We start from the raw sequence: 115,343 nt of genomic DNA, 5'->3' as shown, positions 1-115,343 counted from the left end.
ACTGCGGCTTCTTCAAGTTCAACAACACGACAGGCCATACGCTGCGCATGGCAGCCCTCCTCGTCGACCACGGCGCCCGGCCCGATTTCATTTCGGAACACCTCGACGCCCGGTCCCTGGAAAAACTGAAGGCCCTGTCCAAGGTGCTGGAACACTTGGAGCTCTTTGATGACGGCCGTATTTCCTGCCTGTCCTACACGCCGGAAGTCCTCAAGATTACTGGCGAACACACGGGGATGTACATGGATTACGCCCGCAACATCAAAGGGTCGGAAGTGGCTTTTACGGTCAAATACGTCAGCGATAAGGAAACGCGGGTCAGCCTGCGCTCGAAGGGCATGGACGTCAATGCCGTAGCCGCTGTCTTCGGTGGCGGCGGCCACGTCCGCGCAGCCGGCTGCACCTTGGATAAGCCTTTGGATGAAGCGAAGAAACTCATCGTAAAGGAAATCGAAAAGCGCCTATGATACACGGAATCATCAATGTACTGAAACCGACGGGCATGTCCAGTCACGACGTCATCGGCTGCCTGCGCCGTATCTATGGCATGAAGAAGATGGGCCACGCCGGCACACTGGACCCTTTGGCGGCCGGTGTCCTGCCGGTCTATGCCGGTCAGGCGACGCGCCTCATCGAATACGGTGACAGCGACGTCAAATCATACCATGCCGAATTCGCCTTAGGGTTGGCGACGGATACGGAAGACAGTACGGGGACCGTCGTCGAAACGGCGGCCGTACCGGATCTGTCGGCTGACGACGTGCGCCGCGCCCTGGCGTCCTTTGTGGGCGACATCGAACAGGCACCGTCCAAATATTCCGCCATCAACGTCAACGGCGTCAAGGCCTATAAACTGGCCCGGCAGGACGTCGATTTCACCCTGCCCGTGCGCCACGTGACCATCCACGACCTGCGCCTGCTGTCCTTTGACGGTCGGCGCGGCACCTTTGCCGTGACCTGTTCCAAAGGGACCTACGTGCGTTCCCTCATCCGCGACCTGGGTCAGGCCTTGGGGACCTGCGCCTGCATGACCTATCTGGTCCGCACCCAGGCCGGGCTGTTCACCATCGACGACGCGGCGACGCTGGAAGAGCTGGAACGGGACCCCATGGCCTATGTCCGGCCGGCCGATATGGCTATCCAGGACCTTAAAAAGGCGAATTGTTCCGCCAAACAGTGTGCCTTCCTGCTCCAGGGCCGTCCCGTGCCCTTCGCCGGGCCGCACCTGGCCGATGGCGACGTCATCCGCGTGTACGGGCCGGACCAGCGGCTCATGGGCATTGCCCACTACGACGGGGAACACCATATCCTGCGGCCTCATAAGATGTTCGCAGAGGGATTGTGAGGTAACTAACGATGGAAATATTCCACTCCTTTCAGGAAATAACCGGCTTTACCGGAGCCGTCGTGGCCCTTGGGACCTTTGACGGCGTCCACCGGGGCCACCAGATGGTCATGAAGACGGCCATCAAACGGGCCGCTGCCGGCGGTGTGAAAACCATGGTCGTCACCTTTACGGCCCATCCGCTGTCCGTGTTGTGTCCGGAAAAAGAACCGCTGCGCCTGGCCACGATTGGCCAGAAAGCGGAATATATCGAAGCCGTCGGCATCGACGGCCTGGTTCTCCTGCCCATGAGCCAGACCCTCTTGCAGGAATCGCCGGAAGAGTTCTGCCAGAACCTCCTGACCTACATCCATCCGTCGGCCATCGTCGTCGGCTCGAACTTCACCTATGGTGCCAAGGCGGCAGGCAATACGGAGACCATGAAATTCTTCATGAGCCAGTACGGCATCCCCGTCGTCGCCCTGACCCTCCTCGAACGGCCGGGCCGGACGACACCCATCAGCAGCACCGTCATCCGCCGGCTCATCCAGATGGGCCACATGGAAACGGCCGAGAATCTCCTGGGCCGTCCCTTTGCCCTGACCGGCACCATCGTGCCCGGCGACCGGCGGGGGAGGACCATCGGTTTCGCTACGGCCAACATGCTCATCCCCATCAACATGGCCATCCCGCCAGACGGCGTCTACATCACCGAACTGTGGTGGGACGGCAAGGGCCATCCGGCCATGACCAACATCGGCGACAACCCGACCTTCGAGAACCAGTACCGCCGCATCGAGACCCACGTCCTCGACTGGGACGCTGACCTCTACGGCAAAGAAGTGAGCCTGCGCTTCCGCAAGCGCCTCCGCGGCGAAGAAACCTTCGCCACTGCCGACGACCTCGTCGCCCAGATGAAAAAAGACGAAGCCGCAGCGCGCCAGTTCTTTCAAAGATAATTTGCGGAGTTTGTGGTCGTATACTGTAGGGGCTCGCACGTGGCGAGCCCGTCAGGATATGTGCGATTTTCTAGTCAGTTTGCCAGAAAATTATCCACAACCGTAAAAAATAAGCCGTCACAGGAAGTGATTTTTGCTTCCTGTGACGGTTTATTTTTTTTGCGTTCTAATTATAAAATTTTCGTACTAAAAATATATAATTTTCATTATATATTATATTATATATGTACTAAATTATTACATAATACTATTAATAAAATATAAATTATACGGAAATATATAAAACGATACGATATTAAATGTAATAAATATTTTATAATTACATGATATAATAAGCCTATCTCAATTTACAGTATAAGATATACTCATAGGAAAAAAGAACAGTATTTAAAAGATTAAGAATAGAACATGAATACAATAAAAAATATGGGGGGGGGTACAGGAAATTTTTAAGATTTCTATTGTTGCTCCGTCAACTCAGTTATATAAGAAAATTGAACAATATCTTCATACGACGCCGAAACGGAAGCTGGCCCAGATTGATCTGATTGATGGCAGCATGACTGATGCAGTGGCCCGAATCCGGAAGAGTATACAGTCCGGTCAGGATGCCGTCATTTTGTGGGAACCCATGGCTTCGGCAATTGCTGCAGACTATCCGCAGCAACGGATTTTTGTCGTCTAGCCCAGTGTCCTCGATTTGCTGAATTGTATCCGGAAGGTTCCCGATGGGAAATCATGCGGCGTCATCATTCCCCTTTCGCTGCGCGATTATTATGATGATTTAGAACTGCAGCTCAAAGCCATGGAGATTCCTTTCTACTGTTTAGTATCCGATACGGATGAACGGGCCCTGCGGGCTGCTGTTCATCAGGCCGCACTTGCTGGCATCCAATGGCTGGTTGGTAGTGTCGGTATGGAGCCCTATGTCCGTGCCGAAGGCATGGAATGTATCCCCTTGCAGCCTGAGTGGGGCGGTCTGGTACGGGCTTTTTTCAAAGTATTGTGGAGCCTGCGACAGTCCCGGCTATCGCAAAGGAAGGGACTTTCTTCCCCAAAGGGGCTGACGGCTTATTATCATTTAGATGACATCATCGGCCGTTCACCGATGATGAAACAGGTCAAAAGCTTGGCTCGTATTTATGCGGCCAGTGAATCGATCATCCTCATTACCGGTGAATCGGGCACGGGAAAAGAGATGCTGGCTCAGGCTATCCATAATATGAGCAGCCGGCGTCAGGGGCCGTTCATTGCCATCAACTGCAGTGCAGTCTCCGAAAGCCTTTTAGAAAGTGAACTCTTTGGCTATACGGGCGGATCCTTTACAGGGGCCCGCCGTGAAGGACGCGAAGGCCTTTTTGAAGCGGCCAATGGCGGGACCTTGTTCCTCGATGAAATCGGGGATATGCCCTATGACTTGCAGAACTATTTGCTGCGGGTCCTGCAGGAACGCTGTATCCGCCGCCTCGGCTCTCATCAGTCGATTTCCATTGACGTCCGCATCATTGCTGCGACCAACAGGAATTTGGAACAAGCCGTCCAGGACCATCGCTTCCGTCTGGACCTCTATTACCGGCTGGCCGTCCTGCTCATCCACGTGCCGCCCTTGCGCCAGCGCAATGCAGATATTGCCGTCGTAGCCCAGGCACTGCTCCAGCGTTTCAATGTGCAGTATGGACGGCACCATGAGCTGGGCCAAGACGTCATCGATTATTTCCAGACCCTTCCCTGGCCGGGCAATGTCCGCCAGCTGGCCAACACCCTCGAACGATTGTCCTTAGTCGTCAGCAGGAAAAAAATAACCTTGTCGGACCTGGCCTGGGTTATGCCCAATCCGCCAGTCATACCGGATAAAAGTATCCGTGACCGGAACTTGAAGGACCTGACCTATGAATACATTGAAAAAATGTACCAAGAAGGCAAGAGCGTATCGGAAATCGCCAAAGAACTAAATATCAGCCGCTCGACGATTTACCGCATGCGGCAAAAATATCAAAATAAAAAGGACATGTAGCGCGAAAGTAGCGACCATCATGCAAGGTCGCCTAAACGTAAAAGTTTTTCGTTCGTAGTTCATCGTTCATCGTGATGGGGCGATATTTTTAATCCCGTACGACGAACGATGAACGACCTACGATCAACGTAAAAAGGAGCTGTCGCCATGCGGCAGCTCCTTTTTTACTACGTCCTGTCTCAATTCATAAATTTTTGCCACAAAACTGTTGCATTTCGCAACAACGAGATACTCCCTTTTGTGAAAAATAAAGTACGTTGTATAGCGTTATATACACATCTGCTCCTCTTTTCTTAAATCTGGCACGAAAATTTCATGTATGTATTATGAAATATATTCAGAGAGAGGGGATGTCCCATGAATAAAATCTTTAAAATTATTTGGAGTAAAGCAAGAAATTGTTACGTCGTCGTGTCGGAAATTGCTCATTGCCGAGGAAAAGGGCAAGGGCAAAAGAAGGCAGTCTTTACTTGCTCGTTAGCTGCAGCACTAGCTGTTTTTACTTTAACCGGTGGCATTACAACTGTACAGGCAGCACAAACTATTAATATTACAGAAGAAAATCCGGGAGCGTCAAACAGCACTAATCAAGGGAAAAATAGCATTGTCATTGGACCTGATGCAAAAAATGAAAGTAATCGGTCCGATGGTCTCATCGTAATTGGTCATAGCGCTACTGTCAACAATAATGAGGAACCGAAGGATTCCATTGCTATTGGGACTAGAGCGGCTGTTACCAATAATGGTGGCAATAATACGATTTCTTTAGGCACAGGAGCTACAGCTGCAAAGTCAAAAAGCATTGCTATCGGGATGGAGGCTCAGGCGAATAATAATGATGGTATTGCTGCTATTGCTATTGGTAGTGGCGCTGAAGCGAGAAAAGATAAATCCATTGCGATTGGGTATAAGGCATTAGCTGAAAACGCTGGAGAAAGCGGGGGAATCGCGATTGGCTCAAGTATTGTTGATTCTCAGGGAAAAATCATAACCCAAACTACAGCTGCTCAGGGCAACGATATTGCTTTTGGTGTGGGTGCGCAGACCATTAATAGAAATATGAATGGACATAATGGCGGCGCTATTGCTATTGGTCATCTTTCTTACAGCAATGGGAACCAAGATGTTGCAATTGGTGATAATGCTAAAACTGGTCGAGATGGCAATAATGCTGGCTCTCCTAAGAGATGGGATGATGGGGAAGGCTATGTCGCTATCGGCGCTAATTCCTTCTCTAATGTTGGTCCTGGCGTAATAGGGTAGATCCATCAGAGGTTAAGACTAAAGAATCAGGTGCTGTCTGGGTATCGACGAATGGGGCTGTATCTGTAGGTAATGTCAGTGGTGATGATAGTACAAAGTGGATTACTCGCCAAATCACTGGGGTAGCTGCCGGCTCCGCTGATACAGATGCTGTTAACGTTGCACAGTTGAAACAAGCTATTGCTCAGTCCGGCGGCAGTAGCGGAGGTAATAGCAACCATAGTACCGTCACCGTCGGCAAAAATGGTGTGTCTGGAGATAATGGAACTGTTCAAGGCGGCAATCTGACTCTGACGAAGACAACAAATGGCGCATCTAACTATGATTTGAGCTTGAACAAGAACATCGACTTGGGCAACGAGGGCTCTGTCAAGATGGGCAATACCACCATCAACAACGGTGGCGTGACCATCACCACGAAAAATGGCGATAACACCAATATAGTCAGTTTGACAGAAAATGGCCTCAATAATGGTGGCAAGACCATCACCAATGTCGAAAAAGGCACGTATCCTACCGATGCCGTCAACGTATCGCAGCTCAACGCAGCCAAGACGACGGTGAAGTCTTCGGACAATAGCATCAGTGTAACGGCAGATTCTAACGGAACACCGAACTACGCATATGACATCAAAGTCGCTACGGCAACTCTCTCGAACGGAGTAGATGGCAAGGTTTCCGCAACGAATCTGAATGGCAATGAGAATTCCTATGCAACAGGCAATTCCGTTGCCAATGCTATCAACAACTCCGGCTTTACGCTGACTACATCAAATTCTGATGGCGGTTCTGTATCGGGAACATCGACCCCGTTGATCAAACCGGGCAGCACTGTAACGTTGGATGCAGGCAAGAACATTGCCCTGACTCAGGCAGGTAGTAAAGTGACCATTGCTCTGAATAAAGATATCAACTTGAATCAGAATGGTTCCTTGACCGTAGGCGGCAACACGCAGGATGGTTCCACAACGGGACAAGACCCGATTGTCATCAAGCACTTTGACGCTGGTAAATTGACCGTTATAGGAACAGATAAGGATGGTAACAAGCCTCAGTCCGAAGCTGGCGACTATGTCACTGGCCTTGACAACAAAGAATGGAATGTCAATAATCCCAAATATGTCAGCGGCCGTGCGGCTACGGAAGATCAGCTCAAGGCAATCAGCGATACCATTAAGTCAAACGCCGACACAGCAGTCGGGCAGCATACAGAAATTACTGTCAATGATAAGAAAGCACCTACAATTGTTCCTTCAGATAAAGTGGGTACAACTGATTACGGTGATTATGTCGGTGGAAATGACAATCTGTTGATTGCTGCTAAAAAAGATACGACGAGTGGAAAAACAATCTACAACATCAAGCTCAACGACCAGCTGACCATCGGCCAGAAGGGCGAACCGGGCAAGCCGGGTACACCTGGCAAGGACGGCAAATTCACCGTCGAAACCAGTAAGGGAACCACGGTGGTCATCGGCCATGATGGCGAACCGGGCAAAGATGGCAAAGACGGCATTTCCGTGAAAGACAAAGACGGCAATGATGGCGTCACCATCAGTGCTGTGAATGGCAAGGATGGTACGGAAGGCCATATCGGCCTGACCGGTCCGAAAGGCGATAACGGCAAGAACGCAGATATCGACATTTCCACTGTTCTTGGCAAGGCTACCCTTGACCGCAACCAGAATGAAGTCAAGGACAAAGACGACGGTTCGAAGGACCAGGCAGCCCGCATCCAGTACCAGACCACGGTTAAGGACGATGATGGCACGCCCAGGACTATTACCCATGAAGTCGCCACGATGGATGACGGTATGAAGTATGCCGGTGATTTCGGCGATGGTGCTTCAGTCAAGCTGAACAAGACGGTTAACATCAAAGGTAATGTTGCAAAGGATAAGACAAAAGATGATTTTGTTGATGGCAATATCGCTGTTGTGGCCAATCAGAATGGCGAAGACGGTGAACTGCTGATTAAGCTGAACAAGGACCTGACAGGTCTCAACAGTGCTACCTATAAGACATCTATTAAGAATGGTGATGTGACTACGATGTCGACGACCGTAGTGGATGGTACGGGCCTCAAGATTACAAAGGGTCCGAGCATTACCAATACGGGCATCGATGGGGGCAGTAAGAAGATCACAAATGTGGCCGAAGGTGAAATCAGTGCTGGTTCTAAAGAGGCCATCAATGGCAGCCAGCTGTATAAATTGAGCCAGAACGCTGGGGCACATTCGACGGTCAGTGTAGGCAAGACAACTGCCACTGAAAATAATAAGGAAGTCAAAGGTGGCAACCTAAAGCTGACTCGTACACAGAATGGAGGCCAGTCTTATAACTACGATGTTTCGTTGAATAACACATTGGATTTGTCTAAGGATGGCTCGCTGACGATTGGCAACACAGTTCTCAACAATGCAGGCTTACAAATTGGCAGTGGTACTACAGGTATTACTATCCAGACTGGGACTGTTAATTTCGGTGGTAATGTAATTCATAATGTTGCTCCTGGTAGCGCTTCCAGCGATGTGGCTACGGTTGGCCAGTTGACTCAGGTCGAAGCTGGTAGTGCGAATGTCACTGTTAAAAATATAGGTACTACCAGTGCACCGAAGTATAAAGTCAGTGTTACGAATGCCATCGACCCGAATGACCCCAACTACGGCAGCATTAAAGTCCAAGGGAATGATATGGATGCCAGCTATAAGAACAATAACTATGGCAGCACTACGCAACAGTATAAAAATGAATATAACATTAGACAAGGTGCAGATTATTCACTACACATCCTTGGCGGCTATGATTTGAAGGGACGTATTACTACTGACGTGGCTATTCAAAAAAAGGCTGCGTTGCGCCGGTCCCGAATGATGAGTCTCATGGCGCTTCCGACCGCTGCAGCAGCTGCTGTAGATACTAATTTTACCAATGTCGATGTTGCAGCCTATGAAGCTAAATACTTGTCAGATAAGAACCTATATGTTGCCCTGGACCAGACAAGCGATGGTGTGACTGGCGGGCTGCGCTTGATGATGGCGAAGAACCCTGAATTCAATGAAGGGACATCAGCTAATCAGGCAGCAGTCATGTCTCAGGTTCCGTACTTAAAAGCGGGTGACAATGTCAACTTTACAACATCTACAAATGAGAAAGGACAGACTGTCTATACCATCAATGCTAAGGTATCCGGATCATCGAGTGATTCCAACAGCGACTGGCATTTAGTACCGGCTGGAGGCGATGATGGTTATAAAGTCGATGCGAGTGGTAAAGTTACCCTGAAGGTCCAGAATGGAGAGAATATCGCACAACAGAAAGACGTAACCATCAGCAATATTGCTACTAAAGATGATTTGAAGAATCTCAAAGTCGAAGGCAAAACGTCTACTTTCAATGTAACAGCCAATGGCAAGGATTCCACGACTATTGAGGATAAGCATACAGTCAACTTCAAAGATGGTCAGAATATTACGGCTACGGCTACACCGACGGACTCTGGCGTCGATGTCCAGTTCGATTTAAAGAAAGATATTTCTGTTTCGTCGGTTACGACGGATTCCATGACGGCTAAGACCGTTACGACAGATACGTTAAAAGTACAGAACGTAACTATTGATAAGAATGGCATCGATGCAGGTGGTAATAAGGTCACAGGCGTTGCAACGGGTACGGTCAGCAAGGATTCGACCGATGCCGTCAACGGCAGCCAGCTCTGGCAGCGCGATCAGGCTATCAACGGCCTCAGCGGTTCTGTCAATAAACTGGGCAACCGCATCAACCGCGTCGGTGCCGGTGCTGCAGCCTTGGCAGCCCTCCATCCGCTGGACTTCGACCCGGACGACAAGTGGGATTTCGCAGCCGGCTACGGTAACTACCGCGGTGCCAATGCGGCTGCTATCGGTGCTTACTACCGACCCAATGAAGATACCATGTTCAGCGTCGGCGGTTCCTTCGGCGGCGGGGAAAACATGGTCAACGCCGGTGTCAGCATTAAGCTGGGCCAGGGTAACCACGTTTCGACGTCCCGCGTCGCTATGGCCAAGGAAATGAAAGCCATGCGCCAGCATATGGCCGAACAGGATGCCCTCATTGCCAAACTGCAGAGCATGCACGGCATGGCTGTCGACCCGGCCAAGAGTGTCCTGTTACCGGATGTCGCTGAAAACCATTGGGCTTACCAGTACGTCACGACGCTGGCTAAGAAAGGTATCCTCGAAGGCTACCCCGATGGTGAATTCAAAGGCGACCGCATGATGACGCGTTATGAATTTGCGGCCATCGTCTACCGCATCGTCGAAAGCGGTGTGGGCAGCACGGATCCGGAACTGAGCAAACTGGTCAAAGAATTCTCGCCGGAACTCCAGTATATCCGTATCGACACCATCCAGAAAGACCGCAATGGCAAACCGACTATCGAACGAGTACGCGTCATTTCCGATGCGAAATAAAAGGGGGAATAGAATGGCTACACAAATTGGTGTATCCTTTCGTATCAATAAGGAATTAAAAGAAGACTTTGAAGATTTTTGCGATTCTGTAGGGCTGAGCATGTCCGCTGCGATCATCTTGTTCATCAAAGCGGCAGTTCGGGAACAACGGATTCCCTTTGAAGTCACTGCGCTAGATCAGACACATAAAAAATATTAATCATGTAAGAAGGGGCTGTCGCATGAAGGGTTACGCCATCATGCGAGGCCCCTTTTTGCGTGCCTCGGACTCAGATGCGGCTGCGCCGTGACAAACGCATGATTGTATTACAACCGGGCGCCACTCGTCATAAATTCAGGCTATGCACAGGATTCACGCGGGACGACTTTTAGCCGTCCCCTACGAAATCGCATACAAGCGACGGAATTGAATACAGGCTGCAAAATAAATATACGGCCAGCGGTCCTGTGCGTAGGGGCCGACCTTTAACCTCTCAGACCGCCTTTGGCAGCCAGCTCCTCTATAAAGGGAGCCTTGTGCGGCCCGTTGCGAGATGCAATCACAGCCCATTCTGATATAATGGCAGGTTTTTACGAGCCACGAACCACGAACAACGAGCCACTATTTTTTCGCGAGCCGAGGGTCATTCGAGGCGATGTCGTTACTCTGAATCTGTTGCCGCGCAGTGGCATCTGAGTCCGAGGCGGCCTGCGAACTGCCAACTGCGACCGGCGGGGCCGATAGGCCCTAATCTACATTAACGGTTCCTTAAGCTTTCGGAAATTCGATTAAAAAATGATTAGAATTTCTCTTTGGCCCTGTTTTGTGGTGTATGATGGAATCATGAGCCGCTCTGTTGCGGAGCGGGAACGATTATTATACAATAAAAGTGAATCTGGAGGTGTGACGTCATGTCCGATTCGGCACAACAGGCCAAAGCGCAGAAAAAAGCGTATGACGAGGCGTGCAAGCGGGTTCTTTCAGAGCGGGGCATTATGGCCCATATCCTGAAGGCCTGCACGGAAGAATTCAAGGATTGTGATTTGCAGGATATTGCCCAACGCTATATCCTGGGTGAACCGAGCATCAGCCGTATTGCGGTGGAACCGGAAGCTATTTCACCGCGTATCGAGAGCGAGCAGACGGAAGACAAATCCGGCACGGAAGGAACGGTCTATTACGATATCCGGTTTCATGCTGTAGCTCCCATTGATGGAAAGCGCATCCAGCTCATCATCAACCTGGAAGCGCAGAACGATTTCAATCCGGGTTATCCCTTGTTGAAGCGGGCCGTCTACTATTGCGGCCGCATGATTTCCAGTCAGTATGGTACGGTTTTCGTGAAATCCCATTACGAAAAAATCCAGAAGGTCTATTCCATCTGGATTTGTACGATGCCAATGAAAAAATGGGAGTACAATATTTCCAGTTACCAACTGACAGAGAAACATCTAATCGGCCATACACAGGCCGAGAGGAGCCATTACGATTTAATCAATATCGTCCTGGTCTGTTTGGGAAGCAAGAGCTATCAGCATCTGAAAGGCATCTTGCGGTTGCTGAATATGTTGCTCTTGGATAACATCGGTTCGCAAGAAATGCAAGAACTATTAACGACGGAATTTAACGTAACGATAACACCGCATTTAGAGAAGGGAGTGGCAGAAATGTGTAACTTGAGCGAAGGCATTGAACGGCGTGGAGAACTACGTGGCAGGAAAATCGGCGATAAAGCGGGGAGAAAGGCTTTAGGCACTTTGCTCCAGAAACTGATACAGGAAGGCAGGAAAGAAGATGTTGACCGCGTATTGCGGGATGATGAATACCAGGAACAATTGTTGCGTGAATATCATTTGAAATAAGAGGTAACCATTTATGACGGCGCTGTCTTTATCGGATAACGCCGTTTTGCTTTCTTCGGACTCACATGCGGCTGCGCCGCGACAGACGCATGATTGTATTACGACCGAGTGCCACTCGTCATAAATTCCGGCTGTGCACAGGATTCATGCGGGACGACTTTTAGCCGTCCCCTACGAAATCGCATACAAGCGATGGAAATGAATGCAGGATGCAAAATAAACACACGGCCAGCGGCCCTGTGCGTAGGGGCCGACCTTTAACCTCTCAGACCGCCTTTGGCGGCCAGCTCCCCTATAAAGGGAGCCTTGTGCGGCACGTTGTGAGATGCAATCACAGCCCATTCTGATATAATGGCAGGTTTTTACGAGCCACGAACCACGAACAACGAGCCACTATTTTTTCGCGAGCTGAGGGTCACTCGAGGTGATGTCATCATTATGAGTCTGTTGCCGCGCAGCGGCATCTGACTCCGAGGCGGCCTGCGAACTGCCAACTGCGACCGGCGGGGTCGATAGGCCCCAACATTAAAAGAAAGGCAGGGCTGACTATTGATTTAATTAGTTTGAAATTTTTGGCATTTTCCGTAAAATTTGTAGATTAATAGCCCATATCGTGGTATAATAAGTATCGTTACGACGCACATTTGCCTGCCGTAGCTAAAGCCATAAAAGAAAGAGAATAGATTGGAGTGAAGTTTTATGGTAAAGTTTTCTGAAGAAGCAAAGAGTTTACACGCATCGGATATCCGTGAAATTTTGAAAGTAACAGAAAATCCGGAAATTATTTCCTTCGCCGGTGGCCTTCCTGCACCGGAACTTTTCCCGATTGACGAAATGATGAAAGTCGATGTGGAAATCTTGAAAAAAGAAGGTCGTCAGGCCGTGCAGTACAGCACGACGGAAGGTTATGTGCCCTTGCGTAAACAGATTGCTAAACGCATGAAAACATCTTTCCATACAGACTGCACTTATGAAGATATCATCATCACCGCTGGCTCCCAGCAGGGCCTTTCGCTCCTGGGCCAGCTCTTCCTCAACGAAGGCGACATCGTCCTCGTCGAAAGCCCGACCTACATGGGTGCTACGACGGCTTTTGCCGTTAACTTCCCGAATTTCGTCGAAGTTGAAACGGATGACAAGGGCATGGTTCCGGAAGCCCTGGAAGCAGCTCTCGAAAAATACGGGGACCGCGTCCGCCTGATGTACGTCATCCCGGAATTCCAGAACCCGACGGGCATCACCTGGCCCCTGGAACGCCGCAAAGCCATCATGGACATCATGAACAAACACGACATCCCCATCATTGAAGACGACCCGTATGGCGAACTCCGTTATGAAGGCGAATCGATGCCGACTTTGAAATCCATGGATACTCAGGGCAACGTCATCTTCCTCGGCTCCTTCTCCAAAATCTTTATGCCGGGCCTGCGTATCGGCTGGATGGTCGCCGCTCATGACATCCTGGAAAAGGCTGTAATGCTCAAACAGACCGTCGACTTACAGACGTCGTCCTTCGCACAGCGCCAGGCTTCGTACTACATCGACATGTACGACCTCGACGCCCATGTCAAACAGATCCGCGCCCTCTATGGCAAACGTCGTACCCTCATGTACGATTCCATGAAGAAATACTTCCCTGAAGGCGTTTCCTTCACTTATCCGGAAGGCGGCCTGTTCACATGGGTCACCTTGCCGGAAGGCCTCGATGCCAAGGCAATGATGCCGGAAGTCATCGAAAAGAAAGTCGCTTACGTACCGGGCGGTGCTTTCTACCCGAACGGCGGCAATGCCAACCACTTCCGCCTGAACTATTCCAACATGCCGGAAGACCGCATCGTCGAAGGCATTAAACGTTTGGCTGAAGTTTTGAAAGAAAAAAATCGGTAAATAATTAAATTTTAAGGAAACAAGACGCTCTCTCATGAGGGCGTCTTTTCTTTTGCAAATTTTTTTAAAAATTTTTTACAGTCATTCTTTAATTTTTTTTAAGCTGGATATTTACTATTATCAGTTATTCTTGTTATTTGCATTTGGTTTATAAAGGTTGTACGAAACGTAACATATTTATAACGCAAACGTTTAATTGCATAAAAGTAATTTTTATGATACTATATACACATAGATAAACGCGCGATGTACATAACCTGAAGGAGTGATTGATATGCATTTTTCCGACTTAGCCATGAATTTGAAAGCCTCTGAAATCCGTGAACTCTTGAAACTGACGACCATGCCGGAAGTCATTTCCTTTGCTGGCGGCCTGCCGGCACCGGAACTCTTCCCGACGGAACAGTTGAAGAAAGTCGACGACGCCGTCTTGACCAAAGAAGGCCGCGAAGCCTTGCAGTACGGCACGACAGAAGGTTACAACCCCCTGCGCAAACAGATTGCAGCCCGCATGAAACAGGCTTTCATGGTTGACTGCGATATCGATAACATCACTATTACGTCTGGGTCCCAGCAGGGTCTGTCCATGCTGGCCCAGATCTTCATTGACCCGGGCGACGTCGTTCTCGTCGAAAGCCCGACCTACCTCGGCGCCCTCAACGCCTTTAAGCTCTGCAAACCGGAATTCGTCGAAGTACCGACGGATGAAAAGGGCATTATCCCGGAAGAATTGAAAAAGATTCTGGAAAAATACGGCGACCGCGTCCGCATGATGTACGTCATCCCGGAATTCCAGAACCCGACGGGCATCACCTGGCCCGTAGAACGGCGCAAGGCTTTCATGGACCTCATCAACCAGTATGACTTCCCGGTCCTCGAAGACGACCCCTATGGCGAACTGCGCTATGACGGCGACAAGGTACCGTCCCTGAAGTCGATGGATACCAAGGGCAATATCATTTTCCTCGGCTCGTTCTCGAAGATCCTCATGCCGGGCCTGCGTATTGCCTGGATGGTAGCCGATCCGGTCATCATCGATAAGGTCGTCAAGCTGAAACAGGCCGTCGACCTCCAGGCGTCGTCCTTCGGCCAGCGCCAGACTTCGTACTACATCGATATGTTCGACCTCGATGAACACGTCGCCAAGATCAAGGCCCTCTATAAGAAACGCCGCGACCTGATGTGCGAATCGATGAAGAAATACTTCCCTGAAGGCATCACCTTTACATACCCCGAAGGCGGCCTGTTCACGTGGGTAACGTTGCCGGAAGGCATGGATGCGAAAGAACTCATGCCGAAAGTCCTGGCTAAGAACGTTGCCTACGTGCCGGGCGGTCCCTTCTACCCCCACGGCGGTAATGCCAACCACTTCCGCCTGAACTACTCCAACATGCCGGAAGACCGCATCGTCGAAGGTATCAAACGCCTGGCCGACGTCTTGAAAGAAGAATTGGCAAAATAAGGCTAAAGATGATATGATATAAAGGAGCTGTCGCTTACGACAGCTCCTTTTTGAGCATTAAGTTTGTAGTTTGTAGTTTTTAGTGAATGGCTAAAAAATTTAAAACCAACTGCTACAAACTACAAACTCTATTCTATAAACTCAAATTTATCAGCAGTAAAGCTGAGTTGTTAGTCTTTCGTAGATGGGTTGATTATCTTGATGGAACTCGAATCTCTTTTGAAACAATATTTTGGCTATACGTCGTTCCGGCCGGGCCAGCATGAGGTCATCCAGACCCTTCTCGATGGCCGCGACTGCCTGGCCATCATGCCGACAGGGGCAGGGAAGTCGATATGCTTCCAGCTGCCGGCCCTGATGATGCCCGGCGTGACGTTGGTCATTTCGCCGCTCATTTCCCTCATGAAGGACCAGGTCGACAGCCTGGTCAACCAGGAGATACCGGCGACGTATATCAACAGCCAGTGTACTTTTGAAGAGGCCAAGGCCCGCTTCGCCGCCATCCGCGCCGGCCGGGTCAAACTGGTCTATATTTCGCCGGAACGCCTGGAAAACGAATTCTTTACGTCCTTCATGCAGAGTTTGCCCATTTCCATGTTCATCATCGACGAAGCACACTGCGTATCCCAGTGGGGCCATGATTTCCGGCCCAGCTACTGCGCCATCAAGGACTGGATCGCGGCCCTGCCCGAGCGGCCTGTCGTCGGGGCCTTCACGGCGACGGCGACGGAAAAGGTCAAAGAGGACATGATGAACCTCCTGGGCCTGGAAAAGGAACGCATCTTCATCGGCGGCTTCGACCGGCCGAATCTGTATTTCCGCGTCGTCCGGATGAACCGCAAGCTCGACTTCGCCTTGTCCTACGTCCAGCAGCATAGGGAAGACAGCGGCATCATCTATGCGGCGACGCGCAAGGAAGTGGACCGCGTCTATGAAGAGCTGACGCGGCGGGGCATCCGGGCCGGCCGCTATCATGCCGGCCTCAACGACGACATGCGCCGGACCATGCAGGACGCCTTTACGTATGACCGGCTCCAGGTCATCGTCGCTACCAACGCTTTCGGCATGGGCATCGACAAGAGTAACGTCCGCTACGTCATCCATTACCAGATGCCCAAGAACATCGAAAGCTACTACCAGGAAGCGGGCCGGGCCGGCCGCGATGGTGCGCCGGGGGAATGTATCCTCCTCTTCAGCCGCCAGGACATCATGATCCAGAAGTTCCTCATCGAACAGTCCGTCCACGACCCGCAGCAGCAGGCCATCGAATTCCGCCTGCTCAACGCCATGGTCCGTTACTGCGAAGGCAATCACTGCCTGCGCCATTATATCCTGACCTATTTCGGCGAACATCCGTCGTGGCAGCGCTGCGAGAAATGCGGCAACTGCGACCAGGAAACGGTCGAAGAAGATATGACCGAACAGGTCCGCAGCATCTGCCTCTGCGTCGACGAATTGAAAGGGCGCTTCGGCATGACCATGGTCTGCGACATCCTCAAGGGAAGCCAGAACGCCAAGGTCCGCCGCTATGGCTTTGAACATAATTCGGCCTTCGGCATGCTCGGCGATTTCACCTTGTCCGAAGTCCGCGACATGGTCCGCCAGTGCATCGACGACGGCTATCTCGACCAGTCCAATGGGAAATATCCCGTCGTCTCCCTGACAGCCGACGGACGGCAGGCCCTCAGCAGCCATCAGCGCATCGTCCAGCAGAAAGTCGTTTCAGCTGAACCCGTGCCGGAATTGCCCAAGCGCCAGCAGAAGCGCCGCGCCGGGGCCATCGACGAAGACGCCTTGCGGCCCCTGTTCGATACCCTGCGGGCAGTCCGCCTGGAACTGGCCAAGGACGAGCATATTCCGCCGTTCGTCATCTTTTCCGATGCCACGTTGTGGGATATGGCCGCTCTCAAGCCGGACAGTCTGGAAGCCATGAGCGACATCAAGGGCGTAGGCAGCTTCAAGCTCCATAAATATGGCCGCCAGTTCGTCAGCGCCATCCAGTCTTATATTGATAACCATTGATTTTGAGGTGACATACATGAGCATTGCCGATACACAGTATCTGAATATCGTCGAAAATATCCTCGACCACGGCTATTTCGACAACAACCGCACGGGCGTGCGGACCTATAAACTGCCCCACCAGATCATGCAGTTCGATTTGGAAAAAGAATTCCCCATCTTGACGACGAAGTTCGTCGCCTTCAAGACAGCTGTCAAAGAAATCCTCTGGATCTGGCAGCTCCAGAGCAACGACGTGCGGGAACTGCAGAAGATGAACTGCCACGTCTGGGACGAATGGATGCGGCCCGACGGCACCATTGGCAAGGCCTATGGCTATCAGATCCGCAAGTACAAACAGGTCGACAAGCTCCTGGAAACGCTGAAGACGGATCCTCAGAACCGGCGCATGATCGTATCCCTGTGGAACATCGAAGACCTGCCGGACATGGCCCTTCAGCCCTGTGCCTACCAGACCTTGTGGGATGTCACTGACGGCCGCCTGAACTGCATGCTCATCCAGCGCAGCGGCGACATGGGCCTGGGCGTCCCCTTCAACATGACCCAGTATGCCGTCCTCATCCATCTCATCGCCCAGTCCGCCGGCCTGCGTCCGGGCCTGTTCACGCACGTCATCAACAACGCCCACGTCTATGAGAACCACGTCCAGGCCATGAAGACCCAGCTGGCCCGCCGTGACCAGGCCTTTCCGGCACCGAAGCTGGTCCTCAATCCCGATGTCCACGACTTCTATGATTTCACCATCGACGACATCGCCCTGGACAATTACCGGCACTTGGGTAAACTGCCCATGGAGGTGGCCGTCTGATGATCCATCTCATTGCAGCCGTCGACTGGAACGGCGGTATTGGCAAGGACAACGACCTCTTGTGCCATATTTCGGCCGACTTAAAACGTTTTAAATCCCTCACCATGGGCCATACGATGCTCATGGGGCGCAAGACTTTCGAAAGCCTGCCCGGCGTCCTGCCCGGCCGGCCGCACTGGGTCCTGACCCATCAAAAGAATTACAGCGTCAGCCATGACGCCGTCACTATCTTCCACAGTGTCGAAGCCATGCAGCAGGCCATGGAAGCCGGGGAGGACTATTTCGTCATCGGCGGCGCTTCCATGTACGAAACCTTTCTGCCCCTGGCCGACAGCCTGTACCTGACGGAAATCGACGAAGCCTTCGACGGCGCCGACACTTTCTTCCCGGCCTGGAAAAAGGACGAGTGGGAGGAACAAAACCGGGAATTGCACCGTCCAGACGGACGGGAAAAATATTCTTTTTCTTTCGTCCACTATGTCCGCAGTTTCGATTGACATTGTCAATCCGTTATGTTACACTAACGGAAGAGCTACAAGATAGCTGGATTTGTTTTTTTAGGAGGATTTTGTTATGCACGGTAAAGTAAAATGGTTTAGCGCAGAAAAAGGTTATGGCTTCATCGAAAGAGAAGATGGCGGCGACGTTTTCGTTCACTTCTCCGCTATCCAGGAAGATGGCTTCAAATCCTTGACCGAAGGTCAGGAAGTTGAATTCGACATCGTTGAAGGTGCGCGCGGACCGCAGGCAGCTAACGTAGTTAAATGCTAATCGGAAAGTAAAATAGACCTTTTAAGGGGCTCACAGGAAGGCTTCGGCCAGCCTGTGCGGCCCTTTTTTTTGCACCTTGCATATGTATAAAAACACGAAAAAGTTTGCATAAATACTTGCAATATTCATACGGCTGTGCTATGATATATCCATCGAACAAGTTCTGGTCTTAACTATTGGAGGATGGATATACATGAAACATGCAAACAGCTTCGCAGATTATACAACCGATGAATTGAAAGGCATTTTATTGCTGGCCGAAAAGATCAAGCAGCATCAGGATGATTACGGCCATATCCTGGACGGCAAGAAATTATACACGCTTTTTGAAAAGACGTCGAACCGGACGTACCTTTCCTTTTCCATCGGCATGGAAGAATTAGGCGGCAAAGCCTACAACCAGCTGTGGAAGGACAGCAATTTCACTATCGGCGACCTCATGAGTGAAGTCAAATACGTCTGCCGCAACGTCGACTGCATCATGGGCCGGTTCAAGAAAGCCGAAACGACGGAAGGCTTCATGAAGAACGCCACGGTCCCGGTCATCAACGGCTGTGACAATACGTTCCACCCGACGCAGGCCCTGGCCGACATGCTGACGCTCTACGAAAAGACCGGTCATTTTGAAGCCAAGGTCCTCTACATCGGCGCCAAGAACAATACGTATAACTCGCTCAGCGAAATCGTCACCAAGATGGGCGGCATGATGTACGGCCTGACGCCGTTCAGTCAGATTACCAATGTGCCGGCCGATTTCTACGACAAACTGACGGCTACGGGCCATTATAAGGAACTGCCGACGGATATTTCCAAAGAAGACCTGAAGAAAGTCGTCGCCGACGTGGACTGCGTCTATACCGACACCTGGGTCGACATGGAATTCTTCACCAATCCGGACTATGCCGAAAAGAAGAACCAGATCATCAACATGATGATGCCTTATCAGATCGACGCCGCCCTCATGGAAGGGACGGATACCATGGTCTTCCACGACATGCCGATTCATCCGGGCTATGAAATCACGCAGGACGTCATGGAAAAACACCTGGAAACCATCCTCGACGAAGCCGAAAACAGACGCCACGCCGAAAAAGGCCTGTTAGTCTACCTCATCACGGGAAAATTGGATGTTTAGGTCATATGAAGGTTTCTGCCATCATGCAGGGATTCTTTCGCTCTATAGTTTGTAGTATAGAGTTTGTAGTTTTCAGCGAAAACCTTTAAATTTAAAACCATCTACTAACAACTAACTGCTAGCCACTAACAACTTAAAAGGGATTGTCGCATGTGCGACAATCCCTTTTTTCATCCCAATCCCAGGCAGACCAGGGGGATGGTGACGATGGAGCAGAGCGTCGTTACCAGGAGCATGCCGGCAGCGTAGTTACCGGCTGAGCGCTGGTTCTGGGCCAGCATGCCGATGACGGCCATGCTGGGCAGGGTCGGCAGGATGCTCCTGGTGAGGATTATGTCATGAGGAACTTGCAGGAACTGACAGATTTCGTAGAAGACGAGCGGGAAGAGGCACATCTTGACGGCGACGGCGCCGTAGATTTCTTTTTGTCTGAACAATTCCTGCTGCTCAGTTTGTCCCAGGGATTCGCTATCCTGCCTATGCCGGAAGGTGATGTCTATCCCGGCCTGAGTGTCCTCCCCTTGGACGACGACTTTACAGAACATGCCGTCCTGGCTTATCGTCAGGACGGCATGACAGAAGAGCTGAAAAGTTTTTATCCCTTTTTGCCGGGATGCCATAATTCGCTGAGGGCGACGCCGCCGAGGATACAGGCTGCGCCGATCCATTGCAGGAGGGTCAGGCTTTCTCCGAGGAGGATGGCCGACAGGGTTAGGGCCGTAAAGGGTTCCATGTAGCCGCAGATAGAGACGCTCTGGGCCGACAGGCGCTGGACGCCGGAGAAATAGAGGTAGTAGCCGAGGCCGGTGTTGACGATGCCCAGGCAGACCATGCAGGCGATGTGGGTCATATCCAGGCTGACTGGTGCCGTCGGCATGGACAAGGTGACGGCGGCGACGACGAGTGATGCCACCAGGAGCTGGCAGGCCGGGGACAGGATACCGCCGATGCCGCTGACCTTTTTCATGGCAATGACCAGCAGGGCGAAGCAGACGGCGCTCAGGAAGCCGCAGACCAGGCCCCACGACAGGCCGTGCGCCTGGACGTCAGCGCCATTGATACAGAGGATGCCAATGGTGACGATGACCATGGCGCTTACTTTCGGGACCGTGAAGGGCTCATGGAAGACGAAGTACGACAGGATCATGATCAGGATGGGCCCGCAGTAACACATGAGGGTTGCCAGGCTGACGCCGATATGCTGGTAGGCTTCGTAGAGGAAGAGCCAGTTCCCGGACAGGAAGAGGCCCGACAGGACCAGCCAGACCAGGGACGTGCGGGACGCGCGGCGCAGGCTGCCCCATTCGCGGCGGGCCGTCGCCAGGATGAGCAGGAAAAAACCGCCCAGGACCGTACGGGTCAGGACGATTTCACAACTCGACAGGGGAATATGGCTGGCGATGATGCCGTTCGTGCCGAAAATGACAGCAGCCAGGATGAATTTGATGTACGCGTTTTTCATGAGCGTCCCTCCTTTGAATGGATGATTTTACTATAGCATATTTGCAGGGAGATGTCAGCCGCCAGGGCTGTTGCATGAAGGCTTCTGTCAGGATTTGGGAAACCTCTCAGTCAGCTGCGCTGACAGCTCTCCTATCAGGAGAGCCTTTGCGAGCCACTAGCCGCGAGCCACGAACCACGAGCCACGAGCCACGAAATATATGGTATAATAGGGGAAAACAGAAAAGGGGAACTGCCATGAGTATGCATCATGAAGTAGGCATTACTTGTCCAAAATGCCAGAAGGCCGGCGTCTTCACGGTATGGGACAGCATCAATACGAAACTGGATCCGGACATGAAGGACCGCGTTAAGTCGCTGGAAGCTTTTCTCTACCACTGCGGCCACTGCGGGACAGACGTCCAGGTCGATTACGGCTTCTTGTATCACGACATGGACCATCATTTCATGGTCTTCTACGCGCCGACGGATAAGGACCAGGAAAATGCCGACCGCGATATGGCCGACGGCCAGGATAAATTCAAGGCCATGGTCGAGAAGGCAGGCTATGTCTTCCGCCTGGTCCGCAGCAAAGCCGATTTGTTGGAAAAAATCGCCATCTTTGAAGCCGGCCTCGACGACCGCCTGATGGAATTGACCAAGGCCGCTGCCCTGGCCCAGGTCGGGGAAAAGGATAAGGATTTCACCGTTACAGAGAGCCATTTCGGCACGGCTGACGACGGCTCCCTGCGCCTGAATCTAATCGACGGGACCCATGGCCAGCAGGCCTATGTCGACTTTGCCAACGGTCTGGGCCAGCTCTATGGCCAGTTTGAAAAGAACTTTGCCGCCGACCTGCCGGCAGAAGATGCCGTCCTGGCCCGCATCGACGCGGACTGGACTCAGCAGTTCTTGAATAAATACTTATATAATTAGGGGAGGGATTTCCATGTCGAAACTCGTCGTCGTCATTCAATGCGATATCGTCACCAAACGCTGCAGCGGCTATGCCTGCATGAACACCTTTGTCAACCGCAAAGATACTTTTGCCGATTATCCGCCTGATACGCGCTTCCTCATGATGACCTGCGGCGGCTGCTGCGGGGCAGGGCTCTCGGCGAAACTGGAAAATCTGGGCAGGAAGCTGAAGAAATACGGTGATGCCAAGGAAAATGTGACCATCCACTTCGCGTCGTGCATCGTGTCCGACAGCTATCACCGGCCGCCCTGTCCTTTCCGCAATTATATGGCCCAGATCATCGAACGCAAAGGCTATCCCCTGGTCCACGGGACTTATATTTCCCGCATGACCGAAGAAAAACGGAAGCAAGGGACTTATCATGCCTTATAAAAAGGGGAGGAGCCTCGCCGCAGCCGTCCTGATGGTCAGCCTTCTTGGCGGGGGACCGGTCTTCCTGCCCTTTCCCGGCGTGGCTGCCGCAGGAAACGCCGTCTTCGATAAGAAAGCTATGAAACAGGCCGATTGGCAGCTGGCTGAGGCCTACGGCCGGCCCATGCTCGACGTCCCGGCCGGTGCCGATACGATTATGGGTCCGGCGACGATCCCGGCCCGCCAGATGGTCCATTTCATCCGCCAGCGCAATCCCCATCCTAAACTGAATGCGCCGCTGGAAGAGGTCGTCCAGGCCTATTATGACGAAGCCGGCCGCGAAGGCATCCGGCCCGACGTGGCCCTCTGCCAGGCCCTGAAGGAAACGGGCTACTTTGCCTATGGCGGTGACGTGTCGCCAGACCAGAACAATTTCTGCGGCCTCGGCGCGACGGGAAATAAAGTCGCCGGTGCCCGTTTCGCTACGCCTCAGCTCGGCGTGCGCGCCCATATCCAGCATCTCCTGGCTTATGCCAGCACAGAGCGGCCCAAGACGGCCATCGTCGATCCCCGCTATGAACTGCTGGCCGAAAAACATCCCGAACTCTATGGCCAGGTCAGGGCCTGGACGGGCCTCAATGGCCGCTGGGCCGTGCCGGGGAAGCATTATGGCCAGGAAATCCTCTGGATGTGGACCGAAGCCCAGACGCCGGACGGTACGAATGACAGCCTGATTACGGGCTTCGAGAGAGTCTTTGCCCATCCCGACGACGCCCAGGCCTATCTCTACCGGGGCATCCTCTTCTTCAACCGCCAGGACTACTGGCTGGCCGAACGGGACTTCCGGCGCGCCCTGGAACTGGACAAGACGTCACCGGCGGCCTGGTACGACCTGGCTTTGACGCAACAAAAAAGAGGGGAGCCCGAAGCTTCCCTCACCAGTTACGACCAGGCCATCGCCTGCCGGCCCGAATATCTGCAGGCCTGGTATAACCGCGGCCTGGCCGCCATGGACCTGCACCGGGACGACGAAGCCCTGCGATCCTTCCAGGAAATCCTGCGTTTTTCGCCGCAATCGGCCGATGCGGCCAACGCCATGGCCATCGTCTATCTCCGCCAGGAAAAATATGACGACGCCGGCTCGTGGCTGGAAAAGGCCGGTCAGATCAATTCGGCCAATCCCAGGGTTCAGGCCAATCGCCAGCAGTTCCAAGCCTACCGGCGGTAGCTGTATTTGAATTTCATCAATTTATCCATCAAATGTTCCAAGTGACTCTTTTCTGCTTTCATCGGTCCATCGGTCGTCTGTACCAGGTGGGCCGTTTCTTTTTTCTGATTGAATTCCACGTCATAGCCATGGGTCACCATCAAGGCTTGTTCCAATCCATAGATTAACATAAGCACTGCCCCCTTTTTTAGTCTGGAAACAACAAAAGATGCAACGGCGAAATAAATGCTGCGTTGCATCTTTTGTCTTGCTGTTCTGTTTGTTCTTATATTATATAACTTTATAACGGTGAAATCAATAAAATATTTTGAAAAAATATTAAAAACTTAAATAAAGCATAACGCAAAGGATCTCCTAATAGGAGAGCTGTCAGCACAGCTGACTGAGAGGTTGCATTTGAAAGTTTGACATATGTAAGCATGAGATGTGGTGAAATATCATAACGGACCGCGAACTGCGACCTGCGACAGGCGGGACGCCCTTTGGGCGTCCCCTACGAGCCACGAGCCACGAACCACTAGCCACGAATCGCTATCTCCTTATCTATGAGGTCGCCCAGGCGGTCGGCGTGGTGGCTGGCGATGATGAGGGTCTTGCCGGCTTCTTTCAGGCTGGGCAGGAAGTCTTCCAGCCAGGCCAGGCCGTCGGCGTCGAGGTAGCTTTCCGGTTCGTCCATGGTCCAGACCTGGGGGTTCATGGTCAGGATGGAAGCGATGGCCGTCCGTTTCTTTTCGCCGCCTGACAGGGTGTAAGGCGGACGGGATGCCAGCCGGGTCAGGCCCAGGAGTTCCAGGGCATCGTCGACGCGCTGGCGGATGTCTGCCGGTTTCAGGCCCATCTGGACCGGGCCGAAGGCCAGTTCTTCGCGGACGCTGCTGCAAAAGAGCTGGGAATCGGGATTCTGCCAGACGTAACCCACGCGCTGGTGGAACCACTTGGAATAGGCGTGGTCCCGCATCTTGCCGGCCGTGATGATTGTGCCGTCAAAGGAATACGTTCCCTGCTGGGGGAAAATCAGGCCGTTCAGCAGGCGCAGGAGCGTCGATTTTCCGGAACCATTGGGACCGCTCAGGAGGACGGCCTGGCCCGGTTCGATGGTTTCTGTAAGGTGGCTGAGGATGGGCCTGTCGTCATAGGCGAAACAGACATCGTCGAGTTGAATCATGAGAACACTCCTTCCAGACGGATGAAGAGATAGGCATAGGCCAGCAGGACCAGTATGAGCAGGGCCGCAGCCGGCGTGAAACGGCGTTTCCTGCCGCCGTCATAGGCCGTGTATTCGCCAGTGAAACAGCGGCAGCGCATGGCTTCGTACATGTCCTGGGACAGGCGCTGGGACTTTTGCAGCATGACACCGGCGACGCCGCTCAGGGCCGCTTGTTTGTCGGGATTGTGACCGACAGAACGCAGCTTGAGGGCCGTCAGCAGTTCCGACGCTTCCTGGCCCAGGATAGCGATGTAGCGCAGCGTCGTGTCCAGGATGAAGATGACCAGCGATGGGATGCGGAAGGTCCGCAGGGCGCCGGTCAGTTCATGCCAGGCCAGGTTTTCCTGCAAGAGCATCAACGCCGTCACGGTGAGGAAGGTCTTGCCGGGCAGGAGCAGGGCATAGCGGCCATTGCCCAGGAGAATGGACGGCGCGACGATGACGGCGCAGAACAGAGCGGCTGCCAGGGCGGCGCCGAGGACTTGGCGCAGCTGCCGGCCGCGATGGAAGCAGAGGAGGACCAGTTCGCCAGCCAGGACGGCCCAGAGGAAGGCCGTCGTCCGGGACAGGACGACGAAGAGGACCATGACCAGGGTTGCCAATAAGGCCGGCGCCGCGCCGATGGGACGGGTTGGCCGCAGGCCCTGGCTGCGCAGGGCCGTCAGGATGGATACGAGGCGGAGCAGGGAGCGGGAAATGAAATAATCCCGGTCGCTGCCGGGATTATATATTTCCTCGCGGGCCGCCCATTCAGGGAGCTTCATGGGCAATCCTCCCTAGTGCTGGGCCGGCGTATCGAAGGTTGGCCGGGATGGCAGGAAGGACGCGATGACTTTGAAGATAATGATGAGCAGGGCTGTGCCGACGATGGCCGAAATGATGTAGCCTGCGGCATCGGGCAGGCCGGCGATGGCGTAGTCCGGCATGAGGGCGTCGAAGGAAAAGCCCTGTTCCATGCCCGATGGCGTATAGCCCAGGGCAGAGCCGAAGAAATCCGTCTCTGCCAGTTCTTCGGCATCCCATTCGCCCCAGGCCGTGCCGGCGGCCAGTAAGCCCAGCGGCGTGGCGGCGATGAGGACGGCCAGAAGGCTGAAGAGGGACTTACTCGACGACGGGGCCTGGACCGCGTGGAAGAGGTCTGGCGACGTCTTGCGGAGATAGGCCAGGACGCCTGTCGTGAAGACGACTTCCGCCAGGCCGAACAAGGTCAGGTGGCCGATCATCATGGCCGGAATAGAAATCCATAACGGATACGGGCAGTACAGGGCCTGGCCGGCGCCGTCTGTGAACAGCAGGGGCTGGATGCCGAATTCCACAGCCGCACAGAAGGCTGCGGCGTTGATGCCGGCGTAGGCGCCGATGCCGGCAGCTATCGTTTCCGATGGGATGACTTTCTTCAGGCCGTGGTAGAGGAAGTATCCCGTAAAGGGCAGGACGAAGGCCATGTTGAAGCAGTTGGCGCCGAAGGCCAGGATGCCGCCGTCGCCGAAGAACAGGGCCTGGATGAGCAGGGCCACGCTGACGGCCAGACAGGCTGCATACGGTCCGAAGAGGATGGCGATGAGCGTACCGCCCACGGCGTGTCCAGTCGTACCGCCGGGTAGGGGGATGTTGAACATCATGGCCAGGAAGGAAAAGGCCGCAGCAATGCCGAGGAGGGGCAGCTTTTCACGGGGCACCGTTTCCCGTACCTTGCGGATAGAGAGTAACCAAATGGGGACCATGACGGCGCCGAGGACGCCGCACGTCGAAGGGCTCAGATAATTTTCAGGTATATGCATGAATAGACCTCTTTTCCTTAATATAGTAACCATTATCCTTATTTTACTGAAAAACAGCAAAAAATATAAGCCCATAGGGGGGATAGAAAATGCGGAGGCCTCTGTTCCATGATATAATATGATATTGAATCTATAGAAAGTGAGTACAAAGCATGATTGATTTCCACGATATTCTGGACCGCATGAATCAAAACCAGCGGATCAACTTCGATAAAGTTTTCCAGCGCATGGCCCGGCGCTGGCAGCAGGACGGCGTCAAGCCGCGCATCCTGCTCCATTCCTGCTGCGGCCCGTGCAGTACGGCCGTCCTGGACCGGCTGACCGGCGTGGCCGACGTGACGGTCTACTATTTCAACCCCAATATCCATCCGGAAGCGGAATACCGGCGGCGGGAACTCGTTCAGAAACAGTTCATCGAAGCATATAATGAAAAAACGGGGCACGCCGTCCAGTTCCTGGCCGCTCCGTATGAACCGGATACGTATTTCAAAGCTGTCCAGGGCCTGGAAGACGAACCCGAAGGCGGCGCCCGTTGCCGCGTCTGCTTCATCCAGCGCATGAAAGCGACGGCCGAAAAAATGCAGGAACTGGGCTATGATTACTTTACGACGACCCTGACCGTCAGCCCTCATAAGAATTCCCAGGTCATCAACGAAGTCGGCCGGGACATCGAAGACCAGTACGGCTATGCTTATTTGCCGACGGACTTCAAAAAGAACAACGGCTTCCTCACATCGACGAAAATGACCGAAGCCTACCACCTCTACCGCCAGCCCTACTGCGGCTGCATCTTCGGTGCCCGCGACCAGGGCCTGGACTTAGAAAAAATCCGCCACGATGCCGAAGCCTTTCTGGCGGAACATAAATAGGGAACGCAGGCCGCCGTTCGCAGGTCGCCGCGGTCCTGCGGACCGCAAAAAAATACACGGCCCATGGTCTTGTGCGTAGGGGACGACCTTTAACCTCTCAGACCGTCTTTGGCGGCCAGCTCCCCTATAAAGGGAGCCTTGTGCGTCCCGCTATGAGATTTGGCCACAACCTTTTCGAGTATCATGGAAGGCTTTTACGAACCACGAGCCATCCGTCATAAATTCCGGCTGTATCACAGGATTCAGGCGGGACGCCCTTTGGCCGTCCCCTACGATGGCCCCGATCGGGGCTTTTTTACGAGCCGATGGTTCCACGAGGTGACCTGCGGCCTGCGATTGGCGGGCCGTCAGGCCCCAAATTCGATGAACGACGAACAACCTACGATGAACGGTGCCATTCACGACCGGCGGGCCGTCAGGCCCCTATTATCGGCTGCTCGTCATGGGTGCCGGGGCCAGGCGGCGCCAGCAGCACCAGAGGATAGCCAGCCAGACGGGCATGATGAGGACGGCTGTGAGCATGTCCGGCATTTGGGTCATCATGAGGACGATGAAGCAGAGGAAGGCCAGGCAGAAATAGTCCGCTGCCGGATACCAGAGGGACGGGAACTTCGTGGTCTTGCCTGTTTTCTGGCAGTAAGTCTTGAATTTCAAGTGCGTCACGATGATCGTGACCCAGTTGATGATGGTAGCGCCGACCGTAAGGGACAGGAAGTACATGAAGATTTTTCCCGGGAAGAAATAGGTCACGGCGACGACGAACAAGGTCAGGCCCGAGCAGAGACAGAGCGTGTGGACCGGTACGCCCCGAGACGACAGCTTCTTGAACCATTGCGGGGCATTGCCTTCTTCGGCCAGGCCGTAGGCGATGCGGGAATTACCGTAAATAGCCGAGTTATAGACGGAAATGGCTGCCGCCAGGACGACGAAGTTGAGGAGATTGGCCGCTGCCGGGAAGCCGACATTGGTGAAAATCTGGACGAAAGGACTGTTCTGCGTGCCAATCTGGTTCCACGGCCAAAGGCTCATGATGACGACCATCGTGCCGATATAGAAGACGAGGATGCGCCAGATGATCTGATTGATGGCCTTGGGCAGGGAGCGTTCGGGATTTTCCGCTTCTCCCGCCGTGATGCCAATCAGTTCGACGCCGCCAAAGGAAAAGATGACCGTCACCATGGCCAGGCAGAAGCCCCAGATCCCGTTAGGCAGGACGCCGCCGTAATCCCAGAGATTGCTGAAATTCTGCGGGAACGGCCGGCTGTCCTGGCAGATGATCCAGGCGCCGAGGGCGATCATGCCCAGGATGGCCGCCACTTTAATGAAGGACATCCAGAATTCCGTTTCACCGTACGCCCGGACGTTGACCAGGTTGAGACAGGTGATGGCCATGAGGCAGACCAGGGCCGTCACCCATTGCGGCAGGTCCGGCAGCCAGTAATGGACATAGATGCCGACGGCTGTCAATTCGGCCATGCTGATGATGACATAAGAGAACCAGTAATTCCAGCCCAGCATGAAACCCGGGAAAGGGCCCCAGTACTTGTCGGCGTAATAACTGAAGGACCCGGACACCGGTTCTTCGACGGCCATTTCCCCCAACATGCGCATGATGAGGAAAATGACGATGCCGCAGATGAGATAGGCTGCGATGACCGACGGCCCGCCCAGGGAAATGGTCGACGCCGACCCATAAAACAACCCCGTACCGATAGCGCCGCCCAGGGCGATCATCTGGAGATGACGATTCTTCAGGCCGCGCTGCATCTGTGATGCTTCTTTCATGAAAAAGACCTCCTAACAAAAAAACGGCCGCACGAAAGTTTACACCCAAGGTGGTGTACCCCTTCGTGCGGTCGTTTGACGATTACACTCTGTCTATTAGTATAGAACAAAAATAGCGCTTGTCAATCCGGGAAAAACGGTGATGCCGGTTATCTTGAAAAATACGACTATTTTGTCTTCTTTTTATGAGAATAGCAATTATTTGTCTTATGTACAATTTTCATGCTGTCATTGCAAGTCGGTTAATGATATAATTTAGCTAAGTCCAGACTGACAGCTGTTGACGTGCATATATGAATGTTGATCCGCTCATTTTCTGTAAATTTGACGGCCTTTTTAGGATATAAGTGGTATTGTGACGGCAACGGTTGTCTTACGCAAGTTATAGAATCTTCAGAAAGGAACATGCCTATGACAATCACCCTGTCCAAAGAAGATCGTGTCAAAAAGATGGTACGGAGCATTATGCAGGACTATACGAATGCGACGAGTATCGCCTGCATTTTCGTCGATATCCAGGGAAAAGAACGGTCTTCAAAATACAATTTCACTAAATTTTGTCATTTTATGCGCAGCATCCCGGAATTCCGCAGCAAGTGCTATCAATGCGATTTATGCGGCGGCCTGGAAACGTTCAAGAACCGCTCCTGCTGCCCGTACCGCTGCCATGCCGGCCTGGTGGATTTCTCGATTCCTGTCGTCTGCGAGAACCAGCTTCATGGCTTCATCGTATCGGGGCAGATGATATCCGATGATATGCGCATCCCCAATTTACAGGCCCAGACGCCGTGGCAGACGGATAGCCAGGCTTTCAAGTATTTCCGGGCTGTGCCGCAGTACCGCTATGAAGAAATCATGAGTGCTTCCCGCGTGCTCAACACGCTGACGGCGTGCTATTTTCCCTATGCCCAGACGTCAGAGGCACTCAGTTATGAAACGCCGACGATTGGCGGAAAAACGAGTGATGACGGAGAATTGTCTCATATCACGCGGCCAGAGATACGCAAGACCGTGATGTATATTAAAGAGCATTTGAGCTGTAATCTGTCTCTGCGGACCATTGCCGATGAAGTCTTTCTCAGTGAATCGTATTTGTCGAAGCTCTTCAAACAGGAAATGAACATGAACTTGATGCAGTATATCAACCAGTGCCGTGTCCGGGAAGGGGAAAAAATCCTGGCTTCGTCTCATGAATCGGTCGATGCCATCAGCCGCCGCCTGGGCTATCACCGCACGAGTTATTTCTGCAAGATTTTTAAACAGTATACGGGAGAGACGCCGCACGCCTATCGCAAGAAATATGCTTTATAGCCGGTACGTGCGGGCAGACTGCCTCCCGCTAGGAGGAAATGACATGGGAAACTGCCATTACACGTATTTGACATCGGAAGCCGTGACCGAAGGCCATCCCGATAAGATTTGTGACCAAATTTCCGACGCCATCGTCGACGCCTACCTGACGCAGGACCCGGCCTCGCACGTGGCTGTCGAATCTTTTGTTTCCGGCAACGTCCTGACCTTGGCTGGTGAAGTCGCCTCGGCGGCCACCGTCGATGTGACGGCCCTGGCCCGGAAAGTCATTGCCGATATCGGCTATACCGACCCGTCTCTGGGTTTTACGGCCGATTTGTGCCTGGTCTTTACCAACATCCATCAACAATCGACGGATATACAGCAAGGCGTGACTCAGGCCGAAGGGGATCGCATCGTCGGCAGTGGCGACCAGGGAATCATGTACGGCTATGCGACCAATGAGACGCCGAATTATATGCCCTTGACGGTCAACCTGGCCCAGGGCCTGGTACGCCGCCTGGACCGGGTACGCCATGATACGGCACTGGGACAATTCCTGCGGCCTGATGGCAAATCGCAGGTTACGATGCGCTTCGATGAGGACGGTCGTCCCATCGGTATCCACAGCCTGATCCTGTCGGCGCAGCACAGTGAGGCCATCGACCAGGATGACCTGCGCCGGCTCTTGCAGGAAACGGTCATCGAGCCGGTCTGCCAGCCATGGATGCGGCCTGATACGGCCATACGCATCAATGCGACGGGCCGCTTTGTCATCGGCGGTCCCGTCGGCGATACGGGACTGACGGGACGCAAAATCATGGTCGATACTTATGGGACCCTGGCCAAACACGGCGGTGGGGCCTTTTCCGGGAAAGATGCGACCAAAGTCGATCGCAGTGCGGCTTATATGGCACGGTATGTCGCCAAGAATATCGTGGCCGCCGGTTTCTGCGATCGTTGTGAAGTATCGATTGCCTATGCCATCAGCGGCATCTATCCGGAAGCCGTCCAGATCCAGACTTTCTGCTCAGAACACGTAGACAGGAAGCTCATCGATCAGGCCGTGGCCAAGACCTTTTCCTTTGCTGTTGGCGATATCATCCGTGATTTGGACCTGCGGCGTCCGCAGTTCCGCAAGACCGCCGTCTACGGCCATTTCGGCCGGGAAGACCAGGACTTCGCCTGGGAACGGACTGACAAGGTCCAGGCCCTGCGCGCAGCCATCCGCTAACCCCTAACCCCTAGTCCCTAACCCCTAACCACTAAAAAGAGCTTGTCGTTATACGACAAGCTCTTTTTTTTGCACTTTTTTATCCATGATTTATCGAAATAGTATTATTTTGGAAACGGCATGATAAATATGTCGCATCAGTCGATGATATAATCTAGGCGAAACATCGAATTGCAACTTATACATGCTGTCAACTGGCGATTTGATGGAATGTACAGTGAATTACAAAAAGAAATCATATTTTGAGGAGGTTTGTCTTATGGACGTATTAGGAAAAGGCTTCACGAAACCGACTGCCCGGATTCAGGCATTGCGCGATGCGATTTATGATGCGACGCCGACGGTCGAAGCGGACCGCGCCGAATTGGTCACGGCTTCGTATAAAGAAACGGAAGGGCTGCCCATTATCCTGCGCCGGGCGAAGGCTGTCGAAAAGATTCTGACAGAAATCCCCATTGCCATCCGCGACCATGAACTCATTGCCGGTTCGCTGACGGTCAGTATCCATGGCTGCCAGATTTATCCAGAATATTCTTTTGACTGGGTCGAAAAGGAAGTCGATACCATGGCCACGCGTATGGCTGATCCCTTTGAAATCCCTAAGGATACGGCAAAGCGCCTGCACGACGCATTTTTATACTGGCCGGGCAAGACGACGAGCGACCTGGCTACGAGTTATATGTCCCAGCCCTGCCTGGATGCCCAGGCGAATGGCGTCTTCACCGTCGGTAACTACTATTTCAACGGTGTCGGCCATGTCTGCGTCGATTATGGCAAGGTCCTGCGCGAAGGTTTCAGCGGCATCATCCGCGAAGCCGAAGCGCAGAAAGCGAAATTGAGCGGTGCTTCGCCGGAAGATATGAAGAAACGTGACTTCTACGATGCCGTCATCATTACCTATAAAGCAGCTATCGCCTATGCTCACCGTTATGCTGATCTGTGCGAACAGCTGGCCAGCCGCGAAGGCGACCAGACACGGCAGGCGGAACTGCTCAAGATGGCAGCCAACTGCCGCCGCGTACCGGAACAGCCGGCTACGACCTGGTGGGAAGCGCTCCAGTCCTTCTGGTTCGTCCAGCTCATCTTGCAGATTGAATCGAGCGGCCATTCCATTTCGCCGGGCCGCTTTGACCAGTACATGTACCCCTACCTGGAAGGGGATAAGAACATCAGCCGCGATTTCGCCCAGGAATTACTGGATAACATCTGGATCAAGTTCAATGACCTCAACAAGACCCGCGATGCTATTTCTGACCAGGCTTTTGCCGGCTATGCGATTTTCCAGAATATCCAGTGCGGCGGCCAGGATGAAGATGGCGTCGATGCGACCAATCCGCTGTCGTACATGATGATCGACGCCGCTGCACACGTCGCCATGGCGGCACCGTCTTTCTCCATCCGCTATTCCAACCGGACGCCGGACGAATTCCTCTATCGGGCTTGCGAACTCGTCCGCTTAGGCCTTGGCTATCCGGCCATGTATAACGACGAAGTCATCATCCCGGCCATGATGAACCGCGGTATCCCCTTGAAAGATGCCCGCAGTTATTGCATCATCGGCTGCGTCGAACCACAGGTCCCGCACAAGACCGAAGGCTGGCATGATGCGGCTTTCTTCAACATCGCCAAAGTCCTGGATATTACCCTGCACAATGGCCGCAACGGCCAGGTCCAGCTCGGGCCCAAGACGGGAGAAATGAAGGATTTCCAGAATCTCGGCGAATTGATGCAGGCCTATAAGACGCAGATGGAATACTTCGTCAAACTCCTCGTCGAAGCCGATAATGCCGTCGACTATGCCCATGCCGAACGGGCTCCGCTGCCTTTTGAATCGGCCCTCGTCGACGATTGCCTGGGCCGCGGCAAGTCCATGCAGGAAGGCGGCGCGATTTATAACTTTACCGGTCCTCAGGCCTTCGGCGTCGCTGACAATGGCGACTCCTTCATGGCCATCCAGAAACACGTCTTTGAAAAGGGCGAAGTCACGATGGAAGAATTACAGGCCGCCATGGACCACAACTTCGGCTATCCCGATGAAACGGGCAAACTCGCTACCTGGTTCGGTACAGGCTGCTGCGCTGCCGGCGGGTCGGCGCCGCTTGACGGCATGGATGAACGCCAGATTTACGAAGCGGTCAAACGCATCTTGTCGGCCAAGGGCAGCATCGACATCAACGAACTGCAGAAAGACCTGCAGCAAGGTGCAGCGCCGGCATCAGCGACAGCAGACCGCAGTGATATGGGCCGTTATCAGCAGATCAAGCGGATCATGGAAAATACGACCTGGTTCGGCAATGACGATGACGTCGTCGATATCATCACCCGCGAAGCCGGCCAGATTTATGCCCGGGAAGTCCAGAAATATAAGAACCCCCGCGGCGGCCAGTTCCAGGCCGGCTGCTACCCCGTATCGGCCAACGTCCTCTTCGGCAAGGACGTAGCCCCGCTTCCCGATGGCCGCTTAGCCTGGACGCCGCTGGCTGATGGCGTTTCGCCCCGTGCCGGCTGCGATACTAATGGCCCGACAGCAGCGGCTATGTCTGTCGCCAAGCTGGAACATGAAACCTTCTCTAACGGGACCTTGTATAACCAGAAATTCAATCCCGCTGCCCTGGCTGGCGATGAAGGCTTGAAGCGCTTTGCGGCGCTGTGCCGTGCTTACTTTGAAAACAAAGGCATGCACGTCCAGTTCAACGTCATCGACAAGGCCACCCTCGTCGAAGCCCAGAAGCATCCGGAACAGCATAAAGACCTGGTCGTCCGCGTCGCCGGTTATTCGGCTCAGTTCATTTCCCTGGCAAAAGAAGTACAGGATAACATCATTGACCGTACGGAATTTGAATTTTGATTAGCCTAACAGAGAAAGGGGACGGACGATGTCGAAAATCACCATTGATTATCAGGCAGAAGGAGACATCTTCGATATCCAGCGCTTTTCCCTGAATGACGGCCCCGGTATCCGGACCATCGTCTTCCTCAAGGGCTGCCCCTTGTCGTGCTGGTGGTGCAGCAACCCGGAATCGCAGCGGCGGCGGCCTGTGGTCATGTATAATGCCGCCGATTGTGTGCACTGCAGGCGCTGTGAGAGCGCCTGCCAGCGCCACGCTGTGACCTTTAGCGACGATGGGCGCCGGCACTTCGATTACCAAGTTTGTACGGGCAACGGCGACTGTGCTGCAACCTGCCCGACGGGGGCCCTGGTCATGAAGGGACGGTCCATCCGCATCGGTGAACTCATCGAAATCTTAAAGAAAGACCGGTCGACGTTCCGCCATTCCGGCGGCGGTGTCACCTTGTCCGGCGGCGATCCGCTCATGCAGTCTTACTTTGCCGGCGAATTGCTCAAGGCCTGCAAGGCCCAGGGCTGGAATACGGCCATCGAAACGGAAGGCTGCGCCGAAACGGAAACGTATCTCCGCCTCGTGCCGTACATCGATACGATCCTCATGGATATCAAACATATGGATCCCGAAAAGCACCGCCTGTTCACAGGTGTATCGAACGAACTCATCTTGAACAATGCCCGCCGGGTCAGTGCCTTTGCGCCTCTGACCATCCGCGTACCCGTCATTCCCAAGTTCAATGCGTCGGAAGCGGAAATCCGGGACATCGCCGAATTTGCCGCATCCCTAGGCAATGTCCGCTGTGTCCACCTGCTCCCGTATCATTCCCTGGGGGAAAACAAGTACCGCATGATAGGCATTGAATATAAGATGAATCGTCTTTCTGCCAAATCGCTCAGCAATAAAGAATTAGAAATATATCGCCCTATTGTCGAACAGGCCGGCGTGCCCTGCCGCATAGGCGATGAGTCATAAGGAGGTTTATCATGGATCAGGAATTATTAGAAAAAGTCATGAACCAGGTCAAAGCAGAACTCGGTTCGGCTGCCACGCCGGCTGCTCCGGCTCCGGCGGCTGCTCCGTCGATGAAAGGCGATGCTACGGGCATCAGCAAGGCCCTGGGCCGGACGGAATTCGTCGGCACATCCATTGGCGATACAATCGGCCTGGTCATTGCCAGCGTCGATCCCATGCTCAAGGACGCCATGAAATTGGGCAAGTTCCGCTCTATCGGTATCATTGGCGGTCGTACTGGGGCCGGCCCGCAGATCATGGCTGTCGATGATGCCGTCAAAGCGACGAATACGGAAATCATTTCTGTTGAATTACCGCGTGATACCAAAGGCGGTGCCGGTCACGGCTCGCTCATCCTCATCGGTGCCGAAGACGTATCCGATGCCCGCCGGGCTGTAGAAACGGCGCTGCAGGTCCTGCCGAAGTATTTCGGCGATGTCTACGGCAATGACGCCGGTCATTTGGAATTCCAGTATTCTGCCCGCGCCAGCTATTGCCTGGAAAAGGCCCTGGGTGCGAAATTCGGCAAAGCCTTCGGCATGACCTGTGCCGGTCCGGCTGCTATCGGCGTCGTCCTGGCCGATACGGCTGTCAAAGCGGCCAATGTCGAAGTCGTCGGCTATTCCTCACCGGGCAACGGCGGTACGAGTTTCTCCAACGAAGTCATCTTGTGCTTCAGCGGTGATTCCGGCGCCGTCCGCCAGGCTGTCAAAGCGGCCATCGAAGTCGGCAAGAAACTGTTAGGGGCCCTCGGCGACGAACCGAAGTCGACGACGACACCGTATATTTAACCGTCAATAGGAAACGGAGGGTATTACAATGACAAACGAAGCATTAGGCATGGTAGAAACAAAAGGTTTGGTCGGCTCTATCGAAGCAGCTGACGCGATGGTCAAAGCAGCCAATGTAACACTCATCGGCTATGAAAAAATCGGGTCCGGTCTGGTCACGGTCATGGTCCGCGGTGACGTCGGTGCCGTCAAGGCAGCCGTCGATGCCGGTGCGGCTTCGGCGAAAGTCGTCGGTGAAGTCGTTTCGGTCCACGTCATTCCCCGGCCTCATACGGATGTGGAAAAGATTCTTCCCCATCTCGATTAATCCCTGAGCAGGCGATCGTATGGCATATGATAAAGAAAAAGCCTTAGAGGCCCTGATATTGCGGGTCATCCGCCAGGTCCTGGCAGAACAGGCACAGGCGAAACGGCGGCTCTACGTCGTCTTCGCCGACGCCTTCGATTGCCGCTGTGTCCAATTTTTGCAGTCCCTGACAACGGCCGATGACGTGACGGTCATCGTGGACGATACACAGGGGGAACGTATCCGCCGCGACATCGAACTGGCCTGTCCCTTTGCAGCTGTCGTCATGACCTCACAGGCCCGTTCGCTGCCGCTAGGCGGCAGCTTGACCGTATATCCTGTGGCGTCGCGGGACTTCATCGTCAAGGCAGCCCTGGGGATGGCAGATACCTTTGCTGCGGAATGGCTGGCCCGCTGTTTTGCCGCCGGCTCTGCCGTCCATCTGCAGCTGTCCGGCCTGACCCGGTTCACGGGCCGCGAACCGGCCGCCTATGTCCAGCAGATACTGGGATATTACCGTAAGCTTTTGGAATATGGCATTACCATCGGCCATCACCTGCCGCAGGAGAAGGCCGGGAATCCCGTGCCAGCGGCAGTCACGGAAAAAAAGGCACCGCCCGTCGTGACCTGTCAGGATAAAGTCCTGACGGCAGCGGACTTGTATCCTTACGACAAGGGGACGGTCCTGCTCGTCGGGGCGCATACGGTAGTGACCTCTTTTGCCCGCGAAGCGGCTTTGAGCCGGGGCATTGAGATTCGTAGAACATGAGGAAAGGCAGGGGAGGACCTGTGGAAAAATCATTAGGGCTCATCGAAGTCCGGGGCATGAGCTGTGCCATTGAAGCGGCAGACGCCATGGTAAAAGCGGCGAATGTCGTCCTCGATGAACTCGAAGCGGCCCGCGGCAGCGGCATGATGACCGTCAAAGTCAGTGGTGATGTCGGTGCTGTCCGGGCAGCTGTCGAAGCGGGCAAGGCCACGGCCCTGTCCTATGGGGCACTGGTATCGGCTGATGTCATCGCCCGGCCCCATGAAGCGACAGGGGCCTGCTTCATCCACGCTCAGGGCGAAAAGGAGCGGCCTAATTTCTACGCCGCCTGCCCGGAACTGGATGAAACAGAAAAGCCGGGGCCCGCAGCGGCAGAAACGAAGCCTGTACCGGAAAAGACCCGGCGGACACGGCGGCCGCGGACGGCTGGGAAAGCAAAGAAAAGCGTAACGCCTGCAACGGAAGCGACGGCAGCGGATACGACGGCAGCGGATACGACGGCAGCGGAAACGCCTTCCGGACACAGCAGCGAAGATACATAGAAGGTATGGCTTATGAAAATAGCGAAAGTAACGGGTTCCGTCGTCTCGACGAAGAAAGAAGAAGGGCTGGTCGGCAGCAAGCTGATGATCGTCCGCTTTGAATCGAGTGACGGCGTACCCTATGGAAATGAAGAAGTCGCCGTCGATTATGTCGGTGCCGGTATTGGGGAAATCGTCCTCGTCGCCAGTGGTTCCGCCACTCGGACGACGGAAACGACGAAACTCAAACCCATCGACCTGGCCATCGTCGGCATCATAGATAATTTGAATTAAGGAGCGTCCATTATGGCAAACGAAGCATTAGGAATGGTAGAAACCAGAGGCCTCGTCGGTTCCATCGAAGCCGCCGATGCCATGGTCAAAGCAGCCAATGTATCTCTCATTGGCTATGAAAAAATCGGGTCCGGCCTGGTTACGGTCATGGTCCGCGGCGATGTCGGCGCCGTCAAGGCTGCCGTCGATGCCGGTGCGGCTTCGGCGAAAGTCGTCGGTGAAGTCGTTTCGGTCCACGTCATTCCCCGTCCTCATACGGATGTGGAAAAAATCCTGCCTCATCTGGCACCGGCTACTCCGTCAGCAGAATAAGGAATAGAGGGGGCATGAGCCATGTGTCAGGAAATGGCGACGATATTGACGGAAAAGATACTGGAAAGTGTCCAGCATTATGAAAATTTTAGGATTCCCATTGGCGTATCCAACCGGCACGTCCATGTTAGCCGGGCCGACTTGGACAGGCTCTATGGGAAGGACTACGCCTTGACCCGCAAGAGCGAGCTCGGCCAGCCGGGCCAGTTCGCTGCCAACGAAACGGTGACCCTGCAAGGGCCGAAGGGGACGTTTGAACATGTCCGTATCCTCGGTCCTGTGCGGTCACAGAGCCAGGTCGAAATCAGTAAGACCGACAGTTTCCGTCTGGGCGTCAAAGCGCCGATTGCCTTGTCCGGTCATCTCCAGGGGACGCCGGGGATTACCCTCATCGGTCCCAGGGGAACGGTCGACCTGCCTTGCGGTGTCATCATCGCCAAACGGCACATCCACATAACGCCGGCACAGGCCGCTGCCCGCCATTTGAAAGATGGCCAGATCGTCGATGTCGAGACCTTTGGCGAACGCCGGGGAATCCTGGGTGATGTCATCATCCGCGTATCCGATACGGCCGGCCTGGAAATGCACATCGACGTCGATGAAGCCAATGCCTGTTCTTTGAGCAATCACGATTACGTCATGATTTGTTCGGTATGATAAGGAGGGGCCGCCATGCTTGTAGAAAATCAAAAACTGGCTGAATTTGCGTCGCTGGTTTCATCGGGAGACGTGCGGCCCTTTGAAGGGCCGCTCAAGGTCGGTGTTGACTTGGGGACGGCAAATATCGTCGTCGCCGTGACGGACCAGGACAACCGGCCCGTCGCCGGTATGACGACCCATTCGACGGTCGTCCGCGACGGTATCGTCGTCGACTATGTCGGCGCTGTCCGGGCCGTGCGGACCATGAAGGCCGCCTTGGAAGAAAAATTGGGCGTCGCCCTGACCCAGGCGGCGACAGCGATTCCACCGGGTATCCTCGACGGCAACGTCCGTTGTATTGCCAACTGCGTCGAAGGGGCGGACCTGGAAGTAGTCAAAGTCATGGATGAACCGACGGCCGCAGCGGCTGTCCTGGGTATCCGTGACGGCGCCGTCGTCGATGTCGGCGGCGGGACGACGGGCATCAGCATCCTGCGCGATGGTAAGGTCGTCTATACGGCTGATGAAGCGACAGGCGGGACCCATATGACTCTGGTCCTGTCGGGATACTATGATATCGACCGGGCGGAAGCCGAAAAGATGAAAGTCGACGCGTCACAGGAGACTGCCGTCTTTCCCATCGTCTATCCCGTCGTCGAAAAGATGGCCTCCATCGTCAAAGGCTTCGTCACCGGCCGCGACGTGAAGGATATTTACATCGTCGGCGGTGCTTGTTGCTTCAGTGAATTTGAAAGTGTCTTTGAAAAAATCCTGCATATCCCGACGCACAAACCGAATGACTGCCTGTTTGTCACCCCGCTGGGCATTGCAGTAAACCAATAAACGGAGGTACAAGAGTTATGAGTACAACCATCGACCCCGTCGTCCTGCAGCAGTTGGTTGCCCAGGCCGTACGGCAGTTACAAAAAGAAGGACCGCAGGCAGCAGCACCGGCTGTTCCGGCAGTACATGATGAATACGGTGTCTTTACGACCATGGCCGATGCTATCGAGGCATCGGCTGCGGCTCAGCATACGCTGCTCTTCCAGTCGCCGTCACAGCGGCAGCAGTGGATCGACGTCATCCGCCGGACCTGCCTGGACAAGACCAATATGCAGATGATGTCGCGCATGGCCGTCGAAGAAACAGCCATTGGCCGTTATGAAGATAAAGTCATCAAGAATACCGCTGCCGCCCGCTATACGCCGGGCATTGAAGACCTGAAGACCGACGCCAGGACCGGGGAACACGGATTGGTCTTGTTTGAATACTGCCCATTCGGCGTCATCGGGGCCATTACGCCGACGACGAATCCGACAGAAACGATCATCAACAATTCCATCTGCATGATTGCCGGCGGCAATACGGTCGTCTTCAGTCCTCATCCGCGGGCTAAAAAGACGTCGATTTTCCTGGTCCAGCTCCTCAACAAAGCCCTGTATGAAGCCGGGGCACCGCTCAACTTGATTACCATGGTCCGGGAACCGTCCATCGAAGCGACGGATGAAATGATCAGCAATCCCAAAGTCCGCATGGTTGTCGCAACAGGTGGTCCGGGTATCGTCAAGAAAGTCCTTTCGTCCGGCAAGAAGGCTATCGGCGCCGGTCCGGGCAATCCGCCAGTCGTCGTCGATGAAACGGCCAATATCGAAAAGGCCGCCAAGGATATCGTCGATGGCAGTTCCTTCGATAACAATGTACCGTGCATCGCTGAAAAAGAAGTCTTTGCCGTCGATTCCATCTTCGATTATCTGCGCATCAATATGAAAGGCGCCGGGGCCTATGAAATCACCGATGCCGATACGATTGAACGCCTGTGGAAGCTTGTAGCCAATGAAAAGGGGACGGGGCCGAAAGTCGAATTTGTCGGCAAATCGGCGAAATACATCCTCCATCAGATTGGCATCGAAGTAGAAGATACGAAGAAGCTTATCATCATGGAAGTGGCCAAGGACCATCCTTTCGTCCAGACAGAAATGCTCATGCCCATCCTGCCTCTCGTCCGCTGCGATAACGTTGACCAGGCTATCGAGTGGGCTTATGAAGCGGAACACGGCAACCGCCACAGCGCCATGATGCATTCGACCAATATTGCCAAATTGAGCAAGATGGCCAAGCTCATGGAAACGACGATTTTCGTCAAAAATGGTCCGTCTTATGCCGGCCTGGGAATCGGCGGCCAGGGCTATCCGACCTTCACCATTGCCGGGCCGACCGGCGAAGGCCTGACCAGTCCGAAATCCTTCTGCCGTCTCCGCGAATGTGTCCTCAAGGATATGTTCAATATCCGTTAAAGGGAGGGATGGCTCATGGATATTTGTCAGATTGCGACGAAAGTCATCTCCGGCGAGCAAGCCCTGTCCGCATTCCAAGTCTATCGGACGGAACGGATTTTCATTTTATGCGACGGCTTCCTGACCCGGTCCGGGGCCATCGACTTCCTGACCCGCCAGATAGCTCCGACGAATCAGGTGCAGATTTTTGACGATGTCGTGCCGGATCCCCATCTCCACGGCGTCGCCAAGGCCATGGCGGCAGCTGTCGACTTCCAGCCGACGGTCCTCGTTGCCTTTGGCGGCGGTGCGGCCATCGATACGGCCAAGGCCCTGGTTTATTTTGCCAGCGGCGCCCATGCCTTTTCGCGGCCGCCGGTCTTCATCGTCATTCCCACGACGAGCGGGACCGGTTCGGAAATGACATCCTTTGCCGTCATCACTGACGCCGAAGAGAAGCGGAAAATCGCCCTCATCGACGATGTCATGTATGCCGATGTGGCCATTTTGGACCCGCAGCTGACCGTTTCTGTACCGCCGGCCATTACGGCCAATACGGGCTTCGACGTCCTGACTCATGCCATCGAAGCCTACGTCGCCAAGGGGGCAACGGACTTCACCGATGCCATGGCCTGCAAAGCCGTAGAACTGGCCTTGGAATATCTGCCCCGATGCTATCACTACGGCGCCAACCTGAAAGCCCGGGAGGCCATGTCCAATGCCTCGAATATGGCCGGCATCGCCTTTAATCTCGGCGGCCTGGGAATGGTCCACAGCATGGCCCACCAACTGGGTGGCATGTACCATGTCCCGCACGGCCTGGCTTGCGCTCTGGCCCTGCCTGCGGGCATCGCCTATAACAGCCGTGATGAAAAGACGGCGGCCCAATACGCCGACTTGACGTATAAACTGGGCCTGGCACCGCGGTCCCTGCCGGTACCACAGGCTGTCTGCCTGCTGCAGGGAGTCCTCAAGGCCCTCATGTCCGATATGGGAATGCCGCGGCGCATCGGTGAATTGCCGAAAGGTCCGGACCGCAGCACTTATAAACAGGCTATTCCCATGATGGCTGCCCACGCCATGGAAGACCGCTGTCTGCCGGGCAATCCGCGTCCTGTCGATGAAGGGACCTTTGAAGAACTCTTTGCATCACTTTATTAGCAGTCAGCAGCTAGCTGTTAGCAGATGGTTTTAAATTTTTTACCATTTGCTGCAAACTAAAAACTACAAACTCAAAAAGAGGCTGTCTTAATGCGACAGTGAGCTGCCCCCCAATAGTTAGACCAAAAATCTAACGATTGGGGGTCAGTTTTTTTATGGCAAAACACAGTTATGAATTTAAGAAAAAAATAGTGCTGGAATACTTGAGCAGTGACGAAGGGTGTACTTCTATTTCACGTAAATATGGAATGGCAAGTAGCAGCCAATTGCTAAAGTGGACTGCAGCCTACAAAGCATTTGGAGATGATGGATTGAAAAGATCCCGCTCTCGAAAAATATACTCTTTCAAAGAGAAACTTTCTGTGGTACAGTCTTACTTAACAAGCGAATTTTCATATCAGGAACTCGCCCTTCAAGTAGGAATCAACAATCCGACAATGATTGCCAGATGGGTCAATGAATTTAAAATAGCTGGGCCGGATGCATTACGGCCATATAGGAAAGGCAGGAAAAGAACTTTGAGCAAATCACGAACCAGCAAACCAGATACTCAGGAGCAGAAGCCAGTAGTCGACACCAGTGTGGAACATGTCCAGGAGTTAGAGGATGAAAATCTCAAACTCCGGATAGAGAATGCTTTTTTAAAAGAACTGAGGAGACTGCGTTTAGAGGACGAAGCAAAAACGAGAGGGTTGCAAAAATCATCTGCAGTCTCCGAGGATCATTCAAATTAAACGATCTTCTCTCCTATACGCAGATACCCAAGGCAACCTATATGTACTGGCAGAAACGGTTTGACCGTGAGAATCCCGATCAAGAACTAGAAGACAAAATACAGGAAATCCGTAGCCAGCATAAAGATTATGGCTATCGGCGCATGACCGGTGAATTAAAGAATCAAGGGTATTGCGTGAACAAGAAGAAAGTCCAACGTATCATGCAGAAACTAGGCCTTCAGGTAACATCCTTTACTCGAAAAAGCCGTAAATACAGCTCTTATAGAGGCAAGGTAGGAAACGTGGCTCCGAATCGGATACGACGTCGTTTTAACATGACTATTCCGCACCAGAAGATTACAACCGACACGTCAGAATTCAAATATTATGAAGTAGATACACAGGGACATCTGACCCTGCACAAGCTTTATCTGGATCCTTTCCTGGACATGTTCAACAATGAAATCATCAGTTATGGAATAGCGAAATATCCTTCAGCTAAAAGCATACTGGAAGCGCAGGCTGAAGCAATCAAAATCACGGCTGATTGTCCGTATCGAAGAACGTTTCACTCCGATCAGGGCTGGGCATATCAAATGAAAGCCTATACCCAGAATCTTAAAGAAGAACGAATTTTTCAGAGCATGTCTCGAAAGGGCAACTGTCATGATAACGCTGTCATGGAGAACTTCTTCGGCTTAATGAAGCAAGAAATGTATTATGGGGTGATTTACTACAGCTATGAGGAACTAAAAGATGCTATTGAACGATATATTAAATACTATAATGAGCAAAGAATCAAAGAGAAACTAGGTTGGAAAAGTCCTGTCCAATACAGAATTTTCCGACAGACAGCATAAAAAAGTAACGAGACAGTAAAAACAGTCTCGTTACCAAGGTCTAACTTTTTGGGGTCACATCACAGCTTCTTCTTCTACAAACTGCAAAGAGAACGGGATATCTCATAAAGCGTCTAATGAAGAAAAGCCGTAAAGGGGCGCTGTGTGTTCCAGGATTTCCTGGTTCAGATTGCGGTCCGCTTTTTTTAGGTTCTGCATGTGCGCCCATAGGGAATACAATGTCGGCAGGGAGTAGGTCATAAGCTCCCCTGCCGTATAGGTTTCAAAAGAAGTTTCGCCGGGAGCGGCCTGTGTTTGACGGATCGGGCGCCCTTTGCGGACGATATTGGGATAGGCTATGGCCGTTTCCGTCATCCAGTGGATCTGCTGGTGCAGTATCTGATGGACGAGCTGCCGTTTTTCCATGCTCACGGCTGGCAGGTCGGCCTGGATGAGCTGGAATTCATCGGCATGGGTCCAGGCCATCATATAGCCGTATTTTTCGGTCATGATATTGCGCCCGTCTTTTTTCGTGGCCAGCAGGTCCTGATAGTATGAAGTCAATGTCGCTTCATCCCAGGCGGCGAACTGGCTCAGGCGCATGATAGTGAAGGTCCTTTCGTCGTCCTGGCAGGCTGCCCGGCCATGGCGGTTGCGGACTTGCTGGAACATAGGCCATTCCAGGGCCAGGATTTGTTGTATCAATTCGTCTTTTTTCACGATTATCTCTCCTTAGTATAGTTGTAAAGCCGGCAGATTCCGCAGGGATTCGTCGGCGATGTGAGATAGAATGGCAGGAGTATAGGCCAGGAGAAAACTATCTGTCCCGCTTGCCAGTCCCTGCTGCTGCCATTCCTGACGGACGTCGTCACAGATGTCTTCCATGAGGGCGATAGAGACGGCCGCATCTGTTGTCGCAGCAAGGATGGCGATTTTCTCATACATCTTTGGCAAGATGGGCAGGATTTGCAGACCGTGATGGGCCCATTTGTAGAAGGGCATGTATTTTTTATTGAGCAGATACGTCATGGCTGTTGCCGCTTTGATGAATTCGCAGCGGGCCCAGCAGGCGGCGACGATTTCCTGCCGGTCCAGGCAGCGCTTGTAATTGTATTGGCCGCTCTGGGCCATCTTGGCGGCGTAGAAGGCGATTTTCTTCAAGTATACTTCTTGGGGATAAAAGGCCAACAGGGACTGGCGGATGGCAGAGAATCGGCCTGTCGGATCGGTAAATACCTGGCCGTTCGTTGCTTTGGACAGAAAGGTTTCGGGGATGCGGATCCATTCGGCCAGTGTTTCCGGAGCCCTCGACAAGCCGATGAAAGAGCGATAGAAGTCGGATATACGCCAAACGCCGACGCGCCCTTTGCCGCCGGATGTTTCCCGGCGCCGGAAGCCACGGAATTCCTGGGGCAGGGCAGCGTAGGCCTTTTGCAGGGCCTGGCCAAAGGTGGCATAGTCTTCGTTGGACAGCCATAGGCAGAATGACGGGCCCCAGTCGTGGTCGCGGGAGATTTCATCGTCGAAGCCGAGACATTCCGAGACTTCGCCGACGAGGCCCGTGGCGATATGGTCCCAGACGGCAGCGAATTGTGATTGCAAAGCCGGACGCCCGACTTCTTCATAGTAGGCCCGGCAGAGGTCCAGGCCGAAGCCCGTCGCCGACGGTGCCGATGGTACTGACTGGGGCGTGTGGCAGGCCAGACAAGGCACAATACTATTCAGTTATGCCGATTTTAGCACTATTTTGTCACCTTTCGTACACGGCATTTTGCCGTTGGCCAGAGATTTACAGCCTGCTGTGACGGCAGGAAACATGGTATATATTATGACCGGGCCTGCACAGTTCTGTTACAGCTATCGTGGAATGCTATCTTTTTCTTTATTGAGAAGCTATAATGAAATAGAAATAGGCGGCTGCTATCTTTTGGCTTGCAAATAGCTGGCAGCGGCTCCTCAAGAAAGAAGGATGATTTTTGTTGCAATATATATGCAGGTCTCTCGATTGTGTTATAATGGCAGAGGAGGCGGGGAAAATGGGCCAATTCGTCAATGCGGACGGAGAACGGTGCAGTGTCGATCAGATCGTCAGGAACTTATTGAAGGAAGACGTGACCTATGAATTCATTGCGCACGTTGCCCAATGCCCGTTGGAAACGGTGAAACGCATTGCCGCTAAACAAAAAAAGCAATAGGGAGTGATTCGTTTGAAGATTTTAGTTGTCATGGATGTCGATGCAAAACAGAAACAGTGGCTGGAAACAGCTGCTCCGGAAGCGGATTTTTGCTATTGTCCCGGTGATGGGACCCAGGCCGGCAAGGCGCTGGATGAAGCGGACGTCATCATTGGCAATATCGCTCCTGACCTGGTGAAGAAGGCCTCGCAGCTGCAATGGCTCCAGCTCAACAGTGCCGGTGCCAACGAATACTGTAAGCCCGGTATCCTGCCGGCCGGCGTCACCTTGACCAATGCGACCGGTGCCTATGGCCTGGCCTTGTCGGAACACATGCTGGCCCAGACACTGGCTATGATGAAGAAACTCTATCTTTACTATGACAATCAGCATCAGGCCCTGTGGCACGACGAAGGGCCGGTCACATCCCTCTACGGCGCGACGGTCGTCGTCGTCGGTTTTGGCAATATCGGCCGCAACTTCGGCCAGCGCGTCAAGGCCATGGGGGCACACGTCATCGGCTTGCGCCGCCGTCAGGGTGCCGTACCGCCGGAGGCTGACGAAATGGGGGATATGACCCATTTCAATGAATACCTGGCGAAAGCGGATATCGTCGCTTCGTGCCTGCCCGATACGCCGGAAACGTATCATATCTATGACGCCGCGCGCTTTGCGGCCATGAAGAAAGGCGCTTATTTCGTCAATGTCGGCCGCGGCACCAATGTCGACCAGGCCGCTTTGCAGGAAGCCGTCGCCCAGGGCCATCTGGCCGGCGCTGCCCTGGATGTCACCGACCCGGAACCGCTGCCGTCGTCGGATCCCTTGTGGAGGACGCCGGGCATCTACATTACGCCGCACATCTCCGGCGGCTATCATCTCCAGGCGACACACGACTACATCGTCCGCATCGCCGCAGATAATCTCAAACGCTACCGGGCCGGCGATCCTCTGGAAAACATCGTCGACCTCATGACCGGGTATAAAGCATGAGAAAATGGCTTGTCACTAAGCGACAAGCCATTTTTTTAGGGGCTAGTGGTTAGCGGATGGTTTTGAATTTAAAGTCCTCTCTGCGAACTACAAACTCTCTGTACTACACTTATAGAGTAAAAGGAATCTAGCCCCTAACCCCTAGCCCCTAGCCCCTAACCACTAACCACGGGCTTGACGATGGTGCCGGTTTTCCGGCAGGTGACGCGGCCGCTGGTCGTGTCGGTCAGGCTGGCGGCAAAGGCGTCGCTGTCGCTTTGCGGGACTTCCATGGTGAAGGTCACATCGGCGGCGAAATCCCGGCCGGTAATGGTGCCGCCGTGGTCGGGGACGAAGCGTTCCATCGTGCTGACCAGGGGATAGGCGACAGTCGCCGTCAGGATCGTGAAGGGCGTATAGACGGCGATATCCGCGGCTTCCAGGGCCAGGGCGGCAGCGTGGCTGTAAGCCCGGATAAGGCCGCTGGCGCCGAGCTTGATGCCGCCGAAATAACGGGTGACGATGATGGCCGTATTGGTCAGGCCCTGCTTCTTGAGGACTTCCAGGATAGGACGGCCTGCCGTACCGGCCGGTTCGCCATCGTCGCTGGAGCGCTGGAAACGGCCGTCCGGCCCGACCTGGTAGGCCGAGCAGTTGTGGCGGGCATCCCAGTATTTCTTTTTCATTTCCTCGATGAAGGCTGCCGCCTCGTCTTCGGACTTCACTTCACAGACCGTCGCGATGAAGCGGGACTTCTTGATGACATATTCAGCGTCGGCCCGGCCGTAGACCGAGCGGATGAGAGATTCCATAACACACATCGTCCTTTACATTTTTCTTCCATCATACCATGGTTTAGTGGCTCGTGGCTAGTGGTTCGTGGCTCGTAGGGGCTCGCACGTGGCGAGCCCGCCAGGCATATGTGAGATACTTGTGAATCGGATTTGCATGAACTTTAAATTTAAATCCATCCGCTAACTGCTAACCACTAACTGCTAACCACTCAAAAAGAGGCTGTCTTAATGCGACAGCCTCTTTTTGTAACACTTTATTTTTTGCCATTGATATTCAATAATGTTTTAATGGCCTCCTGTTTTTCCGGCGGCAAGGCGTGGATGGCCCGGATGATGTGGCTGTCGTCTTCGGTGATGGAAGCACAGAAGTCGCAGCTGTTGCCGTGCTCTTCACTGCCTTTGCAGTACATGCCCGGCCGGCCGACGAGGATACAGATGGGAATCTGGAAAAAATCAGCCATTTTCAGGAGTACTGAAATATCCGGTGAATAGAGGCCTGTTTCCCAAGAATAGACGGCTTGTTTGGACATGCCAAAGAGGGCACCGAAAGCCGTCTGGGTTAAGCCCTTTTTTTTGCGATAATATCTAATTTCTTGTCCTAAAGTCATGCGCGTTCACTCTTTCTGTACACAATAGTCTCTGTTGTACACATTCAATTTCGTATACTATACAACACAATGTAATATACACTAATCATTATAATATGGATGATAAAAAGCGTCAACCGTATGATTCTAAGAACTTGCAAGCATTATGCTTAAAAATGTATAATATTGGGACAAAAAACGATACTTAAATTAAGAAAAATATTGATAAAACATAGAGATTTATACAGAGTATAGAATAAAAAACTATTTATGGCTGAAAAAGGCACGAATCAGGCGGACCAGGCTTTCCTGGTCGGCAGCGCCCATCAGTTCCCGGCACGAGTGCATGGCCGTAATGGGGATGCCGATATCCATGGCCCGCAGGGGGAGATTGGCTGAGAGCAGGGAACCCAAGGTCGAGCCGCCGGGGATGTCCGACCGGTTCATGAATACCTGATAGGGGATATCATTTTCACGACAGAGGGATTTGACGACAGCTACGGCAGCGGCGTCCCCGGCATAGCGCTGGCTGCTGGCAATCTTCAGGGCGACACCGCACCCCATGACGGGCTGGTTGGTGACGTCGCATTTTTCCGGTACGTTGGGATGGATGGCGTGGGCCACGTCGACAGAGAGCATGAAGGCCCGGGCCAGGTCGGCCGAGAAGTCATCGTCCGTCAGGCCGAAGGCGTGGTAGATGCGGCGCAGGATGTCCGGCAGGACGTGGGAGTCCGCTCCTTGTTTCGTCTGGCTGCCGACTTCTTCGTTGTCGAAGAGGGCGACGACGTTGAGGCCGTCGGAAGCGGCTGTTTCAGCGAGGCCCGTCAGGCAGGCCAGGACCGACGTCAGATTGTCCAGGCGCGGCGACGATACGAATTCATCGTGCCAGCCCAGGCGGCAGCCTTCTTCATAGGGATAGACCGTCAGGTCCCAGGACAGGATGGCTTCGGGCAGGCAGCGGCATTTTTCCGACAGGAAATCGAGGAAGAAATGGTCCGTCAGTTCGCGCTGGTCCAGGCCCATGAGGGGCAGCAGGTCTTTCTGCGGGTTGAGTTCGACACCTTCATTGGCCCGGCGGTTCATGTGGATGGCCAGACGGGGAATGGTTAGGATCGGCCTCCCTGCGTCGACAAGGCGGATTTCCGGCTGGAAGGCATCGCTGCCCTGGAGGGCCACGGTCCCGGCGAGGGACAGGGGACGGTCGAGCCACGATTCGCGCAGCAGGCCGCCGTAGACTTCGGCGTTCAGCTTGAGGTAGCCGTGCTGGCGGATTTCCGGCCGATATTTTATTCGCAGACAGGGGAAATCCGTATGGGCCGCACTCAGGCGCAGGTGGCGGCGCACATCGGAACCCGTGCGGAAGGCGATGAGGCCCGAATCATAGAGGGGGACGTAATAGGCACCGTTCGGCGCCAGCTGCCACGCTTCGGACAGGGACAGGGCCTGGAAGCCGGCCCGGTCGAGATAATCCCGGCTGGCCTGGACCGTATGGTACGGCGACGGGCTGTGATGGATAAAATTCAATAAGTCCTGGATATAATCATAAGTCATGGAGGTCATCCTTTCTGACGAGATAGGTCGGTTGTTTCAATAGTAGTTCTTATTATATCATATATATAAGATTCTATGGAATGATATGTTTTTTTGCGGCTTCCTGGCCAGCCATGGTATAATAAAAAGGATTTTATTTTTTTGAAGGGACGCTTATGGATTTACACGTAATCTGTCAATTTTTAGGAAGGATCGCCTGGGCCCAGGCCGGCGTCATGGGCCTGCTACTGCTCATGGCCCTGGCTTTCGCCGAAGACAGCTGGCCGGCCTTTATGGGCACCATGGCCGTCTGTGCCCTGGCGGGCTGGGCTTTCCTGCGCTATGGCCACGTGCGGACGAAGAAACTGACCATGCGCGAAGGCATTGCCATCACCGGCATGGGCTGGCTCCTGGCGACTTTTTTGGGGATGCTGCCCTATTGCCTCGGCGGCTACCTGAACTATTTCGACGGCCTGTTCGAGAGCATTTCCGGCTTTACCGGGACCGGGGCGACAGTCATTCCCGACTTGGAGGTCCTGCCCCAGAGCCTCCTTTTCTGGCGCAGCCTGACCCACTGGCTCGGCGGCCTGGGCATCGTCGTCATCTTTATCGCCCTGCTGCCGGAAGCGGGCCAGTCGACGGTCTACATGTACAACGCCGAATCGACGGGGCCCACGCGGGAGCGGGTCCTGCCCAGGCTCCACGATATGACCCAGGTCCTGTTCCGCATGTACATGGCCTTCACGGCGGCGGCCTTCGTCATCTTCCTGCTCTGCGGCATGGATTTCCTCGGCGCCCTGAACCACGCCTTATCGACGGTCTCAGCCGGCGGCTTTTCCACGTACAACGCCAGTGCGGCTCACTTCGAGAGCCCGGCCGTCGAAGCCTGGATGACCTTCTTCATGATCCTCACGGGCGGCAACTACGGCCTGTACTACCAGGCCTGGCAGAAGGGCTGGCACGTCCTGCGGCGCAATACGGAATTCAAGGCCTACCTGCTGATCATCGCCGTGGCGACAGTCCTCATCGGCCTCAACCTCATGGACGGCTTCGACGTATCGGCGCCGACAGCCCTGCGCTATTCGTCGTTCCAGGCGGCGTCCATCGCGACGACGGGCTTCGTCTCGGCAGACTACGACCGCTGGCCGCCCTTTTCCAAAGGCATCCTGCTGATGCTCATGATTTCCGGAGGCTGTGCCGGTTCGACGGCAGCGGGCCTCAAAGTCTCTCGCGTCGTCATCATGGTGCGCTACATCTGGCAGGCAGCCAAAGCCAAACTCCATCCCCATCAGGTCTGGGGCCTGACCATCAACGGCCACCGCGTCGGCGACGATACGGTCGTCCGGGCGGCCCAGTTCTGCTTCCTCTACCTGATGTTCATCGCCCTCTGGGCCCTGCTGCTGACCTTTGACGGCATCAATACCTTCGACGCTATCGGCATCAGCGTGTCCACCATGGGCTGCATCGGCCCGGCCTTCGGCATCACCGGTGCGACCTGTACCTATGCCGAACTCTCGGTCTTCTCCAAATCCATCCTCTGCCTGTCCATGCTCCTGGGACGACTGGAAATGTTCACCCTCCTGGTCATGCTGCGCAAGAGCTTCTGGAAGTCCAGGAGCAGCTGGTAAATGAGAGAAGGATTAAATTTTGCCGAATTCGATTAAAGGACGATTAAATTTTCGAAAAGGGGTTAAAAAATAGGGCATACTATACATATAGATTCTTACAGTATATGTATAGGAGGGATTGTCATGAAGAAATTCGTAGTTTTGGCCCTGATTTTGGCGGGCGTGGCCCTGTTCCAATTCGCCCCTGACTTTGAAAATGCTTTTAGTGAGCCACCGCCGGCCGTAGAAGAGCCATTGCCGGAAAAAGCCTTTGTCTATGTCACGGGAGCCGTTAAGAATCCTGGCCTCTATGCGCTGAAAACGGGGAAAACGGCTGGCGAAGCCGTAGAAGCAGCTGGCGGCATGATTGCCTATGCCGATACGGGAGCCGTCAATTTAGCAGACCGCGCAGAAGACGGTGCCCATATCCACGTGCCCTATGATTTCCAGGGGATTCCCGAAAATCCGGCGGAAGCCGGCAAGGTATCTTTGAACCGAGCCGATGAGAAAGCCCTTACGGACCTGCCCGGCATCGGACCGGCTATGGCGGCTAATATCATCGCTTATCGCCAGGAACACGGCTCTTTTGGCAGTATCGAAGAACTACAGAAGGTCAAAGGCATCGGTCCGGCGAAGTTCGCCAAGCTGAAAGATTTGGTGTGCTTATGATGGGAAAGGTTAAACCGGAATGGGTCAGCCTGTCCCTGGTCCTGGCATTGGCTGGAGGCATTTCCCTGGCAGATGCGCTCTCTTTGGCTTTGAGCCTTTGGATTTCCTTGTTCCTGCTGTCTTTGCTGGGACTATTCTTTTTCCGGTCCCGCAGTCGTATTGCCCTGGTTGTCTGTCTGGTCCTGGCGGCTCTCAGTCTGGGCGCTGGCCGTCTCCAGCTGGAGGCGGAGCGCTACGAGGCCCTGCCGCATCAGGCAGCAGGCGCCAGGCTGACCGTGGAAGGGACACTGCAAGAACGGCGTAGTACCTATACGAATGAAAAGAAACGGGTCGGACGGTACATCATGCAGGTCCGGCGCTATGCCTATGACAGGGAAGCGGACGTACAGCCTGGGAAAGGCTGTATCTATGTGACTTTGCCGGAACCGCAGGTCGTAGGCAGTACGGTTGTCGTCACTGGCGACAGCCGGCCTTTGACATACTATAAAAATGACGGCATGTACGACGCCCTCCATCGCGACCGGGAAAAGGCGATTTACTTGCGGCTGTTTGCCGATGATGGGGAAAAGGTAGCCGTGACGGCTCCGCCAGGTCGCTGGGAGACCTTTTTGCAGGATCTGCGCCAGGCCCTGACCGGGCGTTATGAGGCTGTTCTCGGTAAATCTTATGCGCCTCTGCTGGCCAGTCTGCTCTTTGGCGGCCATTACGAGGACTTGCCACCAGGGCTGCTGGAATCGTTCAGTACGACCGGGCTGATTCATATATTGTCCGTTTCCGGGTCTCACGTGGCCTTGCTGCTGGCTGTCATCCAGCTCATGGGCCGCGCCCTGGGATTGCGGCCGCGCAGCTTGTGCTGTATTTCTGTGAGCTTTCTCTTCCTATACGGCGCGTTGTCGGATTTTTCGTCGCCTGTCGTCCGGGCGTCTCTCATGGGGGCCGCCAGTGCCTTCAGTCTGACGGCGCGGCGCGAATACCTGGCCGGTCATGCCCTGGCCCTGGCTATGGCCGGGATGCTGCTTTACAGCCCATACCTTTGTTTTGATTTGAGTTTCCGCCTGTCCTGTGGTGCCTCGGCAGGCATTATTCTCTTTCAGCGGCCCGTAAGCTCCTGGTTTGCGGGTCTGCCTTCGTTTCTGCGGGATTGCCTGACTGTCTGTGTGGCAGCCCAGATTCTGGTCGTGCCCCTCTTGTTTTCGGCGTTCTTTTCTTTTCCCGTCTATTCTCTGGTTGCCAATGTCCTGGTCGCACCGGTCTTGGACCTGGTCATGGTCCTCGGCCTGTTGGCGTCGGTCCTGTCCCTATTGTGGGGCAGCGCTGCCGATATGGTGTTGTGGCTCATCAAGCCCTTGCTGGCCCTGGCCCTGAAGGGCAATGCCTTCATCGCCGCCCTGCCGGGGAGCCGCTTCTGGGCCGGTCAGCCGTCGAAGTGGGCCTGTCTGGCCTGGTATCTGGCTGTAGTCTTTGTCTTTTGCCCCTCTTTTCGCAGGCGCATGGGTCCGCCCTTGCTGGTCTGTCTGGCAGCGGCCTGGTTCCTGCGGCCATCCGGGCCGGGTGTCCTGGTCCTCGATGCCGGACGGGACCAGGTGACGGCTGTCATTCATGAAGATAAATCGGCCGATATATGGTATAATAAGTCTAACTTCGCCAATCCCGACCAGGCAGCTGTCGTCGTGACGCCGGCTTTGAGGGCTCATGGCGTCTTCCGGCTCCGCCAGTGCCGTGTCGATGGCGACGGGGCGGATCATACGCTGGCCTTGCTGCGGCGGGATTTTACCTTCCTGTCCGGGACGGGGAGCGGCGATGTGCCTTTTCGCTGTCTGGCGTCGGTGGCCAGGCCTTTTCCGGCAGGACCGCTTTGTCTGGAATTCCGGTCCCTGACGGGCTGGAATGGCCGGGATTTCCCCGTATCGGCCATGGCGACCATTGTCTATGGCTCGCGCCGCAGCGATGAAGCCCTGATAGAGTGGGGCGAGACGGCGGCCGGTTACGGTGTGCCTTGTTTTTCGCCATCCCGGGACGGCCAGGTCCGTCTGTACCGCTGGCGGGGGCAGTGGCGCATTTCTACGTTTAATGAGGAACAGTCATGGAATATAAGAAACATATAATGATTATTTATGGGACAGAACCGTATGTCATGGAAGAGAGTCGGAAGCGGTTCCTGGCGGCTGCCCACGAGCGGGCCGGCGGGGAAGCCGAGGTCCAGTCTTTCCAGAAGGATGCTGTGGCGGCGACGGTCGTCGAATCCTTCCAGGGGTCGAGTCTCTTTAGCAGTGGGACGGTCACGATTTGGTATGACTGTCCCTTTCTGCCGCTCAAGCGCGGCGGCCGGTCGCGGAGCAAGCTCACCAAGGATGAGCAGTGGTTCCTGGACGAGGCCCGGCGGCTCAGCGACGAGAACAGTCTTTTGTTCTATAGCAAGGGCAAGATGGATACGGGCAGTGCTTTTTTCAAGGCCCTGAAGCCCATGGCCGACGTCGTGGCAGCCGAAGCGGTGACGGAAAAGACGGTCATGCCTTATGTGACGGACTATTTGAAAGGGAAGGGCAAGCGCCTGACCAGCCGGGCCGTGGCCTATTTGCGGGCCCTGTTCCAGACCTGGGGCGATATTTCGTTGCTCTATGTCTTTTCGGAGCTGGAGAAATTGTGCATCACCGTGCCCGACAGCAGGAAAACTGTCGATGTGACCGATTTGCAGGACCTCTTTGCCGGGACGATGGAAAAGAATCTCTTCACCTTTATGGATGAATTTTTGCGGCGCAATGGAGAAAAGACCCTGCCTTTTTTGGAAGGCCTTTTCAGCCGGCAAGATGCTTTTTTGAAGAATACGGGCTATATGCTGTCGCGCCTGCGCCTGCTCCTGGCCTATAAGGAATTGCGCCGGGCCCATGCCGGCCAGCACCAGTGTGAACAGATCCTGCAGACCATCAATAAGGGCCGCAGCGTAAAATATGTCTTATACCACTTGCAAAAAGTGGCATCTTATTGGAAAATAGAAGAGTTGGAAAGTTGTATTTGCCAAATTTTTACGCTCCAGCTCCATATCCGCCGCGGCACGGCGTCGCCGGCTGATATGGGACCCCTTATTTGTTTGTATTGTAGGTAGGGGCCGCAGGGGAGAACCTCTCAGTCAGCTTCGCTGACAGCTCCCCTATGAGGGGAGCCAGGGCGTTTCGCAATGGCATTTACACAAACTACACAGAGAGTTCCCCTATGAGGAGAGCCAGGGGCGATTGAAATATAGAGAAAAGGTAGGTTAGAATGTGACTGACGAAGAACGAGCACGGAAAGAACGGATGAAGGAATATCGCCGGCGGTACCGGGAAAAGCATGGATTGCCTCCGGAAAAGGACACGCCGTCCTGGAAGAAGCGGGCTGCTGTTGTCTTGGCCTTGTGTGTGATTGGTTTCGGCGGCTTTTTTGCGGGCCAGAGCAAGGCGGAACAGATGGTGACCCTCAATGGGCAATCTATTGCCGATATGACTGATGACGAGATCACCAATTATCTCGATCTCCACGAGAAGGAAGCAGAAGACCGCAAGCTGCGCCTGGCCGCGGACGGCGTCGATGTGACGCTGGACCTGAACGAACTGGGAGCCAAGTTGGACCGCAGCTATATCGATGATGAACTTCATCTCGTCGGCCGCCGGGGCCTGCCCTGGCAGCGCGTGGCCGATGTGGTGACGACGCTCACGCAGGGCAAGGATGTGCCCCTGGCCATTGCCGTCGACGATGAGAAATTGGATAAGGCCCTGGCTGACGTCCACGATAAGTACGATAAGGACCCGCAGAATGCCTATGCCTATGTCAAGGACGATCAGAAGACCGTCGCCATTGAAGATGCCAAGGACCGCATCGTCATCAACACGGATAAGCTGAAAAATGCTGTGACGGCCGAACTGCATACGGGCAGGACGGACACGCTGGACGTTCCCGTAGACAGCCGGGAAGGGGCGGACATCAAGGCCGACGACCTCAAGGATATCGACACGGTCTTGTCGTACTATACGACCCATTTCGACGATACCAACCCGGACCGCAACGTCAACATCCGCCTGGCCCAGAAGCGCCTCAACCACGCCGTCGTCATGGCCCAGAAGGATTTCTCCTTCAATAAGTATGTCGGCACGCGGACACCGGACAAAGGCTATAAGCAGGCACCGTCGTATTTTGAAAACAAGCTCGAACAGTCGACAGGCGGCGGCGTCTGCCAGGTCAGTACGACCCTGTTCAATGCGGCTTTGCGGGCCGGCCTGTTCATTGCCAGCCGGGAACCGCATTTCGCCCCGGCCGCTTATGTGCCCGTCGGCATGGATGCGACTGTCGCCGATGACGGCCTGGATTTTGCCTTTACCAATCCGTTCCAGCATCCGGTCTGCGTCTATACCGTCGCCGGTCAGAATACGGTGACGACGTATATCCTGGGCAATCACGCCGATACGTGCAGTGTGTCCTTTGAAACGACGCATCTCCAGAACCTGCCTCATAAGGTCATCAAGAAGCACGACGACAGTGTGACCGAAGATAAGCGCAAGCAGGAAGGCTACGACGGCCATGACGTGACTATCCGCCGGACCGTGGCTTACAGCGACGGCGACCGCCATGTCGATACCATCGAGTCTCATTATGAACCGAATGATGAAATCATCCTCACGCCCGGCGACGACAGCGAAGAAGTCGTCAGCACGGCCGACCTGGAACCGCAGGACCCGCTCCTCAACGCACCGCACGACATGATGGACTTCAATGTCCCGTCGCCCGATGCGGTCGATACGGCCGATGAGGAGTAACTCATCGGTTCATGTAGTAGGGGCTCGCACGTGGCAAGCCCGTCAGGTCATGACGGTAAGAACCGGCAGGACGGCTGCTGAAACGGACCGCTGTAGAGGGTGAGTCCGTTTGGATTTTGTAGGAATTTCACCAACAGGCAGCGAATGTTCCCACACTGTGTGCGACAGGCGTCCCACGTGGACGCCCCTACCCATGGATGGGAAGCAGGGGAGGCCTGTAGGGGCCGTCCCAGTTCAGTGGTTAAAATTTAAAGCCATTGTCTGCAAACTCCAAACTATAACGTAAAAGGGACTGCGCATGGTGGTAAAAACTTTGTGCGACAGGCCCGCTTATAGAAAGGAAAATATATGAAAGTCTGGCATATTGTTCCTAAAAATGATATTTTGATCCCCGTCGACGGCGGGCGGTCGGTGACGGTCGCTTCGATTGCGGCCGATCTGGCTGGTCATGCCTGGCATGTCCGGACGGAATCGCCTTATGCCATCGGCGATATGGATCTTCTCCGCGACCGGGTCAGCCGGAAATTGGGCCTGGACGGGACGGTATCGGTCGAACACCGGGTGACGTCGGTCTTTCACGGCGGCGATATGTCCCTGGCCGTGCCCGACAATGACCCGCTGCGCCAGGTCGCCGATATTTCCACTGATGATATGGAAGGCTACGGGATTCCTCATGAAGACTGCTACGATTCCATTTACGATGTGGACGACGAATTGTACGCCGATGAAGATTACAAGAAGGCCTGCCAGTCGGCATCTCAGCCCGGTACGGGCAGTACCAGGACGGGCGGCAAGGCCAGCGGCACCAAGACCGGCGGCGACAGCCGGGTCTGGATGGGCCGGGCCTTTGGCGGCGATGCCGTCGCCATCAACGACGTCCTCGGCGAGGAACAGAACGACGTCATCCTCAAGGGAAAGGTCGTCAAGGTCGAGTTCCGGGAACTCAAGTCGAAGCGCATCCTCCTGACCTTCCAGATGGCCGACAGCACCAACGGCATTTCGGCCAAGAAGTTCCTCGACGTCAGCAATCAGGGCGGAGGCGGTAAGTTCCGCCGCAAGAACACGCTGACGCCGGAAGAATACGACAACCTGGTCAAGAAGCTCAAGCCCGGCGTCTACGTCCGGGTCCACGGCAATATCCAGTACGATAATTACCAGAACGACTACGTCCTCATGGCCTACGACATGATGGAAGCCGACGGCGGCACAGTGGAACGGGAAGACCACAATCCCACGCCGCGCGTCGAACTCCACCTGCATACGGTCATGAGCGACATGGACGCCCTGATCACGGTCAAACAGCTCATCAAGACCATCAAGAAGTGGGGCCATCCGGCCGTTGCCGTCACCGACCACGGCGTCGTCCAGTCCTTCCCGCTGCTCCAGGAAATCTCGACGGACAAGACCAACAACGTCAAGGTCATCTATGGCATGGAAGGCTATCTCTTCGATGACAAGATCGACCAGTCGTACCATATCATCATCCTGGCCAAGAACCAGATCGGCATCCGCAATCTCTATAAATTGGTCAGCATTTCCCATTTGAAATATATCTACCGCGGCCGGCCGCGCATCCCCCGGGCGGTCCTGTCGGAATACCGCGAAGGCCTCATCCTGGGCTCGGCTTGTGAAGCCGGCGAGCTGGTCCGCTCGATGGTCCAGAAGAAGCTGCCTTATGAAGAATTGAAGAAAATCGCATCGTTCTACGACTATCTGGAAATCCAGCCGCTCACCAACAACGGCTTCCTCGTCCGCGAAGGCTTCGTCGCCGATGAAGAAGGCCTGCGCGACATCAACCGGACGATCCTCAAGCTCGGCGATGACCTGGGAAAATTGACCGTCGCCACCTGCGATGCTCATTTCATGAATCCCGAAGACAAGATTTACCGGGAAATCCTCATGACCGGCAAGGGCTTCAAGGATGCGGAATTCCAGCCCGACCTCTACCTGCGCACGACCGACGAGATGCTGGCTGAATTTGCCTACCTCGGCGAGGAACGGGCGCGTGAAGTGGTCATTACCAACCCCAATAAGATCAACGATATGATCGACGACTGCCGGCCGGTGCCGAAGGAAACGCTCTATTTCCCGCAGATCGCCGGTTCGTCGGAAGCACTGAAGAACATGTGTTATAAAAAGGCCCATGAAATCTACGGCGACCCGCTGCCGAAGATCGTCGAAGACCGATTGGAAGAAGAGTTCACGTCCATCCTGGGCCACGGCTTCGGCGTCCTCTATTACATCGCCCACAAGCTGGTCAAGCACTCCAACGACGACGGCTACCTCGTCGGCTCCCGTGGGTCTGTCGGCTCGTCCTTCGTGGCGACTATGTCGGACATTACCGAAGTCAACCCCCTGCCGCCGCATTATGTCTGCCCCAAGTGCCAGTGGAGCGAGTTCTTTACGCACGGCGAAGTCGGCGGCGGCTTCGACCTGCCCGACAAGGTCTGCCCGAAGTGCGGCACGCCGCTCCACAAGAACGGCCACAACATCCCGTTCGCTATCTTCCTGGGCTTCGACGGCGACAAGGTCCCTGATATCGACCTCAATTTCTCCGGTGAATACCATCCGAAAGCCCATAAGTACACGGAAGAACTCTTCGGCAAGGATAACGTCTTCCGCGCCGGGACCATCGGTGCCGTCAAGGACAAGACGGCTTATGGCTACGTCATGAAGTGGGCCGAAGCCAAGAGCATCAAGGTCAACGACGCTTATGTCAACAGCCTGGTCGCCGGCTGCACGGGCATCAAGAATACGACAGGCCAGCATCCGGGCGGCGTCATGGTCATTCCCCGCGATATGGACGTCCATCATTTCACGCCCGTCCAGTATCCGGCCAACAAGAAGGACAGCGGCATCATTACGACCCATTTCGATTATCACTCCATCGAAGGCCGTCTGGTCAAGCTCGATATCCTCGGCCATGATGATCCGACGGTCATCCGTATGCTCGAAGATATGACCGGCATCAAGGCGACGACCATTCCCTTTGATGACCCGGCGACGCTGAGCCTGTTCAGCTCGACCAAGGCCTTGGGCGTGACGCCGGAAGAACTGGGCTCGAAAGTCGGCAGCCTGGGCATCCCGGAATTCGGCACGTCCTTCGTCCGCCAGATGCTCGTCGATACCAAGCCCAAGACCTTTTCCGAACTGGTCCGTATTTCCGGTTTCTCCCACGGCACCGACGTCTGGCTGAACAATGCCCAGGACCTGATCACGTCGGGTACGGTCCCCCTGAAGGAAGCCGTCTCGACGCGTGACGACATCATGAACTATCTCATCCAGCACGGCATCAAGCCCAAGACGAGTTTCAAGGTCATGGAAAATGTCCGTAAGGGCAAGGGCATCGACAAGCTCAATAAATTGGGCCAGAAGACGACGGACTACGAAGGCGAGCTCAAGGCCGGCCACATTCCGCAGTGGTTCATCGACTCGTGCCACAAGATCGGCTACCTCTTCCCGAGGGCCCATGCCGTGGCCTACGTCATGATGGCCTTCCGCATCGCCTGGTATAAGATCAACCAGCCTCTGGCTTACTACTGCGCTTTCTTCACGATCCGCGCCAAGGCCTTCAAGCTGTCGGCCATGATCCACGGCCTGGAAGGGCAGGAACGGGCCATGAAGGAAATCGCCGCCAAGGGCAAGAGCGCGTCGAAAATCGAACAGGACCTCTATTCGGCCCTGGAACTGGCCAAGGAAATGAGCCTCCGCGGCTTTTCCTTTATGAATGTCGACATCAACCGCTCGGCAGCGACGAAGTTCACCATCTGCGACGGCAAAATCCTGCCGCCCTTTACGGCCATCGACGGCCTGGGTGCCAACGTAGCCGAACAGATTGTATCGGCCCGCGAACAGGCGCCGTTCAGCTCCAAGGCCGACCTCAAGATGCGTGGCAAAGTGTCCCAGTCCCTGGTCGACGTCATGAGCCAGGAAGGCTGCCTCGGCGATTTGCCCGAAGATGAACAGATCGACCTCTTCGCCATGTAGGCGAAAAAAACATTTCCTCGACAGATTGACTTTCGTGCCGTATAATGTTTTTAGTATTTAACGAACTAAAGGAATCTGTCTTAGAAAGAGGGATTGTCATGGCAGTGAATGAAAAATTGCGAGACCATTTGCACGATCAGTTATTTCGTGCTATTTTGGAATTGAAGAGTGTCGAAGAATGTTATGAATTTTTTGAAGACCTTTGCACCATTCAGGAAATGAAGGCCATTTCGGCCCGCCTGGAAGTGGCCCGTATGCTCAAGGCCGGCGATATCTATGAAGACATCGTCAAGAAGACCGGCGCCAGCACGGCGACTATCAGCCGCATCAAGCGCTGCCTGGTCTACGGCAGTGGCGGCTACGAGAAGATCCTCTCCCGCATGGCCGAAAAGGACCCGGATTTCCTGAAGTTATCCAAGTAGGAGGGTAGCCGATTTCATGAAGGCTAAGATTGATGTCACCATTTTCCATAATGGTGATATGGATATATTGCATGCTTCCATTTACGAAGAGTTGTGGAAGGATTATTGTACATTTAAAAAACGGGCTGCCATGCAGCAGGACAAGGGGACCAAGAAGGGCACGTTCCTGGCCCGGCGCTATTACCGGGCGGCCCTCTTGTCCCTGTTTGCTTTCTTTGAAGGCGTCTTGAACAGCTGGGTCAAGACCGTCATCCAGGAACGGCAGGAATTTGCCGGCGTCGAACGGCAGGATACGCTCAAGAAGTGCGACGCCATGGTGGAATACTGCTTTTTCTGCTCCTATACCAAGCGGCCCGGTACGTTTTGTTCGCTTTACGGCTATATCAACCGCTATGAACAGCACGACCTGGCCCTCATCGAGCACATCGACGGCCAGACGCTGGGGCAGATTGAGACGGCCATGGAAGAGTTCTTCTGCTATGTCGAAGCCATGACCGCCCTGCGCCGCTTCCCGAAACCGAACGAGTCGACGACGGGCCTCGTGAGCCGCCTTGGCGGGATGGTAAAGGATTGCCGGGGCTGAACGGAAAGGATGTGTTACCTATGAGTGACAAGTATTACCTCGGTTTCGATGCCGGGACGCAGAGCGTCAAAGTCGCCGTCTACGACGAAGACCAGCACTGCCTGGCCATGGACACGGCCAAGACTCATCTGGCCTACCCCCAGCCGGGCTGGGTCCAGATGGATGTCGATGAATATTACCGCCTCATCAAGCAGTGCATGGCTTCGTGCAGCCGCCAGATGGAAGAGAAGGGCTGGGACGTGAAGAACGTCCGGGCCATCATGGGCGACGGGATCATCTGCGGCATCGCCGGTATCGATGCCGACGGCAACGCCATCACGCCTTATGTCAACTATCTCGACAGCCGCACGGCCGACGACGTGGAAGCCCTGAAGGCGCAGAAGCTGGCCATCTGGGGCAAAGAAACGGGCAATGCCGAACCGAACATCATGTTCCCGGCCATGTTCGCCCGCTGGTTCATGAAGAACGTCCCGGCCTGGCAGGAAAAGGGCGTCAAGTTCGTCCACAACTGCCCGTACGTCCTCATGCACCTGGCCGGCCTCAAAGGGGAAGATGCCTTCATCGACTGGGGCGCCATGTCCGGCTGGGGCCTGGGCTATGACGTAGTCCAGAAGAAATGGTCGCCAGAACAGCTGGACATCCTGGGCATCCCTGAACGCTATATGCCGCGCATCGTCAAGCCCTGGGACATCATCGGCAGGCTCTGCGAAGAAGATGCCATGGAAACGGGCTTTCCTGCAGGTATCCCCATCTGCGCCGGCGCCGGCGATACGATGGAATCCATGATGGGCAGCGGCATCCTGGAAGCGGGCCGCGCCGTTGACGTCGCCGGGACGTGCGCCATGTTCTGCGCCGCCACGGACGGCATCATTCCGGAACTGTCCGTGCCGGGGAGCAACCTCATCTTCAATTCCGGCACCCTGCCGGGGACGTATTTCTACTGGGGCATGGTCCGCACAGGCGGCCTGGCCCTGCGCTGGTTCAAGGACAGCATTGCCCGCGAAGAAGGCGATGACTACTACGGGACCCTGGACGAACTGGCCCGGCGCCATCAGCCCGGCTGCGACGGGGCCATGTTCATTCCCTACCTGACCGGCGGCAACGGCGACTATCCCAACGTCCGCGGGACCTTCACGGGCCTGACCCTCGACTCCGACCAGGGGGCCATGTGGCGCTGCGTCCTCGAAGGCATCGGCTATGACTATATGGAAATCACCGACCGCTACCGCAAGGCCGGCATCGACCTGACCCAGCTAACCATCACCGAAGGCGGCAGCCGCGATGAACTGTGGAATCAGATCAAGGCCGACATGCTGGATACGAAAGTCGTGACCCTCAAAGTCGCCGGCGGCGCCGTCCCGACCAACTGCATCGTCGCCGCCTATGCCGCAGGCGACATACCGGACCTCAAACAGGCCCTCCAGCGCCAGCTGGAAATCAAGGCCACCTACGTACCCGACGAAAACCATACGGCTACCTACCGCAGGGCCTATGACAAACGCGAAAACCTGCTCAAAGCCCTGAACGGCGCTTTGTGAGTCGTGGCTCGTGGCTCGTAGGGGCCGCCCAAAGGGCGGCCCGCCTGAATCCCATGGACAACGCTATCCGTAATTCGCCGGCCGCTTCGGATTCAGATGCGGCGGCCCGCCGCGACAGACTCAAAATGAGAACGACGCTTCGGGATACCCTCAGCGCGTAGCGGGCCGCCCTCTGGGACGGCCCCTACGGATGCCGTTGCACGGCAGCGCCTCAAAGGGACAGCATCGCCTTGGGTGACTCTCGACTCGTAAAAATGGCCCCGATTGGGGCTTTTCGTAGGGGCCGTCCTGATAAGGCGGCCCGCCTGAATCCCGTGAACAACGCTATCCGAAGGGCGGTCCGCCCGGCTCTCCTCATAGGAGAGCTGTCAGCGAAGCTGACTGAGAGGTTGTCCTTTCATGATAGTTTATAGTACGGAGTTTGTAGAAGTTGGTTTTAAATTTTTTACCATTTGCTGCAAACTAAAAACTACAAACTTAAAACTCAAAAAGGCGCTGTCTTCATGGACAGCGCCTTTTTTTTGCGGAATTCCCACAAGCGGCGGCCCCTACATGCGACATCTTTGATGTCGCGGCGGCCTGCGAACGGCGACCTGCGGGTAGGGATTCCCAAAGGGAATCCCTACTCATGCACTTTGTGAAAAATAGAAGTATCTCCCATGACGTAAGTTCATAACGTCACATAGACCTATGAGATAATTCTATCGAATAATGCAAAGGAGTAATTTGACTTCTTGATTATTGCATAAAACGCATGTCATAAATGTGAAAAATTGAAAAAAATGCCGTTTTTTAGTGGATTTTTTTGGGAAGTGTGGTATACTATCAGTGTAAGCAGTGAATCTTATTTAGAACGTGCGTGATTTTTTTTTAGAAGAATCTAGTGAAAAAAATCACGCGACGAAGGAGGAGTTAAACATGAGTAAAGTAATGGTTATTGGTGCAGGTACAATGGGTTCTGGTATTGCACAGGTTTTCGCAACGCACGGCTGGGATGTCGTCTTGAACGATATTAAAGACGAATTCATCGCTGGCGGCAAAGCTAAAATCGAAAAACAGCTGACCAAACAGGTCTCCAAAGGCAAAATGACCCAGGAAGACAAAGACGCAACCATGGCTCGCGTTTCTGGCTTCGTAACCCGTACGGCTGATAACATGAAAGACATCGACCTCGTCGTTGAAGCAGCTATCGAAGACTTGAAGATCAAATCGGCTATCTTCAAAGAACTCGACGAACTCTGCCCGGAACACACGATCCTCGCATCCAACACTTCGTCCCTGGCTATCACCCAGATCGGCGCAGCTACGAAACGCCCGGACAAAGTCATCGGCATGCACTTCTTCAACCCGGCACCGGTCATGAAATTGATCGAAGTCATCAACGGCATCGCTACTTCTGAAGAAACGTATGAAAAGATCGACAAACTTTCGAAAGACCTCGGCAAAACACCGGTCAAAGTTAACGACTTCCCGGGCTTCGCTGGCAACCGTATCGTCATCCCGATGCTGAACGAAGCTATCCAGGCTTTGATGGAAGGCGTTGCTTCCAAAGAAGACATCGATAACGTCTGCAAACTCGGCTTCAACCATCCGATGGGACCTCTGGCTCTCTGCGACCTTATCGGTAACGACGTCGTTCTCCACGTTATGGAAGTCCTCTACGAAGGCTTCGGTGATCCGAAATATCGTCCTTGCGCATTGCTCAAGAAATATGTCCAGGCAGGTTACCTCGGCCGTAAGACTGGCAAAGGCTTCTACGATTACACGAAATAAGTTAGCGATCTGCTAATCGAATACGGGGCGTGACTTTCACACCCCGTATTATTTTTAGAATCTCATGCGCGTATTGACAGTGCGTCTATCCTGTCGGCAGGGGCGGTCTGACTGGCAGGAGTCCCTTTGGGGAGGGCAGCCTGTTGTACATACTATTTCTATACTATACTATTAACACTATTATATGTATTTAGGAGGTTTTTCTCATGGATTACCAGAACATTATTTTTGCTGTCGAAGACGGTATTGCAACGATCACCATCAATCGTCCAAAAGCTCTGAACGCCCTGAACCAGGCTACTGTCAGCGAATTGAAGGACGTTGTCGAAAAAGTCGCAGCTGATAAAGCTATCAAAGTCGTCATCATCACCGGCGCAGGTGCTAAATCCTTCGTCGCTGGCGCTGACATCAAAGAAATGGCTTCCAAGAACGCTGCTGAAGGCCGCGAATGGGGCCAGTTCGGTCAGAACGTCTTCACGGAAATCGAAAACCTGCCGCAGCCTGTCATCGCAGCTATCAACGGCTTCGCTCTCGGCGGCGGCTGCGAACTCTCCTGCGCTTGCGATATCCGCTATGCAGCTGAAAACGCTAAATTCGGCCAGCCGGAAGTCGGCCTGGGCATCACTCCGGGCTTCGGCGGCACACAGCGCCTGACCCGTGTCGTCGGCCGCGGCCACGCTAAAGAACTCATCTACACGGGCGGCATGATCGACGCTGAAAAAGCAAAAGCTATCGGCTTGGTCAACGAAGTCTTCCCGCAGGAAGAATTAATGCCGGCTGCTGTTAAACTGGCTAAGAAGATCGCTAAGAACGCTCCGATTGCTGTACAGCTCTCCAAAGCTGCCATCAACCGCGGCATCAACTGCGACGTCGTAACCGGTATCGCTTATGAAGCTGAAGTCTTCGGCCTCTGCTTCTCCACAGCCGACCAGAAGGAAGGCATGGCTGCTTTCTGCGAAAAACGCAAAGCAACTTTCGAAGGTAAATAATTCCATTGTTTGACTCCTAACAGAAAAGGGCCTGTCGCTATGCGGCAGGCCTTTTTCTGTTGAGCAACCTCTCAGTCAGCTTCGCTGACAGCTCTCCTATAAGGAGAGCCACGAGCCACGAACCACGAATCACGAGTCACTAGCCTTTTCACAAAATTGTGTCACAACGGGCACAGGAAGGCGAACCAGGCGTGGTATAATAAATTGCAAAAAAATTTCAATTCGAGGTGACCTCTTCATGAAAGGTAAACATATTCCCGCTCTGGCTGTGCTCTGCTGTGCCCTCAGCCTGACAGCTCCTGTCTGGGCCGCACCGGCAGTGGATGGCTTGGATCAGACGGCCGTGACGGCGACGGCAGCGGCGACAGCGGCTCAATCTTCTATCCGCGACGTGACGGCCTTGAGTACGGTCTATGGTGACGGCGAAAGCGTATCGGCTGTGGCCCTTCATTATCCCAAGACCATTGATGCCAGCCGCCTGAAGGCGTCGGATTTCACCGTCGCCGGCAAGACGATCGACAAGGTCTATACCAATGATGCGCCGGAAACAGCCCTGGCCGGCAAGAAGGGCAGTTACGTCATCGTCAGCCTGGTCCATCCGGCTACGCCCTTGCCGACGGCAGCTTCCCAGAACAAGCCCAAGGACGACCAGGGCGATAAGGGCAAAGAAGGCTCCAACGCCTTGAACGGCGGCGATGCGCCTATGTATTCCGACCGCAAGGCACCGGACCTGAGCGTCGCTGTCAGCCAGACCGGGACGGTCTATGCGACGGATGGCACGGCTTATGGCCCGACGACGACAGCCCTGGCTGCCGACAAGACCGTCGATGCCGTCAAGGACGCCTTTAAAACTTATATATATAAGGACCCGGCTACGGGCTATGAAATGCCGTATAATATTTACCTGCCCAAAGATTACGATGCCGACAAGGCCAAGACCTATCCCATGGTCGTCTTCATCGCCGATGCCAGCGCCAACATCAACGATCCCAAGGCCGTCCTCTATCAGGGCAACGGGGCCATCGTCTGGGCGACGCCGGAAGAACAGGCCAAGCATCCGGCCATCGTCCTGGCACCGCAGTATACGGAAGACCTCATCCGCTCTATCGGCATGATGACTACCGATACCCACCAGTGGACCCAGGGCCTGACCCTGGTGACGGACCTCATCATGGATGTATCCAATAAGTACCGCGTCGACAAGGACCGCATCTACGGGACGGGCCAGTCCCAGGGCGGCATGGCCAACATCGCCATCAGCGACGCCTATCCGGAACTCTTTGCCGGCCAGTACCTCGTCGCCTGCCAGTGGGATACGCAGGAAATGGAAAAACTCAAGGACAAGAACCTCTGGATCACCGTCTGCCAGGGTGACAGCAAGGCCTTTCCGGGCATGAATGAAGCGACGGCCCTGTGGGAAAAGGACGGCGCTGTCGTCGCCCGCAGCCGCATGTGGGACAGCACGGGCGGTACGCCTGTCTTTGAACAGATGATGCGGGTCATGGAAGACCAGCAGGCACCCATCAACTATACGGTCTTCAAGGACGGCAGCCACATGTATACCTGGTCCTTTGCCTACAATATCGAAGGCATCCGGGACTGGCTCTTTGAACAGACCAAGGCCGAAGATGTCCTGAAGAAAAAGGCACCGGCCGGCATGGATGCCAAACAGCACGGCAAGGACGGCGCCCATAAGGGCAGCCCCCAGGGCAAAGCCCTGCTCAACACGGGCATTGCCTACTTGTACGGCCAGGACGGTGCGACGGACTACGACGTCGCCCGCGAATGTTTCCAGAAGGCCTGGAACGACGGCAACATGAAGGCCGGCCGTTACCTGGGCCTCATGGCCGCTAACGGCCTGGGCGAAAAACAGAGCGATGCCCAGGCTGCTCAGTGGTACGACAAGGCCCAGCAGAAAGGCGATACGACCAGCATGTATCTTTTGGGCAAGTGCTACGAACAGGGCAAGGGCGTCAAACAGGACTACGCCAAGGCCAGGAGCCTCTACGAAAAAGCGGCTCAGCGCACGGACCACGTCGGCGCACCGGCCATGGTCTACTTGGACGACATGTACGCCAAAGGCCTGGGCGTAGCCGCCGACACGGCCAAGGCTAAAGCCTGGTACCAGAAAGCCGCCGTCACAGGCAACCTCGACGCCATCGAAGCGCTCAAGCAACTGTAGCAGTGCGTAGGGGCCGCCCCAAAGCCTTTCCAGCCGTCAAGTGCTGACCAACGGGAGGCACAGGACGGCTACTGGAACGGACAGCCGTGGCGGGCGGCCCGCCTGGTTCGTAGCTCGTAAAGCCTCCCTTGATAGGCCCTTTTGGGCCCGTCAGGCGTTGACCGCAGGGAAACGCAGGACGGCTGCCAAAACGGAGAGCCGGGCCGGAGAGGTTGAATTTCACTGTAGGGGCTGTCGCATGTGCGGCAGCTCTTTTTTACAACTAATTTGACTTTTTGACTTATATTCTCTTGACAAAACATATTCTCCATGCTATCTTATATATAGTCTTAGAAGTCAAATAGTCAGACCACTAAAAATGGTCAAATGAGCAGAAGGTGAGTACGATGGATTTGGATGCACGAAAACAGAAAATACTGCAAGCCATTATTCAGGATTACATCTCCTCTGCCGAACCTGTCGGGTCGAGAACGATTGCCCGCAAGTATGACTTAGGCGTCAGCGCCGCGACGATCCGCAACGAAATGTTCGATCTGGAAATGATGGGCTACCTGGAACAGCCTCACACGTCGTCCGGCCGCATCCCGTCGCTGAAGGGATACCGCTTCTACGTCGACTGCCTGCTCAAGCCGACGAAGATCACGGACGCAGAAAAGCAATTCGTCCGCGCCTGGTTCCAGGACAAAGTGAGCAGCGTCGACCAGATTTTTCAGTCGACGGCCAAGTTACTGGCCAGGATCACTCACAACGTCACCCTGGTCATGGCGTCACAGCGGCTCAATTCCAAGCTGAAGTACATCCGCTTCTTACCGCTCGATGACCGCCGGGCCATCATGATCGTCGTCACCGATACGGGACAGGTAGAGAACTGCATTTACCCCAAACCGGCCGGTGCCAGCCTGGACGATCTGAACATCATCGCCCAGCGGCTGACCAACTACCTGGCCGGCATGGCCATGGACCATATCGATGAAAAGGCCATCGAAGCCTTTCACGAGACCATCGTCGATGACGTCGAATTGTACCGCCTGGCCTTCCGGGCCATGGGACGGGCCTTCCACAAAGACCAGCAGTTCTACAAAGGCGGGACCATGGAGCTCCTGAACAAGCCGGAGTTCAAAGACGTCGACAAGGCCAAGAGCCTCTTTACCATGCTGGAAGAACAGGATGTCGTCGCCAATCTCCTTCACGACGAGGGCGAAGGCGGGGCCGTGACGGTCCGCATCGGCGAAGAAGCGAAATTGTCGCCTATCAATGATTGCAGCATCATTGAAGCGACCTTTACCGACCATGATGTAGTCCTCGGCAAGCTGGCCGTCTTGGGACCGGCTCGTATGGAGTATGCCAAGATCATCGGTCTTTTGGACTTTATGAAACAGCATGTGACACATATGCTGGCACATTACCACGACGATAAGTAGGGAGGGGTACACAGACATGAGTAAGAAAGAAAATAAAGAAGAAAAAGATACCGTATTAGCAGAAGACGCGGAAAAAGTCGCCGAAGATGCTGCTAAGGAAAAGGTAGACGAAGCCAAGGAAACAGCGGCAGATGAAGGCGCCGATAAAAAGGCACCGGATGCCAAAGACGCTGCTGCCAAAGCGGAAGCCGACAAGGCCGTCAAGCTCCAGCAGCAGTTCGTCCGGCTCCAGGCAGATTTTGCTAACTATAAGAAACGCACAGCGGCTGAAAAGCTCCAGATTTCAGAAGTCGTCAAGATGGACGTCATCACTAACATCCTTCCGGTCATCGACAATTTCGAACGGGCCCTGCAGGTCCCGCAGGATAAGGTGGCCGATGATGTGAAATCCTTCATCGACGGCTATGAAATGATTTACAAACAGCTCCTGGGCGTCCTGGAAAAGGAAGGGGTCACCAAGATCGATGCCGTCGGCAAACCTTTCGACCCCAATTATCATCAGGCCGTCATGCGCGTGCCCAGCGACGAATACGATGACGACGTCGTCGTAGAAGTTCTCCAGGAAGGATATCTCCTGGGCGACAAGACGCTGCGTCCGGCCATGGTCAAAGTTGCATTCAACGGTTAATCATCGTTTGAAATAAGATTGGAGGAATCTTTTATGAGTAAAGTTATTGGTATTGACTTAGGTACAACAAACTCCGTAGTAGCTGTCATGGAAGGCGGCGAACCTACGGTCATCACGAATACGGAAGGCTCCCGCCTCACACCGTCTGTCGTCGGCTTCTCCAAGACGGGCGAACGCCTCGTCGGCCAGCTGGCAAAACGTCAGGCCGTATCCAACCCGGAAAACACCATTTCGTCCATTAAACGCCACATGGGTGAAAACTACACCGTAGACATCCAGGGCAAGAAATATACACCGCAGGAAATTTCCGCTATGATCCTTCAGAAATTGAAGGAAGACGCTGAAAGCTACCTCGGCGAAAAAGTCACCCAGGCCGTCATCACCGTTCCGGCATACTTCAACGACGGCCAGCGCCAGGCTACCAAAGATGCTGGCAAGATCGCCGGCCTCGACGTTCTCCGTATCGTCAACGAACCGACGGCAGCAGCCCTGGCTTATGGCCTCGATAAAGGCGGCGACGGCAAGATCCTCGTATTCGACCTCGGCGGCGGTACTTTCGATGTGTCCATCCTCGAACTCGGCGACGGCGTCTTCGAAGTAAAGGCTACCAACGGCAACACGCACCTCGGCGGCGATGACTTCGATAACAAAGTCATGGAATGGATGATCAGCGAATTCAAGAAAGAAACGGGCATCGACCTCTCGCAGGATAAGATGGCTGAACAGCGCCTCAAGGAAGCTGCTGAAAAAGCTAAGATCGAATTGTCCACGGTCCTCTCGACCAACATCAACCTGCCCTTCATCACGGCTGATGCTACGGGCCCGAAACACCTCGATTTGACCTTGACCCGTGCTAAATTCAACGAATTGACGGAAGATCTTGTCCAGGCTACGATGGAACCGACCAAGAAAGCCATCGCTGACTCGGGCTACACCATCGACGAAATCGACAAGATCATCCTCGTCGGCGGTTCCAGCCGTATCCCGGCTGTCCAGGATGCCATCAAATCCATCCTCGGCAAAGAACCGAGCAAAGGCGTCAACCCCGATGAATGTGTCGCTATCGGCGCAGCTATCCAGGCCGGTGTCCTCGTCGGCGATGTCAAAGACGTCCTGCTCCTCGATGTTACGCCGCTTTCTCTGGGCATTGAAACCCTCGGCGGTGTCTTCACCAAGATCATCGACCGCAACACGACCATCCCGACTTCTGGTAGCCAGGTCTTCTCGACAGCTGTCGATAACCAGCCGTCTGTCGACGTCCACGTCCTTCAGGGCGAACGTGAAATGGCAGCCGACAACAAGACCCTCGGCCGCTTTGAACTGACCGGCATCCCGGCTGCTCCCCGTGGAGTACCTCGTATCGAAGTCACCTTCAACATCGACGCCAACGGCATCGTAAACGTTTCGGCAAAAGACCTCGGCACAGGCAAGGAACAGAAGATCACCATCAAATCTTCGTCGGGCCTCGACAAGGACGAAATCGACCGCATGGTCAAAGAAGCTGCCGCTCACGAAGCGGAAGACAAGAAACGTAAAGAAGGCATCGAAGCCAAGAACAATGCTGACTCCCTCATTTACCAGGCCGAAAAGACCATCAAGGATATGGGCGACAAAGCCGACGCTTCCAAAGTTTCGGAAATCAAGGATAAGATCGCTGCCTTGAAAGAAGCCATGAAGACCGACGATACGGATAAGATCAAAGCCGCTTCCGAAGCCCTGACCAAACCGCTCTATGACCTGACCAGCGAAATGTACAAGAACGCAGACGCTGCCCAGCAGGCTCAGCAGCAGGCAGCCGGTGCCCAGGCCGGTGCACAGCAGGCCCAGAGCGATGGCCAGAAAGATGAAAAAGTAGTCGACGCCGATTACACGGTAGTCGACGATGACAAGAAGTAAGATAGATAAGAGGGGCTGCCCACATGAGTAAAAGAGATTATTATGAAGTCCTCGGCGTTCCCAAAGACGCCAGCGACGCAGAAATCAAGAAAGCTTTTAAGAAATTAGCGCTCAAATACCATCCGGACCGCAACCCGGACAACCCGAAGGCAGCAGAAGAAAAATTCAAGGAAATCAACGAAGCGTACAGCGTCCTGTCGAATAAACAGAAACGCGCCCAGTACGACCAGTTCGGTCCGGCAGCATTCCAGAACGGCAATGCTGCCGGTTCCGGTGCAGGTTTCGGCCAGGGCGGCTTCGGAGGTTTTGGCGGCTTTGGCGGATTCGGCCAGGGCGGCCAGGGCTTCGGCGGCTTTGAAGATATCTTTGATTCCTTCTTCGGCGGCCAGGGCAGCCGTCAGTCGGCCAATGGCCCGCAGCGCGGTGCCGATTTGCGCTTCGACGTAGACATTACCTTTAAACAGGCTGCCTTTGGTACGGAAATGGAAATCCAGGTCCCGAAAGAAGAAACGTGCGACCACTGCCACGGCAACGGTGCCGAACCGGGAAGCAAGGTAGATACCTGCCCGGACTGCCACGGCACAGGCCAGCAGCGCGTCGTCCAGAACACGCCTTTCGGCCAGATGGTCAATGTCCGCACCTGTTCCCGCTGCGGCGGCACAGGCAAGATCATCCATGACAAGTGCAAGAAATGCCATGGCACAGGGACGGTCAAGGTCCGCAAGAAACTGAAGATCAAGATCCCTGCCGGCGTCGACGACGGCGCACGCCTGCGCGTAGCCGGTGAAGGCGAACCGGGCGTCCGCGGCGGCGGTCACGGCGACTTGTACGTCTATATCTTCGTCCGCCGCGATCCCAAGTTCACCCGTGAAGGCAACGACATCTTGTCCCAGGAAACGATTTCCTTCGCCCAGGCTGCCCTGGGGTCGAAGATCCTCGTCGAAACCCTGGACGGCAAGATCGAGCTGACCATCCCGGCCGGCACCCAGACGGGGACGGTCTTCCGCATCCGCGGCAAAGGCGTACCGGTCTTGGGGTCCAAGAACCGCCGTGGCGACCACCACGTCCAGGTCACGGTCGCCGTACCGAAACACCTCAACGCCAAACAGAAGGAACTCCTGCGGGAATTCGCCTATGCTGGCGGCGAAACGTGGGTGGGGGAGCCAAAGCCGGCTGAACAACCGGCCGATGGTGACGCCACGAGCGCGAAGAGCGACAAGAAAGATACGAAGAAGACCAAGAAGAGTTTTTGGAGTAAGTTAAAAGAAGATCTGTAAAGATAAAGGGAGTATGAACGATGCAATGGAATGAAGTAGATTTGCTCGTTTCCCCAACGGCCACCGATTTGGTGGCCCTTCTTGTTTTTGAATGTGGAAGCAATGGCTCGGTCATCGACGACGAGCACCCGGACCACAAAGGGCGCATCCGCATTACGGCGTATTTCCCGCTGGCACAGGAAGGTCTTGTGGAAACGATACGAGAAAAGATGGGCGCCCTGGAAAAACGGGGCGTTGACCTGGGCGACTGGAAGGTCGTCGAAAAGAAAGCTGACGATAAGGACTGGCTCTTTGCCTGGCAGGAACACTTCCATCCCAAGAAGATTTCCCGCCATTTCTGGGCGGCCCCGGCGTGGGAACCGGCCCGGCCGGCCGACGGTGAAGACGTCCTTTCCATCGATCCGGGCCTGGCCTTTGGCAGCGGCTTCCACGATACGACGTGCATGTGCGTCCAGTATCTGGAAGATACGGTGAAGGCCGGCGATACGGTCTTTGACATCGGCACGGGCACGGGCATCCTGGCCATTGCCGCCGCCAAACTGGGCGCATCCCACGTGACGGCTGTCGACTTCGACGGCGTCGCCGTCAAGCAGGCTGCGGTCAATGCCAAGCTGAACGGCGTCGAAGACAAATTGACCATCGCCAACAGTGACCTCCTGGCGGCCATCCCGCAGGGGGAAAAGGCCGACGTCGTCGTAGCCAACCTGGTGACCAATGCCGTCCTGGCCCTGCTGCCGACGCTGCCGCCGTATCTCAAGGAAGGCGGTACGCTCATTGCCAGCGGCATCATCGACGAACGCATCGACGAAGTGCGCCGCGCTGCCGCTGCCGTCGGCTTCACCTGGGTCGATGAACAGTTCCGCAGCGGCTGGTATGCCGTCCAGATGAAGAGGTGAGACTATGCGTAAGATTTTCACGGATTTCCCCATTTGCGGGACCTTTGAATTGTCTGCCGACGATGCCCATCACGTCGTTGTCGTCCTGCGCCATACCGTCGGCGATACGCTGAACGTCACGGACTGCACCGGTGCGACCTATGAATGTTTCATCACCCGTATGGAAGGCCATTCGGCGTACCTCACGCCGGCGCGCAAGATTTCCGACGGGCCGTCGTCCAACGGCAGGGTCATCCTGGCGGCAGGGCTCCTCAAGGGCGACAAGTTCGACTGGGTCGTCCAGAAGGCGACGGAACTCGGTGCCGGGCGGATCGTTCCTGTACAAATGGAGCATTGTGTAGTAAAATTAGATGATAAACGGCGGCAGGCACGGCTCGAACGCTGGCAGCGCCTGGCCCTGGAAGCGGCCAAGCAATGCGGCCGCGACGACGTACCCGACGTGGCGCCGGTCATGAGCTTCACGGAACTCGTCGACGCCTATGCCGACACGCGTTTTGTCATCCCCTATGAACAGGAGACGGCGCCCTTGTCGGAAGCCTGCCACGACGTGCGTACCGGCGACGTCGTCATCGCCATCGGTCCCGAAGGGGGCTATGCCGAAAAAGAAATCGCCTATGCCACGCAGCATCTGTCGTGGTGCCGCACGGTCTCTCTCGGGCCCCGCATCCTGCGCGCTGAAACGGCGTCGCTGGCGGCCCTGTCTATCATTATGTACGAAAGAGGATTCAAGTAATGCCAACTATCGCTTTTGCCACTCTTGGCTGCCGTGTCAACCAGTACGATACGGACAGTATGCGCGGCCTCTTCCTGGCTGCAGGCTTCACGGAAGCCGATTTCAATGGCCCGGCCGACGTCTATGTCATCAATACCTGTTCGGTCACTCAGGTCGGCGAAAAGAAATCGCGCCAGCTCATCCGGCGGACGAAGAAGCGCAACGATGCGGCCAAGGTCATCGTCACCGGCTGCTATGCCCAGCTCGACCCGGAGCTTTTGACGTCCATGCCCGAAGTCGACGCCGTCGTCGGGACCAATGAACGCAAGCGCATCGTATCCATTGTCCGCGAACTTCTGCACGACGAAGACGACGAAGTCATCACGGCCGTCCACGACGTGCGCCGTCACGACGAATTCGAGGAAATCCCCCTCTATCCGTCGGCAGTGGAACACACGCGGGCCGACCTGAAGATCCAGGAAGGGTGCAACAATTTCTGTTCCTACTGCATCATTCCCTATACGCGGGGCGCTTTGAAATCGCGCCAGCCCGACGCCATCGTCGCCGAAGCCAACCGCCTGGTCGCAGCGGGCTTCAAGGAAATCGTCCTGACCGGCATCCACCTCGGCGCCTATGGCCGCGACCTCGACGACCATCCGTCGCTGGCCCACATCCTGGACCGCCTGGTCAAGGAAACCGACGTGGCCCGCATCCGCCTGGGTTCTATCGAGTCCCTGGAAATCGGCGACGACATGATCGACGTCATGAACAGCTCGGACCGCATTTGCCCGCATCTGCACCTGCCCCTCCAGTCCGGTTCGGACCCGATCCTGAAGGCCATGAACCGCCATTACACGGTGGCTGAATACGAGGACCTCATCGCCCGCCTGCGCAGCCGCATCGACGGCCTGACTGTCTCGACGGACCTCATCCTGGGCTTTCCCGGCGAAACGGAAGCTCTCTTCGAGGACACCATGGCGACGCTGGAACGCCTCTCTTTCTCGCATATCCACGCCTTCCCGTATTCCCAGCGCAAGGGGACGCCGGCAGCGGATATGAAGGACCAAGTCGAAACGGCGGAAAAGAAGCGGCGCGTCGAACTCGTCAATGAACTGTCGGCCCGCCAGAAAGCGGCGCTCCTGACGGCCCTGGTCGGCAAGAAGGCCTCGGTCCTCATCGAAAAACAAGACGGCACGACAGGCGAAGGCTTTACGGAGAACTACGAACGGGCCGTCGTCGAAAATCTTCCGCCTCATGCCGAAGGCACCGTCGTCGAAGTCACCCTCATCGGCACTGACGGGCAGAAGCTGGAAGGGCGTTGTTAGCGGCTCGTGGTTTTGGCCTGAGGCCTAGTGGCTCGTGGTTTCGACCTGCGAGCCCCTAACCACTAACTGCTGGCTGCTAACCCCTAACCCTTGTAGGGGCTCGCACGTGGCGAGCCCGTCCGGAATATGAACGCATTCTGCCTGCATGATTACGACGGTCTGGTGGGCCAGAAAGGCTTTCAGGCCGGCCCCTACGTACACCTACCTAAGGAGGAATTTATCATGGAAGACTGCATTTTCTGCAAGATCATCGCCGGGGAGATCCCGAGCACGAAAGTTTGGGAAGACGATAATTTTTTCGCCTTCAAGGACATCAATCCGGTCGCTCCGGTCCACGTCCTGGTCATCCCCAAGAAACATATCCAGAGTATCGCCGACTTGACGCCGGACGATGCCGCTGTCGCTGGCAAGATGCTCTATGCCATCCAGAAAGTCGCCCAGGTCATGAATCTTGATAAAGACGGCTTCCGCGTCGTCTTCAACACCGGTGAAAAAGCAGGCCAGACGGTCCATCACATGCACGCCCACATCTTAGGCGGCAAAGAAATGGCTTGGCCCGGCGTATGAGTGAACGGCAGCGGAGACGGAAGCCCCAGCGCCAGGTGACGATTACCGCGTCGGCCCTTACCCGCATCATCGCCATCGTCCTGCTCGCCGGCGTCGTCGCTTTCCTGATGATCCACAAAATTTAATCTTCTTCTCATGAAAAAAGACCCGGAAGGGTCTTTTTTTCATGTAATTTTAATCTTTCTCGCCTACGATGGACGTAATCGGATAAAGTGAGAAAGGGGAATCGCCATGGAGAAGAATCTATTAGGCTATTATGGAGAACAAGCGGCGCTGGCCTTTGTGCGCCAGGAAAGGGGCTATCACGTGCGCTGCTGTAATTACCGCAACCGCCTGGGAGAAATCGACATCATCGCCGACGACGGCCATACGCTGGTCTTCATCGAAGTCAAGACGCGGACGACAGGCTCTTACGGCCTGCCCTGCGAAGCCGTCGAGAAGCGCAAGCGCCGTCAGATCACCCGCGTGGCCTCGGCCTATCTGGCCCAGTTCGATCTTTGGGAGCGGCCATGCCGGTTCGACGTCATCGAAGTCTGGCCAGGAGATAACGGACAGACTGGCATCCGCCACATTGCCCATGCCTTCCTGGCCGAAAGGCGGTGACGCCGTGTTCGCGCGTATCTATGGGGCGGCGACACTGGGCCTGAACGGGCACGTCATCGCCGTCGAAACGGATATTTCCAACGGCCTGCCGTCGTTCGACCTGGTCGGCCTGGCATCGACGTCGGTGAAAGAGGCCAAAGAGCGGGTCCGGGCTGCCGTCAAGAACAGCGGCTATGAATTTCCCATGCGCCGCCTGACGGTCAACCTGGCGCCGGCTGACCTGAAGAAGGACACGTCCGGCCTGGATTTGAGCCTGGCCGTGGCCATCCTGGTGTCGAGCGGCCAGATTCCCGAAGAGGCCTGCGAAAAATGCCTCTTCATGGGGGAACTGGCCCTGGATGGGCGCATCCGGCCGGTGAACGGTATCCTGCCCATGGTCCTGGAAGGGGCCGCCCAGGGGATGAAGACGGTCTTCGTCAGCCGCGACAATGCCGCCGAAGCCCTGCTCTGTCCGGACCTCACGGTCTACGGTGTCGATACGCTCTGCGACGTCGCCGCCTGCCTGACCGGTGAAAAGCCGCTGGACGCGGCCCGGCCGGAACCCTTGGCGCCGGACCAGCTGGACTATGACGTCGACTTCGCCGAAGTCCAGGGCCAGGCCGAAGCCAAGCGGGTCCTGGAAATCGCCGCAGCCGGCGGCCATAACGTCCTCATGATCGGCCCGCCGGGAAGCGGCAAGACCATGCTGGCCAAGCGCATCCCGACTATCCTGCCGCCCATGAGCGAAGCCGAGGCCCTGGAAGTGACCAAGATATACAGCGTCGCCGGTCTTTTGGGCAAGGGGCGGCTCCTGCAGCAGCGGCCTTTCCGCAGTCCTCATCACACCATTTCCATGGCCGGCCTCGTCGGCGGAGGGTCCATCCCCAAGCCGGGCGAAGTGACCCTCAGCCATCACGGCGTCCTCTTCCTCGACGAACTGCCGGAGTTCCCCCGGTCGGTCCTGGAAGTCCTGCGCCAGCCCTTGGAAGACGGCGCCGTCCACATTGCCCGCGTCCAGGCGGCCCTGTCCTATCCGTCGCGCTTCGTCCTGGTGGCGGCCATGAATCCCTGTCCCTGCGGCCGCTACGGCTTCGACGAAGGCTGTACCTGTTCGGACAGCGAGATACGCCGCTATACCCATAAGATTTCCGGCCCTCTCCTGGACCGCATCGACCTCCACGTCCGCGTCGAACGGCCGGCCTACTGGGAACTGACGGCCCGGCGGCGGGCCGAACCGTCGTCGGCCATCCGCTCGCGGGTCCTGTCGGCGCGCCATCGCCAGCAAGAGCGCCTGGCTCCTTATGGCTGTACCTGCAACGCCCATATGGGCCACCGGGAGATACGGGCCACGTGCCAGTTGACCGAGGCGGCCCAGCAGTTGTTGCGCGAGGCCTTCGATGCCCTGCGCCTCAGTGCCCGCAGTTACGACCGCATCATCAAAGTGTCCCAGACCATTGCCGACCTGGCCAAAGAACCGGTCATCGCCAAGGATCACGTGGCCGAAGCCATCAGTTACCGCAATAAGATGCACCAGCCATGAAGGGGGGGATGAAGGTGGAACAGGAAACGATGTACGCAGCGGCCCTCCAGTCCCTCAAGGGCTGCGGCAGCCGCCGCCTGCAGGCCCTCCTCGACGTCTGCCGCTCGCCCAGCCAGGCCTGGGGTGCCGTCTGGGATGAAGACCTGCGGCGCCGGACGGGGATTCCGGCCAAGATTTTTTCTCAGCTCAGGCAAGAACGAGATGTTTTTGATTGGGGTACCTTCCAGCGCAGGCTGTCTTTTTATGGCGTCCGGCCCGTCGCCCTGTGGGACGACGATTACCCCAGCTGGCTGCCCTTCATTGCCCGGCCGCCGCTGGTCCTCTTTTGTCAGGGGACGATGGAGCGCGACAGCAGCAGTATCGCCATCGTCGGCTCCCGCAAGGCCAGCCCCTATGGCCTGAATGCCGCCGAGACGCTGGCCGCTGAGCTGGCGGCCCAGGGCTTCACCATCGTCAGCGGCGGTGCCAGGGGCATCGATACGCGGGCCCATCGGGGCGCCCTGAAAGGGAAGGGGCGGACTGTTGTCGTCGCCGCCAACGGCCTGGACCGGACCTATCCCAGGGAGAACAAGGCCCTGTTCCGGCAGGTCGTCGATAGCGGCGGCGCAGTCATCTCGGAATATGCCTTCGGCGTCGAGCCGCTATCCCGGAATTTCCCGGCCCGCAACCGCATCATCGCCGGCATGGCAGCGGCGACGATCGTCGTCGAAGCGGCCCTGCGCAGCGGCTCCCTGATTACGGCTGACCTGGCCCTCGACGAAGGGCGCGACGTCTTTGCCATGCCGGGCAGCGTCTTTTCCGAAACCAGCCGGGGGACGAACCATCTCCTCCGGCTCGGCGCCATCCCCCTGACCTGTGTTGACGATGTGGTCCGGGAATTTCGCCGCCGCGGCTGGCAGGGGCCGGAGACAGCCTGCCATGAAGAAGGCCCCAGCCTGAGTCCGGCCGAACAGGCCGTCATCGACGCCATCCCCTTCGACCGGGCGGCGCCGGTGAGCGAGCTCCTGGAAAAGACGGGCCTCGCCGTCGCCGACCTGCTGCCCATCCTCCTGGCCCTGCAGATGAAGAAAGCCGCCGAGGAACTCCCCGGCGGCTATATCCGCTGTGCTGCGGCCTTTTCTGCCCTATAAGGCGGTGATATACGCTTGGGCTTTGTCGACGGAGACGACGTCGATCCAGCCGAAGGGGACCAGGGCATGACAGCAGGCAAAGAGGGTATGATGGTCTGTGATGAATTCTTTCAGGGCGGCCATGGTCTGGCTGCTGCCTTCGACGCGGCCATAGCTGGCGACGGCCGCGTCGATGAGGACGTTGTCCGGCCATTCCTCGCGGAAGCAGCTGTGCAGGAAGAGAAACAGGTCTAGGACGGGCGCCGGCGCGTCGACGAATTTCTTTTCATTTTCCCAGTCGAGGAAGGTAATCGTCCCGGTTTCCTTATCGTAGGCAATGTCCCGCAGGGCCGGCCGGCCGTGGTGCAGGCCGGCGGCGTGGAGCTGGGCCAGTCCCTGGCCGACTTTTTCAAAGGCATCGTGGCGGACGGCGGCGTATTCCGCTTCCTTGGCTACGCCCTGCAAGGTCTTGCCGGCAGCTTCCATGACGAAGAAGTCTTCATCCAGGAGGACGACCTTCGGCGCCAGGGGAAGGCGGGCGTTGACGGTCATGATCTTGTAGGCTTCGCACCAAAAGGCTGCCGACGGATTCTGTTTGGCAAAGGCATTGCGGCCATTGCCCATGCGGCGCTTGACGAAGTACGTTTTATTTTCAAAAGAAAGTGATAAAATCCGCTTGTCCGGCGCTTTTGTGATGGCAGATTGAACGGATTTTAAGAGAGACCTGTTGAACAAGAAAGTCACACCTTTCAAAATTTTAAGATATAGTTTCAATATTTACAGTTTCTACACATAAGAACGTGCCTACATTATAACAAATTTTGTCAGTAAAATAAATGGCCTGGCCCTTGGAAATAAGGCATTTTCCTGCGAACTCCCCTCGAAATAGACCATCTTGTAAACAAGATGGTCTATTGAATTTGATAAACGCTATTGACAAGTGAAAGAAGACACTTTATAATAATAAACGTAAGTGAATATCAATTTTTTCAAGGGAGATGTGTCGTATGTTTCAGAATACAGATTTTTGGATTGGCTTAGGTATCGGTGTCGTCGCTGGTGTTTTCGGCTATAAACTCATGTCCGAACGGGAACAGCAGCTCCTGGCTATGCAGCAGCCCGCTGCCGGTGCGATGACCGCTTCGGTACCCCTGGCTGAATTGCAGCGTCAGAAAGAAGAATTGGAAGACATGATCGCAGCTCAGGAAGCCACACAGGCGAAATAAGTTTGTAGGGAAGGCCTTTGCGGTTTCAGCGGAAGCCTTTAAATTTAAAGCCATCTGCTAACAACTAACCACTAGCCACTAACCACTTAAAAGGGCTTGTCGTCGTGCGACAAGCCCTTTTTAAGAGGCACAACACCAGGAAGGACTGCTTGTATGATCATTCCGACGTCGAAATGGGACCTCATCATGAGAGCCGTTTCTATTTCGTCTTACTTACCAGGCCGTATCCGCCTGCACAGTAAAAAACTCATTGGCAATGCCGAATTGGGCCGCAAGGTCTACGCCTACATTGCCAGTTATAAAGAAATCGACAAGGTCGATGTCAATGTCCTCACGGGTTCCGTCCTGATCACCTACCGGCCGCAGGTCCTGCAGGCCAATCGGGAACTCGTCCGGGTAGAGAACTATATCATGACCCATGTTGAAAGGAGAAGGTAATTATGTCTTATGCCTCAGGTTTTATGGTGGGCACGTCGATCGGCAAAGCCGTATACGACTTGTTCCACAATAAGAAGGGCAAAGCGGCTGCCGCAGCTGCGCCCGCCGGTGCCTTCCGGCCTCAGGTCCAGGCGGCAAAGGGAGCACCGGAAGTGCCCCGTTTCGCCTGCGTATCCGTCTTGAAAGGCCGTCGCCGCTATCGGGCAGCGGCCCTCGTCGGCAATGCGGAACTGGCCCGCTTGATCGAAGAAAAAGTCAGCACCCTGCCCAATATCCAGTTCATCCAGGTCAGCGCCGTCACGGGCAGCATCCTGGTCTTCGCCCACAGCGAAGGGACCTTGGACCGGCTGGAAAACTTCTTCCGCTTCCGCCTCTTCCCGAATGTCGTCGAAGGCATCGTCAGTGCCGTCTGCGATGCCGGACAGGCCGAAGCGGGGAAATCGGAATCGACGACATATTTGAAGGCCGTCCAGGATACGGCTGACGTCTTCAGTCAGGCTATTTTTCGGAAAAGCAAGGCCTTCCTGGATTTGCGGACCTTGATCGCCGTAGTCCTGACCCTTCGCGGCCTGCGGAAGACCGTATTCCTGGGACAGCGCCCGACAGGGCCGCAGATGCTGTGGTGGGCCCTGTCGTTGTTGAGGGGGCGTTAAGTCATGTACATGCGCAATACCATCTTCCTGCACAGCGAGATCCCCAGCCGCATGCGCCCTGTCCTGAGCGTCAAGCTCCGCCAGGTCCGCGGCATCGTCTCGGCTGTCGTCGAAGAAAAGAAGGTCACCGTCTACTATGTGGGACGGCTGGACCTGCGGGCCCTGAACCTGTTCATCCGTGCCTTTGAAGAAAAATATGGCCGCAAGAAGGAACAGAAAGACGACGACATGGATGTCGCTACGTACCGCCGGGAAGCCATCATCTCCGTCGGCGGCTTCATCGCCATGAACATCCTGCGCAAGGTCAACCCGGAATTCTACGGGTCGATCCTCTTGTTTCGCCGATTATTTACCTTATATATTGCACGCCGCTACATTAAGAACGGCATCATGGGGCTCGTAAGGGACCATCAGGCCAATGCCGATACCCTGACGGCGACGGCAGTCGCTGCGTCCGTCCTGGCTGGCAAGCCTGAATCGAGCCTGACCCTCCTGGCCCTGTCGAACGGGGCCGAAATGATGACCGAATACGCTGCCGAAAAGGCACGCCGTCAGATTTCGGGCCTCCTCAAACTGGACCAGCGCGACGTCTGGCTCGTCGAAAACGGCCATGAACGCAAGGTCCCTGTCGAATCGCTGAAGCGGGGCGACCTCATCGCCGTCCACTTGGGCGAAAAGATCTGCGTCGACGGCAGCGTCGTCAGCGGCAATGCCGCCGTCAACCAGGCTTCCATTACGGGCGAATCCAATCCGGCTATTAAGCAGGAAAAATCGCCGGTCTATGCGGGCAGTGTCATCGAAGCGGGCGACTTGGTCATCCGCGTCGAAAAGGTCGGTGCCGACACGTCCCTGGCCCAGATCATCCACCTCGTCGAAGAAGCCCAGACCCGCCGGGCGCCGGTCCAGAACTTTGCCGATAAGATGGCCAACCTCCTGGTTCCCATCTCCTTCATCGGCGCAGCCATCGTCTACGGGGCCACCAAAGACTGGCAGCGCGTCCTCAACCTCTTGTTCATCGACTTCTCGTGCGGCCTGAAATTGTCGACAGCGACGGCCATCTCGGCAGCTATCGGCGTGGCAGCCCGCAAGGGGATCCTCATCAAGGGCGGCAACTACATCGAAAACCTGGCCGACATCGACACGGTCGTCCTCGACAAGACCGGGACCATCACCATGGGCGTTCCCCAGATCGACCACATCGAAACCGTCGAAGGCGTGGACGATAAGGAAATGATCCTCCTCGCCGCTTCGGCTGAAATGCACTCCGTCCATCCCCTGGCCGTGGCCGTCCAGAAATACGTCAACGCCCAGGGCTGGAAGACGCCGCCTCATGCGTCGTCGGAAACCGTCGTCGCCCGCGGCATGAAAGCGACCGTTCCCGATTTTGAAGGCTACGAAGGCGGGGACATCCTCGTCGGCAGCCGCCGTTTCATGACCGAAGAAGGCGTCGAAGGCATGCCGGCGACGGATAACAAGACCTGGGGCAAGAACCTCTTGTACATCGCCCGCAACGGCGAATATCTCGGCTTCCTGGTCATCCAGGACCCGGTCCGTCCGGGTATGAAGAAGACCCTGAACCGCATGCGCCGCCTGGGCATCGACGAAGTCGTCATGCTCACCGGCGACTCGAAGGACGTCGCCGCCGAAGTCGCCCGCGACATGGATATCGACTCGTATCATGCCGAAATCCTGCCGGAAGACAAGGCCAACTACGTCATGAAGATGCAGAAGCGGGGCAACGTCATGATGGTCGGCGACGGCATCAACGACGCACCGGCCCTGGCCTTTGCCGACATCGGCGTCAGCCTCGGCGGCAACAAGACGGACATCGCCGCTGAATCGGCAGCCATCACCATCCGTTCGGAAGACCCGTCGAAACTGTACGATGCCCTGTACATCGGCAGGGAAACGATGCGGGCCATCAACCAGAACTTCACGGCTACCATTGTAGTCAACTCGGCGGCCATGCTGCTCGGCGCCTTAGGGAAAATCAGCCCCCTCTGGGCTGCTGTCATCCACAACACAGCCACCCTGGCCGTCGTCCTCAACAGCGTCCGCATCCTGAAACCGGCCCGCCCGACCAGACGCCCGGCATAGGGAATCGCGCATGCCAATGGTTTGTAGGGATCCGCACACGCCACACGCCAATGGTTTGTAGGGGCTCGCACGTGGCGAGCCCGTCTGGGAGATGAATACATTCCCGCATCGAGCAGAAACGGGCGCCCCACGTGGCGCCCCTACAGAGATTGGTGGAATTCCCACAGCCGTTGTAGGGGCTCGCACGTGGCGAGCCCACCCGGGAGATGAATACATTCCCATATCAAGCAGAAACGGGCGCCCCACGTGGCGCCCCTACAAGAGATTGGTGGAATTCCCACAGCCGTTGTAGGGGCTCGCACGTGGCGAGCCCGTCTCGGAAATGAATACATTCCCATATCGAGCAGAAACGGGCGCCCCACGTGGCGCCCCTACCAAAGGACTTGTCGTTATGCGACAAGTCCTTTTTTTATAAATGAATTTCAATAGCAACTATTGACAGAGTTTGTGAAAAAATATATAATGTTTATGGTAATGAAATGTATTATCATTAATTAGAAGGGATGTGTGAGTATTATTTACGGAGCTGAAAGGAGCGATGTAAATGAGTGTCGTCATCGTAGGTGGAAATGATTGTATGGTTTGTCGCTATAAGCGTATTTGCAAAGAGTATGATTATAAGGCAAAAGTCTTTACACAGGTACCAAGCGATTTCAAATCGAAAATCGGGTCGCCTGATCTTGTGGTGTTGTTTACCAGTACCGTGAGCCACAGTATGGTCCGTTGCGCCATCAAAGAAGCGCAGCGCAAGAACGTCGAAGTCGTCCGTTCCCATACGAGCAGCTCGAACGCGCTGAAGAACATATTAGCCGCCCGGACGGAAGAGGCCGTCTGAGGCAAGCAAAGGGGAGTTAGTCATGAAAATTGTTTCATTAGCCGATATGAAAGTCGGCCAGTCGGGCGTTGTCGATGCCTTGAAGGGACGGGGAAATATCCAGCACCGCCTCGTCGACATGGGCGTCGTCAAGGGCTCGCATATTTCAGTCTTCAAAAAGGCCCCGCTCGGAGACCCCATTGAGGTAAAAGTCAAAGGGTGCGCACTGGCACTGCGCATGAATGAAGCGGCGATGATTTCCGTCGCCGTAGAACAATAAAGGGGGTACATAGTAGTCATGGAAAATGCAGCAAAGATCAAGATTGCCCTGGCCGGCAATCCGAACTGCGGTAAAACGACGATTTTTAACAACATTACCGGCGCCAAACAGCACGTCGGCAACTATCCTGGCGTTACTGTCGAAAAGAAAGAAGGCCATCGTACCTTCAACGGCAAGGACCTGCTCTTCGTCGACCTGCCCGGCACATACAGCCTGACGGCACGGTCCCTCGATGAAGTCGTAGCCCGTAACGTCATCATCAATGAAAAACCGGACATCATCGTCAACGTCCTCGATGCGTCCAACCTGGAACGTAACTTATACCTGGCCGCACAGCTCGTCGAACTGGGCCGCCCCATGGTCATCGCCTTGAACATGATGGACATTGCCGAACGCATGGGCATCCAGATCGACCTCAAGAAGCTGGGCAAACAGCTCGGCGCCGTCGTCGTGCCCCTCGTCGGCAGCAAGAACATCGGCACGAAAGAACTGCTCGACGCCATTTCCAGTACGCAGACCCAGAATCTGGTCAATGCCAAAGTCGATTACGGCGCTGACGTCGAACCGGCGATTGCCAACCTGACCGATGCCATCGAAAAAATGGGCATCATCAAATACCCGGTCCGCTGGCTGGCCGTCAAGCTCCTGGAAAACGACTCCGACGCCATTGCCAAAGTCCGCGCTATGGAAGGGACCCAGTCCATCCTGGCCCTGGCTTCGACTCTGCGCGATTCCCTGGCCAACAAGATCGATTTGGACTTCTATTTCGCTCAATGCCGATATCAATTCGCAACTGACGTATTTAATAAATCGATTATCAATGTCGGTTCGAGCGACTCCTTGTCCGACAAGATCGACAGCGTCCTGACCCACCGTTACTTAGGGATCCCGATTTTCCTGGCCCTCATGTGGCTCATGTTCGTCGTCGTCATCGACGTCGGCGCCTACCCGCAGGGCTGGCTCGACACGGGCTTCTCGATGCTCGGTGACTGGTGCAGCGATGTCATCGAAGATGAACAGCTCCGCTCTCTCGTCGTCGACGGCGTCATCGGCGGTGTCGGTTCCGTTCTTTCCTTCGTTCCCCTTATCGTCCTCTTGTACTTATTCATCAGCCTTCTCGAAGATACGGGTTATATGGCCCGTGCCGCCTTCCTCATCGACCGCGCTATGCGTGCCCTGGGGCTGCACGGCAAGTCCTTCATTCCTATGATCCTCGGCTTTGGCTGCAACGTACCGGGCATCATGGCCGCTCGTACACTGGACAATGAAAAAGACCGTCTGGTCACGATCCTGGCCTGCCCGTTCATGAGCTGCGGTGCCCGCCTGCCGGTATACACCTTGCTCATCGCTGCTTTCTTCGGCGCTTCCGGCCACGGTGGTACGGTCCTCTTCGGCGTATACCTTTTAGGTATCATCATTTCCGTCTGCGTCGCCCTGGTCCTCCGTCACACGACCTTTAAAGGCGAACAGGAACCGTTCGTCATGGAAATGCCGCCGTATCACATTCCGACCTTGAAAGGCGTCCTCATGCACATGTGGGAACGCACGGTCTTGTACCTCAAGAAAGCCGGTACTTTCATCCTCGGCGCATCCGTCCTGGTCTGGTTCCTCACGGCATACCCGATGGACGTCGAATATTCCCAGGACTTCGATGCCGCTAAAGATCAGGTCACGGCTGAAATGGAACAGAAACAGTCTAACATCCTTCAGTCCTACGGCCTCAGCGCTATCGAAGACAATGCCGCTTTGAACGATATGTATGAATCGATGGTCGCTACGGCTGATGAAGCCGCCGACGAAGCCGACGAAGACGAAGCCGATACGGGCAATGCCCTGAACCCGGCCGCTGCCTTGAGCTCCGTCGAAGACCAGGTCAAAGACTCTGAAAATGCAGAAGATAACCTCTTCATGGGCAAATATCCCCAGGGCTTTGCCGACCTGCAGGAACAGAATCCGGCTGTCTTCGCTCAGGCTTTGCCGCTCTTCGATGCCAAAGCCGATGCTGACGACGAAACGTCTAAGCTCGACGACCAGCAGAAGTCGGAAAAACTGGAACAGTCCTATGCAGCCCGTCTTGGCCACTTCGTAGAACCGGTCATTGCACCGCTCGGCTTCGACTGGAAAATCGGCGTAGGCCTCATCGCCTGCACAGCGGCTAAAGAAGTCATGGTTTCCACGCTGGGTACGATTTACAGCGTCGGCGGTGACGATACCCATGAATCGGGCCTCGTCGCTTACCTCCGTGATGACCCGGACTTCAACCAGGCCGTCGCCTTGTCGCTTATGGTCTTCGTCCTGCTCTACATGCCGTGCGTCGCTGCCATGGCCGTCATCAAACGTGAAACAGGCTCGTGGAAAATGCTCCTCGTCAGCAATGGCATGTGCCTCGTCCTCTCGTATGTCCTGGCCTTTGCCACCTATCACCTGGCCCTCATGGCCGGCCTCGGCGCTTAAGACTTGAAGCAACCCCTTCCATAACGTATAATATTAGTGGCTCGTGGCTAGCCTCCCCTCATAGGGGAGGTGGCCCAAAGGGCCGGAGAGGTTGATTTTAAGCCTCCACTCATAGGCCCTTTTTGGCCCGTCAGGCGTTGACCGCAGGGAAAGGCAGGACGGCTGCCAAAACGGAGAGCCGGGTTGGAGGTGGCCCAAAGGGCCGGAGAGGTTGATTTTATAACGAATAATTGCTAATCCCGAGAGGAGGTATATCTATGAGTCCTGCAACCATTATCGTCGCTATCGTCGTCATCATCGCCGTAGCGTACTTCATCCACCATATCCGCGGCCTGTTCAACGGAACGGCCAGCTGCTGCGGCAACTGCTCAGGCTGCTGCTCATCCAGTGGAAAGACAAAAACGGGGGACGATTCCAAATTGCCTCCGTGCTGCCGGAAATAGCATAAGAAAAGGGACTGTCGCACGTGCGACAGTCCCTTTTTGCTTTCCTCGGACTCAGATGCGGCGTTCCACCGCGACAGATTCAAACTGACAACGACGCTTCGGGAAGCCCTCAGTGCGTAGCGGGCCGCCCGCCGTAGCCATCTGTCCGGGCAATCGTCTCCTGCTCCTGATGGGGCATAATGACTCTGGGCGGCCCCTACGATATCGCATCCAGGCGATGGGAATAAACGCGGCCACAGATTGCAAAAAAACATACGGCCAATGGCCTTGTGCGTAGGGGCCGGCCTGATTAAGGCGGCCCGCTGTGAGATTTGACCATAGCCTATTCGAGTATAATGGCAGGCTTTTCATTAAAGACATCATCTTCACGATGAAATCACCGGCTAACTCGGGTTTGGTCCTTTCCTTCGTCCACATCCGGTATCCTATAGGAATCGCTAAATAGCAGATTCCTTCACGTGGACTCAGTACAGGGGCGCTCAGCGTCAGACTAACGAAGCAATCGTTCATATAGGGCTTGCCTGTATGGCAGGCATAGTTATGCAATAAAGAAACAGCATCGAACTTCTTGCCGAACTTCGGCACCGTCGTGTCATCGACACTGAGGCAGATAACCAGGTGATGAGGCAGTCAGGAAATTTACAGTCTGCTGCGACGGCAGGAAACATGGTATAATGAAAGAAAAGTATCAGAAAGGATGAGAACGGGAAGCATCCCGATTGAGAAATTGATATGAAATCTGTTGCTTCAGTAATCAAAGAGAATCTAGTGTTTTTTCTGGCGGTAGTGGCGGCATTGGTGTCGATGACGGCCGTACCGCCTTCGGCAGCTTATGCCGGGTATATCAATATGCCTGTACTGGCGATTTTGTTCTGTCTCATGGTCGTCATCGGCGGCGTGCGGGAAAGCGGCGTCTTTTCTGCCGTGTTGGCCCGTCTCCTGCTCCGCCTGGGGACGATGCGCCAGCTGGCGGCGGTCCTGGTATTTGCCTGTTTTTTTGTCAGCATGTGGGTGACCAATGATGTGGCTCTCCTGACCTTTGTGCCTTTTTCCCTGATGGCCCTGCCCAAGGTGGCCAGTGAGGAACAGATGGCTCTCGTCATCGTCCTCCAGACGCTGGCGGCGAATCTGGGCAGTATGTGTACTCCCGTCGGCAATCCGCAGAACTTGTATCTTTATTTTTATTACGCCATGGATCTGCCATCGTTTCTGACGCTGCTCCTGCCATATACCCTGGTGTCTTTCCTGTTGCTGGCGCTGTCCCTGTTCCGCTTGCCGGGGACGCCGATTCCTATTTCCGTCCGGCTGGCTGCCCGGCGGACAAGGAATCTGCCTGTCTTGGCGCCATCGCGTCGGCTCTGGCTCTTGGGCGGGATGTTTTTCCTGTCCCTGCTCACTGTGGCCTATGTCCTCGATTATCGCCTTACCTTGGCCATCGTTATCGTCGTTACGGCATTGACCCGGCCACGGTATTTCCGTTATGCCGATTATCGGCTTCTGGGCACTTTTGTGGCCTTTTTCATCCTCGTAGGCAATATGAGCCAGATGCCTGGATTCAGGGACCTGCTGACAGGGTATCTGGACGGTCATGAATTCTTCATGGCCCTTTTGGCCAGTCAGGTCATCAGCAATGTGCCGGCAGCCGTCCTCTTGTCGGGCTTTACCGATGAGGCAGCGGCCTTGCTGCTGGGAACTGATATAGGGGGATTGGGGACGCTGGTTGCTTCTATGGCAAGCCTCATTTCCTATGGCATGTACGTCCGGTCCTATCCCCGGCAGCAGGGAAGGTATCTGAAACTGTTTAGCCTGCTCAACCTGGCCTATCTGCTGGTACTGGTCCTGATTGCCTGGTTGTACGGATTCGGAGTATAATGAAAATATAGAATTAGGAAAGAATAGGATAAGGAGGGATTTTCCATGAGTGTAGAATTTGAAGGAAATAAGGCGTGCATTGCGCCGGAAGGGGTATTTATTATCGGGACGTACGACGAAAAGGGCGTGCCCAATGCCATGAATGCCGCCTGGGGAGCCCAATCGGATTACGGCGAAATCACGCTCTTTTTGGCTAAACACAAGACGACGGACAACATCAAACATACCAAGGCCTTTACCGTCGCCTTTGCCACCAAGGATACGGTTGAAATTGCCGATTACTTTGGCGTAGAAACGGGCAATAAGGTAAATAAGATTGAAAAGGAAGGCTGCCACGTCCACAAGAGCGGCCACGTCAATGCTCCGATTATCGAAGAATTCCCGGTCACCTTGGAATGTGAATGTACCAGCTATGACGATAAGACGGGCATCCTCGTAGGCAAAATCGTAGCCCAGCAGGCCGACGAATCGGTCCTGACAGACGGCAAAATCGACTACGACAAACTGCAGCCCATCATCTTCGACATCGCTACCATGACCTATCGCCTGATCGGTCCCGTCGTAGGCCAGGCCTTCCATGACGGACTGAAATTGAAAGGCTGAACTTAACGCATAACTGCAAGAAATGGCAAGACAGTTGCTGCAATAGACCGTCGTAGAGGGCGCGCCTGTTCTGACTAAAAAATCCGCCGAAAAATTCGACGGATTTTTTAGTGCTCATCATGACACAGTGCCGCCGTATACGCAATGGAAAAGGTAGCGGCAGTGTCTCTGATGAACGGGATATTATTGTTTTTTATATTACCGTTCTAGGCCTGATAGGAATGGGGCTTAATGAGGAATGAAATGAGGGAGACTTGTCAGGCGCTTCGATGCTTCCCAGTCAGCTGCAGCAGCCGTAGTCCGGCCCAGTGACTGCTCAATAGCGGCCCGAAGGATGTACCAGCTTTGGGGGACAGGATACTTGTGCATGTTCAGGAGATCGATGCTCTTGGTAGCACAAGACAGCGCCTGGACCGCGTTTCCCAATTTCCATTGAATCCATGCTTCTTGTTGATACGTATTGACCACGAACGGGTAGTACGTATTTTTTTCTTCTTCAGAAAGCTTATTACGGGAAATCCGGCATTCCTTCAGGGCTTCTTCATAGTTACCCGATTTGGTCAGTAGGCGGGCATAGTCCAGATGGCCGCGGGCAGGGTTTTTATCATGCTCCAGATATTTACGGTAAAAAGCAAGGCCCAGGTCTTTTTGATTCATTGTGATATAGTTGCGGCTGATTGTATAACTAAGTGTCCTGTCCTTGTTCCATTCCGGATGGGCTTCAACCAGTGTCTGCATACGGTGAGCCGCTTTGTCTTTCTGTCCCATCATATATTCATAGACGATGGCAAGACTATTCAAGAGAATATCCTCGGGATTTTTGCGGAGCCCCTGCAATGTGTCCGCATAGCCGGCCCCCGGGTTCCCATCCATCATATCATAGAGGCTGCGGATCCCATAAGGAAGCGGACTGTTGGGGGCATGAGCGGTCATCTGCTCCAGATGGCTCTCTGTTCCAGCGTCATCGCCGTAGTACCAGGACAGGCCGGCAAGTGATAAATCCTGCCAGGCTGATTCAGGGAAGGATTGATTATATTCTTTTTGATAGAGAATGGACAGGAACAGTAACTGTGACGACAGGGGAGAAAAGGCGTCATTTAGACGGAGCTCTCGGTCGCGGGTATGGCGCTCTTTGATAATCGTATCCAGCCGCTTTTGCCTTTGAGCTGCATCGGGGGGAACGGGGGCTGTAATCGTATCCTGAAAGGCATCCCGCACGTCTTTAGCAGGCAGATCTTTGTTCAGTCGGTACCGCAGGATGCCATTCTTGTCGATTAATATCAATCGGGGCAGGGAATTGGTATATAGGTGGTAGTCTCCTGTAAGAACGGGAAAGGGGAAGGCTTCTTCTTTCAGCCAGTTTTCTATTTTGCTCGTCCTGCCAGTCTGTAGGACAAAGAAGTTCATCTGTTCATGATATGAAACATAGGCTTTTTTCGTGAAATCCGCATAAGCCGTATTGGCAGAACCGGGAATAGAAGATGAGATGAAAAGAGCTGCTGGCCTGTTTCCAGCCGTTACTGTTACAGTGCGTCCCGAATCTTTGCTGATGAATCCGGTAACGGGAACGGATGTACCTGCCACTGCTTCCGAAACAGGAATCTGGAGGGGGCGGGACTTTTTAGCCGGCGTTATTTTTTCCTGTTTCGTTAGAGACGGGACGTTTACTGTCTGCACGATTTCATTTTGAGGTTGTATCGCCGCAGGTGCAGCTGCGGCCGGTGTGTCTGCTGCCATGACCGTGTATCCTGTCAGAAAAAGACCAGTCACAGCCAGTGCAATTTGACGTCGTAATAGTTTCATAGTTCAAAACCTCCTGCCTGATATATATCATAACTTCATTTTTACATACTCTAGTACGGGATGTCAATCCTTTCCCCGGAGACAAGAGACGGAATGACAGGAAGCCGGAAAAGATGTTATAATGAAATAACTTAGTCGCTGAACGACTAAGAAAAGCGACTAAGATAACGACTAAGATAATGACCAAGATAGCGATATAAACCAGCTTTTCGTGGGTGTCAAGGTCTTGTGTATAATGGAGAGAAAAAAGCTTTATGAGGAGTATTGGATGGTATGCAAAATGTATCTGGATTAGCTTGGATTGGGGTATATATTGTATTTTGGTTTGCCTTTTCGATGTACAATGGAGTCAGCCGATTACATAGCAGTGCAGTTGCTTCAGACGATGAGGCATATGAAGGAGAATACGATGATGAGGCATATGAGGACGAGTCGGATGATGAACGGGTTGAACGGCTGATATCGTGCATTGAGAAGGCAGAAGTTGTCGTCAGCCCCCGGACGATAGCCAAAATAATTTTGCTGGTACCCATCTTTCTCTTTCTTATCGATGGATTTGGTTATCTTATTGCTTATGGGGTATTGAACAGCCAGCTTTCCATCATTCAAAGAGGCATTTTGATAGCCTTGGCAGGCTTTTCACTCATTGCATCTTGCCGTTCCTATATAGAAACACGGGCCATAGCCAGAATTATTTTAGAAAATGAAGATTACAACGTCATGAAGGTAAAAATCATTGAGGAAGAAGACCGACAAACGGAACCCACTTGGTGGCCGCTGATTCGTTATGCAGGTCCCTGTGTGGTGTCGGCGTATACGCTGGTAAAAATCATTATGAATTAATCGAGGAAAATGCCATCGCCATTCCAGAATACGCCGAACAAGTCTGAATCCAAGAAAAAATCACCTGCTTCAAGGGTGCGATGCTACCCTTGAAATAGGTGATTTTTATATAGAGATTTTTTTGTTTGCAATTAGTCCTAGCAGTCTGCGAGATGGACCAGAAGGTTTATTTTTTCCGGATTCCCAAGCTTCTATTGTCTTTTTTGAAACACCAAAGTATTGTGCAAATAATTTTTGTGTCAACCCTAACTGATTTCGTATGTCTCTTATTTCGTCACTTGAATATGTAGTTATTGGCTCAATGTCAATTTTTCTTTTATGTCTAGGAAGATGCTTGGTTTGGGTATCTAAAATAGCGTCATTCAGCGATTCAGATAACAAATCAAATGCTTTGCTCATGGAGAACACCTCGCTTATAAATTCGATTCCAAGATATCGATTTGCTTTTTCAAATGATTTCGCTCTTCTTTCGTTAAATTTTCTAATTCATTTTTTGCGAAAACAGCTAATAAATAAATAGTTTCCTTGATTTCAAAATCGACATAACAAACTCTTGTACTTCCACTTTTACCACGGCCTTCAAAGGCAAAGCGCATTTTTCTCATTTTTCCTGTTCCCCGAATTACAGCACCTATTTTAGGATTTTGCAATAATTGATTCTCCAATCGCCGTAAATCTTCATCATTGAAACCTAACGCTGCCCAAGAACGTGTAAAAAGGCGTGTCTGAATAAATGTTCTTTTAATTTCCAATTTAGTACCTCTATCTATATTTTACCCTATTCAATAGGATGAATACAAGTGCTTTTTATGATAGAATAGGAGGGGGAGTGAAATAGTTTGTGTAAACAGGTTATTGGACAGGAAGCCTATATCCTGCTGTAATGGAGGGAAGCCTGGTCTAAAAATATGAAAGGGAAGGGTACGGCTATGATTGATGGAGAGCGATTGAAAGATGTTTTAGTGCAGTATAAAAAAGATGTTGTGCCGAAACATTGGCAGGATGAAAAGTATAAATGGGAAGCACTCAAATGGTTTCAAAACAATTGGAATATTAACGCAACGGATTTTGCGGATATGCTCAACCGTTCGTTTTCCCAAACCTATAATCTGCTGGCATCGATGAATAATTTCCCGGCCAAGATGATTACTGGTTTTGCTGAGACAGCTCCAGAGGACGTACGCTCGATGTACATCGATTTGTTTGATGAGAGCAAGGATATATATGAGCGAATCAATACCTTTAAACTGCAATCGGACCTTCTTCTCGAAAAATATGGAAAGGGAGCGGGACAGCATTATCAATCTGAGAATGCTATTACGACCTATTTGTGGCTGCGTTATCCAGATAAGTATTACATATATAAATACAGCGAAGTAAAGGCTGTGTCAGATGAATTGAGTAGTGACTATATATTCAAGAAAGGCGCGTATGCAGATAATATCAGGAATTTTTACTCTTTGTATAATGAAATCTGTGAGCATCTAAAACAGGACGACGAACTCGTGAACTTATTCAAGAGCCAGCTGACAGATGACTGCTATCCGGATCCATGCCTGAAAACACTGACCTTTGATGTGGGTTTTTATATTTCCCGTGATTATTCAAAGCGTAGTGAAGCAGAATCTTCTGATGTTGAGTGGTATCCCTCGATAGAAGAATATGCTCCGGGAATCACAACAGCCGAGTGGATTGATCTGCTTGAAGACAAAAGTGTTTTTACACAGAGCAGCCTTGAAATCATGAAAAGAATGCAGGACTATGGCGGAGCTGCTACGTGTACTCAGCTTGCTGCAAAGTATGGAGAAAGCAAGAACTTTTATAATGCTGGATCCGTTGGGCTGGCAAAGCGCATAGTAGAAAAGACCGGATGCCCTATTATGCCGAAGAATTCTGACAATTCTCGATGGTGGCCCATTCTCTATATCGGCAGATATGCAGCCAAAGATGAGAAGGGAAGTTACGTGTGGAAGTTGCGCCGTGAATTAGCCGCTGCCTTGAATCAGGTGGGTTTGAGCGGCGTAGCTCTTTATGCCAAATCAAATGGTGATGGAGAACCCAAGTATTGGTGGCTGAACGCCAAACCAAAGATATGGAGTTTTTCTGACCTGCAAGTCGGTGAAGTACAAGACTATACACTTTATAATGCAAACGGCAATAAGCGGCGCATTTTCCAGAACTTCATAGATGCTAAGACGGGTGATCTTGTCATTGGCTATGAATCCAATCCGGTCAAGCAGGTTGTAGCGCTTGTAAAAGTCAGCGCGGCGAATGACGGTCAGAAAATATGTTTTGAAAAAACGGAGTCACTGGAAAACCCGATTGATTATCAGACATTAAAGGAATGTCCGGAGTTGGCGAAGATGGAGTTCTTCAAAAATCCGAACGGCAGTTTTTTCAAATTGACCAAGAAAGAATATGAGTTCATCATGGACATCATCCGCGATGAAAATCCGCGGAACTCTCATGAGGAGAAGATTCCATCGTATACGAAGCAAGACTTCTTGTCTGAAGTCTATATGACTGACAAAATGTACGACCGACTGGTAGGCGTGCTCAGCAACAAGATGAATATCATTCTGCAAGGCGCACCGGGCGTAGGTAAGACCTTTGCTGCCAAGAGGCTGGCTTATTCTATGATGGGAGAGAAAGACGACAACCGGATTGAATTCGTGCAGTTCCATCAGAATTATTCTTATGAAGACTTCATGATGGGATACAAACCGTCTGGAAATGGTTTTGAATTGAGGTATGGTGTGTTCTACCGTTTCTGCCAGAAAGCGGCCAATGAGCCGGATAAAAAATTCTTTTTCATCATTGATGAAATCAACCGGGGAAACCTGAGCAAGATTTTCGGTGAACTCCTGATGTTGATTGAAAAAGACTACCGTGGGACAAAGTTAACACTGGCTTACAATGGCATGCCGTTTACGGTCCCGAAAAATCTTTATCTTATTGGCATGATGAATACGGCTGACCGCAGCCTGGCCATGATAGATTATGCCTTGCGCCGTCGGTTCAGCTTCTTCGAGATGAAACCGGGATTTAACTCAAAAGGATTCGAAGCTTATCAACAGGCACTGAAAAACGATACGTTCAATAAACTGGTGGATAAGGTTATTAAGCTAAATGAAGAAATCAGCCAGGATAAATCATTGGGAAAAGGCTTCTGTATCGGGCACAGTTACTTTTGTGGAAGAACCAAGGAGAATTGCACTGATGAATGGATGAAGTCTGTCGTAGATTATGATATCCTGCCGATGCTTGCAGAATACTGGTTTGATGATGACAGCAACGTGCAGCGCTGGAAGAATTCCTTTAAGGAAGTATTTCAATGAGTAAGTATAAACGTATCTTCATAAAGAATATCTACTATATGCTGTCTTATGCCTTCACCACCTTGAAGCAATCCATCTACGAAGATATCGAGAAGGAGCCTTTCGACAATATCCATAATCTGTTTGCGGCGATTCTGGCAAAAGGAATCGGTCTTCAGCTGAAACAGGGATTGTATCGGGAATACATCAACTGTGTCGAAGATTTGACCGTCGTCCGGGGGAAAATCGACATGCCCGGGACTATCCGGAACAGGCTCCAGGCCCGGCTGGCCGTGACCTGTGATTATGATGAGCTGTCCGAGAATACCCTTTTGAACCAGATTCTGAAATCAACCGCCTTGCTGCTCCTTAGGCAAAAGGATGTAGACGAAAAATACAAGGCAGAACTGAAAAAAAAGAAATGCTCTATTTTTCTGAAGTAGATGAAATAGAGCTATCCCAGATACGCTGGTCGGAGATCCATTTGCAGAGAAATAACCGGACATACCAGCTGTTGCTCGCCATTTGTCAGCTCCTGGTCGAAGGTTCACTCATGACCACGGAAAAAGGTGATTATCACTTAGCCAGTTTCGTCGACGAGCAGCGAATGAGCCGATTGTATGAAAAATTTATCCTGGAGTACTACGCACAGGAATTCGGACAGCGGATCAAGGGATTTTCGTCAAGAGCACGGCAGATTCACTGGCAGCTGGATGACGGCAACGATGTCCTGTTGCCAGTTATGCAGACAGACATTACACTTACATATGGGACACAGACGCTCATCATTGATGCTAAGTACTACCAGCGTACGTTGCAGACAAACTTCAACGTACGGACGATTCATTCGGGAAATTTGTACCAAATTTTTACCTACGTGAAGAACAAAGAGGCAGAACTAAAAGGAACCGAGCACTGTGTTTCTGGAATGCTTCTCTATGCGAAAACCGATGAAAATCTCGTGCCGGAAAATGTGTACCAGATGAGCGGTAACCAGATATCGGTGAAGACACTGGATTTGAATCAGGATTTTTCAGAGATTTCGAGACAGTTAAACCAGATTGTGGCAAATCATTTCGGAGTTGATATACCAGGGAGCTGATTACGGGCGTGATTATCGGGGGAGGGCCGCCACATTCCTCTTAACATACATTGAAAGCCGGTAGCCTATGTAAGATTCAGGAAAAAATGACTTGATCGCTGACCGACTAAGAAAAGCGACTAAGATAACGACTAAGTTGGCGATATGTTGAAAGGATGAGCTTAGCGTGTCCATAACTCAGTTTTCTTGGGTGCTCCGTTAGGCATTTGGATGATTCCCCGGACAAACTGGGCTGGCAATCGTACATAGACTGGAGCGGGCGCCCCACGTGGCGCCCCTACGAACCTGGGTCTTGTGTTGTAGGGGCGTGCCAGGCCTTTTCAGCCCGTTAGGTCATGACTGCAAGAATGGTGAAAACGTTGTTGAAACGAATCGCCGTAGAGGGCGCGCCCATTCTGGCCAGGGGGAAATGGAAACGAATCGTATTTGACAAGAAAATGGTGCAGCTGGTATACTTATAGTGTAGATACACGAAAAAGGGAACAGGGAGGATATAATGGAACGGGATGAAACGGTGAAAAAAAGAATTCATTTACGGCCTTGTCATGCCTTTAATCTACGCCAGGCAAATCTGGCAGTCACTGCTTTATATGATAAGTATTTACATGAAGCGGGAGTAACGGTGCAGCAGTATTCTGTCCTTTGGCACATCAAAGAGCTGGGCCCCTTATCAATTACTTCATTGTCCCTGGAGATGAACCTGGATCGGACAACGTTATCACGCAATATTACCTTGTTGGAGCGGCGGGGATTCGTGGAGAACGTCCCTTCGACGGGAAGAAAACATGTAGTGCAGTTGACGGATCAGGGAGAAAATTTATTTCTTCAGGCACAAACTGCTTGGCAGGCAGCACAACATGAGTTGGAGCAAAGGCTGGGTAAAGACGGCATGGCACAGTTGGAAAACTTATTATTACGGATTATAGAGTAGTTCTTTATTTACACTTAACGTGTATATACACTATATAAGGAGAGGGTTCTAGATGGAGTATACACAATTAGGAAAACAGATTTATGATGAAGCAGTAGCCGCAGGTTTTGATTCATGTGGCATTATTCCGATTGATAAAATGGATGGCTTTTTAACGCGGTTGAAAGAGCGAGAAGAACGGGTTCCTTCCAGTGCCGGCTTTTATGAATCTTTGAACTTCGGTCATGTAAGACAACGGTTCCCCTGGGCGAAAGCCGTCGTTATCTGTACCTATTGGTTAGGAAAATACCGATATCCCCAATCGTTGCAGGGGAAATATGCCAAAAGTTTTTTCTTGTCCCCAAGTAATTCCTGCTGTATGGACATGCAGAAAAAATGTCAGCAATTAGAAGCCTGGTTTGCTAATCGCGGAATCCATGCCGAAGGCGGAAATCAATTCAGTCAGATTAGTATTGGGCCCTTGCGATATACGGCCATGATGGCTGGATTAGGGATCATCCGGAAAAATAATTTTCTTTATACCGAAAAAGGTTCTTTTATTGCACTCGTTGGTTATGTCATCGACGAGGAATGTCTGATGCAGCATACGCCTGCGTTGCGTCCCTGTGCGGATACCTGTCATCTTTGTCAGCAGAATTGTCCCAGCAAAGCCTTGAAAGGGCCGTTCACTATGAGCCCCCTGGAATGTGTTTCATTTATCACGACATTTGCAAAAGGCCAACTGCCAGAAGGTATGGATGATTCCGCTTGCGGCACCTGGATTTGTGGTTGTGATAGTTGTCAGGATGCCTGTCCCTATAATCGTCTTCATGACTGGAATACAGGTGCTGCCTATCCCGGTTTGGAAGAACTGGCCTCAAAGTTGCAGCCTGAAACCTTATTGAAGCAAACGGATGAATTTATCCAGCAGAAAGTCATTCCTTATACCGATTATCATGTTGCAAAAGATGAGGCACAGACACTACGGATTTGTGCGGATCGCTCGATTCGAAATCAACATTGAGTGAACGTACTCCCGCCTATAGAGGCAGGGGACTCTTGCAGAATCAGGTTAAAACCATCCGTTAACGGCTAACCCCTAGCCCCTGGCCCCTAGCCACTTAAAAAGGCGCTGTCTCCATGGGACAGCGCCTTTTTCTTAATGTCCTGCGACTTCGGCTGTGGGCTGGAATGCCTGGGCAGCTTCGGGGTTTTCGTTCATGGCGTCGATGCGGGCGCGGTATTCGCTATCCGAAGCGTAGCGTTTGTTTTTGTAATAGCCGACGGTCAGGAAGGGGACGATGATGATGGCGATGGCTAAGTAACCGCAATAGCCGTAGCCGTATTTGATGATGTTGGTCAGGCCGGCGACGGAGACGGTCATGGAGGCGATGATGATGAACAGGGTGACGATGGCCGAACGGGTGACGGCGCTATGGCTTACTTTCTTCAGGCACTTCGTTTCCGAGAAGCGGGCTGTGAAGCCGAAGACTGTCGTGACGCCTGTCGAGATGAGGCACAGCAGTAAGAAGGCGCTGTAGGCGATGGTCAGCCAGGACATGCCCATGGCTTTGCAGCTGGTCAGGGTCGGTAAGGGCGATTTGCCGTAGATGCCGGTCCAGCCTAAGAGCATGCAGACCGCTAAGGTCAGGGCGATGGCATTCATGACGAAGGAGAACCACATGGACGTAGCGCAGTTCTTACGAGTGACCAGCGGCGTGCCGACAACGATCATCGTCGGGATGACGACGCACTGGAAACCGGAATAGGTGAAGGCGTGGAGGATGGCCGTCGGCAGTTTGCTGAAGCCGTTGGCGGCAAATTCCTGGGCCATGGCGGCCGTGAAGAACTGTGTCCCTTCGATGGAGCCGCCCATGTAGATGCCGACGGAGAAAATCATGATGACCATGGCCAGGATGGCGATGCCCATGTAGGTCGTTGCCCGGCGTACCAGGCCGGCGCCGAAGATGGTCAGGAAGAAGATGATGGCGCCGACGACGCCGATGCCGGTGTAATAGTTGAGGCCCGTCTGGGCATTGATGGCCGAGGCGGCACCGGAAATCGTAGCCGATACGGCCATTAAGACCATGATGTAGAAGAAGGCTTCAAACAGGTATTCGATGCCCTTGAAGGGGCTGTATAAGTTCTGGAATAACTGACGGTAACTGGTGAGATGACGGGAATTGTACATGTTCATGGCTTCCTTGATGGTCAGCGTGAACAGCAGCATGGTGATGATAGCCGTAATCGGACCGAGCCAGCCGAGGCTGACGAAGTAGACATTTTCCTGGTTGCCCGTAGCGAAACCGCCGCCGGCGTGGGAACTGAATAAGACGGCACCGACGGAAAAACACATGCTCAGTGAAGCGGCTTTGATCGATGAAATATTAGCCATAAGATTTTCCTCCTTTTAAGAACCATGGAGAGAAACGAAAACGCCTTTCGTCTCTCTGCTCGAAGCATTGAAGAGACGAAAGGCGTTGTATGATCCTTCCGCGGTACCACTCTGTTTCATCCTTGCGGATGCACTCTCGGATACGGCTCATGGCGATATCCACGCTCTATAACGGGAGTTCCCGTATCGGCCTACTCCATTCAGCCTCTCCGCTCGGCAATGAGTTCGGTCCGGTATCGCTGCTGCCTCACACCAGCCGGCAGCTCTCTGGAAACGATAGACTCAGACGTACTATTTTGCGTCGTCGCGTTTATGACGTTTATCAGTTGATGGTGCTATGATAGCATCATCACTTAATAAAGTCAAGAATGAAGCATAATATTTTTTGAAATAAACGCACTAAACGTTTAAGTTTAAGGTTTAACTACGAAAATACGATTCGGAGCTCGTAGGGGTCGCACGTGGGCGACCCGTTGGGGATTTGGATGATTCTTTTAGCAACTTGGTCGATAAATCGTACATATCCTGGAGAGGGCGCCCCGCGTGGCGCCCCTACAGAAAAGGCGCTGTCGCATTAAGCAAAAAACGTATAATGCGATAGCCGCTTTTGCTTCAAACATTAAAGAGAATGGGGTCGCGTATGTTGGTTGAAACCTTCGTGTGATAGCCCCTACGAACCACTAGCCACGAACCACTAGCCACTAGCCACGAACCACGAACCACGAACCACGAAAAAAGAGACTGTCGCATGTGCAACAGCCTCTTTTTCCTACTTATCGCGGGAAAGGTCGACCTCTTTCAAGGGAATGAGGTGGGTCTTATGTTTGAGTTTGTGATAGAAGAAGACGGCCAGGAAGACGGGGATGCCGATGTAGGCGACACTGGCACCGTACCAGTCGATTTCTGCGCCTGTGAAGGCCGAGTAGTTCTGGCCTGCCGTGACGATGATGCACATGATCAGGGCCAGGAGGGGGCCGAAGGGGAACCACGTTGCCTTATAGGGCAGGTCTTTCAGGTCTTTACCCTGGGCGATATAAGCCCGGCGGAAGCGGAAGTGGCAGATGGCGATGCCGATCCAGGTGATGAAACCGGCCATGCCGCTGATGTTGACCAGCCAGTCATAGGCTTTGCCTTCGCCGATGAGGGACGTCAGGAAGGCAGCCAGGCCGAAGACGACCGTTGCGAACAGGGCATACGACGGGACGCCGCGCTTGTTCAGCTTGAGGAAGCATTTCGGTGCCTGCCCCGTTTCGGCCATGGCGTAGAGCATACGCGTCGAGACGTAGAGGCCCGAGTTGCCTGCCGACAGGACGGCGGTCAAAATGACGGCGTTCATGATGGAAGCGGCTGCGGCCAGGCCGAAGCGTTCAAAGACCAGCGTGAACGGGCTGATGGAGATATTTTCGATGTTCGTGTTGAGCAGATTCGGGTCCGTGTAGGGGATGAGGAAGCCGATGACCGTAAAGGCGCCTAAATAGAAGATGAGGATACGCCAGAAGATGGAGTGGACGGCGCGGGGCACGTTCTTTTCCGGATCTTCACTTTCACCGGCGGCGATGCCGATCATTTCCGTCCCCTGGAAGGAGAAGCCGGCGACCATGAAGATGCCCAGCATGGCCGTGAAGCCGCCGACGAAGGGCGCATCGCCGATGGTCCAGTTGGTAAAGCCCGGCGACGGTTCCGGCCCGAGGCCCAGGATGAGCAATGTCCCGGCAAAGAGGAAGACCAGAACCGTCAGGACCTTGATGCCGGCGAAGATGAATTCGCTTTCGCCGTAGGACCGGGTCGACAAGTAGTTGAGGACGAAGAGGATAATGAGGAACAGGCCGCTCCAGATGGCAGCCGGTACGTCAGGGAACCAGTATTTCATGATCAGGGCGCCGGCGACGAGTTCGGCCGCTACCGTGATGGCCCAGTTGAACCAGTAGTTCCAGCCCAGGGCAAAGCCCAGGGATTTATCGACGTAGCGGTTGGCGTAGGTTTCAAAAGAACCGCTGACCGGCAGGTACGACGCCATTTCACCGAGGCCTGTCATGAGGAAATAAACCATGATACCGATGAGGGCATAGGCGACGAGGGCACCGCCCGGACCGGCAGAGCTGACCGTTTCACCGCCGGCGACGAACAGGCCCGTGCCGATAGCGCCGCCGATGGCGATCATGTTCATGTGGCGGGCTTTCAGGCTGCGGCGCAGTCCCTGCTGCTGTTGAGTTTCTTCCATGCAAAATCACAACCTTTTTTCATTGAATTGAATTGATAAATAAAATCTAAAAAAACTCATACCTTTACATTATAAAGGATGAATCCTTCTCTGACAAATGGATATTCTGCATGGAAGTAAATCGTTTATGCGATTAATGGATATATAACGTGACGCTGTAGTCTTGACAAGGATTTCGAGAACATGTACACTAAAGATAAAATAGTTGAACATGTTCAAGAAGGTGTTTTTATGGAAAAAGATAAAGACGAAGTCCGTCAGCGCATCCTGGCTGCGGCGAAGGAGCTCTTTGTCCAGCAGGGGTATAAAAAGACGACGATCCGTCAGATTGTCGAGAAATCGGGCGTCCTCACAGGGAGCATCTATTATTTCTTCAAGAATAAAGAAGATATCTTCCAGTCCCTGGTCATGGAGCTGCTGCGGCAGTGCACCGATTTGATTGCAGCCCATTTCAGGCAGGAGTCGCCGGCCTTCCGCTACGCTGCCCTGTGCCTCGTCGAATTTGAAGCCGTGGCCATGAACCAGCTCGTCCGCGAAACCTATTATGAAGGCTATACGACGCCCTTGACGTTTGAAAAGATCACGGACCATCTGGCCGATATGACGGGCCGCATCTTCGGCGATTCCCTGGGATTATCGAAGGAGGATATTTTCCTGCGCTCCCTGCTCATCAAAGGGGCCATGCGCAGCTACATCGTCCAGTTCGACTTCAGCCAGCCCATGGACAGCCAAAAGTACGCCGCCCTGGTCCTGGATACGGCTTTGCAGCTGCTGGGCATTTCGGCCGCTGAGAGCCATGACGTCCTGGCCCAGCTCGAACAGCGCCTGCCGGAAATCGAAGCCATTGCCGATGAGATGATCCACCGGCGATAGGACGGCTTCCTGTAAAGGATTGCCGCATGAGGCCATTTTGGCTTCATGGGGCAGCCTTTTTTGCTTAATATTTGAACGCGTTCAACAAACAAAAGGGGGAACTCATCATGTTCATAGAAAAAAAGAAATGGGCTGCCGGCCTGCTCCTGGCCCTGACCGTCATGATAACGGCTTTCTGCCTGGCCGTCGCCGGCATTATGGTCCTCTTTGCCGTGCTCAGTCCGGATGCGGTCATGTCCATTGAACTGCCCTTGCTCTATATTATGCCGGGCCTCTTGTACAGCGGCCTGAGCTGGCCTGATTTCTACATGAGCGACGTCGCCGCCGCCATTGCCCAGATTTTCCCCATGCGCCATGCCGCCGACAGCGTCCGCGACATCTTATTGGCCGGTTATGCGCCGGCGCTGGTTTCCCAGTCCCTGCAGCTGCTGCTCATGGGGGCCGGGGCCTTTGCCCTGGGAACGGCCATCTTTGCCCTGCGCCGCCGCTATGGCATGAAGACGTTCCTGGAAATAGCGGCAGGGGCTATTGCGCGTAAGCGGAAAGGAGCGCGGTCATAATGGGATTTATCGCATTGATACGCCGGGAACTGGTCAACGCCTTTCTCCACGATGCCCGGCGGGCCATCTTTCTCTTCGGTGCTGCAACGGCCTATCTGATTCTCTTCGGCATCCTCTATTACCCCGGCGTCGTCAAGGAGATACCGACGGTCGTCTGCGATGAGGAACATACGGCCTACAGCCGCCTTTTGACCCGCCAGGTCGATGATGACGAACGGCTGGGGCTGGTCCGCGTCGTCGCCGATGAAGGGGAGGCACGGGACATGCTGCGACGGAAAGAGGTCTACGCCGCCGTCATCATTCCGGCCGATTTTTCTCACGATATCCTCAACGGCCGCAGCGCTAAAGTCCTGTTCATGCTCAACGGGGCCAATATCATTACGACCAATATCGCCACGACGGCTGGCAACGACATCGTCAATACCTTCAATACGCGCTTTGCCGCCCGACAGGCGGCCCTGCGGACCAGCGGTGATGAACAGATGCTGAAGAAGCGCATCTCACCGGTAGAGACGACGCTGCGCGTCCTCAATAACCCGACCCAGAGTTACATGATGTTCTTCGTCACCGGCCTGGCCATGGCGGCCATGCAGCAGGGCTTTTTCCTGGCCATCGGAGCTGCCGTCCAGTGCGATTTCCGCAATCCTGAGCTGAAAGGGACGTCGAAGGGCAGGCTGCTGGTCGTCAAAGTCGGCGTGTACTGGGGCCTGTCCATTTTATCCTTTGGCCTGGTCTGTGTCCTGGCCCGCCTGCTGGGCATCCCTGACCGGGCGTCCATCCAGTCGCTGGGCCTTTTGGCCGGTGCCTTCTCTTTTGCTGCCATTTCCCTGGGCCTCTTCGCGTCATCCATTTTCCACAACGAATTGCAGTTCGTCCGGGCGTCCATCATGTACACCGTGCCGGCCTTCATCTTCGGCGGCTATACGTGGCCCCTGGAAGCCATGGACCCAGTGACCCAGGTCGTCGCCCAGGCCTTTCCCATGGCCTGGATGTCCAACGCCGTCCGCGAACTCTTCCTGTCCGGCCATCTGGCCACGCTGAGCCATAACCTGACGGCCCTGACGGTCATGGGCATCATTTTCCTCAGCCTGGGGAGCTGGATTTTCCTGCACAAGATAGATGGTGTAAAATAATTGTGGGGAAACTTTATCACAGTTTCGCCAGAAGACTCCTTCCTCTTAGGTAGGGGCATCAATGGCGATGGATTTCGCAGGTTCGATGCTTGCGAAATCCACCCTGTGTCATTTCTGTCTTAGCCTTTTCACCTCGGTTACGGTATAATGGTAGATAACAGAGGAGGTGAATCCTAGATGTACTTGACGTAATCGAATATCATCCGCGGCTTGTCGAAACAAGAGTATACGATGCTCCGGGAAATGTGCCAATACAGCAATAATCTGTACAATGTAGCGGTCTATACGATTCGGCAGCATTACTTCGATACCCAGCAATTCTTGCGGTACGAAGAAAATTACCCCATCTGCAAGAAAAATGAAAACTACGGCTTGTTGCAGGCTGGTGTTTCTCAACAGATATTGAAGGTAGCCGACCGCAGTTTTCGGTCCTTTTTCAGCCTTTTAAAGAAAGTAAAGTCTGGAGACTATGGCTCAAAGGCTGTCCGCCTGCCACACTACCGTGAAAAAGGGGGCTTGTTCCATCTCGTTTTGTCGACAGCCGCCATCAATATTAAGGATGGTTTCCTGACGGTGCCGATGAGCCGTGAATATATGAAACGCCATCACGGCCATCGGATTCGGATTCCTGTTCCCGACAGGCTGAAGGATAAGACGATTCAGGAAGTCCGCATCTGTCCTATGTATGGCGGACGGTATTTCAAGATTCAGTATTGCTACTTACAGGACCCGGAACCAGTGAAAACCTCGCCAGACCGTGTCCTAGCTATCGACTTGGGACTGGACAATCTGGCCGCCTGCGTTACCAATACGGGGACGTCGTTCCTCATGGACGGTCGTAAACTCAAATCTATCAACCAGTATTGGAACAAACGCAAAGCCAGACTCCAAAGCATTGCCGCCAAGCAGGGCCAGAAGACGACGAATCAGCTCTGCCAGTTAGCGAAGAAACGCCATTTCCGGATGCAGGAGATCCTTCGCAAGACAGCCCGTTACATTGTTAATTTCTGCATTGACCATCAGATAGGGAGCATTGTCTGTGGCTATAATCGCGATTTCAAACGAGGACTAAAGCTGGGCAAAGTGACGAATCAGCATTTTACTCAAATCAGCCTGAGCTATCTGCGTAGTACCTTGAAACACCTGTGTGAACGCTATGGGATAAGCTATCTGGAACAGGAGGAATCGTATACCTCTCAGGCCAGCTGCCTGGATTTGGATGATATTCCCGTATACCAGCCGGATACACCCTATACAGGAACGTTCAGCGGGAAACGAGTCCAGCGCGGCCTGTACCGCTTCGCTAACGGCAGGACGGCTAATGCCGACATCAACGGCGCCGCCAACATACTTCGTAAAAGTAAGCAGAACTTCGATTTCGAGGGACTGTGTAAAGGGCTTTTGGACAGCCCTTTGAGAACAAGGCTATCCTGATTTCAGGAGGAAACTTAAACAGCAACCTTCTCAAGAATCTCCCGCTTCTATAAGCGGGAGAGGTTCAACTTGTCATTCAAAAAAAATCTCACAATATGTTGACACCGTCCAGGGCTTGTCGCACGTGCGACAAGCCTTTTTTTATGCTATAATATAGCCGTCTCGCTGATGGGTTCCATGAGCGTGTGGATTGAAATTGTAATATTGAGTAGTAAGTTATTGAGTGGCCTGTCGTATGATATTCATACGGCAGGTTTTTTCTATAAATAAATTTTACTATTCAATATTACAGAAAATATATATTGACTAGTGGTGTGGAACGGAGTATACTGAATGTATCAAAAATGAATTATAGAATTCACAAAATGGTAGAGAAAGGAGAACAGAGATGGGAACATATATTGGGCATACTAGCGAAGAGGGACGACAGCAGCTGCTGATAGACCATTTGAAAGGGACCAGCCTTTTGGCAGAACGATTTGCCAGTATATTTGATGCGGCCGAATGGGGGAAGATGGCCGGGTTATATCATGACATCGGGAAATATAGCGCGGCTTTCCAGCAACGGATCCTGGAAGAGGGACCGCGGGTCGATCATTCTACGGCTGGTGCCTTGCTGATGAAGAAAATAAAGAATGTGCCTTTGGCTTTCTGTATTGCCAGTCATCACAGCGGTCTCCTCAATACGGGAACGAGATTATCGAAAACCGATGACGGTACCTTGAAGGGGCGGCTGAAAAAAGAATTGAAAGGCAAGCTGGACTATTCGGCTTATCGGCAGGAATTGCCTGAACCGCTGCCGATTCGCAAGGCACCGGCCTTTTTATACGGAAAAGACAAGTTTTATTACTCTTTCTTCATCCGTATGCTTTTTTCTTGCTTAGTCGATGCCGATTTCTTGGATACGGAACAATTCGTGAACGCTGGCAAGGTGCAGCGCGGCGGATTCGCGACGATGCAGGAACTTCACGATTTATTTTTTGCTTATTATGCAACATTTGGGGAACCCACTACGCCTATCAATCAAAAACGGCAGGAAATTTATCAGCAATGTCTGGATGCAGCTGAAAAGGAACCCGGTATGTTTAGCCTGACCGTTCCGACCGGCGGCGGTAAGACCTTGTCTTCCTTGGCTTTTGCTTTGAAACACGCTGTAAAGTATAAGAAACAGCGGATTATTTATATCATCCCTTATACGTCGATTATTGAGCAGACTGCTGATATTTTCCGCAATATCCTGGGAGATGGTAACGTCATCGAACACCATATGAATGTCGATTACGATAAAGATGACAATAAAGAGGATAATGACAAAAAGGAAGATGATGGCTTGAACCGCAAAAAGCTGGCGACTGAAAACTGGGATGCGCCCGTCATTGTGACGACGAATGTGCAGTTTTTTGAATCCCTCTTTGCGGCCAAGACCAGCCGGTGCCGCAAGGTACATAATATTGCCAATAGTGTCCTCATCTTTGATGAAGCGCAGATGCTCCCTGAGCCTTATTTGCGGCCTTGTATCCGCAGTATAGGCGAATTGGTGGCCAATTATCGCTGCACAGCTGTATTGTGTACGGCAACGCAGCCGAGTTTGGAAACGTATTTTTTCCAGATTGGAGAAGGCCTGAAAGTGCGGGAAATCTGCCCGGATACACAAGGACTGTATGAATTCTTCAGGCGCGTCACTTATCGATTCATGGATGTAGATTCTTTGGAATCCTTGGCAGCGCAGCTGAAAGAGCATGAGCAGGTCCTGTGTGTCACTAATTCCAAGAAGGACGCTCGGGACTTGTATCAGATGATGGCGGGCGATGGATGTTATCATTTGTCGACCTTCATGTATCCGGCTCATCGGCGCCGCGTCTTAGCAATCATCCGTCAACGCCTTAAGGATGGTTTGCCCTGCCGGGTCATTTCAACCAGCTTGATTCAGGCTGGCGTCGATGTCGATTTCCCTGTTGTTTATCGTGAAATTGCCGGCCTGGATAGTATTATCCAGACAGGCGGCCGCTGCAATCGGGAAGGGAAACAGCGGACCGAAGACAGTATCGTATATATTTATGATTTGCATAAGCCTATGAACCGGATCCCTGCTTTCGTGCGGCGCCCTATTGAAATAACCCAGATGGTGGCGAAGCACCATGCCGACATAGCCAGTGCAGAGAGTATTAAAGCGTATTTCGACCAGCTCCATTACACGATTGGCGAAGACCAGCTGGACAGCAAAAATATTTTGAAACGATTAGAAGGAAATACCCCGGACTTTACAGAGATTGCAAAAGATTTTAAACTGATAGAGGAAGATAGCAGACCCGTTTTTATTCCCGTAGATGATGACCTGGATAATCAGAAAATCCTGACACAATTGATAGCCGGTGTTTGTAACCGGTCCATATTACGTAAGGCTAATCAATATATGGTCAGCGTCTATGAGAACCAGTTCGAGAAACTCTGGGAAACGAATAAGCTGGACGCATTGGATTTAGGATTGTACGTACTAAAAGATCCGGCGGTATATGACCCGGATACGGGGCTCGTCGTCAATATGGAAGATGGAATAGGCATCTTTTTATAAATTGAGGAGATGATGATATGGCAATACGCGTAGAGGTTTGGGGAGATTATGCCTTGTTCTCCCGGCCGGAAATGAAAACGGAACGTGTCAGTTATGATGTCATGACACCGTCTGCAGCACGAGGCATCATTGAGGCTATTTATTGGCATCCCGGACTTAGATGGATTATTGATAAAATCTATGTCCTCAGTCCTATCCAATTTACCAATATACGCCGTAATGAAGTTAAGGCAAAGGCCAGTGCCAGAGCGGCCAAGCAGGCGATGACTAAGAAAAATGTGGCGTTGTATTTGAGTACGAAAGAAGAAATACAGCAACGGGCTTCCATGGTACTGTGCAAGGTGCATTATGTCATCGAAGCGCATTTTGAATTGACTGATAAGGCCAATGCTTCTGACAATGCAGGAAAGTTCCAGGATATCATCCGCCGCCGCCTGAAGCGGGGGCAATGCTATCATACGCCTTATTTTGGCTGCCGGGAATTTCCTGTCAATTTCCGGGAATATGAATTTGACAGTGTGCCGACAGCCTATGCTGGGGAAAATAAGGAATTAGGATATATGCTGTATGACATGGATTATTCCGACTTACAGCACATACGGCCTATGTTCTTCAAGGCGACCTTACATAACGGGGTCCTGGATTTGCGGGATTGTGAGGTGCACTCATGATTTTACAATCATTGGTAGATTACTATGAAACCTTAGCCCGACAGGGTGCTATTGCCAAACCAGGATGGGGAAACTATAAGATTTCTTATGCTGTGAATCTGAATCAACAGGGCGAAGTCATCGGCATCCTGTCTTTGGAAAAAGAAGTGATGCGGGGAAAAAAGAAGGTATCTGTGCCTACCACCCATATGCTGCCGGAAGGCGTGAAAAAATCGTCGGGCATCCGGCCGCAGTTCTTATGGGCTAATGCCGCATATTGCCTGGGCTTGCCTAAGGAAAATAAAACTGCAGATATGACGGGAGATGCGGCAACAAAATGGGAAAAGGATAAAAAACGGAGTGTAGCTTGTTTTGAAACGATGAAACAATATCATTTAGATATTTTAGAAGCTGTCCACACGCCGTCAGCAGAGGCTTTGAAGCGGTTCTTTACGACGTGGAATCCGGAAACAGCAGAAAATCATACCGTATTGAAACCGTACCTGACTACCAACCTATTAACAGCCAATGTAATGTATGCTGTTGAGGGCGTCTTTGTTCAAGATGATGAAACCATCAGGAACGCCTGGGATGCCCATTATAATCAACCATCTGGTGATGCTGTCAAAGGGCAGTGTTTAGTCACAGGGAAAATAGGACCCATTGCCCGCATCCATCCTAATATTAAAGGCGTCCGCGGTGCCCAGTCTTCGGGAGCTTCCTTAGTATCCTTTAACGCAGAGGCTTTTGAATCATACGGTCATTCAAAGGGACAGTGCTATAATGCTCCTGTCAGTGAACATGCCGCTTTTGCCTACACGACGGCATTGAATCAACTCATCGCCGATGAAAAGCATTGCAAGGTCATTGGCAATACGACTGTCGTCTATTGGGCAGCCAATGGGGAAGAAGCCTATCAGGATTTGCTTCATAGCGCCGTTTTTGAAGATGATGACACTATTGATGATGAGACACTTGATGCCTTGTTTTCTCACATCCAAAAAGGAATGCCCTTTGATTTTCAAGGAGTTCCCATCCATCCCGATACGCCTTTTTATATCTTAGGGTTATCGCCAAATGCAGCCAGACTCTCAGTCCGTTTTTTCTTACAGGATACGTTCGGTCATTTTATTGACCACGTGCGCAAACATTATGAAAGACTGGAAATCGTTATGCCTCAGCAGCATCGGGCTTACTTGCCATTATGGAGATTGCTGGGGGAAACGATGAATAAAAAAAGTAAAGATAAAACTGCATCTCCACTTTTGGCAGGCGCCGTGATGCGGAGCATCCTCTCGGATACGCCTTACCCGCAGGCTTTATACAACCATGTCATGCTGAGAGTTAAAGCAGATCAAGATGATAAAGATAAGCATATCTATAAAATTACTGCTGAAAAAGCCGCTATCATCAAGGCTTGTTTATTGAAGAATTTCCCGAAAGGAGAGACGATAACTGTGGCGTTGAATGAAGAAAGTACGAATACGGCCTATGTATTAGGCAGACTGTTCTCTGTATTGGAACAAATTCAGGAAAAAGCCCATGAAAAAGATAATGGACGCGGTAAGGTTTCCGACTCAGAAAAGAATCGGAAAGGAATAAATAGCACGATTAAGGATCGATTTTTTAATAGTGCGGCTGCGACCCCAGGATGGGTATTTCCAATTTTGTTGAAAATGGCCAATCACCATTTACGCAAATTAAATGACAGAAAGGGATTGAAAATTGAACTGGAAAAAATGGTTACAGAGTTGGAAGGGAAAATCGAGATGAATGGCCAGCCTATTCCTGCGCGGATGAATTTGACGGATCAAGGCTTATTTATTTTAGGCTATTACCATCAAACCCAGAAACGGTATGCGAAGAAGGAGGAAAAATAAAATGTCAGAACCCATTAAGAATCGCTATGAATTTACCATCCTGTTTGACGTAGAAAATGGTAATCCCAATGGAGATCCCGATGCCGGTAATATGCCGCGTGTGGATCCGGAAACGGGGTATGGCCTGGTTACCGATGTCTGCTTGAAGCGTAAGATACGCAATTGCATTGAAACGATTTGCGAAGATAAACCCGGCTATCGTATTTACGTTAAAGAAGGCGTTCCTTTGCAGCGCAGTGATAAAGAAGCCTTGGAATATGTAGGGGTTAAAGAAGAAAAGGACATCAAAAAGATGAAGACGAGCGATCCGGAACTGGACCGTAAAATTTGTGATTTCATGTGCCAGAATTTCTTTGACATACGCACTTTTGGCGCCGTTATGACGACCTTTGTCAAAAGTGCCCTCAATTGTGGCCAAGTTCGCGGTCCTGTTCAGTTGGGTTTTGCCCGCAGCATTGATCCCATCATGCCACAGGAAGTCACCATTACCCGTGTCGCCATCACGACGGAAAAAGATGCTGAAAACAAAAATACCGAAATTGGCAGGAAGTATATCATTCCCTATGCGTTATATCGTGTAGATGGCTACGTATCGGCTAACCTGGCCCGGAAAGTGACCGGTTTCAGCGAAGATGATTTGCAGTATTTATGGAAGGCCATCATTAATATGTTTGAATATGACCATTCCGCTGCCAGAGGGAATATGGCCGTCCGCGAACTCATCGTTTTCAAGCATGATAGTGAACTGGGGAATGCCCCGGCCTATAAACTTTTTGACACTATTCATGTCCAGAAAAAAGATGGCGTCATTGCTCCCAGAAACTATACGGACTACGATATCACTGTAGATGAAAGTAAAATCCCGGAACATGTTACGTGTACCCGGATGATTTAACCAAGTGAAAAAAGCGGTGCGAAGCAGAATCACACATAAAATATATCAGAGCTTCGCACCCGTCTTGATTTCTATAAAAATGAGCAATACCCGGATAATTGACTCAAAAATTGAACTGCTCATCAATCAGTTCGCAATATGATTGATGAGAGAGCAGATAGTGACTGAGCCAATTTGAAGGCCGTCGCACCCTTCACGGGTGCGTGGATTGAAATACCATTTCCAACACTTCCTTTATGATATTTTATACCGTCGCACCCTTCACGGGTGCGTGGATTGAAATGGATAAGTCCTGCATCCATGTCTTCGATATGAGAAGTCGCACCCTTCACGGGTGCGTGGATTGAAATTATTGTTCTTAATTGTGATATATCTTTATCAAGCATGTCGCACCCTTCACGGGTGCGTGGATTGAAATTCATCGTAACTATTAGATACTATACAGTGTGATTGTGTCGCACCCTTCACGGGTGCGTGGATTGAAATACTAGGATTCTGGTTGTATTCTCGAACAATATTGAGTCGCACCCTTCACGGGTGCGTGGATTGAAATTCCATAATAGACACCATGGTATTAAGGATTTTTTGTCGCACCCTTCACGGGTGCGTGGATTGAAATTGTCATCTGTTGGTATCGTAAAGGTATCGCTTAGTAGTTGGTCCTATGTCAAGTTTGAGTACAAATTAAATTGAGGTTTCTATCAATCAGTTATCCAGCAATCAAAGCTGCCTTTTTCTTGTAGTTTGCATATAATTTTTCATAGTCAT

At 53.5% G+C, this 115,343-nt stretch carries 104 protein-coding genes, 1 CRISPR repeat array and 1 other annotated feature (1 of these 106 running past the window's edge); of the genes, 86 read left to right on the top strand and 18 right to left on the bottom strand.

The window, feature by feature from the left end:
- The 15 genes from ACFCTO_RS03910 to ACFCTO_RS03840 all read left to right on the top strand — a co-directional run.
- Positions 1 to 467, top strand: the 3' portion of a protein-coding gene (locus ACFCTO_RS03910; RefSeq protein ID WP_292301766.1) for a DHH family phosphoesterase. It extends 478 nt beyond the left edge of the window; the window shows 467 of its 945 coding nt (coding positions 479-945); the start codon falls outside the window, past its left edge; it ends in the stop codon at positions 465 to 467.
- Positions 464 to 1,345, top strand: coding sequence for a tRNA pseudouridine(55) synthase TruB (gene truB, locus ACFCTO_RS03905; RefSeq protein WP_499876424.1), 882 nt, complete (start codon positions 464 to 466; stop codon positions 1,343 to 1,345). The genes ACFCTO_RS03910 and truB overlap by 4 nt, the downstream gene beginning before the upstream one ends.
- Positions 1,346 to 1,356: 11 nt before the next feature.
- The gene (locus ACFCTO_RS03900) at positions 1,357 to 2,283 is read left to right on the top strand and encodes a bifunctional riboflavin kinase/FAD synthetase (RefSeq protein WP_020310107.1); all 927 of its coding nucleotides are present in this window, start codon (positions 1,357 to 1,359) and stop codon (positions 2,281 to 2,283) included.
- Positions 2,284 to 2,983: 700 nt separating this feature from the next.
- A complete protein-coding gene (locus ACFCTO_RS03895; protein WP_370842051.1) occupies positions 2,984 to 4,297 on the top strand; it encodes a sigma-54 interaction domain-containing protein in 1,314 nt (437 codons plus the stop codon).
- A gap of 357 nt (positions 4,298 to 4,654) precedes the next feature.
- Positions 4,655 to 5,560, top strand: coding sequence for an ESPR-type extended signal peptide-containing protein (locus ACFCTO_RS03890; RefSeq protein ID WP_499876423.1), 906 nt, complete (start codon positions 4,655 to 4,657; stop codon positions 5,558 to 5,560).
- A 101-nt stretch (positions 5,561 to 5,661) separates the two neighbouring features.
- Positions 5,662 to 10,011, top strand: coding sequence for a YadA-like family protein (locus ACFCTO_RS03885; protein WP_499876437.1), 4,350 nt, complete (start codon positions 5,662 to 5,664; stop codon positions 10,009 to 10,011).
- 13 nt (positions 10,012 to 10,024) lie between these two features.
- Positions 10,025 to 10,210, top strand: coding sequence for a type II toxin-antitoxin system RelB/DinJ family antitoxin (locus ACFCTO_RS03880; RefSeq protein WP_292301484.1), 186 nt, complete (start codon positions 10,025 to 10,027; stop codon positions 10,208 to 10,210).
- Between the two features lie 692 nt (positions 10,211 to 10,902).
- Positions 10,903 to 11,853, top strand: a complete 951-nt coding sequence (locus ACFCTO_RS03875) for a hypothetical protein (RefSeq protein ID WP_303148419.1) — start codon at positions 10,903 to 10,905, stop codon at positions 11,851 to 11,853.
- 699 nt (positions 11,854 to 12,552) lie between these two features.
- Positions 12,553 to 13,740 carry an aminotransferase-like domain-containing protein gene (locus tag ACFCTO_RS03870; RefSeq protein WP_499876422.1) on the top strand — a complete coding sequence of 396 codons (1,188 nt, stop codon included), beginning with the start codon at positions 12,553 to 12,555 and terminating at the stop codon, positions 13,738 to 13,740.
- 274 nt (positions 13,741 to 14,014) lie between these two features.
- Positions 14,015 to 15,202: an aminotransferase-like domain-containing protein gene (locus ACFCTO_RS03865; RefSeq protein ID WP_298674635.1), complete on the top strand. Its 1,188-nt coding sequence runs from the start codon at positions 14,015 to 14,017 to the stop codon at positions 15,200 to 15,202.
- Between the two features lie 201 nt (positions 15,203 to 15,403).
- Entirely contained in the window at positions 15,404 to 17,224 is a 1,821-nt protein-coding gene (gene recQ, locus ACFCTO_RS03860) for a DNA helicase RecQ (RefSeq protein WP_499876436.1), read from the top strand.
- 16 nt (positions 17,225 to 17,240) lie between these two features.
- Positions 17,241 to 18,032 carry a thymidylate synthase gene (locus ACFCTO_RS03855; protein ID WP_292108408.1) on the top strand — a complete coding sequence of 264 codons (792 nt, stop codon included), beginning with the start codon at positions 17,241 to 17,243 and terminating at the stop codon, positions 18,030 to 18,032.
- Positions 18,032 to 18,529, top strand: a complete 498-nt coding sequence (locus ACFCTO_RS03850) for a dihydrofolate reductase (protein ID WP_499876421.1) — start codon at positions 18,032 to 18,034, stop codon at positions 18,527 to 18,529. Before ACFCTO_RS03855 ends, ACFCTO_RS03850 begins: the two co-directional genes overlap by 1 nt.
- A 76-nt stretch (positions 18,530 to 18,605) precedes the next feature.
- On the top strand, positions 18,606 to 18,803 hold the full coding sequence (locus ACFCTO_RS03845; RefSeq protein ID WP_014016364.1) for a cold shock domain-containing protein: 198 nt from the start codon (positions 18,606 to 18,608) through the stop codon (positions 18,801 to 18,803).
- 193 nt (positions 18,804 to 18,996) lie between these two features.
- Entirely contained in the window at positions 18,997 to 19,938 is a 942-nt protein-coding gene (locus ACFCTO_RS03840) for an ornithine carbamoyltransferase (protein WP_370856714.1), read from the top strand.
- Positions 19,939 to 20,108: 170 nt separating this feature from the next.
- Here the strand turns inward: ACFCTO_RS03840 and ACFCTO_RS03835 are convergent, their stop codons facing one another.
- Both ACFCTO_RS03835 and ACFCTO_RS03830 read right to left on the bottom strand, forming a co-directional pair.
- The gene (locus tag ACFCTO_RS03835; RefSeq protein WP_499876420.1) at positions 20,109 to 20,483 is read right to left on the bottom strand and encodes an AEC family transporter; all 375 of its coding nucleotides are present in this window, start codon (positions 20,481 to 20,483) and stop codon (positions 20,109 to 20,111) included.
- A gap of 50 nt (positions 20,484 to 20,533) precedes the next feature.
- Positions 20,534 to 21,400, bottom strand: a complete 867-nt coding sequence (locus ACFCTO_RS03830) for a DMT family transporter (RefSeq protein ID WP_499876419.1) — start codon at positions 21,398 to 21,400, stop codon at positions 20,534 to 20,536.
- Between the two features lie 236 nt (positions 21,401 to 21,636).
- Here ACFCTO_RS03830 and ACFCTO_RS03825 point away from each other — a divergent pair, with 236 nt between their 5' ends.
- Genes ACFCTO_RS03825 through ACFCTO_RS03815 form a run of 3 tightly spaced genes read left to right on the top strand, consistent with a single transcriptional unit; the run spans position 21,637 to position 23,936 of the window.
- A complete protein-coding gene (locus ACFCTO_RS03825; RefSeq protein ID WP_292301287.1) occupies positions 21,637 to 22,314 on the top strand; it encodes a CpXC domain-containing protein in 678 nt (225 codons plus the stop codon).
- A 13-nt stretch (positions 22,315 to 22,327) separates the two neighbouring features.
- On the top strand, positions 22,328 to 22,729 hold the full coding sequence (locus ACFCTO_RS03820; protein ID WP_020311584.1) for a CGGC domain-containing protein: 402 nt from the start codon (positions 22,328 to 22,330) through the stop codon (positions 22,727 to 22,729).
- The gene (locus tag ACFCTO_RS03815) at positions 22,719 to 23,936 is read left to right on the top strand and encodes a tetratricopeptide repeat protein (RefSeq protein ID WP_499876418.1); all 1,218 of its coding nucleotides are present in this window, start codon (positions 22,719 to 22,721) and stop codon (positions 23,934 to 23,936) included. Before ACFCTO_RS03820 ends, ACFCTO_RS03815 begins: the two co-directional genes overlap by 11 nt.
- Here the strand turns inward: ACFCTO_RS03815 and ACFCTO_RS03810 are convergent.
- The 4 genes from ACFCTO_RS03810 to cbiM all read right to left on the bottom strand — a co-directional run bounded on the left by ACFCTO_RS03810 (position 23,924) and on the right by cbiM (position 26,924).
- On the bottom strand, positions 23,924 to 24,106 hold the full coding sequence (locus ACFCTO_RS03810; protein ID WP_292301283.1) for a hypothetical protein: 183 nt from the start codon (positions 24,104 to 24,106) through the stop codon (positions 23,924 to 23,926). The genes ACFCTO_RS03815 and ACFCTO_RS03810 overlap by 13 nt on opposite strands.
- Before the next feature lie 347 nt (positions 24,107 to 24,453).
- On the bottom strand, positions 24,454 to 25,101 hold the full coding sequence (locus ACFCTO_RS03805) for an energy-coupling factor ABC transporter ATP-binding protein (protein ID WP_370842036.1): 648 nt from the start codon (positions 25,099 to 25,101) through the stop codon (positions 24,454 to 24,456).
- Positions 25,098 to 25,907 (bottom strand): energy-coupling factor transporter transmembrane component T family protein, encoded by an 810-nt coding sequence (locus ACFCTO_RS03800; RefSeq protein WP_370842034.1) that lies wholly within the window; start codon positions 25,905 to 25,907, stop codon positions 25,098 to 25,100. The genes ACFCTO_RS03805 and ACFCTO_RS03800 overlap by 4 nt, the downstream gene beginning before the upstream one ends.
- 12 nt (positions 25,908 to 25,919) lie before the next feature.
- Positions 25,920 to 26,924 (bottom strand): cobalt transporter CbiM, encoded by a 1,005-nt coding sequence (cbiM, locus tag ACFCTO_RS03795; RefSeq protein WP_370842032.1) that lies wholly within the window; start codon positions 26,922 to 26,924, stop codon positions 25,920 to 25,922.
- 152 nt (positions 26,925 to 27,076) lie between these two features.
- Here cbiM and ACFCTO_RS03790 point away from each other — a divergent pair, with 152 nt between their 5' ends.
- Complete coding sequence (locus ACFCTO_RS03790; protein ID WP_337742192.1) at positions 27,077 to 27,793, top strand: epoxyqueuosine reductase QueH; 717 nt, start codon at positions 27,077 to 27,079, stop codon at positions 27,791 to 27,793.
- A gap of 426 nt (positions 27,794 to 28,219) precedes the next feature.
- Here the strand turns inward: ACFCTO_RS03790 and ACFCTO_RS03785 are convergent, their stop codons facing one another.
- Entirely contained in the window at positions 28,220 to 29,578 is a 1,359-nt protein-coding gene (locus ACFCTO_RS03785; protein ID WP_499876417.1) for an amino acid permease, read from the bottom strand.
- Between the two features lie 405 nt (positions 29,579 to 29,983).
- Here ACFCTO_RS03785 and ACFCTO_RS03780 point away from each other — a divergent pair, with 405 nt between their 5' ends.
- The 16 genes from ACFCTO_RS03780 (at position 29,984) to ACFCTO_RS03705 (ending at position 44,581) form a co-directional block, all read left to right on the top strand.
- On the top strand, positions 29,984 to 30,889 hold the full coding sequence (locus tag ACFCTO_RS03780) for a PocR ligand-binding domain-containing protein (protein ID WP_302485591.1): 906 nt from the start codon (positions 29,984 to 29,986) through the stop codon (positions 30,887 to 30,889).
- 43 nt (positions 30,890 to 30,932) lie between these two features.
- Positions 30,933 to 32,102 (top strand): methionine adenosyltransferase, encoded by a 1,170-nt coding sequence (gene metK, locus ACFCTO_RS03775; RefSeq protein ID WP_302485592.1) that lies wholly within the window; start codon positions 30,933 to 30,935, stop codon positions 32,100 to 32,102.
- A gap of 259 nt (positions 32,103 to 32,361) precedes the next feature.
- Positions 32,362 to 34,950: a glycyl radical protein gene (locus tag ACFCTO_RS03770; RefSeq protein WP_499876416.1), complete on the top strand. Its 2,589-nt coding sequence runs from the start codon at positions 32,362 to 32,364 to the stop codon at positions 34,948 to 34,950.
- A gap of 28 nt (positions 34,951 to 34,978) precedes the next feature.
- Positions 34,979 to 35,920 carry a glycyl-radical enzyme activating protein gene (locus ACFCTO_RS03765; RefSeq protein ID WP_499876415.1) on the top strand — a complete coding sequence of 314 codons (942 nt, stop codon included), beginning with the start codon at positions 34,979 to 34,981 and terminating at the stop codon, positions 35,918 to 35,920.
- A gap of 11 nt (positions 35,921 to 35,931) precedes the next feature.
- Positions 35,932 to 36,750, top strand: coding sequence for a propanediol utilization microcompartment protein PduB (gene pduB, locus ACFCTO_RS03760; protein ID WP_292260385.1), 819 nt, complete (start codon positions 35,932 to 35,934; stop codon positions 36,748 to 36,750).
- Positions 36,751 to 36,778: 28 nt separating this feature from the next.
- Positions 36,779 to 37,057, top strand: a complete 279-nt coding sequence (pduA, locus tag ACFCTO_RS03755) for a propanediol utilization microcompartment protein PduA (RefSeq protein WP_022498174.1) — start codon at positions 36,779 to 36,781, stop codon at positions 37,055 to 37,057.
- A gap of 19 nt (positions 37,058 to 37,076) precedes the next feature.
- A complete protein-coding gene (locus ACFCTO_RS03750) occupies positions 37,077 to 37,805 on the top strand; it encodes a hypothetical protein (protein WP_302485595.1) in 729 nt (242 codons plus the stop codon).
- A gap of 20 nt (positions 37,806 to 37,825) precedes the next feature.
- The gene (locus tag ACFCTO_RS03745; RefSeq protein WP_499876414.1) at positions 37,826 to 38,347 is read left to right on the top strand and encodes a BMC domain-containing protein; all 522 of its coding nucleotides are present in this window, start codon (positions 37,826 to 37,828) and stop codon (positions 38,345 to 38,347) included.
- A 12-nt stretch (positions 38,348 to 38,359) separates the two neighbouring features.
- On the top strand, positions 38,360 to 38,620 hold the full coding sequence (locus ACFCTO_RS03740; RefSeq protein WP_292260381.1) for a EutN/CcmL family microcompartment protein: 261 nt from the start codon (positions 38,360 to 38,362) through the stop codon (positions 38,618 to 38,620).
- Positions 38,621 to 38,632: 12 nt separating this feature from the next.
- Positions 38,633 to 38,932 carry a propanediol utilization microcompartment protein PduA gene (pduA, locus tag ACFCTO_RS03735; RefSeq protein ID WP_499876413.1) on the top strand — a complete coding sequence of 100 codons (300 nt, stop codon included), beginning with the start codon at positions 38,633 to 38,635 and terminating at the stop codon, positions 38,930 to 38,932.
- Between the two features lie 21 nt (positions 38,933 to 38,953).
- Positions 38,954 to 39,589: a phosphate propanoyltransferase gene (gene pduL / locus ACFCTO_RS03730; RefSeq protein ID WP_499876412.1), complete on the top strand. Its 636-nt coding sequence runs from the start codon at positions 38,954 to 38,956 to the stop codon at positions 39,587 to 39,589.
- A gap of 15 nt (positions 39,590 to 39,604) precedes the next feature.
- Positions 39,605 to 40,414, top strand: a complete 810-nt coding sequence (eutJ, locus tag ACFCTO_RS03725; protein ID WP_302485597.1) for an ethanolamine utilization protein EutJ — start codon at positions 39,605 to 39,607, stop codon at positions 40,412 to 40,414.
- A 17-nt stretch (positions 40,415 to 40,431) separates the two neighbouring features.
- Entirely contained in the window at positions 40,432 to 41,865 is a 1,434-nt protein-coding gene (locus ACFCTO_RS03720; RefSeq protein ID WP_292260372.1) for an aldehyde dehydrogenase family protein, read from the top strand.
- Positions 41,866 to 41,880: 15 nt separating this feature from the next.
- Positions 41,881 to 43,005: a 1-propanol dehydrogenase PduQ gene (locus ACFCTO_RS03715; RefSeq protein ID WP_499876411.1), complete on the top strand. Its 1,125-nt coding sequence runs from the start codon at positions 41,881 to 41,883 to the stop codon at positions 43,003 to 43,005.
- A gap of 155 nt (positions 43,006 to 43,160) precedes the next feature.
- Positions 43,161 to 43,739 carry a transposase gene (locus ACFCTO_RS03710; RefSeq protein WP_499876410.1) on the top strand — a complete coding sequence of 193 codons (579 nt, stop codon included), beginning with the start codon at positions 43,161 to 43,163 and terminating at the stop codon, positions 43,737 to 43,739.
- The gene (locus ACFCTO_RS03705; protein ID WP_499876435.1) at positions 43,706 to 44,581 is read left to right on the top strand and encodes an IS3 family transposase; all 876 of its coding nucleotides are present in this window, start codon (positions 43,706 to 43,708) and stop codon (positions 44,579 to 44,581) included. The genes ACFCTO_RS03710 and ACFCTO_RS03705 overlap by 34 nt, the downstream gene beginning before the upstream one ends.
- 102 nt (positions 44,582 to 44,683) lie before the next feature.
- Here ACFCTO_RS03705 and ACFCTO_RS03700 read toward each other — a convergent pair whose 3' ends face one another.
- Both ACFCTO_RS03700 and ACFCTO_RS03695 read right to left on the bottom strand, forming a co-directional pair.
- Entirely contained in the window at positions 44,684 to 45,280 is a 597-nt protein-coding gene (locus ACFCTO_RS03700; RefSeq protein ID WP_499876409.1) for a DUF4125 family protein, read from the bottom strand.
- 12 nt (positions 45,281 to 45,292) lie between these two features.
- A complete protein-coding gene (locus ACFCTO_RS03695) occupies positions 45,293 to 46,273 on the bottom strand; it encodes a DUF4037 domain-containing protein (RefSeq protein ID WP_499876408.1) in 981 nt (326 codons plus the stop codon).
- A gap of 323 nt (positions 46,274 to 46,596) precedes the next feature.
- Between ACFCTO_RS03695 and ACFCTO_RS03690 the strand changes: the two genes are divergently transcribed.
- Together ACFCTO_RS03690 and ACFCTO_RS03685 are read left to right on the top strand one after the other, a co-directional pair.
- A complete protein-coding gene (locus tag ACFCTO_RS03690; protein ID WP_020310215.1) occupies positions 46,597 to 46,755 on the top strand; it encodes a hypothetical protein in 159 nt (52 codons plus the stop codon).
- A gap of 12 nt (positions 46,756 to 46,767) precedes the next feature.
- Positions 46,768 to 47,724 carry a D-2-hydroxyacid dehydrogenase gene (locus tag ACFCTO_RS03685; protein ID WP_499876407.1) on the top strand — a complete coding sequence of 319 codons (957 nt, stop codon included), beginning with the start codon at positions 46,768 to 46,770 and terminating at the stop codon, positions 47,722 to 47,724.
- A gap of 155 nt (positions 47,725 to 47,879) precedes the next feature.
- Here the strand turns inward: ACFCTO_RS03685 and ACFCTO_RS03680 are convergent, their stop codons facing one another.
- The 3 genes from ACFCTO_RS03680 to ACFCTO_RS03670 all read right to left on the bottom strand — a co-directional run bounded on the left by ACFCTO_RS03680 (position 47,880) and on the right by ACFCTO_RS03670 (position 50,635).
- Positions 47,880 to 48,515, bottom strand: coding sequence for a YigZ family protein (locus ACFCTO_RS03680; RefSeq protein WP_499876406.1), 636 nt, complete (start codon positions 48,513 to 48,515; stop codon positions 47,880 to 47,882).
- 236 nt (positions 48,516 to 48,751) lie between these two features.
- The gene (locus ACFCTO_RS03675; RefSeq protein ID WP_020310218.1) at positions 48,752 to 49,105 is read right to left on the bottom strand and encodes a helix-turn-helix transcriptional regulator; all 354 of its coding nucleotides are present in this window, start codon (positions 49,103 to 49,105) and stop codon (positions 48,752 to 48,754) included.
- Positions 49,106 to 49,348: 243 nt separating this feature from the next.
- Positions 49,349 to 50,635, bottom strand: a complete 1,287-nt coding sequence (locus tag ACFCTO_RS03670) for a M18 family aminopeptidase (RefSeq protein ID WP_292261859.1) — start codon at positions 50,633 to 50,635, stop codon at positions 49,349 to 49,351.
- A gap of 155 nt (positions 50,636 to 50,790) precedes the next feature.
- On the opposite strand from ACFCTO_RS03670, the gene ACFCTO_RS03665 reads away from it, so the two are divergent.
- The 24 genes from ACFCTO_RS03665 to dprA all read left to right on the top strand — a co-directional run bounded on the left by ACFCTO_RS03665 (position 50,791) and on the right by dprA (position 81,125).
- Positions 50,791 to 52,242 (top strand): TrkH family potassium uptake protein, encoded by a 1,452-nt coding sequence (locus tag ACFCTO_RS03665; RefSeq protein WP_499876405.1) that lies wholly within the window; start codon positions 50,791 to 50,793, stop codon positions 52,240 to 52,242.
- A gap of 123 nt (positions 52,243 to 52,365) precedes the next feature.
- Positions 52,366 to 52,890, top strand: coding sequence for a helix-hairpin-helix domain-containing protein (locus ACFCTO_RS03660; RefSeq protein WP_499876404.1), 525 nt, complete (start codon positions 52,366 to 52,368; stop codon positions 52,888 to 52,890).
- Positions 52,887 to 54,995 carry a ComEC/Rec2 family competence protein gene (locus ACFCTO_RS03655; protein ID WP_499876403.1) on the top strand — a complete coding sequence of 703 codons (2,109 nt, stop codon included), beginning with the start codon at positions 52,887 to 52,889 and terminating at the stop codon, positions 54,993 to 54,995. The genes ACFCTO_RS03660 and ACFCTO_RS03655 overlap by 4 nt, the downstream gene beginning before the upstream one ends.
- Positions 54,974 to 55,993, top strand: coding sequence for a DNA polymerase III subunit delta (gene holA, locus ACFCTO_RS03650; RefSeq protein WP_302485607.1), 1,020 nt, complete (start codon positions 54,974 to 54,976; stop codon positions 55,991 to 55,993). Before ACFCTO_RS03655 ends, holA begins: the two co-directional genes overlap by 22 nt.
- Before the next feature lie 157 nt (positions 55,994 to 56,150).
- Positions 56,151 to 57,677 carry a VanW family protein gene (locus ACFCTO_RS03645; RefSeq protein WP_499876402.1) on the top strand — a complete coding sequence of 509 codons (1,527 nt, stop codon included), beginning with the start codon at positions 56,151 to 56,153 and terminating at the stop codon, positions 57,675 to 57,677.
- 348 nt (positions 57,678 to 58,025) lie between these two features.
- Positions 58,026 to 61,664 (top strand): PolC-type DNA polymerase III, encoded by a 3,639-nt coding sequence (locus tag ACFCTO_RS03640; protein ID WP_499876401.1) that lies wholly within the window; start codon positions 58,026 to 58,028, stop codon positions 61,662 to 61,664.
- Between the two features lie 98 nt (positions 61,665 to 61,762).
- Positions 61,763 to 62,086 (top strand): YerC/YecD family TrpR-related protein, encoded by a 324-nt coding sequence (locus tag ACFCTO_RS03635; RefSeq protein WP_020310224.1) that lies wholly within the window; start codon positions 61,763 to 61,765, stop codon positions 62,084 to 62,086.
- A gap of 16 nt (positions 62,087 to 62,102) precedes the next feature.
- Complete coding sequence (locus ACFCTO_RS03630) at positions 62,103 to 62,669, top strand: hypothetical protein (protein ID WP_020310225.1); 567 nt, start codon at positions 62,103 to 62,105, stop codon at positions 62,667 to 62,669.
- A 20-nt stretch (positions 62,670 to 62,689) separates the two neighbouring features.
- Entirely contained in the window at positions 62,690 to 64,207 is a 1,518-nt protein-coding gene (locus ACFCTO_RS03625) for an FGGY-family carbohydrate kinase (protein WP_292300799.1), read from the top strand.
- Between the two features lie 918 nt (positions 64,208 to 65,125).
- On the top strand, positions 65,126 to 65,980 hold the full coding sequence (locus tag ACFCTO_RS03620) for a 3-hydroxybutyryl-CoA dehydrogenase (RefSeq protein ID WP_027894801.1): 855 nt from the start codon (positions 65,126 to 65,128) through the stop codon (positions 65,978 to 65,980).
- Between the two features lie 206 nt (positions 65,981 to 66,186).
- Complete coding sequence (locus ACFCTO_RS03615) at positions 66,187 to 66,969, top strand: short-chain-enoyl-CoA hydratase (protein WP_292261213.1); 783 nt, start codon at positions 66,187 to 66,189, stop codon at positions 66,967 to 66,969.
- Between the two features lie 238 nt (positions 66,970 to 67,207).
- A complete protein-coding gene (locus ACFCTO_RS03610) occupies positions 67,208 to 69,151 on the top strand; it encodes an esterase (protein ID WP_499876400.1) in 1,944 nt (647 codons plus the stop codon).
- Positions 69,152 to 69,537: 386 nt separating this feature from the next.
- On the top strand, positions 69,538 to 70,572 hold the full coding sequence (gene hrcA, locus ACFCTO_RS03605) for a heat-inducible transcriptional repressor HrcA (protein ID WP_292260797.1): 1,035 nt from the start codon (positions 69,538 to 69,540) through the stop codon (positions 70,570 to 70,572).
- A gap of 16 nt (positions 70,573 to 70,588) precedes the next feature.
- Positions 70,589 to 71,200 carry a nucleotide exchange factor GrpE gene (gene grpE, locus ACFCTO_RS03600; protein WP_292260800.1) on the top strand — a complete coding sequence of 204 codons (612 nt, stop codon included), beginning with the start codon at positions 70,589 to 70,591 and terminating at the stop codon, positions 71,198 to 71,200.
- 33 nt (positions 71,201 to 71,233) lie between these two features.
- The gene (dnaK, locus tag ACFCTO_RS03595) at positions 71,234 to 73,096 is read left to right on the top strand and encodes a molecular chaperone DnaK (protein ID WP_020724066.1); all 1,863 of its coding nucleotides are present in this window, start codon (positions 71,234 to 71,236) and stop codon (positions 73,094 to 73,096) included.
- 23 nt (positions 73,097 to 73,119) lie between these two features.
- Positions 73,120 to 74,373 carry a molecular chaperone DnaJ gene (gene dnaJ / locus ACFCTO_RS03590; protein ID WP_292260803.1) on the top strand — a complete coding sequence of 418 codons (1,254 nt, stop codon included), beginning with the start codon at positions 73,120 to 73,122 and terminating at the stop codon, positions 74,371 to 74,373.
- Positions 74,374 to 74,393: 20 nt separating this feature from the next.
- The gene (prmA, locus tag ACFCTO_RS03585) at positions 74,394 to 75,269 is read left to right on the top strand and encodes a 50S ribosomal protein L11 methyltransferase (RefSeq protein ID WP_020310232.1); all 876 of its coding nucleotides are present in this window, start codon (positions 74,394 to 74,396) and stop codon (positions 75,267 to 75,269) included.
- A gap of 4 nt (positions 75,270 to 75,273) precedes the next feature.
- Positions 75,274 to 76,002: a 16S rRNA (uracil(1498)-N(3))-methyltransferase gene (locus tag ACFCTO_RS03580; protein ID WP_292260806.1), complete on the top strand. Its 729-nt coding sequence runs from the start codon at positions 75,274 to 75,276 to the stop codon at positions 76,000 to 76,002.
- Positions 76,002 to 77,306, top strand: a complete 1,305-nt coding sequence (gene mtaB / locus ACFCTO_RS03575; RefSeq protein WP_499876399.1) for a tRNA (N(6)-L-threonylcarbamoyladenosine(37)-C(2))-methylthiotransferase MtaB — start codon at positions 76,002 to 76,004, stop codon at positions 77,304 to 77,306. The genes ACFCTO_RS03580 and mtaB overlap by 1 nt, the downstream gene beginning before the upstream one ends.
- Positions 77,307 to 77,528: 222 nt before the next feature.
- Positions 77,529 to 77,873: a histidine triad nucleotide-binding protein gene (locus ACFCTO_RS03570; protein WP_292260812.1), complete on the top strand. Its 345-nt coding sequence runs from the start codon at positions 77,529 to 77,531 to the stop codon at positions 77,871 to 77,873.
- On the top strand, positions 77,870 to 77,998 hold the full coding sequence (locus ACFCTO_RS03565; RefSeq protein ID WP_292260815.1) for a hypothetical protein: 129 nt from the start codon (positions 77,870 to 77,872) through the stop codon (positions 77,996 to 77,998). The genes ACFCTO_RS03570 and ACFCTO_RS03565 overlap by 4 nt, the downstream gene beginning before the upstream one ends.
- A gap of 106 nt (positions 77,999 to 78,104) precedes the next feature.
- Positions 78,105 to 78,476 (top strand): YraN family protein, encoded by a 372-nt coding sequence (locus ACFCTO_RS03560; RefSeq protein WP_299721603.1) that lies wholly within the window; start codon positions 78,105 to 78,107, stop codon positions 78,474 to 78,476.
- A 4-nt stretch (positions 78,477 to 78,480) separates the two neighbouring features.
- Positions 78,481 to 79,995, top strand: coding sequence for a YifB family Mg chelatase-like AAA ATPase (locus ACFCTO_RS03555; protein WP_337372495.1), 1,515 nt, complete (start codon positions 78,481 to 78,483; stop codon positions 79,993 to 79,995).
- 8 nt (positions 79,996 to 80,003) lie between these two features.
- A complete protein-coding gene (dprA, locus tag ACFCTO_RS03550; RefSeq protein WP_337372497.1) occupies positions 80,004 to 81,125 on the top strand; it encodes a DNA-processing protein DprA in 1,122 nt (373 codons plus the stop codon).
- On the opposite strand, the gene ACFCTO_RS03545 is transcribed toward dprA, so the two are convergent.
- Positions 81,120 to 81,848, bottom strand: a complete 729-nt coding sequence (locus ACFCTO_RS03545) for a BUD32 family EKC/KEOPS complex subunit (RefSeq protein WP_337506914.1) — start codon at positions 81,846 to 81,848, stop codon at positions 81,120 to 81,122. The genes dprA and ACFCTO_RS03545 overlap by 6 nt on opposite strands.
- Positions 81,849 to 82,037: 189 nt before the next feature.
- Here ACFCTO_RS03545 and ACFCTO_RS03540 point away from each other — a divergent pair, with 189 nt between their 5' ends.
- From ACFCTO_RS03540 to ACFCTO_RS03490, 11 genes are all read left to right on the top strand, one after another.
- Positions 82,038 to 82,145 (top strand): hypothetical protein, encoded by a 108-nt coding sequence (locus ACFCTO_RS03540; protein ID WP_366915655.1) that lies wholly within the window; start codon positions 82,038 to 82,040, stop codon positions 82,143 to 82,145.
- Positions 82,112 to 82,330: a hypothetical protein gene (locus tag ACFCTO_RS03535; protein ID WP_302421094.1), complete on the top strand. Its 219-nt coding sequence runs from the start codon at positions 82,112 to 82,114 to the stop codon at positions 82,328 to 82,330. Before ACFCTO_RS03540 ends, ACFCTO_RS03535 begins: the two co-directional genes overlap by 34 nt.
- A 153-nt stretch (positions 82,331 to 82,483) precedes the next feature.
- The gene (locus tag ACFCTO_RS03530) at positions 82,484 to 82,768 is read left to right on the top strand and encodes an HMA2 domain-containing protein (RefSeq protein ID WP_302421095.1); all 285 of its coding nucleotides are present in this window, start codon (positions 82,484 to 82,486) and stop codon (positions 82,766 to 82,768) included.
- Positions 82,769 to 82,770: 2 nt separating this feature from the next.
- Positions 82,771 to 83,421: an HMA2 domain-containing protein gene (locus ACFCTO_RS03525; RefSeq protein ID WP_499876398.1), complete on the top strand. Its 651-nt coding sequence runs from the start codon at positions 82,771 to 82,773 to the stop codon at positions 83,419 to 83,421.
- 3 nt (positions 83,422 to 83,424) lie between these two features.
- Positions 83,425 to 85,518 carry a heavy metal translocating P-type ATPase gene (locus ACFCTO_RS03520; protein WP_499876397.1) on the top strand — a complete coding sequence of 698 codons (2,094 nt, stop codon included), beginning with the start codon at positions 83,425 to 83,427 and terminating at the stop codon, positions 85,516 to 85,518.
- A 544-nt stretch (positions 85,519 to 86,062) separates the two neighbouring features.
- Positions 86,063 to 86,353 carry a DUF2325 domain-containing protein gene (locus ACFCTO_RS03515; RefSeq protein WP_027894789.1) on the top strand — a complete coding sequence of 97 codons (291 nt, stop codon included), beginning with the start codon at positions 86,063 to 86,065 and terminating at the stop codon, positions 86,351 to 86,353.
- A 22-nt stretch (positions 86,354 to 86,375) separates the two neighbouring features.
- A complete protein-coding gene (locus tag ACFCTO_RS03510; protein ID WP_020310246.1) occupies positions 86,376 to 86,612 on the top strand; it encodes a FeoA family protein in 237 nt (78 codons plus the stop codon).
- An 18-nt stretch (positions 86,613 to 86,630) separates the two neighbouring features.
- Positions 86,631 to 89,066 carry a ferrous iron transport protein B gene (gene feoB, locus ACFCTO_RS03505; RefSeq protein WP_499876396.1) on the top strand — a complete coding sequence of 812 codons (2,436 nt, stop codon included), beginning with the start codon at positions 86,631 to 86,633 and terminating at the stop codon, positions 89,064 to 89,066.
- A gap of 257 nt (positions 89,067 to 89,323) precedes the next feature.
- On the top strand, positions 89,324 to 89,509 hold the full coding sequence (locus ACFCTO_RS03500; protein WP_294024326.1) for a FeoB-associated Cys-rich membrane protein: 186 nt from the start codon (positions 89,324 to 89,326) through the stop codon (positions 89,507 to 89,509).
- 735 nt (positions 89,510 to 90,244) lie between these two features.
- The gene (locus tag ACFCTO_RS03495; RefSeq protein ID WP_499876395.1) at positions 90,245 to 91,384 is read left to right on the top strand and encodes an SLC13 family permease; all 1,140 of its coding nucleotides are present in this window, start codon (positions 90,245 to 90,247) and stop codon (positions 91,382 to 91,384) included.
- A gap of 45 nt (positions 91,385 to 91,429) precedes the next feature.
- Entirely contained in the window at positions 91,430 to 91,987 is a 558-nt protein-coding gene (locus ACFCTO_RS03490; RefSeq protein ID WP_499876394.1) for a flavin reductase family protein, read from the top strand.
- A gap of 228 nt (positions 91,988 to 92,215) precedes the next feature.
- Here ACFCTO_RS03490 and ACFCTO_RS03485 read toward each other — a convergent pair whose 3' ends face one another.
- Positions 92,216 to 93,790: a tetratricopeptide repeat protein gene (locus tag ACFCTO_RS03485; RefSeq protein WP_499876393.1), complete on the bottom strand. Its 1,575-nt coding sequence runs from the start codon at positions 93,788 to 93,790 to the stop codon at positions 92,216 to 92,218.
- Positions 93,791 to 94,063: 273 nt separating this feature from the next.
- Between ACFCTO_RS03485 and ACFCTO_RS03480 the strand changes: the two genes are divergently transcribed.
- On the top strand, positions 94,064 to 94,633 hold the full coding sequence (locus ACFCTO_RS03480) for a hypothetical protein (RefSeq protein ID WP_292301430.1): 570 nt from the start codon (positions 94,064 to 94,066) through the stop codon (positions 94,631 to 94,633).
- A 105-nt stretch (positions 94,634 to 94,738) separates the two neighbouring features.
- Here the strand turns inward: ACFCTO_RS03480 and ACFCTO_RS03475 are convergent, their stop codons facing one another.
- Both ACFCTO_RS03475 and ACFCTO_RS03470 read right to left on the bottom strand, forming a co-directional pair.
- A complete protein-coding gene (locus ACFCTO_RS03475; protein ID WP_027895258.1) occupies positions 94,739 to 95,032 on the bottom strand; it encodes a helix-turn-helix domain-containing protein in 294 nt (97 codons plus the stop codon).
- A gap of 14 nt (positions 95,033 to 95,046) precedes the next feature.
- Entirely contained in the window at positions 95,047 to 95,385 is a 339-nt protein-coding gene (locus ACFCTO_RS03470) for a type II toxin-antitoxin system RelE/ParE family toxin (RefSeq protein ID WP_302485801.1), read from the bottom strand.
- A gap of 177 nt (positions 95,386 to 95,562) precedes the next feature.
- On the opposite strand from ACFCTO_RS03470, the gene ACFCTO_RS03465 reads away from it, so the two are divergent.
- The 5 genes from ACFCTO_RS03465 (at position 95,563) to ACFCTO_RS03445 (ending at position 100,986) form a co-directional block, all read left to right on the top strand.
- Positions 95,563 to 97,971 (top strand): AAA family ATPase, encoded by a 2,409-nt coding sequence (locus ACFCTO_RS03465; RefSeq protein WP_499876392.1) that lies wholly within the window; start codon positions 95,563 to 95,565, stop codon positions 97,969 to 97,971.
- The gene (locus ACFCTO_RS03460) at positions 97,968 to 98,393 is read left to right on the top strand and encodes a 5-methylcytosine restriction system specificity protein McrC (RefSeq protein WP_302485802.1); all 426 of its coding nucleotides are present in this window, start codon (positions 97,968 to 97,970) and stop codon (positions 98,391 to 98,393) included. The genes ACFCTO_RS03465 and ACFCTO_RS03460 overlap by 4 nt, the downstream gene beginning before the upstream one ends.
- The gene (locus ACFCTO_RS03455) at positions 98,372 to 99,052 is read left to right on the top strand and encodes a 5-methylcytosine restriction system specificity protein McrC (RefSeq protein WP_292301641.1); all 681 of its coding nucleotides are present in this window, start codon (positions 98,372 to 98,374) and stop codon (positions 99,050 to 99,052) included. Before ACFCTO_RS03460 ends, ACFCTO_RS03455 begins: the two co-directional genes overlap by 22 nt.
- 496 nt (positions 99,053 to 99,548) lie before the next feature.
- Positions 99,549 to 99,983: a MarR family winged helix-turn-helix transcriptional regulator gene (locus tag ACFCTO_RS03450; RefSeq protein WP_302485803.1), complete on the top strand. Its 435-nt coding sequence runs from the start codon at positions 99,549 to 99,551 to the stop codon at positions 99,981 to 99,983.
- A 52-nt stretch (positions 99,984 to 100,035) separates the two neighbouring features.
- Positions 100,036 to 100,986: an epoxyqueuosine reductase gene (locus tag ACFCTO_RS03445; RefSeq protein WP_499876391.1), complete on the top strand. Its 951-nt coding sequence runs from the start codon at positions 100,036 to 100,038 to the stop codon at positions 100,984 to 100,986.
- 135 nt (positions 100,987 to 101,121) lie between these two features.
- Here the strand turns inward: ACFCTO_RS03445 and ACFCTO_RS03440 are convergent, their stop codons facing one another.
- On the bottom strand, positions 101,122 to 102,357 hold the full coding sequence (locus ACFCTO_RS03440; protein WP_499876390.1) for a YkvI family membrane protein: 1,236 nt from the start codon (positions 102,355 to 102,357) through the stop codon (positions 101,122 to 101,124).
- A 68-nt stretch (positions 102,358 to 102,425) separates the two neighbouring features.
- Positions 102,426 to 102,671: a binding site (T-box leader), on the bottom strand.
- Positions 102,672 to 103,126: 455 nt separating this feature from the next.
- A complete protein-coding gene (locus tag ACFCTO_RS03435; protein WP_292262433.1) occupies positions 103,127 to 104,578 on the bottom strand; it encodes an amino acid permease in 1,452 nt (483 codons plus the stop codon).
- A 231-nt stretch (positions 104,579 to 104,809) separates the two neighbouring features.
- On the opposite strand from ACFCTO_RS03435, the gene ACFCTO_RS03430 reads away from it, so the two are divergent.
- The 8 genes from ACFCTO_RS03430 (at position 104,810) to cas7c (ending at position 114,575) form a co-directional block, all read left to right on the top strand.
- Positions 104,810 to 105,451 carry a TetR/AcrR family transcriptional regulator gene (locus ACFCTO_RS03430; RefSeq protein WP_298676901.1) on the top strand — a complete coding sequence of 214 codons (642 nt, stop codon included), beginning with the start codon at positions 104,810 to 104,812 and terminating at the stop codon, positions 105,449 to 105,451.
- A gap of 107 nt (positions 105,452 to 105,558) precedes the next feature.
- Positions 105,559 to 106,011 (top strand): ABC transporter permease, encoded by a 453-nt coding sequence (locus tag ACFCTO_RS03425; RefSeq protein ID WP_302485806.1) that lies wholly within the window; start codon positions 105,559 to 105,561, stop codon positions 106,009 to 106,011.
- Entirely contained in the window at positions 106,011 to 107,144 is a 1,134-nt protein-coding gene (locus ACFCTO_RS03420) for an ABC transporter permease (protein WP_302485807.1), read from the top strand. The genes ACFCTO_RS03425 and ACFCTO_RS03420 overlap by 1 nt, the downstream gene beginning before the upstream one ends.
- Before the next feature lie 231 nt (positions 107,145 to 107,375).
- Positions 107,376 to 108,578 (top strand): RNA-guided endonuclease InsQ/TnpB family protein, encoded by a 1,203-nt coding sequence (locus ACFCTO_RS03415; RefSeq protein ID WP_499876389.1) that lies wholly within the window; start codon positions 107,376 to 107,378, stop codon positions 108,576 to 108,578.
- A 388-nt stretch (positions 108,579 to 108,966) separates the two neighbouring features.
- Entirely contained in the window at positions 108,967 to 111,150 is a 2,184-nt protein-coding gene (cas3, locus tag ACFCTO_RS03410) for a CRISPR-associated helicase Cas3' (protein WP_499876388.1), read from the top strand.
- 17 nt (positions 111,151 to 111,167) lie between these two features.
- Positions 111,168 to 111,821 carry a type I-C CRISPR-associated protein Cas5c gene (gene cas5c, locus ACFCTO_RS03405; RefSeq protein WP_499876387.1) on the top strand — a complete coding sequence of 218 codons (654 nt, stop codon included), beginning with the start codon at positions 111,168 to 111,170 and terminating at the stop codon, positions 111,819 to 111,821.
- Entirely contained in the window at positions 111,818 to 113,680 is a 1,863-nt protein-coding gene (gene cas8c, locus ACFCTO_RS03400; protein ID WP_499876386.1) for a type I-C CRISPR-associated protein Cas8c/Csd1, read from the top strand. The genes cas5c and cas8c overlap by 4 nt, the downstream gene beginning before the upstream one ends.
- A 1-nt stretch (position 113,681) precedes the next feature.
- Positions 113,682 to 114,575 carry a type I-C CRISPR-associated protein Cas7/Csd2 gene (cas7c, locus tag ACFCTO_RS03395; RefSeq protein ID WP_020310787.1) on the top strand — a complete coding sequence of 298 codons (894 nt, stop codon included), beginning with the start codon at positions 113,682 to 113,684 and terminating at the stop codon, positions 114,573 to 114,575.
- A 183-nt stretch (positions 114,576 to 114,758) separates the two neighbouring features.
- Positions 114,759 to 115,194: a CRISPR direct-repeat array (repeat unit 32 nt; unit sequence GTCGCACCCTTCACGGGTGCGTGGATTGAAAT).
- Positions 115,195 to 115,343 lie beyond the last annotated feature (149 nt).

The sequence above is a fragment of the Megasphaera indica genome, assembly GCF_046614755.1.
In the GTDB taxonomy this organism is placed as follows: domain Bacteria; phylum Bacillota; class Negativicutes; order Veillonellales; family Megasphaeraceae; genus Megasphaera; species Megasphaera intestinihominis.
The sequence above is the reverse complement of the archived record's forward strand: the minus strand, read 5'-3'. Positions and strand labels throughout refer to the sequence as shown.

Coding starts and splice junctions, on each gene's coding strand:
- truB (WP_499876424.1), top strand. CDS start 464: ATGATACACGGAATCATCAATGTACTGAAACCGACGGGCATGTCCAGT.
- ACFCTO_RS03900 (WP_020310107.1), top strand. CDS start 1,357: ATGGAAATATTCCACTCCTTTCAGGAAATAACCGGCTTTACCGGAGCC.
- ACFCTO_RS03890 (WP_499876423.1), top strand. CDS start 4,655: ATGAATAAAATCTTTAAAATTATTTGGAGTAAAGCAAGAAATTGTTAC.
- ACFCTO_RS03880 (WP_292301484.1), top strand. CDS start 10,025: ATGGCTACACAAATTGGTGTATCCTTTCGTATCAATAAGGAATTAAAA.
- ACFCTO_RS03875 (WP_303148419.1), top strand. CDS start 10,903: ATGTCCGATTCGGCACAACAGGCCAAAGCGCAGAAAAAAGCGTATGAC.
- ACFCTO_RS03870 (WP_499876422.1), top strand. CDS start 12,553: ATGGTAAAGTTTTCTGAAGAAGCAAAGAGTTTACACGCATCGGATATC.
- ACFCTO_RS03865 (WP_298674635.1), top strand. CDS start 14,015: ATGCATTTTTCCGACTTAGCCATGAATTTGAAAGCCTCTGAAATCCGT.
- recQ (WP_499876436.1), top strand. CDS start 15,404: ATGGAACTCGAATCTCTTTTGAAACAATATTTTGGCTATACGTCGTTC.
- ACFCTO_RS03855 (WP_292108408.1), top strand. CDS start 17,241: ATGAGCATTGCCGATACACAGTATCTGAATATCGTCGAAAATATCCTC.
- ACFCTO_RS03850 (WP_499876421.1), top strand. CDS start 18,032: ATGATCCATCTCATTGCAGCCGTCGACTGGAACGGCGGTATTGGCAAG.
- ACFCTO_RS03845 (WP_014016364.1), top strand. CDS start 18,606: ATGCACGGTAAAGTAAAATGGTTTAGCGCAGAAAAAGGTTATGGCTTC.
- ACFCTO_RS03840 (WP_370856714.1), top strand. CDS start 18,997: ATGAAACATGCAAACAGCTTCGCAGATTATACAACCGATGAATTGAAA.
- ACFCTO_RS03835 (WP_499876420.1), bottom strand. CDS start 20,483: ATGTTCTGTAAAGTCGTCGTCCAAGGGGAGGACACTCAGGCCGGGATA.
- ACFCTO_RS03830 (WP_499876419.1), bottom strand. CDS start 21,400: ATGAAAAACGCGTACATCAAATTCATCCTGGCTGCTGTCATTTTCGGC.
- ACFCTO_RS03825 (WP_292301287.1), top strand. CDS start 21,637: ATGAGTATGCATCATGAAGTAGGCATTACTTGTCCAAAATGCCAGAAG.
- ACFCTO_RS03820 (WP_020311584.1), top strand. CDS start 22,328: ATGTCGAAACTCGTCGTCGTCATTCAATGCGATATCGTCACCAAACGC.
- ACFCTO_RS03815 (WP_499876418.1), top strand. CDS start 22,719: ATGCCTTATAAAAAGGGGAGGAGCCTCGCCGCAGCCGTCCTGATGGTC.
- ACFCTO_RS03810 (WP_292301283.1), bottom strand. CDS start 24,106: ATGTTAATCTATGGATTGGAACAAGCCTTGATGGTGACCCATGGCTAT.
- ACFCTO_RS03805 (WP_370842036.1), bottom strand. CDS start 25,101: ATGATTCAACTCGACGATGTCTGTTTCGCCTATGACGACAGGCCCATC.
- ACFCTO_RS03800 (WP_370842034.1), bottom strand. CDS start 25,907: ATGAAGCTCCCTGAATGGGCGGCCCGCGAGGAAATATATAATCCCGGC.
- cbiM (WP_370842032.1), bottom strand. CDS start 26,924: ATGCATATACCTGAAAATTATCTGAGCCCTTCGACGTGCGGCGTCCTC.
- ACFCTO_RS03790 (WP_337742192.1), top strand. CDS start 27,077: ATGATTGATTTCCACGATATTCTGGACCGCATGAATCAAAACCAGCGG.
- ACFCTO_RS03785 (WP_499876417.1), bottom strand. CDS start 29,578: ATGAAAGAAGCATCACAGATGCAGCGCGGCCTGAAGAATCGTCATCTC.
- ACFCTO_RS03780 (WP_302485591.1), top strand. CDS start 29,984: ATGCCTATGACAATCACCCTGTCCAAAGAAGATCGTGTCAAAAAGATG.
- metK (WP_302485592.1), top strand. CDS start 30,933: ATGGGAAACTGCCATTACACGTATTTGACATCGGAAGCCGTGACCGAA.
- ACFCTO_RS03770 (WP_499876416.1), top strand. CDS start 32,362: ATGGACGTATTAGGAAAAGGCTTCACGAAACCGACTGCCCGGATTCAG.
- ACFCTO_RS03765 (WP_499876415.1), top strand. CDS start 34,979: ATGTCGAAAATCACCATTGATTATCAGGCAGAAGGAGACATCTTCGAT.
- pduB (WP_292260385.1), top strand. CDS start 35,932: ATGGATCAGGAATTATTAGAAAAAGTCATGAACCAGGTCAAAGCAGAA.
- pduA (WP_022498174.1), top strand. CDS start 36,779: ATGACAAACGAAGCATTAGGCATGGTAGAAACAAAAGGTTTGGTCGGC.
- ACFCTO_RS03750 (WP_302485595.1), top strand. CDS start 37,077: ATGGCATATGATAAAGAAAAAGCCTTAGAGGCCCTGATATTGCGGGTC.
- ACFCTO_RS03740 (WP_292260381.1), top strand. CDS start 38,360: ATGAAAATAGCGAAAGTAACGGGTTCCGTCGTCTCGACGAAGAAAGAA.
- pduA (WP_499876413.1), top strand. CDS start 38,633: ATGGCAAACGAAGCATTAGGAATGGTAGAAACCAGAGGCCTCGTCGGT.
- pduL (WP_499876412.1), top strand. CDS start 38,954: ATGTGTCAGGAAATGGCGACGATATTGACGGAAAAGATACTGGAAAGT.
- eutJ (WP_302485597.1), top strand. CDS start 39,605: ATGCTTGTAGAAAATCAAAAACTGGCTGAATTTGCGTCGCTGGTTTCA.
- ACFCTO_RS03720 (WP_292260372.1), top strand. CDS start 40,432: ATGAGTACAACCATCGACCCCGTCGTCCTGCAGCAGTTGGTTGCCCAG.
- ACFCTO_RS03715 (WP_499876411.1), top strand. CDS start 41,881: ATGGATATTTGTCAGATTGCGACGAAAGTCATCTCCGGCGAGCAAGCC.
- ACFCTO_RS03710 (WP_499876410.1), top strand. CDS start 43,161: ATGGCAAAACACAGTTATGAATTTAAGAAAAAAATAGTGCTGGAATAC.
- ACFCTO_RS03690 (WP_020310215.1), top strand. CDS start 46,597: ATGGGCCAATTCGTCAATGCGGACGGAGAACGGTGCAGTGTCGATCAG.
- ACFCTO_RS03680 (WP_499876406.1), bottom strand. CDS start 48,515: ATGGAATCTCTCATCCGCTCGGTCTACGGCCGGGCCGACGCTGAATAT.
- ACFCTO_RS03675 (WP_020310218.1), bottom strand. CDS start 49,105: ATGACTTTAGGACAAGAAATTAGATATTATCGCAAAAAAAAGGGCTTA.
- ACFCTO_RS03670 (WP_292261859.1), bottom strand. CDS start 50,635: ATGACTTATGATTATATCCAGGACTTATTGAATTTTATCCATCACAGC.
- ACFCTO_RS03665 (WP_499876405.1), top strand. CDS start 50,791: ATGGATTTACACGTAATCTGTCAATTTTTAGGAAGGATCGCCTGGGCC.
- ACFCTO_RS03660 (WP_499876404.1), top strand. CDS start 52,366: ATGAAGAAATTCGTAGTTTTGGCCCTGATTTTGGCGGGCGTGGCCCTG.
- ACFCTO_RS03655 (WP_499876403.1), top strand. CDS start 52,887: ATGATGGGAAAGGTTAAACCGGAATGGGTCAGCCTGTCCCTGGTCCTG.
- holA (WP_302485607.1), top strand. CDS start 54,974: ATGGAATATAAGAAACATATAATGATTATTTATGGGACAGAACCGTAT.
- ACFCTO_RS03640 (WP_499876401.1), top strand. CDS start 58,026: ATGAAAGTCTGGCATATTGTTCCTAAAAATGATATTTTGATCCCCGTC.
- ACFCTO_RS03635 (WP_020310224.1), top strand. CDS start 61,763: ATGGCAGTGAATGAAAAATTGCGAGACCATTTGCACGATCAGTTATTT.
- ACFCTO_RS03630 (WP_020310225.1), top strand. CDS start 62,103: ATGAAGGCTAAGATTGATGTCACCATTTTCCATAATGGTGATATGGAT.
- ACFCTO_RS03625 (WP_292300799.1), top strand. CDS start 62,690: ATGAGTGACAAGTATTACCTCGGTTTCGATGCCGGGACGCAGAGCGTC.
- ACFCTO_RS03620 (WP_027894801.1), top strand. CDS start 65,126: ATGAGTAAAGTAATGGTTATTGGTGCAGGTACAATGGGTTCTGGTATT.
- ACFCTO_RS03615 (WP_292261213.1), top strand. CDS start 66,187: ATGGATTACCAGAACATTATTTTTGCTGTCGAAGACGGTATTGCAACG.
- ACFCTO_RS03610 (WP_499876400.1), top strand. CDS start 67,208: ATGAAAGGTAAACATATTCCCGCTCTGGCTGTGCTCTGCTGTGCCCTC.
- hrcA (WP_292260797.1), top strand. CDS start 69,538: ATGGATTTGGATGCACGAAAACAGAAAATACTGCAAGCCATTATTCAG.
- grpE (WP_292260800.1), top strand. CDS start 70,589: ATGAGTAAGAAAGAAAATAAAGAAGAAAAAGATACCGTATTAGCAGAA.
- dnaK (WP_020724066.1), top strand. CDS start 71,234: ATGAGTAAAGTTATTGGTATTGACTTAGGTACAACAAACTCCGTAGTA.
- dnaJ (WP_292260803.1), top strand. CDS start 73,120: ATGAGTAAAAGAGATTATTATGAAGTCCTCGGCGTTCCCAAAGACGCC.
- prmA (WP_020310232.1), top strand. CDS start 74,394: ATGCAATGGAATGAAGTAGATTTGCTCGTTTCCCCAACGGCCACCGAT.
- ACFCTO_RS03580 (WP_292260806.1), top strand. CDS start 75,274: ATGCGTAAGATTTTCACGGATTTCCCCATTTGCGGGACCTTTGAATTG.
- mtaB (WP_499876399.1), top strand. CDS start 76,002: ATGCCAACTATCGCTTTTGCCACTCTTGGCTGCCGTGTCAACCAGTAC.
- ACFCTO_RS03570 (WP_292260812.1), top strand. CDS start 77,529: ATGGAAGACTGCATTTTCTGCAAGATCATCGCCGGGGAGATCCCGAGC.
- ACFCTO_RS03565 (WP_292260815.1), top strand. CDS start 77,870: ATGAGTGAACGGCAGCGGAGACGGAAGCCCCAGCGCCAGGTGACGATT.
- ACFCTO_RS03560 (WP_299721603.1), top strand. CDS start 78,105: ATGGAGAAGAATCTATTAGGCTATTATGGAGAACAAGCGGCGCTGGCC.
- dprA (WP_337372497.1), top strand. CDS start 80,004: ATGAAGGTGGAACAGGAAACGATGTACGCAGCGGCCCTCCAGTCCCTC.
- ACFCTO_RS03535 (WP_302421094.1), top strand. CDS start 82,112: ATGTTTCAGAATACAGATTTTTGGATTGGCTTAGGTATCGGTGTCGTC.
- ACFCTO_RS03530 (WP_302421095.1), top strand. CDS start 82,484: ATGATCATTCCGACGTCGAAATGGGACCTCATCATGAGAGCCGTTTCT.
- ACFCTO_RS03525 (WP_499876398.1), top strand. CDS start 82,771: ATGTCTTATGCCTCAGGTTTTATGGTGGGCACGTCGATCGGCAAAGCC.
- ACFCTO_RS03520 (WP_499876397.1), top strand. CDS start 83,425: ATGTACATGCGCAATACCATCTTCCTGCACAGCGAGATCCCCAGCCGC.
- ACFCTO_RS03515 (WP_027894789.1), top strand. CDS start 86,063: ATGAGTGTCGTCATCGTAGGTGGAAATGATTGTATGGTTTGTCGCTAT.
- ACFCTO_RS03510 (WP_020310246.1), top strand. CDS start 86,376: ATGAAAATTGTTTCATTAGCCGATATGAAAGTCGGCCAGTCGGGCGTT.
- feoB (WP_499876396.1), top strand. CDS start 86,631: ATGGAAAATGCAGCAAAGATCAAGATTGCCCTGGCCGGCAATCCGAAC.
- ACFCTO_RS03500 (WP_294024326.1), top strand. CDS start 89,324: ATGAGTCCTGCAACCATTATCGTCGCTATCGTCGTCATCATCGCCGTA.
- ACFCTO_RS03495 (WP_499876395.1), top strand. CDS start 90,245: ATGAAATCTGTTGCTTCAGTAATCAAAGAGAATCTAGTGTTTTTTCTG.
- ACFCTO_RS03490 (WP_499876394.1), top strand. CDS start 91,430: ATGAGTGTAGAATTTGAAGGAAATAAGGCGTGCATTGCGCCGGAAGGG.
- ACFCTO_RS03485 (WP_499876393.1), bottom strand. CDS start 93,790: ATGAAACTATTACGACGTCAAATTGCACTGGCTGTGACTGGTCTTTTT.
- ACFCTO_RS03480 (WP_292301430.1), top strand. CDS start 94,064: ATGCAAAATGTATCTGGATTAGCTTGGATTGGGGTATATATTGTATTT.
- ACFCTO_RS03475 (WP_027895258.1), bottom strand. CDS start 95,032: ATGAGCAAAGCATTTGATTTGTTATCTGAATCGCTGAATGACGCTATT.
- ACFCTO_RS03465 (WP_499876392.1), top strand. CDS start 95,563: ATGATTGATGGAGAGCGATTGAAAGATGTTTTAGTGCAGTATAAAAAA.
- ACFCTO_RS03460 (WP_302485802.1), top strand. CDS start 97,968: ATGAGTAAGTATAAACGTATCTTCATAAAGAATATCTACTATATGCTG.
- ACFCTO_RS03455 (WP_292301641.1), top strand. CDS start 98,372: ATGCTCTATTTTTCTGAAGTAGATGAAATAGAGCTATCCCAGATACGC.
- ACFCTO_RS03450 (WP_302485803.1), top strand. CDS start 99,549: ATGGAACGGGATGAAACGGTGAAAAAAAGAATTCATTTACGGCCTTGT.
- ACFCTO_RS03445 (WP_499876391.1), top strand. CDS start 100,036: ATGGAGTATACACAATTAGGAAAACAGATTTATGATGAAGCAGTAGCC.
- ACFCTO_RS03440 (WP_499876390.1), bottom strand. CDS start 102,357: ATGGCTAATATTTCATCGATCAAAGCCGCTTCACTGAGCATGTGTTTT.
- ACFCTO_RS03435 (WP_292262433.1), bottom strand. CDS start 104,578: ATGGAAGAAACTCAACAGCAGCAGGGACTGCGCCGCAGCCTGAAAGCC.
- ACFCTO_RS03430 (WP_298676901.1), top strand. CDS start 104,810: ATGGAAAAAGATAAAGACGAAGTCCGTCAGCGCATCCTGGCTGCGGCG.
- ACFCTO_RS03425 (WP_302485806.1), top strand. CDS start 105,559: ATGTTCATAGAAAAAAAGAAATGGGCTGCCGGCCTGCTCCTGGCCCTG.
- ACFCTO_RS03420 (WP_302485807.1), top strand. CDS start 106,011: ATGGGATTTATCGCATTGATACGCCGGGAACTGGTCAACGCCTTTCTC.
- ACFCTO_RS03415 (WP_499876389.1), top strand. CDS start 107,376: ATGCTCCGGGAAATGTGCCAATACAGCAATAATCTGTACAATGTAGCG.
- cas3 (WP_499876388.1), top strand. CDS start 108,967: ATGGGAACATATATTGGGCATACTAGCGAAGAGGGACGACAGCAGCTG.
- cas5c (WP_499876387.1), top strand. CDS start 111,168: ATGGCAATACGCGTAGAGGTTTGGGGAGATTATGCCTTGTTCTCCCGG.
- cas8c (WP_499876386.1), top strand. CDS start 111,818: ATGATTTTACAATCATTGGTAGATTACTATGAAACCTTAGCCCGACAG.
- cas7c (WP_020310787.1), top strand. CDS start 113,682: ATGTCAGAACCCATTAAGAATCGCTATGAATTTACCATCCTGTTTGAC.